This is a genomic window from Streptomyces sp. NPDC048566 (assembly GCF_043199735.1).
Classification (GTDB): Bacteria; Actinomycetota; Actinomycetes; order Streptomycetales; family Streptomycetaceae; genus Streptomyces.
In genome coordinates this window covers 3,770-117,585 of the sequence record NZ_JBICWL010000014.1, presented here as the reverse complement: position 1 = coordinate 117,585, position 113,816 = coordinate 3,770, and the positions used below count along the sequence as shown (strand labels likewise).

Annotated in this window: 98 protein-coding genes, 2 tRNA genes and 2 pseudogenes; 30 read left to right on the top strand and 72 right to left on the bottom strand. The window is 73.5% G+C overall.

The genetic code is table 11. The features are described from left to right. The first annotated feature begins 69 nt into the window (after window positions 1-69). The 3 genes from ACGFS9_RS21605 (at window position 70) to ACGFS9_RS21595 (ending at window position 3,673) form a co-directional block, all read left to right on the top strand. Window positions 70-1,707, top strand: coding sequence for a M4 family metallopeptidase (locus ACGFS9_RS21605; RefSeq protein WP_393255295.1), 1,638 nt, complete (start codon window positions 70-72; stop codon window positions 1,705-1,707). Between the two features lie 639 nt (window positions 1,708-2,346). After that, complete coding sequence (locus tag ACGFS9_RS21600) at window positions 2,347-2,865, top strand: hypothetical protein (RefSeq protein ID WP_393255293.1); 519 nt, start codon at window positions 2,347-2,349, stop codon at window positions 2,863-2,865. A gap of 187 nt (window positions 2,866-3,052) precedes the next feature. Then, complete coding sequence (locus ACGFS9_RS21595) at window positions 3,053-3,673, top strand: class F sortase (RefSeq protein ID WP_393255292.1); 621 nt, start codon at window positions 3,053-3,055, stop codon at window positions 3,671-3,673. A 46-nt stretch (window positions 3,674-3,719) separates the two neighbouring features. Here ACGFS9_RS21595 and ACGFS9_RS21590 read toward each other — a convergent pair whose 3' ends face one another. From ACGFS9_RS21590 to ACGFS9_RS21575, 4 genes are all read right to left on the bottom strand, one after another. Beyond that, window positions 3,720-4,502: a sulfite exporter TauE/SafE family protein gene (locus ACGFS9_RS21590; protein WP_393255290.1), complete on the bottom strand. Its 783-nt coding sequence runs from the start codon at window positions 4,500-4,502 to the stop codon at window positions 3,720-3,722. 315 nt (window positions 4,503-4,817) lie between these two features. Further along, window positions 4,818-5,753 (bottom strand): oxidoreductase, encoded by a 936-nt coding sequence (locus tag ACGFS9_RS21585; RefSeq protein WP_393255288.1) that lies wholly within the window; start codon window positions 5,751-5,753, stop codon window positions 4,818-4,820. 359 nt (window positions 5,754-6,112) lie between these two features. Continuing rightward, window positions 6,113-8,863, bottom strand: coding sequence for a pyruvate, phosphate dikinase (gene ppdK / locus ACGFS9_RS21580; protein ID WP_393255287.1), 2,751 nt, complete (start codon window positions 8,861-8,863; stop codon window positions 6,113-6,115). 406 nt (window positions 8,864-9,269) lie between these two features. Then, on the bottom strand, window positions 9,270-10,499 hold the full coding sequence (locus ACGFS9_RS21575) for an ROK family protein (RefSeq protein WP_393255285.1): 1,230 nt from the start codon (window positions 10,497-10,499) through the stop codon (window positions 9,270-9,272). 119 nt (window positions 10,500-10,618) lie between these two features. Here ACGFS9_RS21575 and ACGFS9_RS21570 point away from each other — a divergent pair, with 119 nt between their 5' ends. Together ACGFS9_RS21570 and ACGFS9_RS21565 are read left to right on the top strand one after the other, a co-directional pair. Continuing rightward, on the top strand, window positions 10,619-12,208 hold the full coding sequence (locus ACGFS9_RS21570) for a hypothetical protein (protein WP_393255283.1): 1,590 nt from the start codon (window positions 10,619-10,621) through the stop codon (window positions 12,206-12,208). After that, complete coding sequence (locus ACGFS9_RS21565) at window positions 12,205-14,142, top strand: glycogen debranching N-terminal domain-containing protein (protein ID WP_393255282.1); 1,938 nt, start codon at window positions 12,205-12,207, stop codon at window positions 14,140-14,142. The genes ACGFS9_RS21570 and ACGFS9_RS21565 overlap by 4 nt, the downstream gene beginning before the upstream one ends. A 125-nt stretch (window positions 14,143-14,267) precedes the next feature. Here the strand turns inward: ACGFS9_RS21565 and dusB are convergent, their stop codons facing one another. Next, the gene (gene dusB / locus ACGFS9_RS21560) at window positions 14,268-15,419 is read right to left on the bottom strand and encodes a tRNA dihydrouridine synthase DusB (RefSeq protein ID WP_393255281.1); all 1,152 of its coding nucleotides are present in this window, start codon (window positions 15,417-15,419) and stop codon (window positions 14,268-14,270) included. A gap of 96 nt (window positions 15,420-15,515) precedes the next feature. Between dusB and ACGFS9_RS21555 the strand changes: the two genes are divergently transcribed. The 4 genes and pseudogenes from ACGFS9_RS21555 to ACGFS9_RS21540 all read left to right on the top strand — a co-directional run bounded on the left by ACGFS9_RS21555 (window position 15,516) and on the right by ACGFS9_RS21540 (window position 18,966). After that, the gene (locus ACGFS9_RS21555; protein ID WP_393255280.1) at window positions 15,516-16,985 is read left to right on the top strand and encodes an MFS transporter; all 1,470 of its coding nucleotides are present in this window, start codon (window positions 15,516-15,518) and stop codon (window positions 16,983-16,985) included. A 398-nt stretch (window positions 16,986-17,383) separates the two neighbouring features. Next, a pseudogene (locus ACGFS9_RS21550) lies at window positions 17,384-17,797 on the top strand (M14 family zinc carboxypeptidase); the annotation flags it as partial. Between the two features lie 652 nt (window positions 17,798-18,449). Next, complete coding sequence (locus ACGFS9_RS21545) at window positions 18,450-18,659, top strand: hypothetical protein (protein ID WP_393255279.1); 210 nt, start codon at window positions 18,450-18,452, stop codon at window positions 18,657-18,659. A 100-nt stretch (window positions 18,660-18,759) separates the two neighbouring features. Then, window positions 18,760-18,966, top strand: coding sequence for a hypothetical protein (locus ACGFS9_RS21540; RefSeq protein ID WP_393255278.1), 207 nt, complete (start codon window positions 18,760-18,762; stop codon window positions 18,964-18,966). Window positions 18,967-19,027: 61 nt separating this feature from the next. On the opposite strand, the gene ACGFS9_RS21535 is transcribed toward ACGFS9_RS21540, so the two are convergent. Together ACGFS9_RS21535 and ACGFS9_RS21530 are read right to left on the bottom strand one after the other, a co-directional pair. Then, window positions 19,028-19,282 carry a hypothetical protein gene (locus tag ACGFS9_RS21535; protein WP_393255276.1) on the bottom strand — a complete coding sequence of 85 codons (255 nt, stop codon included), beginning with the start codon at window positions 19,280-19,282 and terminating at the stop codon, window positions 19,028-19,030. Between the two features lie 75 nt (window positions 19,283-19,357). Beyond that, window positions 19,358-20,740, bottom strand: a complete 1,383-nt coding sequence (locus ACGFS9_RS21530; protein WP_393255274.1) for a glycine--tRNA ligase — start codon at window positions 20,738-20,740, stop codon at window positions 19,358-19,360. A 243-nt stretch (window positions 20,741-20,983) separates the two neighbouring features. Between ACGFS9_RS21530 and ACGFS9_RS21525 the strand changes: the two genes are divergently transcribed. The 4 genes from ACGFS9_RS21525 to ACGFS9_RS21510 all read left to right on the top strand — a co-directional run bounded on the left by ACGFS9_RS21525 (window position 20,984) and on the right by ACGFS9_RS21510 (window position 24,140). Next, entirely contained in the window at window positions 20,984-21,946 is a 963-nt protein-coding gene (locus tag ACGFS9_RS21525; protein ID WP_393255272.1) for a metal ABC transporter substrate-binding protein, read from the top strand. Between the two features lie 5 nt (window positions 21,947-21,951). Then, entirely contained in the window at window positions 21,952-22,758 is an 807-nt protein-coding gene (locus tag ACGFS9_RS21520; protein ID WP_393255271.1) for a metal ABC transporter ATP-binding protein, read from the top strand. After that, window positions 22,758-23,633, top strand: coding sequence for a metal ABC transporter permease (locus ACGFS9_RS21515; protein WP_393255269.1), 876 nt, complete (start codon window positions 22,758-22,760; stop codon window positions 23,631-23,633). Before ACGFS9_RS21520 ends, ACGFS9_RS21515 begins: the two co-directional genes overlap by 1 nt. Before the next feature lie 90 nt (window positions 23,634-23,723). Continuing rightward, window positions 23,724-24,140 (top strand): Fur family transcriptional regulator, encoded by a 417-nt coding sequence (locus ACGFS9_RS21510; protein WP_393255267.1) that lies wholly within the window; start codon window positions 23,724-23,726, stop codon window positions 24,138-24,140. A gap of 105 nt (window positions 24,141-24,245) precedes the next feature. Here the strand turns inward: ACGFS9_RS21510 and ACGFS9_RS21505 are convergent, their stop codons facing one another. From ACGFS9_RS21505 to leuA, 7 genes are all read right to left on the bottom strand, one after another. Continuing rightward, window positions 24,246-25,091: an isoprenyl transferase gene (locus ACGFS9_RS21505; RefSeq protein WP_393255265.1), complete on the bottom strand. Its 846-nt coding sequence runs from the start codon at window positions 25,089-25,091 to the stop codon at window positions 24,246-24,248. A 78-nt stretch (window positions 25,092-25,169) separates the two neighbouring features. Further along, window positions 25,170-25,916 (bottom strand): DNA repair protein RecO, encoded by a 747-nt coding sequence (gene recO / locus ACGFS9_RS21500; RefSeq protein WP_393255264.1) that lies wholly within the window; start codon window positions 25,914-25,916, stop codon window positions 25,170-25,172. Between the two features lie 305 nt (window positions 25,917-26,221). Further along, window positions 26,222-26,449, bottom strand: coding sequence for a hypothetical protein (locus tag ACGFS9_RS21495; protein WP_393255263.1), 228 nt, complete (start codon window positions 26,447-26,449; stop codon window positions 26,222-26,224). A 942-nt stretch (window positions 26,450-27,391) separates the two neighbouring features. Further along, the gene (locus ACGFS9_RS21490; RefSeq protein WP_393255372.1) at window positions 27,392-27,814 is read right to left on the bottom strand and encodes a protein phosphatase; all 423 of its coding nucleotides are present in this window, start codon (window positions 27,812-27,814) and stop codon (window positions 27,392-27,394) included. Window positions 27,815-28,021: 207 nt separating this feature from the next. Then, the gene (locus ACGFS9_RS21485; protein WP_393255261.1) at window positions 28,022-29,245 is read right to left on the bottom strand and encodes an exo-alpha-sialidase; all 1,224 of its coding nucleotides are present in this window, start codon (window positions 29,243-29,245) and stop codon (window positions 28,022-28,024) included. Window positions 29,246-29,688: 443 nt separating this feature from the next. Then, window positions 29,689-30,381, bottom strand: coding sequence for a TerB family tellurite resistance protein (locus ACGFS9_RS21480; RefSeq protein ID WP_393255259.1), 693 nt, complete (start codon window positions 30,379-30,381; stop codon window positions 29,689-29,691). Window positions 30,382-30,599: 218 nt separating this feature from the next. After that, window positions 30,600-32,351, bottom strand: coding sequence for a 2-isopropylmalate synthase (gene leuA, locus ACGFS9_RS21475; RefSeq protein ID WP_393255258.1), 1,752 nt, complete (start codon window positions 32,349-32,351; stop codon window positions 30,600-30,602). Between the two features lie 318 nt (window positions 32,352-32,669). Here leuA and ACGFS9_RS21470 point away from each other — a divergent pair, with 318 nt between their 5' ends. The 3 genes from ACGFS9_RS21470 to ACGFS9_RS21460 all read left to right on the top strand — a co-directional run bounded on the left by ACGFS9_RS21470 (window position 32,670) and on the right by ACGFS9_RS21460 (window position 35,976). Next, a complete protein-coding gene (locus ACGFS9_RS21470; protein ID WP_393255256.1) occupies window positions 32,670-33,740 on the top strand; it encodes a M4 family metallopeptidase in 1,071 nt (356 codons plus the stop codon). Between the two features lie 122 nt (window positions 33,741-33,862). Further along, on the top strand, window positions 33,863-34,129 hold the full coding sequence (locus ACGFS9_RS21465; protein WP_393255255.1) for a protealysin inhibitor emfourin: 267 nt from the start codon (window positions 33,863-33,865) through the stop codon (window positions 34,127-34,129). 536 nt (window positions 34,130-34,665) lie between these two features. Next, the gene (locus tag ACGFS9_RS21460) at window positions 34,666-35,976 is read left to right on the top strand and encodes a GH1 family beta-glucosidase (RefSeq protein WP_393255253.1); all 1,311 of its coding nucleotides are present in this window, start codon (window positions 34,666-34,668) and stop codon (window positions 35,974-35,976) included. A 496-nt stretch (window positions 35,977-36,472) separates the two neighbouring features. On the opposite strand, the gene ACGFS9_RS21455 is transcribed toward ACGFS9_RS21460, so the two are convergent. After that, the gene (locus tag ACGFS9_RS21455) at window positions 36,473-36,811 is read right to left on the bottom strand and encodes a P-II family nitrogen regulator (RefSeq protein ID WP_393255252.1); all 339 of its coding nucleotides are present in this window, start codon (window positions 36,809-36,811) and stop codon (window positions 36,473-36,475) included. Window positions 36,812-37,056: 245 nt separating this feature from the next. On the opposite strand from ACGFS9_RS21455, the gene era reads away from it, so the two are divergent. Then, window positions 37,057-38,049 (top strand): GTPase Era, encoded by a 993-nt coding sequence (gene era / locus ACGFS9_RS21450; RefSeq protein ID WP_393255249.1) that lies wholly within the window; start codon window positions 37,057-37,059, stop codon window positions 38,047-38,049. A 60-nt stretch (window positions 38,050-38,109) separates the two neighbouring features. On the opposite strand, the gene ACGFS9_RS21445 is transcribed toward era, so the two are convergent. The 6 genes from ACGFS9_RS21445 to ACGFS9_RS21420 form a co-directional block, all read right to left on the bottom strand. Then, window positions 38,110-38,463 (bottom strand): cytidine deaminase, encoded by a 354-nt coding sequence (locus tag ACGFS9_RS21445; protein ID WP_393255247.1) that lies wholly within the window; start codon window positions 38,461-38,463, stop codon window positions 38,110-38,112. A gap of 215 nt (window positions 38,464-38,678) precedes the next feature. Next, window positions 38,679-39,038, bottom strand: a complete 360-nt coding sequence (locus tag ACGFS9_RS21440) for an MmcQ/YjbR family DNA-binding protein (protein WP_393255245.1) — start codon at window positions 39,036-39,038, stop codon at window positions 38,679-38,681. Next, window positions 39,035-40,342 carry a hemolysin family protein gene (locus tag ACGFS9_RS21435; protein WP_393255243.1) on the bottom strand — a complete coding sequence of 436 codons (1,308 nt, stop codon included), beginning with the start codon at window positions 40,340-40,342 and terminating at the stop codon, window positions 39,035-39,037. Before ACGFS9_RS21435 ends, ACGFS9_RS21440 begins: the two co-directional genes overlap by 4 nt. Further along, the gene (ybeY, locus tag ACGFS9_RS21430; RefSeq protein ID WP_393255241.1) at window positions 40,339-40,836 is read right to left on the bottom strand and encodes an rRNA maturation RNase YbeY; all 498 of its coding nucleotides are present in this window, start codon (window positions 40,834-40,836) and stop codon (window positions 40,339-40,341) included. The genes ACGFS9_RS21435 and ybeY overlap by 4 nt, the downstream gene beginning before the upstream one ends. A 12-nt stretch (window positions 40,837-40,848) precedes the next feature. Continuing rightward, entirely contained in the window at window positions 40,849-42,996 is a 2,148-nt protein-coding gene (locus ACGFS9_RS21425) for a PhoH family protein (protein ID WP_393255239.1), read from the bottom strand. Window positions 42,997-43,128: 132 nt separating this feature from the next. Then, window positions 43,129-44,235 (bottom strand): carbohydrate kinase family protein, encoded by a 1,107-nt coding sequence (locus tag ACGFS9_RS21420; RefSeq protein WP_393255370.1) that lies wholly within the window; start codon window positions 44,233-44,235, stop codon window positions 43,129-43,131. A gap of 387 nt (window positions 44,236-44,622) precedes the next feature. Here ACGFS9_RS21420 and ACGFS9_RS21415 point away from each other — a divergent pair, with 387 nt between their 5' ends. Further along, entirely contained in the window at window positions 44,623-46,137 is a 1,515-nt protein-coding gene (locus tag ACGFS9_RS21415) for an MFS transporter (protein WP_393255237.1), read from the top strand. 79 nt (window positions 46,138-46,216) lie between these two features. Here ACGFS9_RS21415 and ACGFS9_RS21410 read toward each other — a convergent pair whose 3' ends face one another. From ACGFS9_RS21410 to hrcA, 9 genes are all read right to left on the bottom strand, one after another. Continuing rightward, window positions 46,217-47,209, bottom strand: a complete 993-nt coding sequence (locus tag ACGFS9_RS21410; protein ID WP_393255235.1) for an adenosine deaminase — start codon at window positions 47,207-47,209, stop codon at window positions 46,217-46,219. 313 nt (window positions 47,210-47,522) lie between these two features. Continuing rightward, window positions 47,523-48,428 carry a ribonuclease Z gene (locus ACGFS9_RS21405; protein ID WP_393255233.1) on the bottom strand — a complete coding sequence of 302 codons (906 nt, stop codon included), beginning with the start codon at window positions 48,426-48,428 and terminating at the stop codon, window positions 47,523-47,525. 6 nt (window positions 48,429-48,434) lie between these two features. Then, window positions 48,435-48,788, bottom strand: a complete 354-nt coding sequence (locus ACGFS9_RS21400; protein WP_393255231.1) for a histidine triad nucleotide-binding protein — start codon at window positions 48,786-48,788, stop codon at window positions 48,435-48,437. A 220-nt stretch (window positions 48,789-49,008) separates the two neighbouring features. Continuing rightward, complete coding sequence (locus tag ACGFS9_RS21395) at window positions 49,009-52,221, bottom strand: S41 family peptidase (protein WP_393255229.1); 3,213 nt, start codon at window positions 52,219-52,221, stop codon at window positions 49,009-49,011. A 73-nt stretch (window positions 52,222-52,294) separates the two neighbouring features. Then, window positions 52,295-52,861 (bottom strand): hypothetical protein, encoded by a 567-nt coding sequence (locus ACGFS9_RS21390; protein ID WP_393255227.1) that lies wholly within the window; start codon window positions 52,859-52,861, stop codon window positions 52,295-52,297. Window positions 52,862-53,007: 146 nt separating this feature from the next. Beyond that, complete coding sequence (locus ACGFS9_RS21385; RefSeq protein ID WP_393255225.1) at window positions 53,008-53,757, bottom strand: 16S rRNA (uracil(1498)-N(3))-methyltransferase; 750 nt, start codon at window positions 53,755-53,757, stop codon at window positions 53,008-53,010. Next, window positions 53,754-54,848 (bottom strand): nitronate monooxygenase, encoded by a 1,095-nt coding sequence (locus tag ACGFS9_RS21380; protein ID WP_393255223.1) that lies wholly within the window; start codon window positions 54,846-54,848, stop codon window positions 53,754-53,756. Before ACGFS9_RS21380 ends, ACGFS9_RS21385 begins: the two co-directional genes overlap by 4 nt. A 112-nt stretch (window positions 54,849-54,960) precedes the next feature. Beyond that, complete coding sequence (gene dnaJ, locus ACGFS9_RS21375; protein WP_393255221.1) at window positions 54,961-56,097, bottom strand: molecular chaperone DnaJ; 1,137 nt, start codon at window positions 56,095-56,097, stop codon at window positions 54,961-54,963. Beyond that, the gene (gene hrcA / locus ACGFS9_RS21370) at window positions 56,098-57,114 is read right to left on the bottom strand and encodes a heat-inducible transcriptional repressor HrcA (RefSeq protein ID WP_393255219.1); all 1,017 of its coding nucleotides are present in this window, start codon (window positions 57,112-57,114) and stop codon (window positions 56,098-56,100) included. A gap of 342 nt (window positions 57,115-57,456) precedes the next feature. Between hrcA and ACGFS9_RS21365 the strand changes: the two genes are divergently transcribed. Together ACGFS9_RS21365 and ACGFS9_RS21360 are read left to right on the top strand one after the other, a co-directional pair. Further along, on the top strand, window positions 57,457-58,212 hold the full coding sequence (locus ACGFS9_RS21365; protein ID WP_393255217.1) for an MBL fold metallo-hydrolase: 756 nt from the start codon (window positions 57,457-57,459) through the stop codon (window positions 58,210-58,212). A gap of 31 nt (window positions 58,213-58,243) precedes the next feature. Continuing rightward, a complete protein-coding gene (locus tag ACGFS9_RS21360) occupies window positions 58,244-59,050 on the top strand; it encodes a DUF3097 domain-containing protein (RefSeq protein WP_393255215.1) in 807 nt (268 codons plus the stop codon). A gap of 70 nt (window positions 59,051-59,120) precedes the next feature. Here ACGFS9_RS21360 and hemW read toward each other — a convergent pair whose 3' ends face one another. The 4 genes and pseudogenes from hemW to lepA form a co-directional block, all read right to left on the bottom strand. Further along, window positions 59,121-60,362, bottom strand: coding sequence for a radical SAM family heme chaperone HemW (gene hemW, locus ACGFS9_RS21355; protein ID WP_393255213.1), 1,242 nt, complete (start codon window positions 60,360-60,362; stop codon window positions 59,121-59,123). A gap of 77 nt (window positions 60,363-60,439) precedes the next feature. Continuing rightward, window positions 60,440-62,558 (bottom strand): annotated as a pseudogene (locus ACGFS9_RS21350) (SpoIIE family protein phosphatase). Window positions 62,559-63,137: 579 nt separating this feature from the next. Beyond that, the gene (locus ACGFS9_RS21345) at window positions 63,138-65,009 is read right to left on the bottom strand and encodes an AMP-dependent synthetase/ligase (protein ID WP_393255212.1); all 1,872 of its coding nucleotides are present in this window, start codon (window positions 65,007-65,009) and stop codon (window positions 63,138-63,140) included. Between the two features lie 211 nt (window positions 65,010-65,220). Continuing rightward, window positions 65,221-67,089, bottom strand: a complete 1,869-nt coding sequence (gene lepA / locus ACGFS9_RS21340) for a translation elongation factor 4 (RefSeq protein ID WP_393255211.1) — start codon at window positions 67,087-67,089, stop codon at window positions 65,221-65,223. A 531-nt stretch (window positions 67,090-67,620) separates the two neighbouring features. Here lepA and rpsT point away from each other — a divergent pair. Further along, window positions 67,621-67,887: a 30S ribosomal protein S20 gene (gene rpsT / locus ACGFS9_RS21335; RefSeq protein WP_393255210.1), complete on the top strand. Its 267-nt coding sequence runs from the start codon at window positions 67,621-67,623 to the stop codon at window positions 67,885-67,887. A 505-nt stretch (window positions 67,888-68,392) separates the two neighbouring features. On the opposite strand, the gene holA is transcribed toward rpsT, so the two are convergent. The 4 genes from holA to ACGFS9_RS21315 form a co-directional block, all read right to left on the bottom strand. After that, window positions 68,393-69,379 (bottom strand): DNA polymerase III subunit delta, encoded by a 987-nt coding sequence (gene holA, locus ACGFS9_RS21330; RefSeq protein WP_393255209.1) that lies wholly within the window; start codon window positions 69,377-69,379, stop codon window positions 68,393-68,395. A 656-nt stretch (window positions 69,380-70,035) separates the two neighbouring features. Next, complete coding sequence (locus ACGFS9_RS21325) at window positions 70,036-70,281, bottom strand: hypothetical protein (protein WP_393255208.1); 246 nt, start codon at window positions 70,279-70,281, stop codon at window positions 70,036-70,038. A gap of 681 nt (window positions 70,282-70,962) precedes the next feature. After that, window positions 70,963-71,793 (bottom strand): arylamine N-acetyltransferase, encoded by an 831-nt coding sequence (locus tag ACGFS9_RS21320; protein ID WP_393255207.1) that lies wholly within the window; start codon window positions 71,791-71,793, stop codon window positions 70,963-70,965. Window positions 71,794-71,797: 4 nt separating this feature from the next. Continuing rightward, a complete protein-coding gene (locus tag ACGFS9_RS21315) occupies window positions 71,798-74,512 on the bottom strand; it encodes a ComEC/Rec2 family competence protein (protein ID WP_393255368.1) in 2,715 nt (904 codons plus the stop codon). A 306-nt stretch (window positions 74,513-74,818) separates the two neighbouring features. On the opposite strand from ACGFS9_RS21315, the gene ACGFS9_RS21310 reads away from it, so the two are divergent. Genes ACGFS9_RS21310 through ACGFS9_RS21295 form a run of 4 tightly spaced genes read left to right on the top strand, consistent with a single transcriptional unit; the run spans window position 74,819 to window position 76,551 of the window. After that, entirely contained in the window at window positions 74,819-75,193 is a 375-nt protein-coding gene (locus ACGFS9_RS21310; protein WP_393255206.1) for a DUF6907 domain-containing protein, read from the top strand. Further along, window positions 75,190-75,891 (top strand): hypothetical protein, encoded by a 702-nt coding sequence (locus tag ACGFS9_RS21305; protein WP_393255205.1) that lies wholly within the window; start codon window positions 75,190-75,192, stop codon window positions 75,889-75,891. Before ACGFS9_RS21310 ends, ACGFS9_RS21305 begins: the two co-directional genes overlap by 4 nt. After that, the gene (locus ACGFS9_RS21300; protein WP_393255204.1) at window positions 75,888-76,034 is read left to right on the top strand and encodes a hypothetical protein; all 147 of its coding nucleotides are present in this window, start codon (window positions 75,888-75,890) and stop codon (window positions 76,032-76,034) included. Before ACGFS9_RS21305 ends, ACGFS9_RS21300 begins: the two co-directional genes overlap by 4 nt. Window positions 76,035-76,044: 10 nt before the next feature. Next, complete coding sequence (locus ACGFS9_RS21295; protein ID WP_393255203.1) at window positions 76,045-76,551, top strand: hypothetical protein; 507 nt, start codon at window positions 76,045-76,047, stop codon at window positions 76,549-76,551. 667 nt (window positions 76,552-77,218) lie between these two features. On the opposite strand, the gene ACGFS9_RS21290 is transcribed toward ACGFS9_RS21295, so the two are convergent. Then, complete coding sequence (locus tag ACGFS9_RS21290) at window positions 77,219-77,416, bottom strand: hypothetical protein (RefSeq protein WP_393255201.1); 198 nt, start codon at window positions 77,414-77,416, stop codon at window positions 77,219-77,221. 155 nt (window positions 77,417-77,571) lie between these two features. Between ACGFS9_RS21290 and ACGFS9_RS21285 the strand changes: the two genes are divergently transcribed. Then, complete coding sequence (locus ACGFS9_RS21285) at window positions 77,572-77,802, top strand: GntR family transcriptional regulator (RefSeq protein WP_393255199.1); 231 nt, start codon at window positions 77,572-77,574, stop codon at window positions 77,800-77,802. Between the two features lie 312 nt (window positions 77,803-78,114). Here the strand turns inward: ACGFS9_RS21285 and ACGFS9_RS21280 are convergent, their stop codons facing one another. From ACGFS9_RS21280 to leuS, 18 genes are all read right to left on the bottom strand, one after another. Further along, entirely contained in the window at window positions 78,115-78,486 is a 372-nt protein-coding gene (locus ACGFS9_RS21280; protein WP_393255198.1) for a hypothetical protein, read from the bottom strand. Window positions 78,487-78,490: 4 nt separating this feature from the next. Continuing rightward, window positions 78,491-81,022, bottom strand: a complete 2,532-nt coding sequence (locus ACGFS9_RS21275) for a phage tail tape measure protein (protein WP_393255196.1) — start codon at window positions 81,020-81,022, stop codon at window positions 78,491-78,493. An 11-nt stretch (window positions 81,023-81,033) separates the two neighbouring features. Further along, entirely contained in the window at window positions 81,034-81,666 is a 633-nt protein-coding gene (locus ACGFS9_RS21270; protein ID WP_393255195.1) for a hypothetical protein, read from the bottom strand. After that, entirely contained in the window at window positions 81,663-81,842 is a 180-nt protein-coding gene (locus tag ACGFS9_RS21265) for a hypothetical protein (RefSeq protein ID WP_393255373.1), read from the bottom strand. The genes ACGFS9_RS21270 and ACGFS9_RS21265 overlap by 4 nt, the downstream gene beginning before the upstream one ends. Then, window positions 81,805-81,996, bottom strand: coding sequence for a helix-turn-helix domain-containing protein (locus ACGFS9_RS21260; protein ID WP_393255366.1), 192 nt, complete (start codon window positions 81,994-81,996; stop codon window positions 81,805-81,807). Before ACGFS9_RS21260 ends, ACGFS9_RS21265 begins: the two co-directional genes overlap by 38 nt. A gap of 245 nt (window positions 81,997-82,241) precedes the next feature. Further along, window positions 82,242-82,520, bottom strand: coding sequence for a hypothetical protein (locus ACGFS9_RS21255; protein WP_393255193.1), 279 nt, complete (start codon window positions 82,518-82,520; stop codon window positions 82,242-82,244). Further along, complete coding sequence (locus tag ACGFS9_RS21250; RefSeq protein WP_393255192.1) at window positions 82,517-82,969, bottom strand: hypothetical protein; 453 nt, start codon at window positions 82,967-82,969, stop codon at window positions 82,517-82,519. Before ACGFS9_RS21250 ends, ACGFS9_RS21255 begins: the two co-directional genes overlap by 4 nt. A gap of 300 nt (window positions 82,970-83,269) precedes the next feature. Next, a complete protein-coding gene (locus tag ACGFS9_RS21245) occupies window positions 83,270-83,515 on the bottom strand; it encodes a hypothetical protein (RefSeq protein ID WP_393255191.1) in 246 nt (81 codons plus the stop codon). A 127-nt stretch (window positions 83,516-83,642) separates the two neighbouring features. Further along, window positions 83,643-85,184 carry a phage/plasmid primase, P4 family gene (locus tag ACGFS9_RS21240; protein ID WP_393255190.1) on the bottom strand — a complete coding sequence of 514 codons (1,542 nt, stop codon included), beginning with the start codon at window positions 85,182-85,184 and terminating at the stop codon, window positions 83,643-83,645. Beyond that, window positions 85,181-85,606 carry a hypothetical protein gene (locus ACGFS9_RS21235; protein WP_393255189.1) on the bottom strand — a complete coding sequence of 142 codons (426 nt, stop codon included), beginning with the start codon at window positions 85,604-85,606 and terminating at the stop codon, window positions 85,181-85,183. Before ACGFS9_RS21235 ends, ACGFS9_RS21240 begins: the two co-directional genes overlap by 4 nt. Then, window positions 85,606-86,247, bottom strand: coding sequence for a hypothetical protein (locus ACGFS9_RS21230; RefSeq protein ID WP_393255187.1), 642 nt, complete (start codon window positions 86,245-86,247; stop codon window positions 85,606-85,608). The genes ACGFS9_RS21235 and ACGFS9_RS21230 overlap by 1 nt, the downstream gene beginning before the upstream one ends. A gap of 48 nt (window positions 86,248-86,295) precedes the next feature. Further along, the gene (locus tag ACGFS9_RS21225) at window positions 86,296-86,478 is read right to left on the bottom strand and encodes a hypothetical protein (RefSeq protein ID WP_393255186.1); all 183 of its coding nucleotides are present in this window, start codon (window positions 86,476-86,478) and stop codon (window positions 86,296-86,298) included. Further along, on the bottom strand, window positions 86,475-86,714 hold the full coding sequence (locus ACGFS9_RS21220; protein WP_393255185.1) for a helix-turn-helix domain-containing protein: 240 nt from the start codon (window positions 86,712-86,714) through the stop codon (window positions 86,475-86,477). The genes ACGFS9_RS21225 and ACGFS9_RS21220 overlap by 4 nt, the downstream gene beginning before the upstream one ends. A gap of 738 nt (window positions 86,715-87,452) precedes the next feature. Further along, a complete protein-coding gene (locus tag ACGFS9_RS21215; protein WP_393255184.1) occupies window positions 87,453-88,925 on the bottom strand; it encodes a recombinase family protein in 1,473 nt (490 codons plus the stop codon). A 9-nt stretch (window positions 88,926-88,934) separates the two neighbouring features. Next, window positions 88,935-89,648, bottom strand: a complete 714-nt coding sequence (locus ACGFS9_RS21210) for a helix-hairpin-helix domain-containing protein (protein WP_393255183.1) — start codon at window positions 89,646-89,648, stop codon at window positions 88,935-88,937. Window positions 89,649-90,806: 1,158 nt separating this feature from the next. Further along, window positions 90,807-91,652, bottom strand: a complete 846-nt coding sequence (locus ACGFS9_RS21205; RefSeq protein ID WP_393255181.1) for a DegV family protein — start codon at window positions 91,650-91,652, stop codon at window positions 90,807-90,809. A 72-nt stretch (window positions 91,653-91,724) separates the two neighbouring features. Continuing rightward, window positions 91,725-92,456, bottom strand: coding sequence for a hypothetical protein (locus ACGFS9_RS21200; RefSeq protein ID WP_393255179.1), 732 nt, complete (start codon window positions 92,454-92,456; stop codon window positions 91,725-91,727). 135 nt (window positions 92,457-92,591) lie between these two features. Continuing rightward, a complete protein-coding gene (leuS, locus tag ACGFS9_RS21195; RefSeq protein ID WP_393255178.1) occupies window positions 92,592-95,477 on the bottom strand; it encodes a leucine--tRNA ligase in 2,886 nt (961 codons plus the stop codon). Window positions 95,478-95,901: 424 nt separating this feature from the next. On the opposite strand from leuS, the gene ACGFS9_RS21190 reads away from it, so the two are divergent. Further along, window positions 95,902-97,203, top strand: a complete 1,302-nt coding sequence (locus ACGFS9_RS21190; RefSeq protein WP_393255176.1) for a cytochrome b/b6 domain-containing protein — start codon at window positions 95,902-95,904, stop codon at window positions 97,201-97,203. Beyond that, the gene (locus ACGFS9_RS21185) at window positions 97,200-98,819 is read left to right on the top strand and encodes an NADH-ubiquinone oxidoreductase-F iron-sulfur binding region domain-containing protein (RefSeq protein ID WP_393255174.1); all 1,620 of its coding nucleotides are present in this window, start codon (window positions 97,200-97,202) and stop codon (window positions 98,817-98,819) included. Before ACGFS9_RS21190 ends, ACGFS9_RS21185 begins: the two co-directional genes overlap by 4 nt. A gap of 129 nt (window positions 98,820-98,948) precedes the next feature. Here the strand turns inward: ACGFS9_RS21185 and ACGFS9_RS21180 are convergent. The 10 genes from ACGFS9_RS21180 to ACGFS9_RS21135 form a co-directional block, all read right to left on the bottom strand. After that, window positions 98,949-99,021: transfer RNA gene (locus ACGFS9_RS21180), tRNA-Ala, on the bottom strand. Between the two features lie 195 nt (window positions 99,022-99,216). Continuing rightward, entirely contained in the window at window positions 99,217-99,450 is a 234-nt protein-coding gene (locus ACGFS9_RS21175) for a hypothetical protein (RefSeq protein WP_393255173.1), read from the bottom strand. 3 nt (window positions 99,451-99,453) lie between these two features. Further along, window positions 99,454-99,627: a hypothetical protein gene (locus ACGFS9_RS21170; protein WP_393255171.1), complete on the bottom strand. Its 174-nt coding sequence runs from the start codon at window positions 99,625-99,627 to the stop codon at window positions 99,454-99,456. A gap of 272 nt (window positions 99,628-99,899) precedes the next feature. Next, window positions 99,900-99,972: transfer RNA gene (locus tag ACGFS9_RS21165), tRNA-Ala, on the bottom strand. Window positions 99,973-100,252: 280 nt separating this feature from the next. Then, complete coding sequence (locus ACGFS9_RS21160; RefSeq protein WP_393255170.1) at window positions 100,253-100,939, bottom strand: histidine phosphatase family protein; 687 nt, start codon at window positions 100,937-100,939, stop codon at window positions 100,253-100,255. After that, window positions 100,936-101,379, bottom strand: a complete 444-nt coding sequence (gene rsfS / locus ACGFS9_RS21155) for a ribosome silencing factor (RefSeq protein WP_366703152.1) — start codon at window positions 101,377-101,379, stop codon at window positions 100,936-100,938. The genes ACGFS9_RS21160 and rsfS overlap by 4 nt, the downstream gene beginning before the upstream one ends. 112 nt (window positions 101,380-101,491) lie before the next feature. Beyond that, a complete protein-coding gene (locus tag ACGFS9_RS21150) occupies window positions 101,492-103,279 on the bottom strand; it encodes a LytR C-terminal domain-containing protein (RefSeq protein WP_393255169.1) in 1,788 nt (595 codons plus the stop codon). Window positions 103,280-103,298: 19 nt separating this feature from the next. After that, window positions 103,299-104,006, bottom strand: coding sequence for a nicotinate-nucleotide adenylyltransferase (gene nadD, locus ACGFS9_RS21145; protein WP_393255168.1), 708 nt, complete (start codon window positions 104,004-104,006; stop codon window positions 103,299-103,301). A 70-nt stretch (window positions 104,007-104,076) separates the two neighbouring features. Beyond that, a complete protein-coding gene (locus ACGFS9_RS21140) occupies window positions 104,077-104,238 on the bottom strand; it encodes a hypothetical protein (protein WP_393255166.1) in 162 nt (53 codons plus the stop codon). 180 nt (window positions 104,239-104,418) lie between these two features. Continuing rightward, window positions 104,419-104,577 carry a hypothetical protein gene (locus ACGFS9_RS21135; RefSeq protein ID WP_393255164.1) on the bottom strand — a complete coding sequence of 53 codons (159 nt, stop codon included), beginning with the start codon at window positions 104,575-104,577 and terminating at the stop codon, window positions 104,419-104,421. A 102-nt stretch (window positions 104,578-104,679) separates the two neighbouring features. Between ACGFS9_RS21135 and ACGFS9_RS21130 the strand changes: the two genes are divergently transcribed. Next, window positions 104,680-105,828 carry a M48 family metallopeptidase gene (locus ACGFS9_RS21130; protein ID WP_393255162.1) on the top strand — a complete coding sequence of 383 codons (1,149 nt, stop codon included), beginning with the start codon at window positions 104,680-104,682 and terminating at the stop codon, window positions 105,826-105,828. A gap of 16 nt (window positions 105,829-105,844) precedes the next feature. Here the strand turns inward: ACGFS9_RS21130 and ACGFS9_RS21125 are convergent, their stop codons facing one another. The 5 genes from ACGFS9_RS21125 to proB form a co-directional block, all read right to left on the bottom strand. Then, entirely contained in the window at window positions 105,845-106,912 is a 1,068-nt protein-coding gene (locus ACGFS9_RS21125) for a hypothetical protein (protein ID WP_393255161.1), read from the bottom strand. Window positions 106,913-107,032: 120 nt separating this feature from the next. Continuing rightward, window positions 107,033-107,632 (bottom strand): hypothetical protein, encoded by a 600-nt coding sequence (locus ACGFS9_RS21120; RefSeq protein ID WP_393255160.1) that lies wholly within the window; start codon window positions 107,630-107,632, stop codon window positions 107,033-107,035. Window positions 107,633-107,872: 240 nt separating this feature from the next. After that, window positions 107,873-109,159 (bottom strand): glutamate-5-semialdehyde dehydrogenase, encoded by a 1,287-nt coding sequence (locus tag ACGFS9_RS21115; protein ID WP_393255158.1) that lies wholly within the window; start codon window positions 109,157-109,159, stop codon window positions 107,873-107,875. A gap of 60 nt (window positions 109,160-109,219) precedes the next feature. After that, window positions 109,220-109,678: a hypothetical protein gene (locus tag ACGFS9_RS21110; RefSeq protein WP_393255364.1), complete on the bottom strand. Its 459-nt coding sequence runs from the start codon at window positions 109,676-109,678 to the stop codon at window positions 109,220-109,222. 208 nt (window positions 109,679-109,886) lie between these two features. After that, the gene (gene proB / locus ACGFS9_RS21105; RefSeq protein ID WP_393255156.1) at window positions 109,887-110,993 is read right to left on the bottom strand and encodes a glutamate 5-kinase; all 1,107 of its coding nucleotides are present in this window, start codon (window positions 110,991-110,993) and stop codon (window positions 109,887-109,889) included. 350 nt (window positions 110,994-111,343) lie between these two features. Between proB and ACGFS9_RS21100 the strand changes: the two genes are divergently transcribed. Then, window positions 111,344-113,452 (top strand): hypothetical protein, encoded by a 2,109-nt coding sequence (locus ACGFS9_RS21100; protein WP_393255154.1) that lies wholly within the window; start codon window positions 111,344-111,346, stop codon window positions 113,450-113,452. Window positions 113,453-113,816 lie beyond the last annotated feature (364 nt).

Genomic DNA, 113,816 nt, shown 5'->3' with positions numbered 1-113,816 from the left:
GCAGCCGTGCTGCTTCCGGCAGCACCTCCCCCACGCGCCCCTGCCCAAGGGGCCTTCCCAAGGAGACCGATGAGTCGGACACGGCACATCCGAGGTTCCTCGCTCGCCGGCACCGCCGTCGCGGCGGCCGCGCTGCTGGTCACCGCGATCGCCCCGACCGCGCACGCCGGCCCCCGGCCCGACCGGGCGACCGCCGTCGAGAACGCCGCCGCCGCCCTGGCGGACCACGCCGCGGCCCTGGGCCTCGGCTCCGCGCAGGGCACCTCCGTACGGGACGTCGTCATCGACCCGGACGGCGCGCAGCACGTGCGCTACGACCGGACCTACCGTCACCTGCCGGTGCTGGGCGGCGACTTCGTCGTCCACCTGGCGCCGGGCGGCTCCTACCGCGGCGCCGACCGGGCCACCACCCGGACCGTCTCGCTGAGCAGCGTCACCCCCGCGCTGCCCGCCCCGAAGGCGGCCGACCTGGCCGCCTCCGCGCTGCGCGCCGCCCACCGGGGCGAGACGCTGCGCAAGGTGACCGCCAAGCCGCAGCTCGTCGTCGACGCCCTGCACGGCGCGCCGAAGCTCGCCTGGCGCACCACCGTCGCCGCCCAGGACACGCTCGGCAACCCGGTCGCCCGGTCGGTCCTCACCGACGCCCGCAGCGGCGCCCGCATCGACTCCTGGGACACCATCGAGACGGCCTCCGGGGACGGCGCGTCCCTGTACAGCGGCACGGTGCCGCTGCAGACCACGGTGTCCGGTTCGACGAACCAGCTCAAGGACCCGACCCGCGGCAACACCTACACCGGCGACGCCGCGAACAAGACGGACCTGTGCTTCTTCGGGATCTGCTTCAGCCGGGCCCCCGCCACCGTCTTCACCGACGCGGACAACCACTGGGGCACCGGCTCCACGGCCGACCGCGCCTCGGCCGCGGTGGACGCGCAGTACGGAACCGACGAGACCTGGGACTACTACAAGAACGTGCACGGCCGGAACGGCATAGCCGGCGACGGCAAGGGTTCCTACAACCGCGTGCACTACGGCAACAAGTACAACAACGCCTTCTGGGACGACAGTTGCTTCTGCATGACCTACGGGGACGGTGACGGGTCGACGTTCGGCCCGCTGGTCGCGCTCGACGTCGCCGGACACGAGATGTCCCACGGCGTCACCTCCAAGACCGCGGCGCTCACGTACTCGGGCGAGTCCGGCGGGCTCAACGAGGCGACCTCCGACATCTTCGGCACCATGGTCGAGTGGTACGCGAACAACAGCTCCGACCCCGGTGACTACCTGATCGGCGAGAAGATCGTCCGCTCCGGCTTCGGCAAGCCCGCCCTGCGCTTCATGGACAAGCCGTCCAAGGACGGCAACTCGGCGGACTGCTGGAGCAGTTCGGTCGGCAACCTCGACGTCCACTACTCCTCCGGCGTCGCCAACCACTTCGCCTACCTCCTCTCGGAGGGCAGCGGGGCCAAGACCGTGGGCGGCGTCGCCTACGACTCCCCCACCTGCAACGGCTCGACCGTCTCCGGCATCGGCCACGACAAGGTGGGCAAGATCTGGTACCGCGCGCTGACGGTCTACATGACGTCGTCGACCAAGTACGCGGGCGCCCGCACCGCCACGCTCAACGCGGCGAAGGACCTCTACGGCGCCGGCAGCACGGAGTACAACGCCGTGGCGGCGGCCTGGTCGGCGGTCTCGGTCGCCTGACCGGCCCGCCGGGGGCGAACAGCCCCGGCGTGGGCGGGCGGCGCGCACACCCACCCGCCCACGCCCTGCCCGGCTCCGGGATCGAGGCCGGCTTGACTCCGGAGCCGGGGCCGGGGCCGGTCACGACCCTGGCTCCGGGGCCGGGACCCGTTCCGGCGCGGGCTCCGGTCCCGGCTCCGACTCCGGGGCCGGGACCGGTACCGGGACCAGGGCTTGTTCCGGCGCCGGCCCCGACCCGGGGTGCCGGGCCGGGGCCACGGCGGATGCCGGGGCCGCCGTCCGAAGGGAGCCGGGTCGGCGGAGCGCGTCCGGTCACCGGACGAGGCCGCCGCGGCGGCCGGACGGCGGGAGGCGGAGGGGGCGCCGGGACGGCGGCCGGGTGTCACCCGTTCACACCCCCGGCACCGCACCCGTCGGGTTCCCCTCCGCGACACGCCGGGCAGGCCCCGGTGACCTGCTGGAACGCCGAGGGCTCCGCCCGCGCCGCAGAGCCGCCTGACACCCGTTCACCTCATTTCCGACAGACCCTCGGCAAGCGCGGCGGGGCCGGTGCGCCTTACCTCGGAGGAGCAGGGGCACGACCGACGCAGCGGCACATGGGGGTGTCGCGGGCCGGGCCCCCTCGGAGGAGAGAGCACGATGCGACGTACCGCCCGGCTGCTGACCGGTACCGCGCTCGCCGTCACCGTCGCGGGCCTGGCCGCAGCTCCCGTGTCCGCACAGGACGCGGGCAGCCTGGAGGTGTTCCCCTCCACCGCGGCGCCGGGCGCCGACGTCACCGTCAACACGTCCGCCTGCGCCGAGTACGGCAGCGCGACCGGGGACGCCGGCGCGGTGGGCGCCGGCACCTTCACGCTCGCCGCGAGCGCGCACGAGCAGGACGCGATCGGCCGGTTCCGGGTGCCGCCGGGGGCCCAGCCGGGGACGTACGAGATCGTCGCGCGGTGCGCCGGCGGCCGGCGGGCGGCCGGCGATCTGACGGTGACCCTGACCCCGGCCCGAGAGCGGATCCAGCCGCGCGGCCACGTGAACACCGGTGTCGGCGGCGCGCTCGGCCCCGACCCCGTCCAGACCGCGGCGGGCGTGGCGGCACTGGCCGTCGCCGCCGCGGGCGGTACCTGGCTCCTGCATCGCCGGGCGAGAGGCGACGGGATCTGACGGACACCCTCCGCCGTCCGTCCGCCGGTACCGCCGCCCCTCCCCCTCCGCCGCCCGACGCCCCTCGCGGCGCGGAGGGGGAACGGGGCCCGACGCGGGGACCGACCGTGTCCCGCCCCCGGCCGTCCGGCCCGGCCGCCCCCGGCCCCGCCCCGGCCCCCGTCAAGGACCCTGTGAGGAGGCTCGTGTGCGCCGGGTCGGCAACATCGCCATAGCGTCGGTCACCGTCGTCGCGCTGTGTTCGGGCGGCTGGCTGCTGCACAGCGGTTCCGCGCCCCATCCACCGCCGCAGCCGTCGGCGGCCGAGGCGGGGACCGGCGGGGACCGGGCGCCGTCCGCCGCCCCGGCGCTGCCCCCCTCTTCGCCGGTCCGCATCCGCATCCCGGCGATCGGGGTGGACGCCCCGCTCATGGGCCTCGGCCTCACCCCGCAGGGCAGCCTGGACGTGCCGCCCGCGCGGAAGACGAACCTGGCGGGCTGGTACGAGTCGGGCACCTCGCCCGGCGAGCGCGGCACCGCGATCGTCGCCGGGCACGTCGACAACGCCGAGGGGCCGGCCGTCTTCTACGACCTGGGCGCCGTCCGCAAGGGCAGCACGGTCGAGGTGGACCGGAGCGACGGCGGCACCGCCGTGTTCACCGTCGACGCCGTCGAGGTGTACCGGGCGAACGCCTTCCCCGACGCCAAGGTGTACGGCGCGGCCCCCCGGCCCGAACTGCGGGTGATCACCTGCGGCGGCGGCTACTCGAAGGCGACGGGTTACCAGGGCAACGTGGTGGTCTTCGCCCACCTGACGGGCAGCCGCTGAGGGGCCGCCGCCGGGGGGCGGCAGCGGACCGGGCCGCGGGCGGGGCTCAGGACAGCCACTGCTCGTAGGCCATGTTGGCGACCAGGGCGAAGACCACGGTCAGCAGCACCACGCGGACGAAGCCGCTGCCCTTCTTGAGGGCGGTCCGCGCCCCGACCATGCCGCCGGCCAGGTTGAAGGCGGCCATGAGCGCGGCGAGTTCCCAGAAGACGGTGCCCTTCCAGCCGAAGGTGGCGAGGGCGCCGGCGTTGGTGCAGCAGTTGACGATCTTGGCGGTGGCGGAGGCGGTCACCAGGTCGAGGTGGAGCAGCGCGGTCAGGGCGAGCACCAGGAAGGTTCCGGTGCCGGGACCGATGAGACCGTCGTAGAAGCCGATGCCGAGCCCGGCCAGGCCGATCGCGGCGAGGACGCGGCGCGCGGAGACGGGGGTGGTGGGCGGCGCGGTGCCGAACGCGGGGCGCAGGATCACGAAGGCGCCGACGCCGAGCAGGACGACCATGACGACCGGCTTGAGCACCTCGGTGCTGAGCCCGGCCGCGACGAAGGCGCCCGCCGTGGACCCGGCGAGCGCGGCCAGCCCGATACGGACGGCGAGCCGCACGTCGACGGGCGCCTTGCGCGCGTACGTCACCGCGGCGCCGGTCGTGCCGACGATCGCGACCGCCTTGTTGGTGCCCAGCGCGTAGGCGGCGGGCGTGCCCGCGGGCAGACCCAGCAGCAGGGCGGGCAGCAGGAGCAGGCCGCCGCCGCCGACCACGGCGTCGATCCAGCCGGCCGCGAGGGCTGCGAGGCACAGCACGAGCACCATGGTCAGCGATATGTCGGGCATGATCGCGACCCTATGGACGCGGTGCGTGTGCCGTCCACGCATCCCGGCAGGCTTGAGGGACTTCTGAGCTTCGGAACCGGCCCCAACCGGCGGATGCGCCGGAGGCGACGAGGAGCCGGGCCGAGGCGACGGCCCGGCTGGGCCTGGGGGCGGTCCGCGAGCGGCCGGGTCCGGCGGTCCGGGCAGGGGGCCGGGGGCCGGTCAGGGAGGAGGCCCGGGCAGGGGGCCGAGGCCGGCCGGCGAGCAGGCCGGGCCCGGTCCGGGAACGGGCCGGGGCCGCGGTCCGCTCCCGGACGGGGGCGGCGGTTCGGGGTGTCAGTCCTTGAGCTCGTCGAAGGCGACCCCGGTCAGGTCCCGGGAGGCGGCCCAGAGCAGCTCGCCCGCCCGGTCGTCGCGCGTCCAGGAGGCCCGCCAGGAGGGCGCGGGCGCACCGCGCCACATCGCGAACGACGGCCCGACGAAGGCGTCGGGTGCCACGCCGGGCGCGGTGGCCGCGTACAGGCTGGGCAGCGCCCCGGCCTCGGCGCTCTGCGCGAAGACGCGGTTGGCCAGTTCCGTCAGCCGCTCGGCGCCCCGGCGTCCCGCCATCCGGGGCCCGGCGGCCTGGAGGTTGGTGGAGGCGTATCCGGGGTGCGAGGCGGCCGCGACGACACGGGACCCGGTGCGCGACAGCCGTCGGGCCAGCTCGTGCGTGAAGAGGAGGTTGGCCGTCTTGGAGCGCGCGTAGGCGATCCACTTGCGGTAGGGCTGCCGGTCGCCGTTGAGGTCGTCGAGGTCGATGTTGGCGAGCGCGTGGACCATGCTGGAGACGGTGACGACGCGGGCGCCGGGGGTGTCGGCGATCTGCGGGTACAGCAGGCCGGTGAGGGCGAAGTGCCCGAGGTGGTTGACGCCGAACTGGGTCTCGAACCCGTCGGCGGTGCGGCCGGCGGGCAGCGCCATGACTCCGGCGTTGTTGACCAGCAGGTCGAGCCGTTCGTACGCCCGTCCGAATCCGGCGGCGAAGTCGACGACGGAGGCCAGGTCCCCGAGGTCCAGCCGCCGGAACGCGACCTCCGCGCCGGGCACCTCGGCGACGATGCGGTCGCCGGCCTCGGCGCCGCGCGCCTCGCTCCGGCAGGCGAGCACGACCCGGGCCCCGGCCCGGGCCAGCTCCCTCGCGGTGACGTACCCGAGCCCGCTGTTGGCACCGGTGACGACGGCGGTACGGCCGCGCTGGTCGGGCACGTCCTGGGCGGTCCAGCCGGGCATGGGGGCTCCTTCGGGACGGATGACGCGAGGGCTCCCCCAGCCTAGGCGGGTGAGGGCGGGGCGGCTGCGCCGGACATGCGTCCGCACCGAACGGGCCCGGCCGCGCGGGACCCGGGCGCTCCCGGGCCCTCCCCCGCACCCGGATCCGGGAGGGCCCCGTCTCCGGCAGCCGGGCCGGGCGCCGGGCGGGCGCCCCGACCCGCGGCGTGCGCGGGACGGGACCGGGCCGGGTCGGGGGCGAGAAGCCCCGCCCACCCCGAAGGGGCGGCACCCCCGCACAGGGTGCCGCCCCTTCGTTTCGGACGCCGGAGGTGGCGCCGGCCGGTGAGGGTGGGTGGCCGGCGGGGCTCCGGGGCTTTTCAGCGGTGGTCGCTGCCCTGGGAGGTGGAGGCCGCGCGGCCCGCTTCCAGGCGGGCGACGGGGATGCGGAAGGGGGAGCAGGAGACGTAGTCGAGTCCGACCTCGTGGAAGAAGTGGACGGACTCGGGGTCGCCGCCGTGCTCGCCGCAGACGCCGAGCTTGAGGTCGGGGCGGGTGGCGCGCCCGGCCTCGACCGCGGACTTCACCAGGGAGCCGACGCCGTCCTTGTCGATCGTCTCGAAGGGGCTGACGCCGAAGATGCCCTTCTCCAGGTAGGCGGTGAAGAAGGAGGCCTCCACGTCGTCGCGGCTGAAGCCCCACACGGTCTGGGTGAGGTCGTTGGTGCCGAAGGAGAAGAACTCGGCGGCCTCGGCGATCTGGCCGGCGGTCAGCGCGGCGCGCGGGAGTTCGATCATCGTGCCGATGGCCAGCTTCAGGTGGACGCCGGTGGCGGCCTCGACCTCGGCGATGACCTGGTCGGCCTCCTCGCGGACGATCTCCAGCTCCTGGACGGTGCCGACGAGCGGGATCATGATCTCCGCGCGGGGGTCGCCCTTGGCGTTGCGGCGTTCGGCGGCGGCCTCGGCGATGGCCCGGACCTGCATGGTGAACAGGCCGGGGATGACCAGGCCGAGGCGGACGCCGCGCAGGCCGAGCATCGGGTTCGCCTCGTGCAGGCGGTGCACCGCCTGGAGCAGGCGCAGGTCGTTCTCGTTGGCGTCCTTGCGGGACTCGGCGAGCGCGACGCGCACCGACAGCTCCGTGATGTCGGGCAGGAACTCGTGCAGCGGCGGGTCCAGCAGGCGGACCGTCACCGGGAGGCCGTCCATCGCCGAGAACAGCTCCACGAAGTCCTGCTTCTGGAGCGGCAGGAGCGCCTTCAGCGACTCCTCGCGCTCGGCGTCGGTGTCCGCCAGGATCAGACGCTCGACCAGTTCGCGACGGTCGCCGAGGAACATGTGCTCGGTGCGGCACAGGCCGATGCCCTGGGCGCCGAAACGGCGGGCGCGCAACGCGTCCTCGGCGTTGTCGGCGTTGGCGCGTACGCGCAGGCTGCGCTTGCGGTCGGCGAAGGCCATGATCCGGTGGACCGCCTGGACCAGTTCGTCGGCGTCGTCGGCGCCCGCGTGCATCCGGCCCTCGAAGTACTCGACGACCGGCGAGGGGACGACGGGGACCTCACCGAGGTACACCTTGCCGCTGGAGCCGTCGATCGAGATGAGGTCGCCCTCCTCGACGACCTGCCCGCCGGGCACGGTCATCCGGCGCCGCTTGGTGTCGACCTCCAGCTCCTCGGCGCCGCAGACACAGGTCTTGCCCATGCCGCGCGCGACGACGGCGGCGTGTGAGGTCTTGCCGCCGCGCGAGGTCAGGATGCCCTCGGCCGCGATCATGCCGTCGAGGTCGTCGGGGTTCGTCTCACGGCGGACGAGGATGACCTTCTCGCCGGAACGGGACCACTTCACCGCGGTGTACGAGTCGAAGACCGCCTTGCCGACCGCGGCGCCCGGCGACGCGGCGATGCCGCGGCCGACCTGCTGGACCTTCGCGTCCTCGTCGAAGCGGGGGAACATCAGCTGGGCGAGCTGGGCGCCCGTCACGCGCTGGAGGGCCTCGGCCTCGTCGATGAGTCCCTGGTCCACGAGCTGGGTGGCGATCCGGAAGGCCGCGCCCGCGGTGCGCTTGCCGACGCGGGTCTGGAGCATCCACAGCTGGCCGCGCTCGATGGTGAACTCGATGTCGCAGAGATCCTTGTAGTGGTTCTCCAGGGTCTCCATGATCTGCATGAGCTGGTCGTACGACTTCTTGTCGATCGACTCCAGCTCGGCGAGCGCGACCGTGTTGCGGATGCCGGCGACGACGTCCTCGCCCTGGGCGTTCTGGAGGTAGTCGCCGTAGACGCCCTGGTGGCCGGAGGCGGGGTCGCGGGTGAAGGCGACGCCGGTGCCGGAGTCGGGGCCGAGGTTGCCGAAGACCATCGAGCAGACGTTCACGGCGGTGCCGAGGTCGTGCGGGATGCGCTCCTGGCGGCGGTAGAGCTTGGCGCGCTCGGTGTTCCAGGAGTCGAAGACCGCGTGGATGGCGAGGTCCATCTGCTCGCGCGGGTCCTGCGGGAAGTCCCGGCCGGCCTCGGCCTTGACGATCTTCTTGAACCTGGTGACGAGCTTCTTCAGGTCGGCCGCTTCGAGGTCGGTGTCGACGGCGACCTTCTTGAGGTGCTTCGCCGCCTCCAGCGCCTCCTCGAAGAGGTCCCCGTCGACGCCGAGGACGGTCTTGCCGAACATCTGGATGAGCCGGCGGTAGGAGTCCCAGGCGAAGCGGTCGTCGCCGGCCTGCTTCGCGAGGCCCTGGACGGAGGTGTCGGAGAGGCCGATGTTGAGGACGGTGTCCATCATGCCCGGCATGGAGAACTTGGCCCCGGAGCGGACCGACACCAGCAGGGGGTCGTCGGCCTGGCCGAGCTTCTTGCCCATGACGGCCTCGAGGGCGTCGAGGTGCGCACTCACCTCGTCACGCAGTGCCGCCGGCTCCTCACCGCTGTCGAGGTACGTCTTGCACGCCTCGGTGGTGATGGTGAAGCCGGGAGGGACGGGAAGACCCAGGTTGGTCATCTCGGCGAGGTTGGCACCCTTGCCTCCGAGAAGGTCCTTGAGTTCCTTGTTGCCCTCGGTGAAGTCGTAAACGAACTTCGTCCCGCCGACGCCGCTGTCGCCGTTCTCAGCTACGTGGGGATCTTTGTTTTCCGACACGAGTCTCGACTCCTCGACGTCGCGGTGGCTGCCCTGACGAGGGGGAACATACCCAGATCGAAGGCGCCTGGGTACGTCCACTTGTGCGTCATGAGCCTGTAACCACCCGTCCGCCACCAGATCGAAAGTCAAAGCTTGGCAAGCCATCTCGGCCGAGTGTTTTCACTTCTTGAAGGCGGCAAGGCCCCGAGACCACCTGGTGCGCTCATCTGAGCGCCTCGCATCACGCCTGAGTTTAATCGATGAACGATCAGAGGGTGGCACTGAGTGCCACCCCTTAGGGAAATGCAGTCTCCCAAGATCCGCTCATCTGAGCAATACCCCTATCAAGGGTGGCGAGAATCACGCACCGCGGAGCAGCCGGATTTCATCATGCGGACCGCGATCGGGACACGGCGCCCGCCCGTCACACCCCGAGCGCGGTGAGCCGCTCCTCCACCCGCTCCGGGGCGTACAGGTGCTCCACGACCAGCGCCCCCGCCCCCACCAGGGCGGCCCGGTCGCCCAGCGCGGAGGTCACCACCTCCAGGTGGGCCGTGGAGCGGGGCAGCGCCCGCTGGTAGAGCAGTTCCCGCACGCCGGTGAGGAACGGTGTTCCGGCCAGGTCCCCGGCGATCATCAGCACCCCGGGGTTCAGGAGCGTCACCACCGTGGCCAGGACGTCGCCCACCTGCCGGCCGGCCTCCCGGGCCAGCGCCGTCGCCTCGGGGTGTCCGGCCGCCAGCAGGTCGCGCACGTCGGAGCCGGATGCGGCCGGCACGCCCGCCTCCGCGAGCCGCCGGGCCACCGCGCCGCCGCTCGCCACGGCCGCCAGACAGCCGTGCGAACCGCACCGGCACAGCGCGTCGGCGCCCACCCGGATGTGCCCTATGTCGCCGGCCCCGCCGTCGATCCCGCGGTAGATCGCGCCGTCGACGACCACGCCGGCGCCGATCCCGGTGGAGACCTTGACCAGGGCGAACGCCGAGCAGTCGGGGTGGGCGGTGCGCTGCTCCCCGTAGGCCATCAGGTTGGCGTCGTTGTCGACCAGCACCGGGACGCGGGCGCCGGGGCCGGTGCCCACGTGCTCGGCGAAGGCGCGGCCCAGCCGGCCCCGGATGTCGTAGCCGTCCCAGCCGGGCATGATCGGCGGCTGCACCACCCGGCCGCTGTCCCGGTCCACCGGGCCGGGCACCGCGAGCCCGATGCCGCAGACCGCCCCGGCCCCCCGCCCGGACGTCTCCACCAGCTCCGCGAACCAGCGCCCGAGTTCGCCGAGCACCGCCTCGGGCCCGTCGTCGATCACCAGGAGACCCGCGCGCTCGGCGAGGATCTCCCCGGTCAGGGTGAGCACGGCGGCCCGGCCGTGCCGGGTGTCCAGGTCGGCGGCCAGGACCACGGCGTGCTCGTCGTCGAACTCCAGCGTGATGGACGGCCGGCCGCCGAGCGGCGACGCGACCGGGCCGCCGGCGCCCTCGCGCAGCCATCCGGCACGGAACAGCCGGTCGAGGCGCTGGCCGACGGTCGCCCGGGACAGACCGGTGGCCTGCTGGAGCGCTCCGCGCGTGGTCGCCCGGCCGCTGCGCACCAGTTCCAGCAGCTCTCCGGCGCTCGCCTGGTTCCCGGCCTTCACGGCCCTCACCGCCCTTCCCGTCATGCGCACCCCCTTGCGTTCCCCAACTCTGCATTACATATTGAGTTTTGCGTGTTAAATAGACGTAACCCTACGGCACGTGGTGCCGAACTGGTCGGACGGACGTCTTCGGGGAGACCTGAGTGGACAGCACAACCCGGCTCACCGCCCTGCGCAGAGGCCTCATCGCCCCCCTGCGCCCCACCGGCACTCCCCAGCACGCCGCGGGACCGCCCGCCGCGCCGCGTCCGCAGGGCGTCGCCCGGACCGGACCCGCCGTATACGATCCCGCGACCGCGGCGGGTTCCCTGCACCTCAGGGCGTCCCGGGTGCTGAACGGCAACTGGACGGGAACGTCCACCGTGCCCTCCCGCGGCCTGTACCCGCACCAGTGGTCGTGGGACTCGGCGTTCATCGCGATCGGGCTGCGCCACCTGTCGCCGCTGCGGGCGCAGACGGAACTGGAGACCCTGCTGGGCGCGCAGTGGGCGGACGGGCGCGTCCCGCACATCGTGTTCAACCCCGCCGTCCCCCTCGACGCCTACTTCCCGAGCCCGGACTTCTGGCGCTCCTCGACCGCGGGCCGCGCCGCGGGCGCCCCGCGCACCGTACAGACCTCCGGCATCGTGCAGCCACCGGTCCACGCGCTCGCGGTGTGGCTGGTGCACCGGGCCGACCCCGGCCTGTCACGGGCCCGCGGATTCCTCTCCCGGGCCTACCCCCGGCTGGCGGCCTGGCACCGCTACCTCCTGCACCGGCGCGACCTCGGCGGCGGCGGCCTCGCCGGCGTCGTCCACCCCTGGGAGCAGGGCATGGACAACAGCCCCTGCTGGGACGTCCCGCTCGGCCGCGTGACACCGGCCCCGGCCCGCTCCTTCCGGCGCGCCGACCTCGACCACGGCTCCCCCGAGGACCGGCCCACCGACCTCGACTACGGACGCTACGTGCGGCTGGCGGCCGACTACCGGGACCGCGGATACGCCGACGGGGGCGGCGAGTTCGCCGTCGAGGACCCGGCCTTCAACGCCCTGCTCATCGCCTCCGAGCACGCGCTCGCCGAGATCGCCCGGGAACTCGGCGCGGCCGGCACCGCACGCCACGCCCGCGCCGAGCGGCTGACGGCGGTGCTGGTGGACCGGCTGTGGGACCCGGCGCGGGGCCTGTTCCTCTGCCGCGACGGGCGCGGCGGCCCGGACGGCCGGGGCGCCGGGCCGATCCCCGAGCGCAGCGTCGCCGGCCTGCTGCCGCTGATCCTGCCCGCGCTGCCGCGCGACATCGCCGCCACGCTCGTGAGGACGGCGGGCGGGCCGCACTTCGGACTCGGCGCCGGCACCCGGCTCGCGCCCAGCTACGACCTGACCGGCGACGCCTTCGACCCGCACCGGTACTGGCGCGGGCCCGCCTGGTTCAACACCAACTGGCTGCTGGAGCGCGGGCTGCGCCTGCACGGCGAGCACCGGCGGGCGGACGCGCTGCGCACCGCCCTGCTGGACACCGCCGGGGAGTCCGGGTTCGCCGAGTACGTCGACCCGTACACCGGCGCGCCCTGCGGAGCGGCCGGCTTCAGCTGGACGGCGGCGCTGACGCTCGACCTGCTGCACGACACCGCGGGCGGGCCGGAGCCGGTGGTGTCCGGGGCCGGGCAGGAAGCGCCGGAGGCCGCGGCACACGGCACCGCCGGACGACACGCACACGACGCCGGGACGGGCGCCGAGGGAGGGGACCGGGAATGACGGATCGGCAGCATCTGCTCGTGCACGGCGGGACGTTCGCCGCCGTGGGGGACGCAGGGGACATCAGCGGGGTACGGGGCGGCGGCTCGCCCGACGGACTGTTCGTCCGGGACGCCCGGCACCTCAGCCGCTGGCAGCTGACCGTGGACGGGGCGGTGCCCGAGGCGCTCACCCCGGTCGCGGACGGCGACACCGCGGCTTGCGTGCTGGTGCCGCGCGGCGGCCGCAACGAACCGCCCGCCTACACGCTCTTCCGCGAACAGGCCGTCGCCGAGGGCGCGTTCGTGGAGGCGCTGCGCGTCACCAGCAACCGGCCGACACCGACCACGGTGCGGATCGCGGTCACCGCGGACGCCGACTTCACCGACCAGTTCGAACTGCGCTCGGACCACCGCACGTACGCCAAGACCGGTGTCGTACGGCAGCGCCGGGTCCTCGACGACGGGGTGGAGTTCAGCTACCGGCGCGGGGAGTGGCGGTCCCGCACCACCGTCACCTCCGAACCCGCCCCGGACGGCGTGGAGGAGACCGGCACCGGCGCCCGCCGCCTGGTGTGGGCCCTGGATCTCGAACCGCACGGCTCCGCGGAGCTGGCGCTGCGCGTGGCGGCCCGCCCGCACGGGGCGGCGCACGCGCCGAGCGTGCCCGCCTCCCCCGCCGCCGCCACCGAGCGGCTCCTCGCGCTGGAGGGCGAGTTCGCGCAGGGCGTGCCCTTCCCCACCGGCTGGCCGGAGCTGGCCGCCGCCTGCGCGCGCGGCCTGTCCGACCTGGCGGTGCTCCAGGTCCCGGCCCGCGGCCCGGACGGCGAGGAACTGCGGGTCCCGGCCGCCGGCGTCCCCTGGTTCCTGACCCTGCTGGGCCGGGACGCCCTGCTCACCTCGCTGTTCGCGCTGCCCTACCGGCCCCGGCTGGCCGCCGCCACCCTGCCCGCGCTCGCCGCGACGCAGGCCGTCGACGTGGGCGCGGACACGGTCGCCCAGCCGGGCAAGATCGTGCACGAGGTGCGGCACGGCGAACTCGCGCACTTCGGGCAGGTGCCGTTCGGCCGCTACTACGGCTCGGTGGACGCCACACCGCTGTTCCTGGTGCTGCTCGGCGCGTACACCGAGCAGACCGGGGACACCGCCCTGGCACGCCGGCTGGAGCCGCACGCCCGCGCGGCGATCGGCTGGATGCTGGACCACGGCGGACTCACCTCCCGCGGCTACCTCGTCTACCGGGCGGACGGCGGCGGTCTCGCCAACCAGAACTGGAAGGACTCCCCCGGCGCGATCTGCTCCGCCGACGGCAGCCGGCCCGGCGGCCCGGTGACGGCCGCGGGCGCCCAGGGCTACGCGTACGACGCGCTGCGCCGCACCGCGCAGCTCGCCCGGACCGTCTGGGACGACGCGGTGTACGCGGCGCTCCTCGAACAGGCCGCGGCCGACCTGCGCGACCGCTTCCAGCGGGACTTCTGGATGAGCGACCACGCCTTTCCCGCGCTGGCGCTGGACGGTGACGGGCGGCACGTGGACGCGCTCGCCTCGGACGCGGGCCACCTGCTGTGGTCGGGGCTGCTGGACAAGGAGTACGGCGAGGCGGTGGGCCGCCGGCTGCTGGAGCCGGACTTCTTCTCCGGATGGGGGGTGCGCACGCTGGCCGCGGGCCAGTCGGCCTACCACCCGATGTCGTACCACCGCGGTTCGGTCTGGCCGCACGACAACGCGCTCATCGCGCTGGGTCTCGCCCGGTACGGCCTGCACGACGAGGCCCGCACGGTGGCGCACGGTCTGGTGGACGCGGCGACCGCGGCCGGCCACCGGCTGCCCGAGGTCCTCGCGGGCTACGACCGTGGGACCCACGGCGAACCCGTGCCGTATCCGCACGCCTGCGTCCGCGAGTCCCGTTCGGCGGCGACGCCCCTCGCGCTGCTCACGGCGGTCGGCGGCGCCTGAGGGCGACGGGGCGCCGGGCGGGGGCGGTCGCCCGCCCGGGCCGGCACGGGCGTACCGCGGGGGCGGCGGGCCAGGACGGGCTCGCCGTGGGATGCCGGCGGGGCGCCACCGGGCGGCGGGCGGGGTCAGCCGCCGGAGGTGTCCAGTTCGGCGTCCTCGCCGACGCCGGCGCAGTCGTAGGGGTCCTTCAGCCAGCCGTCGGGCAGGACGACGCGGTTGTTGCCGGAGGTGCGGCCGCGGGGCCCGTCGGCGCCGGCGGGCCACTCCTGGTCGAGGTCCAGCTCGGCCAGCCCGTCGGACAGTTCGGCGAGCGAGGAGGTGACGGCGAGCCGCTTGCGCATCTCGGAGCCGACGGAGAAGCCCTTCAGGTACCAGGCGACGTGCTTGCGGAAGTCGATGACGCCGCGCGCCTCGTCGCCGATCCACTCGCCGAGCAGGGTGGCGTGGCGGACCATGACGGCGGCGACCTCGCGGAGCGTGGGCCGGGCGTACTCCGCGCGGCCCTCGAACGCGGCGACCAGGTCGCCGAACAGCCACGGCCGGCCGAGGCAGCCCCGGCCGACGACCACGCCGTCGCAGCCGGTCTCGCGGACCATCCGCAGCGCGTCGTCCGCCGACCAGATGTCGCCGTTGCCGAGGACGGGGATCTCCGGCACGTGCTCCTTCAGCCGGGCGATGGCGTCCCAGTCGGCGGTGCCGCCGTAGTGCTGCGCGGCGGTCCGGCCGTGCAGGGCGATGGCGGTCACGCCCTCCTCGACCGCGATCCGCCCGGCGTCCAGGAAGGTGATGTGGTCGTCGTCGATGCCCTTGCGCATCTTCATCGTCACGGGCAGGTCCCCGGCGCCGGCGACGGCCTCGCGGAGGATCGCGCGCAGCAGGTTGCGCTTGTAGGGCAGCGCGGAGCCGCCGCCCTTGCGGGTCACCTTGGGGACCGGGCAGCCGAAGTTCAGGTCGATGTGGTCGGCGAGGTCCTCTTCCGCGATCATGCGGACGGCCTTGCCGACGGTCGCGGGGTCGACGCCGTACAGCTGGATCGAGCGCGGCTTCTCGGTCGCGTCGAAGTGGATCAGCTGCATGGTCTTCTCGTTGCGCTCGACCAGCGCCCGCGTCGTGATCATCTCGCTGACGAAGAGCCCCTTGCCGCCGCTGAACTCGCGGCACAGCGTGCGGAACGGCGCGTTCGTGATCCCGGCCATGGGGGCGAGGACGACGGGCGGCTGCACCCGGTGGGGACCGATCGGCAGCACGGAGTTCACGGTGGCGGTGGGCGTGGGCATTCCCCCATTGTGGCGTACCGGGCCGGATGCCCGCACGGAAGACCATGTATGGGTCATTAGTTAGACACACTATCGACGTCGGCGTAGGCTGAGGCAATGCCTGAGCTCAGCCACCGACACCGCATGCTCGTGCTCGCGATCTGCTGCATGAGCCTGCTCATCGTCAGCCTCGACGTCACCATCCTGAACGTCGCCCTGCCCTCGATGCAGCAGGAACTGCACGCGAGCGTCGCCGGCATGCAGTGGACCATCGACGCCTACACCCTGGTGCTGGCCTCCCTGCTGATGCTCGCCGGCTCCACCGCCGACCGCGTCGGCCGCCGCAAGGTCTTCACGGCGGGCCTGGTCCTGTTCACCCTCGGCTCCGTGCTCTGCTCCCTCGCCCCCGACCTCGACGCCCTCATCGCCTTCCGGATGATCCAGGCCGTCGGCGGCTCCATGCTCAACCCGGTCGCGATGTCGATCATCACCAACACCTTCACCGACCCCCGCGAACGCGCCCGGGCGATCGGCGTGTGGGGCGCGGTCGTCGGCATCTCCATGGCCGCGGGCCCCCTCGTCGGCGGACTCCTCGTCGACACCGTCGGCTGGCGCTCCATCTTCTGGATCAACCTGCCCGTCGGCCTCGCCGCCCTCCTCCTCACCCTGCGCTTCGTCCCCGAGTCCCGCGCCCCCAGGGCCCGCCGCCCCGACCCGGTCGGCCAACTCCTCGTCATCGCGCTCCTCGGCTCTCTCACCTACGCGATCATCGAGGCCCCCACCTCCGGCACCCCCCACACCCTCGCCTTCGGCGCCATCGCCCTCGCCGCCCTGCTCGGCCTGCTGCGCTACGAACCCCGCCGCGACGAACCCCTCATCGACCTGCGCTTCTTCCGCTCCGCGCCGTTCAGCGGCGCCACCGTCATCGCGGTCAGCGCGTTCGCCGCCCTCAGCGGCTTCCTGTTCCTGTCGACGCTCTACCTGCAGAACGTCCGGGGCCTCGACGCCCTGCACGCGGGCCTGTGGATGCTGCCCATGGCCATCCCCTGCTTCGTCTGCGCACCCCTGTCCGGCCGGCTCGTCGGCAACCGCGGGCCCCGCCTGCCCCTGCTGATCGCCGGCGTCGCCATGACCGCCAGCGGCATCCTGTTCGCCGCCTTCGAGGCCGAGACCTCCAACGCCACCCTCGTCCTCGGCTACGTCCTCTTCGGCCTCGGCTTCGGCTTCGTCAACGCCCCCATCACCAACACCGCCGTCTCCGGCATGCCCCGCGCCCAGGCGGGCGTCGCCGCGGCCGTCGCCTCCACCAGCCGCCAGATCGGCGGCACCCTCGGCGTCGCCGTGATCGGCGCCGCGCTCGCCACCGGCGTCACCGCCTCCACCTACCGCGACACCTTCGTCTCCGCCGCCCGCCCCGGCTGGTGGATCATCGCCGGATGCGGCCTCGCCGTCCTGGTCCTCGGCGCACTCACCAGCGGACGCCGGGCCCGGAGCAGCGCCGACCGCACGGCCCGCCTGCTGGGGACCCCGGACACCACGGAACCGGCCCCCGCCTCCCCCAGGACCCAGGACACCGCTTCCGCCTGAGCCCGGCCGCACCGCACCGCACCGGACACCCCGCAGCCATCCCGACCCCCCGGCCACCGGCCACCCGGCACGAGAGCCTTCCGACCGACCCGCACGCGCCCGCGCGCCGGACCGTGAGCAAGCGCGGCACGGGTCATCGCCGGCGACCCGCACCCGCCCGCACAGCCACCGGCACATGCACCCGTCATGCCGCCAACTCCCCCTCATTCAGGGCCTGTTGACACCATCCGCCCGCCGTGTCGTACTGAGTCGCACTCACGTCGACCCGACCGCGCCCGGAGACCGCCCGGCCGCACACCCCCGGTCGACCACTCCCCGACCCGAGGAGCCACCGTGCCGCAGACCACGATCCACACGCCGAACCCCACGCCCCCCGCGGGCGCCGGCGGAACCGGACACTGAACTACCCCACACCCGCCGACGTCACCCGCACCGCCAGGGCCCTCGCCACCCGGCACCCCGACACCTGCCGGCTCACCACCATCGGCCACTCCCGCCGCGGCACCCCCCTACGGATGCTCAGCATCGGCAGAGGCCCACGGCACGCCCTCGTGGTCGCGGGCGCCCACCCCAACGAATACGTCGGCGGCGGCACCCTCCACGCGCTGGCCCACCGGGCACTGGCCGGCGAACACCCCGGAACCGCCTGGCACCTCGTGCTGTGCCTCGACCCCGACGGAGCACACCTCAACGAAGGCGGCCACCACACCGACACCCTCCTCGACCACTACCGCCACTTCTTCCGCCCCGCCCCCGACGAACAACCCGAATGGGCACCTGCCCTCCCCCACCCCCGCATCCTCCCCGAGAGCCGCGCCCTCCTCGACGTCATCCGCCGCATCCGCCCCCACATCCAGATCTCCCTCCACAGCACCGACATCGGCGGCACCTTCGCCCAACTCACCCGCGACGTCCCCGGCCTCGACCGCGCCCTCGCCACCTCCGCCGAACACCTCGGCATCCCCGTCGAACACGCCCCCCTCGACGCCCTCCACTGGCCCAGCACCGCCCCCGGCGTCTTCGTCCTCCCACCCCCCGGAGCACCCGAACGCCCCACCGCCTTCCCCGAGAACGCCCACCGCTCCACCTGGCTCGCCCCCCACGCCTACGGAGGCGTCACCGCCGTCATCGAAGTCCCCGGCTGGGCCGCCCCACGCTTCGCCGACCTCACCCCCGACCCCGCCCCCGAACAACACCTCCACCACTGGGCCGAACGCCTCCGCGCCCACACCCACACCGCCCGCACCCACTACGAACGCGCCCGCCCCCACCTCCCGCCCCCCCGGCACCGGCCCCGCCCACAGCCTGCGCCGCGCCATCACCACCACCCTCCACGTCTGCGGCCCCCTCGCCGACAGCTGGGACCCCACCCACCCCGCCTACACCCCCATCCCCCACCTCACCCGCGCCCGCACCGCCAGCATCGAAGGCTTCGCCCGCCGCACCCCGCTCCGCGCCACCGCCATGCTCCTGCGCCTCCTCGAACACCACGCACCCACCCCCACCACCGCACCCCAACGCGCGGAACTGGAAGCCCTCATCACCCGCTGGTGCGCCGCCTACGCCGCCAGCTTCACCGCCACCTGGATCCCCGTGGACCGGCAGATACAACACCAGACCAACGTCACCACCGCCGCCGTCGAAGCCGCCGAAGGACACCTCGCCCCCTCCTGACCCACCCCGCCCCCGCCGAACCCGCCACCCGACACCCCCCGTTGATCTTCCGGATGCTGCACACTCCTACCCCAGACCCAACGGCGACGCAGGAGGTGCCATGCTGCAGATCAACCAGAGCAAGGTGAACCGCTGGGACCAGCACGGCCGCGAACACACCGTCCACGTCCAGCGCACCGGCGTCCAGCGCACCCTCCGCTGCGCAACCTGCGACTGGCGCAAGAACGCCCAGTTCCTCCCCTGGCTCAAAGCCGAGGAACACCTCGCCGAAGCCCACCAGGCGACCGTCGACCCCAGAGACGACTGAACCCCGGCGAGACCACCCCGCCGGGGACACACCGGAACCGGACCGGACGACGAACCAACCCTCAGCCCATCCGCCGCCGCAACCCCCGCAACAACAGCCGCACCACCGCCACGAACTCCGCCTCCGCCCCCGGCCGCTCCCACTCCCCCGCATACGCCGGATCGTGGAACCGGCCCGTCGCGTCGAACACCGCACGCGCCGTCGCCGCCGCATCACCGTCCACCACCGTGGCCTTCGCCGGACCGTGACGGCGCAGCACCTCCTCCGTCGCCTCCAGGACGCGCTCCGCCGTCAGTGCCTCACCGGTCGGTGCCACGACTGGGGTCGTTCGGGTGTGGCGAAGCCCCCGGTCCTGTCGGGGGCCGGGGGCTTCGTCGGGGGTGGTGCCGGGTCAGCAGCCGACGAGGCGGGCCGCGAGGTAGCTCTCGATCTGGTCGAGGGAGACGCGTTCCTGCTTCATGGAGTCGCGTTCGCGGACGGTGACGGCGTTGTCGTCGAGGGTGTCGAAGTCGACGGTGACGCAGAAGGGGGTGCCGATCTCGTCCTGGCGGCGGTAGCGGCGGCCGATGGCGCCGGCGTCGTCGAAGTCGATGTTCCAGTGCTGGCGCAGTGCGGCGGCGAGGCCCTTGGCCTTGGGGGAGAGTTCCGGGTTGCGGGAGAGCGGGAGGACGGCGACCTTGACGGGTGAGAGGCGGGGGTCGAGGCGCAGGACGGTGCGCTTCTCCATCTTGCCCTTGGCGTTGGGTGCCTCGTCCTCGATGTAGGCGTCGAGGAGGAAGGCGAGCATGGCGCGGCCGACGCCGGCGGCGGGTTCGATGACGTAGGGGGTCCAGCGTTCGCCGGCCTCCTGGTCGAAGTAGGAGAGGTCCTGGCCGCTGGCCTTGGCGTGGGCGGAGAGGTCGTAGTCGGTGCGGTTGGCGACGCCTTCGAGTTCGCCCCATTCGTTGCCGCCGAACTGGAAGCGGTACTCGATGTCGGCGGTGCGCTTGGAGTAGTGGGAGAGCTTCTCCTGGGCGTGCTCGTACCAGCGCATGTTCTCTTCGCGGAGGCCGAGGCCGGTGTACCAGTTCCAGCGTTCCTGCATCCAGTACTCCTGCCACTTCTCGTCCTCGCCCGGCTTGACGAAGAACTCCATCTCCATCTGTTCGAACTCGCGGGTGCGGAAGATGAAGTTGCCGGGGGTGATCTCGTTGCGGAAGGACTTGCCCATCTGGGCGATGCCGAAGGGGGGCTTGCGGCGGGAGGTGGTCTGGACCTGGGCGAAGTTGGTGAAGATGCCCTGGGCGGTCTCGGGGCGCAGGTAGGCGATGGAGCCGCTGTCCTGGGTGGGGCCGAGGTGGGTGCTCAGGAGGCCGGAGAACTGCTTGGGCTCGGTGAACATGCCCTTGTTGCCGCAGTTGGGGCAGTTGATGTCGGCGAGGCCGTTCTCGGGGAGGCGGCCGTGCTTGGCCTCGTAGCCCTCTTCGAGGTGGTCGGCGCGGTAGCGCTTGTGACAGGAGGTGCACTCGGTGAGGGGGTCCGAGAAGGTGGCGACGTGTCCGGAGGCGACCCAGGTCTCGGTGGCCAGGATCACCGATGAGTCGATACCGACGACGTCCTCACGCGAGGTGACCATGTAGCGCCACCACTGGCGCTTGATGTTCTCCTTGAGTTCGACGCCGAGCGGGCCGTAGTCCCAGGCGGCACGCTGTCCGCCGTAGATCTCACTACTGGGGAAAACGAAGCCACGGCGCTTGCTCAGGCTGACGATGGTGTCGATCTTGTCGGCGGCCACGGTGCTCTCTTCATTACGGACGGACGGCAGCGAATGCTTCAGGTTACCGGCGTGGCCCACCTCTGTATCAAATCGGTTCGTGGAGTGGGCGTCTTGTGGGGGGTTACATCCGCTTGACGTGTGTTTTCGGTGGGGGTTGTGCGCGGGTGGGGGCGGGGTCGGCCGGTGTGCGGCGGGGTGGTCCCGGGGGGCGGACGGCAGGAGTATTGACAATCGTTTCCATCTTTGTTGAAAATGACTGTCATGAACGTACGACGACGCCTCATAGCCGGGTCCGCCGCGGTGCTGGCCACCGCCCTCGGGCTCGGGACCCTGTCGGGTTGTTCCGGTTCGGCGGCGGCCGACAACAAGGGCGCGGGGAAGCTCGACGTGGTGGCGTCGTTCTATCCGCTGCAGTACCTGGCCGAGGAGATCGGCGGGTCGCATGTGAACGTGACGAACCTGACGCAGCCCGGCCAGGAGCCGCACGACCTGGAGATCAGCGCGCGGCAGACCGCGCGGCTGCAGGAGGCGGACGCCGTCCTCTATCTGAAGAACCTCCAGCCGGCCGTGGACGAGGCGGTGGCGCAGTCCGGGGTGGGCACGAAGATCGACGCGGGGTCGTTGACGACGCTGGAGAAGCACGGCAACGAGGTCGGCGGCCATGCGGCCGAGCACGACCACAGCGCGGGCGAGGAGGCAGGGGCGGCCGATCCGCACGTGTGGCTGGACCCGGTGCGGTTCGGCGAGGTGGCGGACGGGGTCGCGAAGGCGCTGGAGAAGGCCGATCCGCGGCATGCCGGGGCCTACGAGAGGAACGCGGCGGCGCTGCGGAAGACGTTCGAGGCGCTGGACGGTGAGTTCCGCGCGGGGCTGGCGCACACGCGGACCAGGACGTTCATCACGACGCATGCGGCGTTCGGCTATCTCGCGGAGCGGTACGGGCTGACGGAGGAGGCCATCAACGGTCTGGATCCGGAGTCGGAGCCGAGTGCGAAGCGGGTGCGGGCGCTGGAGTCGATGGCGAAGGCGGACGGGGTGACGACCGTGTTCTACGAGACGCTGGTGAGTGACAAGACCGCGGGGACGATCGCCCGGGACGCGGGGCTGCGGACGGATGTGCTGGATCCGATCGAGGGGATCACGGACCGGTCGAAGGGCGCGGACTACGTGCAGGTCATGCGGTCGAACCTGAAGGCGTTGCAGACGGCTCTGGGGGCGAGGTGAGCGCGATGGAGGGCGTGGGGTCCGCGGGGCGGGCCGAGGGCGGCGCGGGTGAGGCCGTGGTGTCGCTGCGCGGGGTGCGGGCGGAGCTGGGTTCGCGGCCGGTGCTGCGCGGGGTGGATCTGGTGGTGCGCCGCGGTGAGGTGGTGGCGCTGCTGGGGGCGAACGGGTCGGGGAAGTCGACGGCGGTGCGCAGTGTGATCGGGCAGGTTCCGGTGAGTGCCGGGGAGATCGAGCTGTTCGGTGTGGCGCGGCGGCGGTTCCGGGACTGGCGGCGGGTGGGGTATGTGCCGCAGCGGACGACGGCGGCGGGCGGGGTTCCGGCGACGGTGACGGAGATCGTGGCGTCGGGCCGGTTGTCGCGGGCGCGGTTCGGGGTGCTGCGGCGGGCCGATCATGCGGCGGTGCGGCGGGCGCTGGAGTTGGTGGGGATGGCGGACCGGGCGAAGGACTCGGTGGACGCGCTGTCGGGTGGTCAGCATCAGCGGGTTCTGATCGCGCGGGCGCTGGCGTGCGAGCCGGAGTTGCTGATCATGGACGAGCCGATGGCCGGGGTGGATCTTGCGAGTCAGGAGGTGCTGGCGGCGACGTTGCGCGGTCAGGTGGCACAGGGTGCGTCGGTGCTGCTGGTGCTGCACGAGCTGGGGCCGCTGGAGCCGTTGATCGACCGTGCGGTGGTGCTGCGGGACGGGTGTGTGCTGCACGACGGTCCGCCGCCGCGGGCGGTGGGGCAGCACGCGTTGCCTGGTCATGATCATGTACATCCGCATGCGGCGCACGGCGCCGGGCCGGTCCGGACGGGGTTGCTGAGCTGATGGAGTTCCTGGATTACGCGTTCATGCAGCGGGCGCTGCTGGCGGCGGTGCTGGTGGGGATCACGGCGCCCGCGGTCGGTGTGTATCTGGTGCAGCGGCGTCAGGCGTTGATGGGGGACGGCATCGGTCATGTGGCGATGACGGGTGTGGGTCTGGGTTTTCTGCTGTCGTGGTCGCCGGTGTGGATGGCGACGGCGGTGTCGGTGCTGGGCGCGGTGCTGATGGAGTTGATCCGCTGGTTCGGCAGGACGCGGGGGGACATCGCGCTGGCGATGCTGTTCTACGGGGGTATGGCGGGTGGCGTGATGTTCATCAATCTCGCGCCGGGTGGTTCGAACGCGAACCTGACGTCGTACCTGTTCGGTTCGCTGTCGACGGTGAGTGCCTCGGATGTGACGGCGATCTGTGTGCTGGCGGGGTTCGTGGTGCTGGTGACGCTGGGGTTGCGGCGGCAGTTGTTCGCGGTGAGTCAGGACGAGGAGTTCGCGCGGGTGACGGGGTTGCCGGTGCGGGCGCTGAATCTGCTGACGGCGGTGACGGCGGCGGTGACGGTGACGGTCGCGATGCGGGTGGTGGGGCTGCTGCTGGTGAGTGCGCTGATGGTGGTGCCGGTGGCGGCGGCGCAGCAGTTGAGCCGGAGTTTCGCGGCGACGTTCGCGATCGCGGTGGCGATCGGGGTGTCGGTGACGATCGGGGGGACGGTGACGTCGTACTACCAGGATGTTCCGCCGGGAGCGACGATCGTGCTGCTGACGATCGGGGCGTTCGTGGTGCTGACGGCGCTGGCGGCGCCGGTGGCGCGGCGGCGGGCCCGGGCGGCGGCGTCGGGGGTGCCGGGGGACGCGGTGGAGTGCGCGGTTTCGAACGCGGTGTGATCCGCGGGGTGCGGGGTGCGGACGGCGTCCGGCCGGGTGCCGTCGGGGCTGGCACAATGGCCGGGCAGGGGCAGACGTGAGGAGGCAACGGTGACAACCGCTGGATCGCCCGTTCGGGGCCGCTCCACCCGGCAGCGGGCCGCCGTGGCGGCCGCGCTGGACGAGGTGGACGAGTTCCGCAGCGCGCAGGACCTTCACGACATGCTCAAGCACAAGGGCGACTCGGTGGGGCTCACGACCGTGTACCGGACGTTGCAGTCGCTGGCGGACGCCGGTGAGGTGGACGTGCTGCGGACGTCGGAGGGCGAGTCGGTGTACCGGCGGTGTTCCTCCGGGGAGCATCACCACCATCTGGTGTGCCGGGTGTGCGGCAAGGCGGTGGAGGTGGAGGGCCCTGCCGTGGAGCGGTGGGCGGAGGCCGTCGCCGCGGAGCACGGGTATGTGAACGTGGCGCACACGGTGGAGATCTTCGGTACGTGTGCGGAGTGTGCGGCGGCGAAGGGCTGACGCGCCCGCCCCTTGGGTTTCGGTCGCCGGTCACGGCCCCTCCCCCGGTTCTTCCGGGGTGAGGGGCCGTGGTCGTGGAGCGTGGTGGTGGGGCGCCGGCGGGGGCTAGGAGTCGTCGCCCCTCATGCCCTGTTCCATGGCGAGGAGGTCCTCGTTGGGGACGGCGCCGCCGAAGCGGCGGTCGCGCTGGGCGTATTCGACGCAGGCGCGCCACAGGTCGCGGCGGTCGAAGTCGGGCCACAGAACGTCCTGGAAGACCATCTCGGCGTAGCTGGACTGCCAGATCAGGTAGTTGGAGGTGCGCTGTTCGCCGCTGGGCCGCAGGAACAGGTCGACGTCCGGCATGTCGGGGTAGTACAGGTATTTCTGAATGGTCTTCTCGGTGACCTTGTCGGGGTCGAGGCGGCCGGCGGCGACGTCGGCGGCCATCGCCTTGGCGGCGTCGGCGAGTTCGGCGCGGCCTCCGTAGTTGACGCAGAAGTAGAGGGTCATGGCGTCGTTGTCCTTGGTCTGCTCCTGGGCGACCTGGAGTTCCTGGACGACGGACTTCCACAGTTTGGGCATGCGTCCGACCCAGCGGATGCGGATGCCGAGTTCGTCCATCTCGTCGCGGCGGCGGCGGATGACGTCGCGGTTGAAGTTCATGAGGAAGCGGACCTCGTCGGGGGAGCGCTTCCAGTTCTCGGTGGAGAAGGCGTAGAGGGAGAGGTTCTTCACGCCGAGGTCGATGCAGCCCTTGAGGACGTCCATGACGACGCCTTCGCCGACGCGGTGGCCCTCGGTGCGGGGCAGTCCGCGTTCCTTGGCCCAGCGGCCGTTGCCGTCCATGACGACGGCGACGTGGCCGGGGATGAGTTCGCCGGGGAGTTTGGGCGCGCGGGCACCGGAGGGGTGCGGGTCCGGCGTCTTGTACTCGCGGCGCTGGCGTCCCAGGATTCCGCGTACGACCATGTCTTTCTCGTCTCCCTCGTGCTCGTGCTCTGGGGTGCTGCGGGTGTTCGGTGCTGTGGTGCCGGTGGGGTGGGCCGGTCATTTCTCCACGTAGCGCAGGGAGCGCAGTCCGCGTTCCAGGTGCCAGTGCAGGTAGGCGGAGACCAGTCCGCTGCCTTCCCGGACGTGGCGGGGTTCGGCCGCGTCGGCGGTCTCCCAGTCTCCGGTGAGGAGGGCGCCGAGGAGGGCGAGGGCCTGGGGCGAGGGTACGACGCTGCCGGGGACGCGGCAGTCGGCGCAGACGGAACCTCCGGCGGCGACCGAGAAGAACCGGTTCGGCCCGGGCATGCCGCATTTGGCGCAGTTGCCGAAGCTGGGGGCGTAGCCGTTGACGGCGAGGGAGCGCAGCAGGAAGGCGTCGAGGACGAGGTGGGGTTCGTGTTCTCCGCGGGCGAGGGTGCGCAGGCCGCCGACGAGCAGGAGGTACTGCTGGACGGCGGGTTCCCCCTCGTGGTCGGTGAAGCGTTCGGCGGTCTCCAGCATGGCGGTGCCGGCGGTGTAGCGGGCGTAGTCGGTGACGATGCCGCCGCCGTAGGGGGCGATGGTCTCGCTCTGGGTGCACAGCGGCAGGCCGCGTCCGATGAGTTCGCTGCCGCGGGCGAAGAACTGGACGTCGACGTGGGAGAAGGGTTCGAGGCGGGCGCCGAATTTGGATTTGGTGCGCCGGACGCCGCGGGCGACGGCGCGTACGCGGCCGTGACCGCGGGTGAGCAGGGTGATGATCCGGTCCGCCTCGCCCAGCTTCTGGGTGCGCAGCACGATGCCGTCGTCGCGGAACAGACTCATGCGCCCATTCTCGCCTACGGCGCCCGCGGGGTGGACCCGGCGGGGGTGTGCGACTGCCGGAGGCGCCGGACCGGGGGTTCCGGAGCGCGGAGGCCGGACGGGGCCGGGAGCGCGGGGACCGGACGGGGTCCGCAGGCCGGGCGCCGGGGCACGGGGACCGGACGGGGCGCCGCGGCCGGAAGCAGGACGGGATCGCCGTGGCCGGGTGGGCGCGAGGGCCGGACCGGGTGCCGCAGGCCGGGAGCCGGGGTGGGCCCGGGGTGGGGTGCGTCATTGCGGGCATCCCGGTGACGCGCGGGGCCGGGTCAGGGCACCTCGCCGCGGCTGCGGGCGTTGGCGTAGGCGGTGGCGGCACTGATGCGTTCGGCGGCGGTGGCGCGGCGGACGGCTTCGGGCGGGCACTGCCATGCGCGGCCGCCGCCCAGGGGCTTCAGCCGGACGGCCGGTCCGTCGCCGCCGGCGACCAGGCCGACTCTTCCGGTGCGGGTGTCGACGGCGTAGGAGCCGGTCGGCAGCGGGGTGGCGGGGCTCATCGGCGTACCGCCGGCCGCCGGTGGGGGGAGGGTGCGGCGGGGCGCCCGCCGCGGACGAGTACGGGGCGGGGTGCCGGGGCCGGCGGGAGGGCGTCGGGCGTGGTGCGGGCGGCTCCGGTGCGGGTGGGTGCCGCGGGGCCGGTGCGGGTGGGTGCCGTCCGTGGTCGCTGCACGGTTTCCTCCGCCTCTTCGGCGCGGTGCGCCGAGTGTCGTTCCCCCCGTGTGGTGTGGGTGCCGGTGTCGCGCCCTCCCCGGCCCTGCACGTCCCTGCCCGTCCCTCCGTCCCGCCGTCTCGTTCCGGGCCCCGTCGTGGTCCCGGGCGGCGCCCGCCGTGGGTGGGGGCGCGCGGGTGCGCGGGGCCGTGTCTCCTTCCACCCTGCTCCCCTGTGCCGCCCGGTTTCACGCTTCGCACATCGCCGGTGACGCTGCGCGTCTACACTCCGCTCCGGTCGCCCGCCTCAAGTGGCGTGCGGCGTCGGGGTGTTGGCGGTGGGTGGGGGCGACGGGGGCGGCGGCGTCCGGTGGGCGGGAGTACCGGCGGACGGGTGACGGGGCGTCTGCCCGGCGCCTCAGCGGTCGCGATCCCGGGGCCGCGGGCCGTCACCCCGGCGGGCGCCGGGGTGACGGGTTCCCGGGCGGCTTTCCGGTCGCCGGGCCCCGCCTGGGCATCCGAGGGCCCCGGGGGCCGCGCTTTCGCCGGCCCGCGTGGCCGCCTGCCCGCCTGCCCGCCCGGACGGGCGGGAGGGGGCCGGGGCTGCGCTCGAAGCCCCGGCCCCCTCGCCCCCGCCACCGGCTCCCCCGCGGCTCCCCCGCGGGTCCCTTGCGAGCGGGGCCGAAGGGAGGGCGGGCTCGTCGGGGCCACCCCGCGCGTCCCCGGCCCGCCCGGGGATGTACGGGCGGCGGCCTCAGCGGCGGGCCGCGCCGGTGCCGCGCGGGGCGAGGTCAGCGCCCGCCGCTGCGGGAGTGCGGTGCGAAGCGGCGCACATAGGCCACCTGCCAGGGCGTCTCCACGGCACGGCGGTCGTAGTGGCGGCGGACGTACGCGACCGCCTCGGCGGGCGGCACCCCGTCGAGGACGGCGATGCAGGCGAGGGCGGTGCCGGTGCGGCCCCGGCCGCCCGCGCAGGCGACCTCGACGCGCTCGCGGGTGGCCCGCCGCCACGCCTCGGTCAGGACCGTACGGGCCTCGGCGCGGTCGGCGGGGAGCCGGAAGTCGGGCCAGCGCAGCCAGCGGGCCTCCCAGGGCACCGGCGGCGGCTGCCGGCCGAGCAGGTGGACGGCGAAGGCGGGCAGGGGTCCGGCGGCGTCCGGGAGCGGGCGGCGCAGGGCCCGGCCGCGGACCAGCCGTCCGGAGGGCAGCCGCAGGACGCCCGGGGCGCCGGGTTCCCAGGTGGCGCTCCCGGCCTCCGGCCTGGGGCGCGCCTCGTCACGGGGTTCGGGTGCTGACGGGGGGGCCGGTGCAGTCCATGGGGTCGGCTCACTCCTCCTGCGCCCTGGGGCGCTCGTGTGTCACTGCTGCGGACGGGGTCGGGCATCGCACGGCGGGCACCCTCGGCGTCGCCCCGAGGGCGGTCAGCGGGGCGGGCCGGGGACGGGCAGGCGCCGGAAGGCGATGGTCTCGTACGGGCCGGCGGCACCGGTCTCGTAGAGGATGCCGACGTGGGACGGGCCGAGTTGGACGAGGTCGCAGTAGGCGGCCGGGTCCGTGGACAGAGTGAGCGCTCGGGTGAAGGCGGCACCCCCGGTGGCGCTGCGCCACAGGGCCATGGAGCGGCGGGCGGTGGGGACGGAGGGAGCGGCGAAGAGCAGGGGCGCCGCGGGGCCGCCGGAGAGCTGGAGGAGGCTGCCCTGGACGACGGGCACGTCGTCCAGGGTGTGCTGGACGGCGTAGGGGCGTCGCAGCGTCTCGCCGCCGTCGTCCGAGTAGGTGTCGAGCCGGTTGCCGGGGCTGCTGCCGTTCTGGTCGCGGGCGTTGAAGTAGAGGCGGCCGTCGGGGAGTTCGGCGACGGAGCTCTCGTTGGCGTTCTCGGTCCCGTCGTGGGAGTCGTCGACGAAGCCGAGGCGCCAGGTGCGTCCGCCGTCGTCGCTGAGGAGGGCGTGGGCTCCGTGGTGGCGGGGCTCCTGGCCGGTGTCGGTGGAGCCGGCGGGCGGGGCGGTGGAGTGGTTGGCGGGCACGACGAGGCGGCCGGCGTGGGGGCCGTGGCGCAGGGCGACGGCGTGGCCGGGTCCGGTGGCGTACCAGCGCCAGCCGGGGGCCTTGGTGTCGGCGGTGATGTCGTGGGGCGCGGTGAAGGTGCGGCCGTCGTCGTGGCTGGTCTGGACGAGGACGCGGCGGCCCTGGGCGGCAGTCGTCTCGCCGCGCATGATCTGCGCCTCGCTCACGGCGCCGCTGTTGGCGCAGGTGAGCAGGACGATGTCGCCGGTGGCGGGGTCGACGACGGGGGTGGGGTTGCCGCGGGTGTCGCCGTCTCCGGGGGTGACGACCAGCAGCGGGCCCCAGGTGCAGCCCCCGTCGGTGGAGCGCCGCAGGACGACGTCGATGGCGCCGGTGTCGCCCGCGTCGCGGCGTCGGCCCTCGGCGAAGGCCAGCAGGGTGCCGGCGCGGGTCGTGACCAGTGCGGGGATGCGGTAGGCGGCGTAGCCGGTGCGGCCGGCGGTGTAGGGGACGGAGGCGGTGCAGTCGCGGTGCCGCGGCGGTGCGGCGGCGGCGGGGCCGGCGGTTGCGGCGAGGATGCCGAGGGCGGTGAGGAGGCCGGCGGTCGCGGCGGACCTCGCCGCGCGGGGCGTGGGGGGCATGGCACTCCCTGGACGGCGCTGTCGGACCGGACGTGGGACCTCTGGCAGAAAGCTAGGCGGGCCGGTCCGGCGCGGCAACCGGAGCGCGGGCAGGCCGCTCTGACGGAGCGTCGGAGGGTGTGCGGGTGCACCGGCCCCACCACGGCCCCCGGTGCGGCACGGACGGAAGCGGCGGCCCCCGGCCCGGAGCGCGCTGGAGTCGCGGGCGGGCGGACCCGGCGCGCGGCGATCCGGCGGGCGGACCCGGCGCGCGGCGATCCGGCGGGCGGTCGCTGCGCGCGCGGCGATCGGGCCGCAGGGGCCCGGACCAGGGAGGCGGCCCCGGCGGAGGGCAGGGGGGAAATTGGCCCGAGCGCGCGGGAGTCGCGGGCGGACGCGGCGTGCGGAGGTCCGGCGGGCGGAGACGGTTCGCGGCGGTGGCCCGGGAGGGGGCCGGGGAGAGGTCAGGAGGGGGTGCGGGCCGCGGCCAGAAGGCGGGTGACGTCGTCCGAGCAGATGGTGAGCGCCGCGCCGACGGTGGCGAGGACGTCCCGCTCGGCGGCGGTGTACGGGCCGTCGGCGAGGGCGGTGCGGGCGCCCTGGAGGAGGATCGCCTCGCGGCCGGTGGGGGCCAGGTGGGGGGCCAGCGGGTCCAGGGCCTCGTGGAGCTCTATGGCCAGGCTCGCCCCGCAGGGTTCGCCGGCGACGCGGCCGGTGTCGGCGGCGAGGGCCTCGACGAGGGCGTGGAGCTGGTCCTCGGTGCAGTCGTCGAAGCCGGCCGAGCGGACGGCGCACGCCGCGGTCTCCAGGGAGGGGCGGGCGCAGCCGCCGGCGGCGAGGACGGCGAGGGCGACGGTGTGGACGGCGTCGCGGAGCATCGCGGAGAAGCGGGTGGTGGTGGGGTGGTCGAGGACGTCGGCGCCGTAGTGGCGCCGGCAGCCGGAGCACTCGACGACGGGCCCGGTCGCGCCGCGCGGCAGTACGGGGACGCCGACGACGGTGAAGCGGCGGCGTCCGGTGAGCCGCTGGTAGTTGCGGTCGCCTCCGCAGCCGGGGCAGAAGAACTCGCCGTCACCGACGGTGTTCCATGCCGTGCGGATGCCCAGGATGCGGGGAACCTGAACCGAGCGGCCGTTTCGTGCCCGTCCTGGCAGCACGTCGCACACCTCCGTCACTCCCCCGCGGCCGTGACGGCGCGGGAGGCACCAGCGCGGCAACGTCGCCGCGCTGGCGTGATGTTAGCCACATCGCGGAGGCGGCGTCAGTACCCCGGACGAGTCCTCCTTGTGACCTGCACACGGTTTGGCCGGTACACGACTGCGGCCCCGTCCGCCTCGGAGGGCGGACGGGGCCGGAGAGGAGCAGGTGGCGGGGGTCAGCGGGCCGCTCGGTTGACGGCGGAGACGACGGCCTTCAGCGAGGCGCGTGTCGTGTTCGCGTCGATGCCGATTCCCCACAGGACCTTGTCGCCGATGGCGCACTCGATGTACGAGGCGGCCTGCGCGGAGGCGCCCTCGCTCATGGTGTGCTCCTGGTAGTCGAGCAGTCGCACGTCGATGCCGATGGACTGCAGGGCGTCGAAGAAGGCGGAGATGGGGCCGTTGCCGGTGCCGCTCAGGACGGTGTCGGTGCCGTCGACGGTGGCTTCGACGGTGAGGGTGTCGACGCCGTCCTTGTCGGTGGTGGACTGGCCGTTCCTGACCTGGATGCGGCCCCAGGGGTTGGCGGGGTTGGGCAGGTACTCGTCCTGGAAGGTCGCCCAGATGTCCTTCGGGGTGACCTCGCCGCCCTCGGCGTCCGTCTTGTGCTGGATGAGCCTGGAGAACTCGATCTGCATCCGGCGCGGCAGGTCCAGCTTGTGGTCGTTCTTCAGGACGTAGGCGATGCCGCCCTTGCCGGACTGCGAGTTGACGCGGATGACGGCCTCGTAGGAGCGGCCGACGTCCTTGGGGTCGATGGGCAGGTAGGGGACGGCCCACTCGATGTCGTCGACGGTGACGCCCTTGGCCGCGGCCTCCGCCTCCATGGCGTCGAAGCCCTTCTTGATGGCGTCCTGGTGGGAGCCGGAGAAGGAGGTGTAGACGAGGTCGCCGACGTAGGGGTGGCGGGCGTGGACCTCCATCTGGTTGCAGTATTCCCAGGTGCGGCGGATCTCGTCGATGTCGGAGAAGTCGATCTGCGGGTCGACGCCCTGGGAGAACAGGTTCATGCCCAGGGTGACCAGGTCGACGTTGCCGGTGCGCTCGCCCTGGCCGAACAGGCAGCCCTCGACGCGGTCGGCGCCGGCCATCAGGGCCAGTTCGGCGGCGGCGACGGCGGTGCCGCGGTCGTTGTGGGGGTGGATCGACAGGCAGACGTGCTCGCGGCGGGACAGGTTGCGGCCCATCCACTCGAAGCGGTCGGCGTGCGTGGAGGGTGTGGAGCGCTCCACGGTGGCGGGCAGGTTGAGGATGATCTCGCGGCCCGGGCCGGGCTGCCAGACGTCCATGACCGCCTCGCAGACCTCCAGGGCGAAGTCGAGTTCGGTGTCGGTGAAGATCTCGGGGCTGTACTGGTAGCCGAACTCGGTCTCGGGGCCCAGCAGTTTCTCCGCGTACTCGACGACCAGGCGGGTGCCGTCCACGGCGATCTGCTTGATGTCGTCCTTGGAGCCGCGGAAGACGACCCGGCGGAAGACGGGGGCGGTGGCGTTGTACAGGTGCACGTTGGCGCGGCGGGCGCCCTTCAGCGACTCCACGGTCCGCTCGATGAGGTCCTCGCGGGCCTGGGTCAGTACGGAGATGGTGACGTCGTCGGGGATCGCGGTCTCGTCCTCGACGATCGAGCGGACGAAGTCGAAGTCCGTCTGGCCCGACGCCGGGAAGCCGACCTCGATCTCCTTGTAGCCCATCTTCACCAGCAGGTCGAACATCTCGCGCTTGCGGGCGGGCGACATGGGGTCGATCAGGGCCTGGTTGCCGTCGCGCAGGTCGGTGGAGAGCCAGCGGGGGGCGACGGTGATCCGGTTGTCCGGCCAGGTGCGGTCGGGGATGTCGACCTGGTCGTAGCGGCCGTACTTGTGGACGGGCATCGCGGTGGGACGCTGGCGGTTGGCGCGGGTCTGCTCGCTGCGGTGGCTGTTCGCCATGATGCGTGGGCTCCTCAGGGTGTCCGAAAGGACGGCCGACGGCGCAACGCCAGACTCCGCGGGGAGGGGGTCGGCCTCGACTACAGGCCCTCGCCGCGGCAGCTAAGGAGGAGCAGCCCGAAACGCATGATGCTGCGCAGCCTAGCCGAGTCGCGCTCGCCTCGGGTGGCCGTATCAGTATGCGGGACCGGGTGGCGAAGAGGACAAAAAGTGCGGCATACCACTTCTTCACGGATGATCCGGCTTCTTTTCCCCGCATTTCACCGATCATGGTTGCAGGTAGTGACAGTCCCGTCACTCGGTGCAAAGGTGCCGGGCATGACGACCAACGGGGGCTTCGAGCCCGTCTTCTGCACCATCGTCCCGCCCCACGTCCTCGACCGGCTCGCCGGCAGCGAGGACCCCGCGCTCGCCGGGCCGGCACGCGCGACCCTCCAGCGCGACGCCTACGAGCGCACCCACCGGCGGCTGACCACCGTCGTCGGCGCGCCCTCGGTGGCCGCGCCGCCGGGAACCGCCGAGGGGCGGCCGCACCGCACGATCCACGACGCCGGCCACCGCCAGGACCTGCCGGGCAGCCGGGTCCGCGGCGAGGGCGAGGAGCCGGGCGCGGACGCCACCGTCAACCGCGCGTACACGGGTCTCGGCGCCACGTTCGAGCTGTACCTGAGCGCGTTCGGGCGCTCCTCCATCAACGGCGAGGGGCTGCCGCTCGACGCCACCGTCCACTTCGGCAGGGACTACAACAACGCCTTCTGGAACGGCGAGCGGATGGTGTTCGGCGACGGGGACGGGGAGATCTTCCTCGACTTCACCCTCCCGGTCGACGTCATCGGCCACGAGCTGACGCACGGTGTCACGCAGTACACGGCGAATCTCACCTACTTCGGTCAGCCGGGCGCGCTGAACGAGTCCATGTCGGACGTCTTCGGCTCGCTGATCAAGCAGTACACGCTCGGCCAGAGCGCCGCGGAGGCGGACTGGCTGATCGGCGCGGGGCTGCTCGCCCCGCGGGTCACCGGCTCGGCGCTGCGGTCCATGAAGGAGCCGGGCAGCGCGTACGACGACGACGTCCTCGGCAAGGACCCGCAGCCCGGCACGATGGACGGCTACGTGCGCACCGGTCGCGACAACGGTGGCGTCCACATCAACTCCGGCATCCCCAACCACGCGTTCTACCTCGTCGCCGAGGCGCTCGGCGGGCACGCCTGGGAGCGGGCCGGGCAGATCTGGTACGACGTCCTCACCGGCGGGGAACTGCCGCAGCAGGCGCTGTTCACGGACTTCGCGCGGCTCACGCTGGCCGCCGCGCGCGCCCGGTACGGCGAGGCCGAGGAACTCCGCTCGGTGGCCAAGGCGTGGGAGCAGGTCGGGGTCCCGGCCGTCTAGGTCGGCCCGGACCGGGCCCCTGTGGCCGGACGGACGGGCCCCGGCCGGCGGGATCTCGGCCGGGGGCGCCGCTCGGCGCCGGGCCCGTGGCCGCGGGCGGCCGACTGGGCTAGACAGGACCCATGCGTATTCAGGTGTGGCGCACGGGCGGGTTCGCGGGCATCGAGCGGCGGGCGGAGGTGGACACCGCGGGGCGGCCGGACGCGGCCGAGTGGCAGGCGCTGGCCGGGCGGGCGCTCGCCGCGGGCCGGGGCGCGCCGCCGGCCGGTGTCCCGGACGGCTTCAGCTACCGGCTCACGGTGGACGGCACGACCGTCCACGCGGCCGACCCGCACCTCACGGAGGACCAGCGCGAGCTGATCTCCCGGGTGCTCAAGGAGGGTGCCTAGCCTCCATAACGTCCGCGGCGGAGGGTGCCTGGCCTCCGTGGCGTCCGCGGCGGAGGGTGCCTGGCCTCCGTGGCGTCCGCGGCGGAGGGTGCCTGGCCTCCGTGGCGTCCGCGGCGGTCCCGCGACGCCGCCGGGGGCGCCGGCCGCCCGGCGGCGGTCGATCTCCGGCCCGCCCTCGCCCGGCCCCACAGCCGGCTGGGTCGCACAGGCCCCGGGACCGGAGGGGTCCGCCGGACGGCGCGGGGTGTCCGGGGCGGTGCGGCGCACGGGCGGAGCGTCGCCCGCGTGCCGGGCGGAGTCGGGTGGCGCGGCGGCGCGGTGCCGGGCCGGGCCGGGCGGTGCGCGCCGCTGAACCGTTCCGGTCGCGGCCCCGGCCCCGCCCCGGCGCCGGCCGGGGCGGGGCGGGGTGCGGGCGGGAGGGCACGGCGCCGGGGCGGGCGGGCTCCGCAGCGGGCGGACCGCGGCCCCACGGGCGTCAACCTCCCGTGTCCGACGGACCGTTGACTTCCCCCTCCCCGGTGCGGAGGATCGCGCGCATGGCGACGAACCCCCTCCCGCAGTTCCCGCCCGGCTTCCTCTGGGGCGTGTCCACCTCGGCCCACCAGATCGAGGGGGCCGCCGCTGAGCGCGCCCCGTCCGTGTGGGACGCCTTCACCGCCGAGCCCGGCCGCGTCAAGGACGGCTCCACGGCGGCGGTGGCCTGCGACCACTACCACCGCTTCGCCGAGGACGTGCGGCTCCTCGCGGGCCTCGGCGTGGACGCGTACCGGTTCTCGGTCTCCTGGCCGCGGGTGACCTCCCCAGGCGGCCTCGACTTCTACGACCGGCTCGTCGACGCGCTGTGCGCGGCGGGCGTGCGGCCGGTCCCCACCCTGTTCCACTGGGACCTGCCGGCGGAACTCGACTGGCTGGAGCGGGACACCGCCGAGCGGTTCGCCGCCTACGCCGGGACCGTCGCGGCCCGCCTCGGGGACCGCGTCACGAAGTGGATCACCCTCAACGAGCCGGCCGAACACACCCTGCTGGGCCATGCGCTGGGCGTGCACGCCCCCGGCCGGCGGCTGCTCTTCGACGCGCTGCCCGTCGCCCACCACCAACTCCTCGCGCACGGGCTCGCCGTCCGGGCACTGCGGGCGGCCGACGCGGCGGACATCGGCATCGCCAACTCGCACGGCCCGACCCGGGCCGCCTCCCCCGCCGCCGAGGACGTGGCCGCGGCCGACTTCTACGACCTGCTGCTCAACCGGCTGTTCGCCGATCCGGTCCTGCTCGGCCGCTACCCCGAGGGCGTCGAGGCGCTGATGCCCGGCGACGTCGGGGCGGACCTGGAGATCATCGGCGAGCCGGTCGACTGGTACGGCGTCAACTACTACCAGCCGACCCGGGTGGGCGCCCCCGAGGGCACCGAGATCGACTTCGGCGGTGTGCGGCTGCCCGCCGAACTCCCCTTCACCGTGCACCCGCTGGAGGGTCATCCGGTCACGGACTTCGGCTGGCCGGTGGTGCCCGAGGGCCTCACCGAGCTGCTCACCGGCTTCCGCGACCGCTACGGGGAGCGGCTGCCGCCCGTGGTCATCACGGAGAACGGCTGCTCCTACGACGGCATCGACGACCAGGAGCGGATCGCCTTCCTGGACGGTCACGTCCGGGCGCTGCACCGGGCGTGGGAGCAGGGGGTCGACGTCCGCGGCTACTTCGTGTGGTCGCTGATGGACAACTTCGAGTGGGCGGAGGGCTACGCGCGCCGCTTCGGTCTGGTGCACGTCGACTTCGACACCCTGGAGCGGACGCCCAAGGCGTCCTACCACTGGCTGCGGGACGCGCTGCGGGCACGGTCGCGCGGGTGACCGGCGGGTCCGGCGAGCGCCCGGCCCGGGCTCCCCGGACCCGGACCCGGGAGGCGGGCCGGCCCGGGTTCGCTGCACCCGGGAGGCGGGCCGGCCGGGGCGGTGCGCCTGCGCCGTTGCCGGCCTCGCCGGTCCCCGACGGGTGGCCGGGCGGCCGGGTGCCGAGCCCGGTCGCGGCGCGGGGCGGGGCCGGCGGCGGTGCCACCCCCAGCGGCTGCCGGGTGCCGTGCGCGGTCGCGGCGCGGGACGGGTCCGGCGGCGGTGCCGCGGGACGGGTCCGGCGGCGGTGCCACCCCCAGCGGCTGCCGGGTGCCGTGCGCGGTCGCGGCGGTGACCGGCCGGAGGAGCGGGGGCGGCGCGGGTGGTGCGGACCGCGGGTGGTGCGGACCGCGGGTGGTGCGGACCGCGGGTGGTGCGGACCGCGGGTGGGGTGCGGACGGGGGCGGCTGCCGGACGCGCCGGGCGGGGTGCCGGACCCGGGTGCCGCGGCCGGGGGTCAGAGGGCGTCGGGGCCGCGCTCGTCCGTGCGGACGCGCACCACGGTCTCCACCGGGACGGTCCACACCTTGCCGTCCCCGATCCTGCCGGTCCGCGCGGCCTCGACCAGCGCGTCGACGACCGCGTCGGCGTCCGCGTCCTCGACGACGACCTCGATCCGCGCCTTCGGCACGAGGTCGACGCGGTACTCGGCGCCCCGGTACACCTCCGTGTGGCCGTGCTGCCGTCCGTACCCGCGGGCCTCGGTGACGGTCAGGCCGTGCACGCCGATCTCCCGGAGTGCGGTCTTGACCTCGTCGAGCCGGTGGGGCTTGACGATCGCGGTGACGAGCTTCATACCGGGTTCGACCTTCTGCGCGGCGGGCGGGGCGGGGTGAGGCGGCGGGGCGGTGGACCGCGAGCGGCCGGACCGGTCGTCGCCGTGGGGCCCCGTCGCGGGGCCGCCGCCCGGGGCCCAGGTGATCGTAGGCGCTCGCGCCCCCGCTCCGTAAGATCCCGGCGAAAAGCCCGTCGGGTGCCCGCGGGACCGCTCGCGCCGACTCGAACAGTTTTGGTACGGCGGGCCTCCGACGATCAGGGAGAATGGGCGCCATGAGCGTTCGCAACCAGTCAACCGAGCCGTCCGAGGACGGGGGCGCGCCGCACGCCCCCGGCGCAGTGGGCCCGCACCGCGCCGGCTTCGCCTGCTTCGTGGGCCGCCCCAACGCCGGCAAGTCCACCCTCACGAACGCTCTGGTCGGCCAGAAGGTCGCGATCACCGCGAACCAGCCGCAGACCACCCGGCACACGGTGCGCGGCATCGTGCACCGGCCGGACGCGCAACTGATCCTCGTCGACACCCCCGGCCTGCACAAACCCCGCACGCTGCTGGGCGAGCGGCTCAACGACGTCGTCCGCACCACCTGGGCCGAGGTCGACGTGATCGGCTTCTGCCTGCCCGCGAACGAGAAGCTCGGCCCGGGCGACCGTTTCATCGCGAAGGAACTGGCGTCGATCAAGAAGACGCCGAAGATCGCGATCGTCACGAAGACCGACCTGGTGGACGGCAAGGCGCTCGCCGAGCAGCTCATCGCGATCGACCAGCTCGGGCGCGAGCTGGGGTTCGAGTGGGCGGAGATCGTGCCGGTGTCGGCGGTGGGCGACCGGCAGGTGGGTCTGCTGGCGGACCTGATCGTCCCGCTGCTGCCGGAGGGACCCGCGCTCTACCCCGAGGGCGATCTGACGGACGAGCCGGAGCAGGTCATGATCGCGGAGTTGATCCGCGAGGCCGCTCTGGAAGGGGTCCGCGACGAGCTTCCGCACTCCATCGCCGTCGTCGTCGAGGAGATGCTGCCGCGCGAGGACCGGCCCGCGGACAAGCCGCTGCTGGACATCCACGCCTTCGTCTACATCGAGCGGCCGAGCCAGAAGGGCATCATCATCGGCCCCAAGGGCAAGCGGCTGAAGGACGTCGGCATCAAGTCGCGCAAGCAGATCGAGGCGCTCCTGGGCACGCCCGTCTTCCTCGACCTGCACGTGAAGGTGGCCAAGGACTGGCAGCGGGACCCGCGCCAGCTCCGCAAGCTGGGCTTCTGACCGGTTCCGGGGCCCGCCCGTCGGGCCCCGGAACCGGCGACGGCGCCGGCGCGGGCGGTGTCAGCCCGCCGTGACGCTCCGGCGGAGGGTGCCGTCGAGACCGGCGAGCAGGACCGGCGTCCGCGGGCCGCCGAGATCGCGGACGGCCGCCAGGTCCGCGTCGGGGACCGCCTCCGTCTCGCCCACCACGGCCGCCGCCTCCAGCGACTTCGCACCCGACGCGACCGCCATCGCGACGGCCGTCCGCAGGGCGCTCAGCCGCAGCGAGGGCAGGTCCACGGTGCCGGCGACGTAGGTCCGTCCGGTCTCGTCCCGCACGGCCGCCCCCTCGGGCACGCCGTTGCGGGCCCGCGCCGAGCGGGCCAGGGTGACGATCTTGCGGTCCTCGGGGTCGAGCGCGTTGCTGTCGGTCATGACCAGAGCATACGAAGTGCGGGCCCCGGTCCCCGCCGACGGGTCACCGGACACGGCGGCACGGCCGCCTCGGTGGGCGGCGCGCCGTGGCAGGCGGGCGGCGCGGGGCCGGGGCGGACGCGGACCTTCCCGGCGGCGGGAGCCGGAGCGCCGCCGCGCGGGCCCGGCCGCCGGCTCCCCCGCCCCCGGGGTGGCGGCTGCGGCCCGCGCGGGGGTCAGGGCCGGTCGAGCCGGAGCCGCTCGGCGCGCGGCAGGCCGGCGACGACGAGGTCGTAGGAGTCCTCGACGAGTTCCCGGACCAGGCGGTCCGGGAGGTCGCCGTCCACCGTCACCGTGTTCCAGTGCCGCTTGTTCATGTGGTAGCCCGGGACGATCGACCGCGGGTGCTGCTCGCGCAGCCGCAGGGCGTCCTGCGGGTCGGCCTTGAGGTTGACCGTGAGGGGGCGCGCGTCCAGGTTCGTCAGGGCGAACATCTTGCCCAGCACCTTGAAGACCGAGGTCTCCGGGTTGAAGGGGAAGTCCTCGACGGAGGCGTTGAAGGACAGGCAGAACGCGCGGAGCTGCCGCGGGGTCATTCCGGTGCCTCCTCCCGTACCGGTGCCGCGACCGTGGCGGTCGGTTCGACGAGCACCGTGACGATCTTGTTGCGGCGGCCCGCCGCGGCCTCCGCGGTGAGCCGCAGTTCGCGCTGGTCGGGCAGTTCGACGACCGCGGAGGCACCCGCGATGGGCACCCGGCCGAGGGCCTTGGCGAGGAGGCCGCCGACGGTCTCCACGTCCTCGTCGTCGTAGGCCTCGAAGCCGTAGAGCTCGCCGAGGTCGCCGATGTCGAGGCGGGCGGTCACCCGGTAGCGGTCCTCGCCGAGGTCCTGGACGGGCGGGAGTTCGCGGTCGTACTCGTCGGTGATCTCGCCGACGATCTCCTCCAGGATGTCCTCGATGGTGACGATGCCGGCCGTGCCGCCGTACTCGTCGATGACGACGGCGACGTGGTTGCGCTCCTGCTGCATCTCGCGCAGCAGGTCGCCGGCGTTCTTCGTGTCGGGCACGAAGGTGGCCGGGCGCATCGCGGTGGCCACCAGCTCGGACTCGGCGTCCCGGCTGATGTGCGTCTTGCGGGCGAGATCCTTGAGGTAGACGATGCCGACGATGTCGTCCTCGCTCTCCCCGGTGACGGGGATGCGGGAGAAGCCGGAGCGCAGGGCCAGGGTGAGGCCCTGCCGGATCGTCTTGTAGCGCTCGATGACCACGAGGTCGGTGCGCGGCACCATGACCTCGCGCACGAGGGTGTCGCCGAGTTCGAAGACGGAGTGCACCATGCGGCGCTCCTCGTCCTCGATGAGGGACTCCTTCTCGGCGAGGTCGACGAGGGCCCGCAGTTCGGCCTCGGAGGCGAACGGGCCGCGCCGGAAGCCCTTGCCGGGGGTGAGCGCGTTGCCGATGAGGATGAGCAGCGGCGGGATGGGTCCCATGATGCGGGCCAGCGGCAGCAGGACGTACGCGGCGGCCGTGGCCGTGTTCAGCGGGTGCTGGCGGCCGATGGTGCGCGGGGAGACGCCGACGGCCACGTACGACACGAGGACCATGACGGCGATCGCGACGGCGAGGGCCTGCCAGGTCTCGTCGAACTCGTTCAGGCAGGCGTAGACGACGAGCGCGGCGGCGGCCATCTCGCAGGCGACGCGGACGAGCAGCGCGACGTTGAGGTAGCGGGTCGGGTCCGCGGCGACCTGGGCGAGTTTGGCGCTGCCGCGCCGGCCGCTGCGGACGGCCTCCTCGGCGCGGAAGCTGGAGACGCGGGCGAGGCCGGCCTCGGCGCAGGCGGCGAGCCAGGCGACGACGACGAGGGTGATGGCACCGATGACAAGCTGTGGGCTCATGACACGGTCGGGGCCGGAGAGGGACCCGTCATGCCCTTCTCCGCGCGCCAGCCGTCCACGATGGCGGCCTGGAGGCCGAACATCTCGGCCTTCTCGTCGGCCTCCTCGTGGTCGTAGCCGAGCAGGTGCAGCACGCCGTGGACGGTGAGGAGCTGGAGTTCCTCGTCCATGGAGTGCTGCGTCGGGGCGTCCTTGCCCTGGCGCTCGGCGACCTCGGGGCAGAGCACGATGTCGCCGAGCAGGCCCTGCGGCGGCTCGTCGTCGTCCTTCGACGGCGGGCGCAGCTCGTCCATCGGGAAGGACATGACGTCCGTGGGTCCGGGCAGGTCCATCCACTGGATGTGCAGCTGCTCCATGGCGTCGGCGTCCACCACGATCACCGAGAGTTCGGAGAGCGGGTGGATGCGCATCCGCGCGAGCGCGTAGCGGGCGATGTCGAGGATCGCCTGCTCGTCGACCTCGGTTCCGGATTCGTTGTTGACGTCGATCGACATGGTCGTGCTGGTCTACTTCCCCTTGTGTCCGGCTGTGCCGCGGCCCTTGTGGGTGCCGTTCTCGGTGCCGTTCTCGCTGTCGTACTTCTCGTACGCGTCGACGATACGGCCGACCAGCTTGTGCCGGACGACATCCTGGGACGTGAGCCGTGAGAAGTGCACGTCCTCGACGCCGTCCAGGATGTCCTGGACCTGCCGCAGACCCGACTTGGTGCCGCTCGGCAGGTCGACCTGCGTCACGTCACCGGTGATCACGATCTTGGAGTCGAAGCCGAGGCGGGTGAGGAACATCTTCATCTGCTCGGGGCTGGTGTTCTGCGCCTCGTCCAGGATGATGAAGGCGTCGTTGAGGGTGTTGTGCGTCAGCAGGTAGTCCTGCGTGACGTACAGCGAGTCCTCGGCTGCTACCTGGATACAGACCGTCTCCTCCCTGCCTGCGGGCTCGATGCTGTCGATGAACCGCATCGGGCGTCCGCCGCCGCCGGCCTCCTGGTACTTGTCGCGCTTGCGGGCGAGGCGGAAGGGCTCGATGCCTTCGGGGAGGTGGATGTCGACGATGTGCGCGTCGTGACTGAAACGCACGTCACGGCCATTGGCCCTTCCGGGCTTGCGGCCTTCTGCCGCCCGTCGACGGGTGTACGCGACGCCGCCCAGCGACCGCACGAGGGAGATCACGTCGTCGCGGAGCAGGATCGAGGTCGTCGTGTACTGGATCCGGCACGTGCGGTCCTCCTGCGTGACCGGACCACCGTCCGAGTCCAGGAGCCCTTGGAGGACCCCCAGACGCACCTCGGCCGAGTTGTGCAGGTAGTCGTCGGGCACGAATTTGGAGTGCGAGCGCGTCCGGAGCAGGTCCAGCTCAAGCAGGATCCGCGTGACCGGGTTCTCCAGGGTGACCACGTCGCCCGGGCTCTTGATCCGGTTGAGCGTGTAGTCCGGGCCGCCCCGGTGCCGGAGGGTGACCCCGGGAAGTGCTGCGTCCAGCGCCTCCACCAGCTCTCGGTCCTCCGAAGCGAACGAAGGCGTGGTCGAACCGGTGAGGCAGCCGTCTCCGAGAAGAAGGCCCAGCGCGTAGGGGTCCATGGGAACCTCACGCTCGGGCATGCTGACCGCGGCCGTGAGCATCGGCAGCTCGTACCGGCGAGCGTGCGCCGCCCGCAGGTTGCCGATCATCTCCTGTGTCTCCAGGACGCGCCACGGCTTGTCACGACGCCTGTCGTCGCGCGTCCGTACGGTCCACAGATGCTCGCCGCAGGCCAGCGTCCAGGAACCGTCCTGGGCGGCGACCCGGTAGACGTCCCTCTCGCCCTGCGGATAGACGCCGAGAACCGGGGTGGGTTCTCCGTTCGATCCGATGACCAGGTCGCCCACCTGAAGGTCGCCGATGGGGCGCCAGCCTTCCGGTGTCAGTACGTTCGTGAAGAGCGGCTGGGCCCGGCCCCGCATGTACGCCAGCGGTGCCACCTCGATCGTGCCCGAGGCCATGAGCTTCGGGATGGAGTCGGGGTCGAGCATGTCGTGCAGCGCGTCGTACAGCGGGCGCAGGTACGGGTCGATCTTCTCGTAGAGGGTGCCCGGCAGGAAGCCGAGGCGTTCGCCGGCCTCGACCGCGGGGCGGGTCAGGATGATCCGGTTGACCTGCTTGGACTGCAGCGCCTGGACCGCCTTGGCCATGGCGAGGTAGGTCTTGCCGGTGCCGGCGGGGCCGATGCCGAACACGACGGTGTGCTTGTCGATGGCGTCGACGTAGCGCTTCTGGTTGAGCGTCTTGGGGCGGATGGTGCGCCCGCGCGAGGACAGGATGTTCTGGGTGAGCACCTCGGCGGGCGTCTCCTGGCCGTCGCCCTCCCCGTTCCCGCTCGCCCTGAGCATGGCGATCGAGCGTTCCACTGCGTCCTCCGTCATGGGCTGCCCCGTGCGGAGCACCAGCATCATCTCGTCGAACAGGCGCTGGACGAGAGCGACTTCACCGGCGTCGCCGACCGCACTGATCTCGTTGCCCCGGACATGGATGTCGGCCGCCGGGAAGGCCTTCTCGATCACGCGGAGCAGCGAGTCGCCGGACCCCAGGACGGTCACCATGGGGTGCTTGGCCGGGACGGTGAAGTGCGCGCGCGCCTGCCCCTGTGCGGGGTCGTGAGCTGTGGGTGTCTGAGTCATGGGCCGGCTCTGTAGGCCTGCGTTTCCTCCTCGGTCGGCACGCTTGCCGCGGGGGCAGCGTTGCGTCTCCCAGCGTACGTCGCGGCGCCGACAGAGCCGTAGGGCTTTTCCTCACGTCACGCGGTCGTGACCTCACGCCGAGCGGCCGAAGCCGATCGTCGGCACGGCGCGGCGCAGCGGCCAGGGGCGGGACGCGGCCGGGAGCAGGCCCTCCAGGAAGGCGTACCGGCGCAGGGCGGCGGGGGCCTGGTCGTCGACCGAGTGGACGCGGCGCCACCAGGCGGCGATCTCGGACCAGCCGGGCGCGGACAGGGAGCCGCCGAAGTCCTGTACGGAGAGCGCGGCGGTCAGGCCCGCGAAGGCGAGGCGGTCGGCGAGCGGCCAGTCGGCGAGGGTGCCGGTGACGAAGCCGGCGACGAAGACGTCCCCGGCGCCGGTCGGGTCGAGTGCCTCGACGGCGATCGCGGGGACGGCAGCGCTCTCGCCGGTCCGGCCGTCGACGGCGTAGGCGCCCTCCGCCCCGAGGGTGACGACCGCGAGCGGCACGTGGTCGGCGAGGGCGTGCGCGGCGGCGCGGGGGCAGTCGGAGCCGGTGTAGCGCATGGCCTCCTCGGCGTTGGGCAGGAACGCCTCGCACCGTCCGAGGTCGAGGAGGCCGGCGAGGTCCCAGCGGCCGGTGTCGTCCCAGCCGACGTCGGCGAAGATCCGGGTGCCGTGGCCCGCGGCCTGGGCGATCCAGGGGTCGCGGACGCCGGGGGTGAGGGAGGCGACGGCGGCCCGCGCGCGGGGCGGGCAGTGGGGGGCCGCGTCCTCGGGGGGCGGCTCGTGGCCGTGGCTGACCATGGTCCGCTCGCCCTCGTAGGCCATGGACACGGTGACCGGGGAGTGCCAGCCGGGCACGGTGCGGGAGGCCGAGAGGTCGATGCCCTCGCCCTGTTCGAGGGCGTCCCAGCAGTACTCTCCGTAGTGGTCGTCGCCGAAGGCGGCGGCCAGGGAGGTCCGCAGGCCGAGCCGGGCCAGGGCGGTGGCCATGTTCGCGACGCCGCCGGGGCTCGATCCCATGCCTCGCGCCCAGGACTCGGTGCCGCGGACGGGCGCCGATTCGAGGCCGGTGAAGACGATGTCGAGGAAGACGGTGCCCGTGAGGTAGACGTCCCAGGGCGGGTCCTGCGGCGTGCGCAGCCCGGCGAGCGGGTCCACTGGGGCCGGGCGGAACGGTCCTTCGCCGCTGGACGCCATCACGGTGTGCTCCCTGGGGTGGTTCCGGTCCGGCCAGTGTGCACCACACCGGCCGCCGGGGCCGCGGGTCACGCCGGGCGGCGCCGCCCGACGGAAACCCGGGCCCCGAGACGGGCCGCCGCCGGCCGCACCGGTCGGACCGCGCCGACCTGCGCGGACGCGTCCCGGAGGGGCTCGGGGCGCGGGGCGGGAACACCGTTCGGTCCGCGATGGAGGCGCGCTCCTACCCCGGTCTCCGGACCGCAAACGGGAAGTGTTCCAGATCACACCTTCCCGCCTTCTTCGCGGAGCCACCCCCTTGATACAAATTGCCCGCGCGTTCCTGTCCGTCGACAGCCGCCCATCCCCCTTCTTGAGCCGCTCCTTTCGCATGCCCTGGGAACGCCCGTGTCCGCCCGCACCACCACGCCCTGGCCCCTCGTCGCCCTTTTCACGGCCGGGTACCTCGCCGCCTACCTGCTCCCCACCACCGTCGGCCGTCTCGACGCCGCGCTGCCGCTGTCGGCGACGCAGGCCGGGGCCGTCGGCAGCCTCCTGCTGCTGGGCTCGGCCTCGGCAGGCTTCCTGCTCGCCTCCCGCGTCGACCGGTTCGGCCCCCGCCCGCTGGCCCGCGCCGGTCTGCTGCTGGCGGTGGCCGGCTACGGCGCCGCCGCGCTGTCCTGCGCGCTCCCCCTGGTCGTCGCCGGGATGGTCGTCGGCGGGCTCGGTTCCGGCACGGTGACCACGGTCGCCGCGGCCCGGATCGCCGGCCGGCCCGACGCGCACCGCGTCACCACGCTCGGTCTGCTGGGCGTCTCCGCCCTCGCGGGCGGGCTGTATCTGACGATCCCGCACCTCGGGCCCGCCCACGGTGTCCCGCCGGCCCTGATCGCCGTCACGGCGCTGCTGGTGCTGCCCGTGACGGGCCGGCTGGAGGCGCGCGGACCGGCGACGCGGGCCGTACGCCCCACGGGTCCGCTGCCCGGTCGCGGCCCGGGTCTGCTGCTGGCCGCGGCGATGGTCCTCTGGTCGCTCGCCCAGAACTCCCTGTGGGGGGTGAGCGGCCGGATCGGCCTCACGCAGGCGGGGCTCGACGAGGTCACGGTGGGAGCGGTGTTCGCGGTGGCGCTGGGTGCCGGACTGCTCGGCGTCGTGGGCGCGGGCGTCCTCGGGCCGCGACTCGGCGGCGCGCTGCCGATCGGCCTGGGCACGGTCCTCATCGCCGGCTGCATCGTGCTGAGCGCGTCCGCGTCCGACCTGGCGTCGTTCGCGACGGGCGAGATCGCCTGGAACACCCTGTACCCGGTGGTGCTGTCGTACGTGATCGGCCTGGCCGCGTCGATGGACCGGCGCGGCCGGTGGGCGGTCCTCGTCGGGTCCGCGTCCTCGCTCGGCACGGCCTGCGGGCCGCTCACGGGCAGCCTGCTGTCGGCGCGGGCCGGATACCCGGCGATGGGCCTGGTGCTGGCGGCCGGTCTGCTGCTGGTCAGCGTGCCGATGACGGTCGTGGCGCGGCACCCGCGCCGCAGCAGGATCGTGGTGGTCCCGGCCGCGGAGGTCCCGGCGCCCGCCCTCACCGTCGTGGAGATCCCGGTTCCCGGGGCCCCGGCACCCGACACCGTCGCGGAACTCCCGGTCGTGGAGATCCCGGTCGTGGAGATCCCGGTGCCCGGGTCCGCGGCCGGCCGGGCCACGGCGGCACGGCTCACCGGCGACGCGGTCGGCGAACTGGCCGGCCTCCTGGCGGAGAGCCCCTCGGCCAAGGACCCGTTCGCGGGCCGCCCCGCCCTCGCGGTCCCCGCCGTCGCCGCCGAGGTCCCGGGCTTCGCCGCCCCGGTCGTCGAGGTCCCGCTGGACACCGCGCCGGCCGGGCGGGACGCCTACGGCACGGCGGTCGGCGCGCCCGGACCCGCGAGCGGGTGACGCCCGGCCGGGACGGCCCGGCCGGCCCCGTCACCCGTCACCCGTCACCCGTCACCCGTCACCCGTCACCCGTCACCCGTCAGGGGAACCGGTACGCCTCGACCTCGGCGATGTAGCGGGCGCGCCGCTCCTCGTCGTCCTCCAGGAAGGACGCCTCGAAGGAGTTGCGCGCCAGTTCCCGCAGTTGCTCGGGGCCGAGGCCGAGGGCTTCGCGCACCGCACGGAAGGTGTCGTCCGCGTACCCGCCGAAGTAGGCAGGGTCGTCGGAGTTGACCGTGCAGAGCAGTCCGGCGTCCATCATGGCGGGCAGCGGGTGCTCGGCCAGCACGTCCACGGCGCGCAGCCGTACGTTCGACAGCGGGCACAGCGTCAGCGGCACCCGGTCGCGGACCAGCCGTTCGACGAGTTCGGGGTCCTCCAGGCAGCGCAGTCCGTGGTCGACGCGCTCGACGCCGAGGACGTCCAGGGCCTCGGTGATGTAGGCGGGCGGGCCCTCCTCCCCCGCGTGCGCGACCCGGCGCAGCCCGAGCGCGGCGGCGGCCTCGTACACCTCGCGGAACGCGGCCGGCGGGTGGCCGACCTCGGCGGAGTCGAGGCCGACGCCGGTGATCCGGTCGAGGTGGGGGCGTGCGGCCTCCAGGGTCTGAAGGGCGGACTCGGCGGACTGGTCGCGCAGGAAGCACATGATCAGCCGGGTGGAGACGCCGTGGGTCTCCTCGCTGCGTCCCAGCGCCCGCCACAGTCCCTCGACGACCGTCCCCATCGGCACGCCCCGGGCGGTGTGCGCCTGCGGGTCGAAGAAGATCTCCGCGTGCCGCACGCCCTGTGCGGCGGCGCGGGCGAGGTAGGCGTCGGCCAGGTCGGCGAAGTCCTGCTCCGTCCGCAGCACGGCCATGAGTGCGTAGTACAGGTCCAGGAACGACTGGAGGTCGTCGAAGAGGTACGCCTTGCGCAGGTCCTCGGTGTCCGCGAACGGGAGGGTGACGCCGTTGCGGGCGGCGAGCGCGAAGGCCAGCTCGGGTTCGAGGGTGCCTTCGATGTGCAGGTGCAGTTCAGCCTTGGGGAGGGACATCGAAGCATCGTACGGTCGGTGACCGGATGGTCCGAAACCGACACCTTCCCGGCACCGGAACCGGCAGCGGGACGGACAGGCGGCGCCGGGCCGCGGGTCGAGGACCCCGAACGAGGCGGCGGGCCGCGCGCACGGCTCCCCACGCCGCGCGGGATGCTCCGGCGGGCGGGTTCCCGGCCCGACGCACCCGCGGCGCGGCACGGGCGGGGGGCGGCACGGGCGGGGGGCGGCACGGGCGGGGGGCGGCACGGGCGGGGGGCGGCACGGGCGGGGGGCGGCACGGGACCGGCCGGGCGATGGCCGGCCGGTCCGGTCAGCGGCGTCTGGGCACCGGGACCCGCACCAGGTCGTGCGCGACGGTCAGTTCGCCGTCGAAGCCGGCCGCGCGGGCCTCCCGCTCGAAGGCGGCGGGGTCGGCGTACCGCTGGCTGAAGTGGGTGAGCACCAGGTGGCGCACGCCCGCCTCCCTGGCGACGCGTCCGGCCTGGCCCGCGGTGAGGTGGCCGTGCTCGGAGGCGAGCCGGTGGTCGCCGTCGAGGAAGGTCGCCTCGATGACGAGCAGGTCGCAGCCCTCGGCCAGCGCGTCCACCCCGTCGCACAGCCGGGTGTCCATGACGAACGCGAACCGCTGTCCTCGCCGCACCTCGCTGACGTCGCCGAGGGTGACACCCCGCAGGGAGCCCTCCCGGTGCAGCAGGCCGACGTCGGGCCCGTGGATGCCGTGGGCGGCGAGCCGCTCGGGCAGCATCCGGCGGCCGTCCGGTTCGACGAGCCGGTAGCCGAAGGACTCGACGGGGTGGGAGAGCCTGCGGGCCTCCAGCGTGTACGCCGGGGTCGTGGCGAGGACCCCGTCGCCGGCGACCGGGGCCTCGGTGAGCGCGACGGTCTCGCGGTAGGCGGTGGAATACCGCAGCCGTTCGAAGAAGTGCCGTCCGGAGAGCGGGTAGTGGGCGGTCACCTCGTGCGGGACGCGGTCCAGGTTGACGCGCTGGATCACACCGGGCAGGCCGAGCGCGTGGTCGCCGTGGAAGTGGGTGACGCAGATGCGGTTCAGGTCGTGCGCGGCGACACCCGCCCGGAGCATCTGGCGCTGGGTGCCCTCGCCGGGATCGAAGAGGAGGCCCTCGCCGTCCCAGCGGAGCAGGTAGCCGTTGTGGTTGCGGTGCCGGGTCGGGACCTGGCCGGCGGTCCCGAGGACGATCAGTTCACGTGCGGACACGGCCGGTCACCCGGGCGGCCACTGGAGCCCGCGGCCGCCCAGCAGGTGGGCGTGCGCGTGGAAGACGGTCTGCCCGGCGCCGCTGCCCGTGTTGAACACGACGCGGTAGCTGTCCAGCTTCTCCTCGGCCGCGACCTCGCCGACGTCGCGCAGGACGTCCGCGGCGACGGCGGGTTCGGCGGCGGCGAGGGAGGCGGCGTCCGGGTAGTGCGCCTTGGGGATGACCAGGATGTGCGTCGGCGCCTGCGGGTTGATGTCGCGGAACGCCACGGTGGTGCCGGTCTCGCGCACCAGCGTCGCGGGGATGTGACCCGCCACGATCTTGCAGAACAGGCAGTCGTCCTGCGGTTCGCCCCTCATGCGTGTGCCTCCTCACGCCCGCTGATCATTGCTCTGCGCATGCTAATGCCCCGGCAGGCGATGTTCGCCCCGTCGCGACGCCCGCCCGCTCGCCGCACCGGGGACGCGCCCCGCTCCGTCCGGGGCGGGTGCGTGCTCCCGGCATGCCGGGAGCACGCACCGGTCGCCGTTCCCCGGCGGGCGGACGGTGCCCGCCGGGGCACCGGCCGCCCGCCGCGGGTCACAGGGGCGGCAGCGACGGTGCGGTCCGGGCCGGGTTCTCCTCCAGCGCGGCGAGCGCGATCCGCACCGCCTCGTCGAGCTGGGTGTCCCGGCCGGCCGCGTGGTCCTGCGGGGCCTGGACGACCTCGACGTCGGGGTCGACGCCGTGGTTCTCCACGCCCCACTCGTAGCCCTCCAGCCAGAAGGCGTACTTGGGCTGGGTGACCAGGGTGCCGTCGACGAGGCGGTAGCGGCTGTCGATGCCGATGACGCCGCCCCAGGTGCGGGTGCCGACGACGGGGCCGATGCCGAGCGCCTTGATGGCCGCGTTGACGATGTCGCCGTCGGAGCCGGAGAACTCGTTGGCGACCGAGACGACCGGGCCGCGCGGCGCGTCCTCCGGATAGCTGTAGGGGCGCAGGCCGCGGGGCAGGTCCCAGCCGACGATCCGGCGGGCGAGCTTCTCCACGACGAGCTGGGAGGTGTGGCCGCCGCGGTTCTCCCGGACGTCCACGATCAGGCCGTCGCGGGCCACCTCGACGCGCAGGTCGCGGTGGAGCTGCGCCCATCCGGAGCCGACCATGTCCGGGACGTGCAGGTAGCCGAGGCGTCCGCCGGACCGCTCGTGGACGTAGGCGCGCCGGTCGGCGACCCAGGCGTGGTAGCGCAGGGGTTCCTCGTCGGCGAGCGGCACGACGACGGCGTGCCGGGGGTCGCCGCCGCCCGCGGGCGAGACGGTCAGCTCCACCGGTTTGCCGGCGGTGCCGACGAGCAGCGGGCCGGGGCCCGCGACCGGGTCGACCGGACGGCCGCCGATCGCGACGATCGCGTCTCCCGCGCGGACCGCGACCCCGGGGGCGGCGAGCGGGGCCCGGGCGTGCGGGTCGGAGGTCTCGGAGGGGAGGATGCGGTCGATGCGCCAGCTGCCGTCGTCGTGGCGGGAGATGTCCGCTCCGAGGAGTCCCTGGGCGTGCTCGCCGCCGGGGTGCCGGCCGGGCGGGGTGACGTAGGCGTGGGAGGTGCCGAGTTCGCCCTGGACCTCCCACAGCAGGTCGACGAGGTCGTCGTGCGTGGCGATCCGGTCGAGGATCGGCCGGTAGCGGTCGAGGACGGCGTCCCAGTCGACGCCCCCGAGGTCGGGGCGCCAGAAGTTGTCCCGCATGAGCCGGCCGGTCTCGTCGTACATCTGGCGCCACTCGGCGGCCGGGTCGACGCTCTGGTGCACCCGTGAGAGGTCGACGGTGATGTTGGTGTCGCTGTCGTCGTCGTTCGAGGCGCGCCGGTCGCTGGGCACCACCTTGAGCTTGCCGTCGGTCCACAGCAGGACCCGCTTGCCGTCGCCGGTGACGGTGAAGTGGTCGGCGTCGGCGGCGAGGTGCTCGATGCGCCGCTGGGCGAGGTCGTAGCGCTCCAGTTCGGTGCGCGGGTCCGGGTCGTCCGGGGTGGCGCGGGAGGCGCCGAGGACGCCCCGTACCGGGTGGCGCAGCCACAGCACGCCGTCCTTGGCCGCGCGCAGCGTCGAGTAGCGGGCGGCCTCGACGGGGAAGGGCACGATCCGGTCGGCGAGTCCGTCGAGGTCGATCCGGGTGCTGGGGGTGCCCTCGCCCTCGGGTGTCTCGTCCTTGTCCGGGGCCTCGAAGGGGCGGCCGTGGCGCTGCGGTCCGAAGGGGGACGGCGTGGTCGCGGCGAGGGTGATGAGGTAGGGGCGGGAGCCGCCGACGAAGGCCAGGTCGAAGACGTGCTCGTCGTAGACGGGGTCGAAGGCGCGGGCCGAGAGGAAGGCGAGGTGCTTGCCGTCGAGGGTGAACGCCGGGGCGTAGTCCCGGAAGCGCAGCGGGGTCGCCTCGGTCACCGACAGGTCGGTGGTGTTGGCGATGCGGAGCTGGCGCAGCGGGCGCGGGCCGGGGTGCGACCAGGCGAGCCAGGCCGAGTCGGGTGAGAAGACCAGGCCGCTGACCTCGCCGTCCTCGCTGCGGTCGACTTCGCGGACCTCGCCGCTGTCGCGCTCGACGAGGAGCACCCGTCCGTCGTGGGAGGCGACGGCGGCGCGGCTGCCGTCGGGTGCGACGGCGAGGCCGAGGACGCGTCCGAGGGCTCCGGCGGCGAGCCGGCGCGGGGTGGCCCCGGGGGCGGTGCCGGTGGCGGGCGCGAACTCCAGGGCGTCGTCGCCCTCGGCGTCGGTCACCCACACGACGTGTTCCTCGCCCTCGGCGCGGAAGGCGCGGGGCAGCCGGGCGCGGACGCCGGGTTCGGCGGCGAGCGCGCGGGCCGGCCCGGAGCGGTGGGTGATCCAGTGGACGGCGCCGCGCACGGAGACGGCGCTGCCGCGTCCGGTGTGGTCGGGGGCGGCGGCGGAGAACCAGCGGGCGGCGCTCACCGGGTGCGGCTGCTGGTCGGCGCGCTGGCCGCCGAGGAGGATGTCGAGGCGGCGGGGTTCGGCGCCGTCGAGGTCGTCCAGGAGCAGGAGTTCACCGGCCGAGGAGTACACGACGCGGGTGCCGTCGGTGGAGGCGTGCCGCGCGTAGAAGCCGTCGAGGGGGGTGTGGCGGCGCAGGTCCGTGCCGTCGGCGAGGGAGGAGTACAGCGCTCCGACGCCCTCGTGGTCGGACAGGAAGGCGATCCGGTCGCCCACCCAGAACGGGTACTCGATGTTGCCGTCGAGGTCCTCGTGCAGGCGGACGAACTCGCCGTCGCCGTCGCGGTCGATCCACAGCTTGCCCGCGGTGCCGCCGCGGTAGCGCTTCCACCAGGCCGCCTCGCGTCCCATCGGGGCGGACAGCAGGACGACCCCGGGACCGCCGTGCGCGACGTCGCCGACGGGGCCGTAGGGCAGCGGGGCGGCGGGGCCGCCGTCGAGCGGGACGGCGTGGGCCCAGCTGCGGCGGAGGCTGGCCTGGCCCTGGGTGCTGAGGGCGAGGACGTGTCCCTCGGGGGTCCAGCCGCGGACCTGGGTCCGCGCACTGCCCCAGTAGGTCAGGCGCCTGGTGGGTCCGCCGGCCAGCGGGGCGGCGTGCACCTCGGGGGCGCCGTCGCGTGTCGACGTCCAGGCGACGGTGGTGCCGTCCGGGGAGACGCGCGGGTGGTTCACCGGCGCGTTGTCGGCGCTGATCCGCCAGGCGCGACCGCCGCCGTCCAGGGGGGCGGCCCAGATGTCGTCCTCGGCCGTGAAGACGGCCAACTCGCCGTGCAGGTGGGGAAACCGGAGATACGCGGGGGGTGCGGACTCTGTCACCCGGTCACCCTACGCAGCCGGGGCGCGGCCCGACAGGGGTTCGGATCACTTGATCCGTGGACGGTCGGGCAGGTCACTTGCCCTGGGAGGGCCAGCAGGTCGGGTCGCCCTTGCACCACATGGTCCGGGTGACGGTCACCGTGACGGTGGGTCCGGGGCCGTTCGGCGGGCGGTAGGTGGCGGGCGGGGTGGGGTTGCCGGTGGCGTTGCAGTCGCCGAGGCCGCTGACGTGGAAGCGCTGCCGGCCGCCGACGGTGGCGGTCAGGTCGCCCCGTACGCAGGCGCCGTCGACGGCGCGGGTGACCTTGCCCTTGACGACGATGTCCCGGTCGTCGCCGGTCCGGCCGCGGCAGTCGACGCTCGCGACGGTGTTCTCGGTCGGCGCGGGCGACCTGCCCGGGGTGTAGACCTTGCCGGCGTTGCCGTAGTTGGCCGTGCAGGTGAGCCAGCGCACGTCCACGTGCTGCCGTTCGAGTTGCCGGGTCGCCGTCCGGTCGGTGGTGTACGCCACGCCGGCGGCGCCGAGACCGCCTCCGGGCTCGCACGCGGTCGCGCCCAACACCCCGGCGGCCACCAGCCCGAGGGCCGGCAGCGCCCGCGGGTGTCCGGCCCGGCTCCTGATCCGTTTCCATGCCCCCATGGACGGCAGCGTGCCACCGCGGGGCGTGCGGCGGTAGACCGCATGCGGCCATGAGCGGGACAACCACCCGAAGGAGTTCCGGGGGCGGCGGTGCGGGGCGCGGGCCGGTGTCGGCTGCGGGGCGCGGGCCGCTCGCGCGGCCGGCGTCAGGACCAGCGGCCGGTGCGGGCCAGCAGCAGGGCGGCGGCGACGGTTCCGGCCGTCGAGGTCCGCAGCACCGTGGGCCCGAGGTGGAAGGTCCGCGCGCCCGCCTCGGTGAAGAGGGCCACCTCCTCGGGGGAGATGCCTCCTTCGGGGCCGACGACCAGCACGATCTCCCCGGAGCGGGGCAGTTCGGCGGTCGCGAAGGGCTCGGTGCCCAGTTCGGTGTCCTCGTGCAGGACGGCGGCGAGGTCGGCCGTGGCGAGAAGTGCGGCAACCTGCCGGGTCGTCAGCGCGTCCGCGACCTCCGGGAAGCGGACCCGGCGGGACTGCTTCCCGGACTCGCGGGCGGTGGCCCGCCACTTGGCGAGCGCCTTGAGGCCGCGGTCGCCCTTCCACTGCGTGATGCAGCGGGAGGCGGTCCAGGGGACGATCGCGTCGACGCCCGTCTCCGTCATGGTCTCGACGGCGAGTTCGCCCCGGTCGCCCTTGGGCAGGGCCTGCACGACGGTGATCCGGGGCTGCTCCGGCGGCTGCTCGGCGACCGAGTCCATCCGCACGACGAGCCGGTCCTTGCCCTCGGTGCCGAGGACGACGCAGTCGGCCCAGCGTCCGGCGCCGTCGGTGAGGACGACGTCCTCGCCGGCCCGCAGGCGCTTCACGGAGACGGCGTGCCGGCCCTCGGCCCCGTCGAGGACGAAGTGGCCGTCGCCGCCCGCGCGGAGGTGCTCGACCAGGAAGACCGGTGCGGTCATCGGGCCGCTCCCCCGTCCGCGGTGGCGCCCGGTGACGACAACGCTGTCCTGGCGGCGGCGAGTTCGGCCGCCAGCACCTCCACCAGGCGTCCGGCGGGCAGGTCGCGCGCCATGCGGTGGCCCTGGCCGGCCCACAGCGCCATGCCCTGCGCGTCGCCGGCCTTGGCGGCGGCCTTGCGCAGCGGGGAGGTGAGGTGGTGGACGTCCGGGTACGCGGCGGGGGCGTAGGGGCCGTGCTCGCGCAGGAACCGGTTGACCAGGCCGCGGGCGGGGCGGCCGGAGAAGGCCCGGGTCAGTTCGGTGCGCACGAACAGGGGGTTGGTGAGGGCTTCCTTGTGCACGGCGTTCGCCCCGGACTCGGGGGTGGCGAGGAAGGCGGTGCCGAGTTGGGCGGCGTCCGCTCCGGCGGCGAGGACGGCGGCGATCTGGCTGCCGCGCATGATGCCCCCGGCGGCGACCACGGGGATGTCCACGGTCTCGCGGACCTGGGCGACCAGCGAGAGCAGTCCGACGCCCGCGCCGTCCGTCTCGGGGTTGTCGCGGTGGCTGCCCTGGTGGCCGCCCGCCTCGACGCCCTGGACGACGACGGCGGCGGCGCCCGCCCGCTGCACGGCGAGGGCCTCCTCGGCGGTGGTCGCGGTGACGAGCGTGAGGGTGCCGGCGCGGTGCAGGGACTCCAGGACCTCCTGGGCGGGCACGCCGAAGTGGAAGGAGACCACCGGTACCGGGTTGTCGAGGAGGACGGCGAGCTTGGCGTCGTAGCCGTCGTCCCGGCCGCTGTCGGGGTCGCCCAGCTCCGTCTCGTACCAGGCCGCCTCACCGGCGAGCTGGTGGGCGTAGACCTCGACCGCGGAGGGGTCCGCGTACTCGGGCTGCGGCAGGAACAGGTTGACGCCGAAGGGGCGTCCGGTCAGCCCGCGCAGCTGTTTGATCTCCTGGTACATGCCGTCGGCGGTCTTGTACCCGGCGGCGAGGCAGCCGAGGGCGCCGGCCTCGGACACGGCGGCCGCGAGCTGCGGGACGGAGACGCCGCCCGCCATGGGGGCCTGCACGATCGGGTGAGGGAGGAGATCGGTCAGTGCGGAGGACATGACGGCATGTTGTCACGTCCTCCGTACAAGTCCGAATCCGGCCGTCGGCTCGGTTGCGGTCCGCCGGGCGGCCGGTCACGGGGCGGCGGCGCCGCCCCGTGGGGCGCTCGCGTCAGCGGCCGTTGAAGGCGTCCTTCAGCCGGGAGAAGAGGCCCTGCTGACCGGGCTGGAACTGGCCGGTGGGCCGCTCCTCGCCGCGCATCTGCGCGAGTTCGCGCACGAGCCGCTCCTGTTCCGGGTCGAGCTTGGTCGGCGTGGTGACCTCGACGTGCACGATGAGGTCGCCCCGGCCGCCGCCGCGCAGGTGCGTGACGCCCCGGCCGTGCAGGGGGATCGACTGCCCGGACTGCGTGCCGGGGCGGATGTCGACCTCCTCCAGGCCGTCGAGGGTCTCCAGCGGCACCTTTGTGCCGAGGGCCGCGGCGGTCATCGGGATGGTGACCGTGCAGTGCAGGTCGTCGCCGCGGCGCTGGAAGGTGGAGTGCGGCAGCTCGTGGATCTCGACGTACAGGTCGCCGGCGGGGCCGCCGCCGGGGCCGACCTCGCCCTCGCCCGCGAGCTGGATGCGCGTGCCGTTGTCCACACCGGCCGGGATCTTCACGGTGAGGGTGCGGCGGGAGCGGACCCGGCCGTCGCCCGCGCACTCGGGGCACGGGGTCGGCACCACCGTGCCGAAGCCCTGGCACTGCGGGCACGGACGCGAGGTCATGACCTGGCCGAGGAAGGACCGCGTCACCTGGGACACCTCGCCGCGACCGCGGCACATGTCGCAGGTCTGCGCGGAGGTGCCGGGAGCGGCGCCCTCCCCGCTGCAGGTGCCGCAGACGACGGCGGTGTCGACCTGGATGTCCTTCGTGGTGCCGAAGGCCGCCTCGTCGAGCTCGATCTCCAGCCGGATCATGGCGTCCTGGCCGCGGCGGGTGCGCGAGCGCGGTCCGCGCTGCGACGCCGTGCCGAAGAAGGCGTCCATGATGTCCGAGAAGTTCCCGAAGCCGCCCGCGCCGAAGCCGCCGGCGCCTCCGCCGCCCTGCTGGGACAGCGGGTCGCCGCCGAGGTCGTAGACCTGCTTCTTCTGCGGGTCCGACAACACCTCGTAGGCGGCGTTGATCTCCTTGAAGCGCTCCTGCGTCTTCGGATCGGGGTTGACGTCCGGGTGCAGCTCGCGAGCGAGCCTCCGGAACGCCTTCTTGATCTCGTCCTGGGACGCGTCGCGGCGCACGCCGAGCACGGCGTAGTAGTCCGTGGCCACTTAAGACTCCGCCAGGATCTGTCCGACGTACCGTGCCACCGCTCGTACCGCTCCCATCGTTCCCGGATAATCCATGCGGGTCGGGCCGACCACGCCGAGTTTGGCGACTGCCTCGCCGCCCGAACCGTAGCCGACGGAGACCACGGACGTGGAGTTGAGTCCCTCATAGGCGTTCTCGTGACCGATTCGCACGGTCATGCTCGAATCCCCGGCCTCCCCCAGCAACTTGAGGAGCACGACCTGCTCCTCCAGCGCCTCGAGAACGGGCCGGATGGTGAGAGGGAAGTCATGTCCGAAGCGGGTGAGATTGGCGGTCCCGCCGATCATCAGCCGCTCCTCGGTCTCCTCGACGAGGGTCTCCAGCAGGGTGGAGACCACGGTCGAGACCGTACCCCGGTCCTCCGCCTCGAAGGCGTCCGGGAGGTCCTGCACGAGCTGCGGGACGTCCGCGAAGGGACGGCCCGCGATCCGGCTGTTGAGCCGGGCCCGCAGATCGGCGAGGGACGTCTCGCCGAACGGCGCGGGGCAGTTGATCATGCGTTGCTCGACCCGGCCGGTGTCCGTGATCAGCACGAGCATCACGCGCGCGGGGGCGAGCGAGAGCAGCTCCACGTGCCGCACGGTCGAACGGGTCAGCGAGGGGTACTGCACCACGGCGACCTGCCGGGTGAGCTGCGCGAGCAGCCGCACGGTCCGGCCGACCACGTCGTCCAGGTCGACGGCTCCGTCCAGGAAGTTCTGGATGGCACGCCGCTCGGGCGCGGTCATCGGCTTGACGCCGGCGAGCTTGTCGACGAACAGCCGGTACCCCTTGTCCGTGGGGATGCGCCCCGCACTGGTGTGCGGCTGGGCGATGTAGCCCTCGTCCTCCAGGACCGCCATGTCGTTGCGGACGGTCGCCGGGGAGACGCCGAGGCGGTGCCGCTCGGTGAGCGCCTTGGAGCCGACCGGCTCCTCGGTGCCCACGTAGTCCTGGACGATGGCGCGGAGCACCTCGAGCCTGCGTTCACTGAGCATCGCGCACACCTCCAGAAGTCGGCTCCGTGGTCCTCGCGGCCTTCCCGGCCGCTCGCCTGGCACTCAGCGCGCCCGAGTGCCAGCGTTCCCCGGGCCAGTGTACGGCGGAGGGGCACGGCCCCGGCAAGGGCGGTCCCGCGATGTCGTGCGCGGGGCCCGCTCACCGCCGGTGCGGTGACCGGAAGGTTCGCCGGACGGCTCGCGGCGTCCGATGCGGTGCATCGCGAGGCGGAGCGTCTCCCGCGTACGGCATGTGCCCGGGTGATGCGACGACGCGGCGAGGCGCGGTGCCGGGCGTCGCGAGCAGGTGAACCGTTCCGGTCGGGGCAGTAGCGTCGCCCCATGAGGCCGACGTGGGAGGAACAGGGGTGGGAGCGGCTGGCGCCGCGGGTCGGGCGGCGGCGCCTTCCGGGCTGGGACTGCACGGTGGGCCTGGTCGCCGGGGACGGCGCGGCGCTGATGGTCGACGCGGGGTCGGACCCCGCGGAGGGCGCGGCGCTGCGCGCGGACGCCGAACGGCTGCTCGGCGGCGGACGGAGCGTGACCCATCTCGCGCTCACCCATCCGCACTTCGACCACGTCTTCGGCGCCGCCGCCCTCACCGGGGCGGAGGTGTTCGCGGCGGCCGGTCCGGCGGGCGCGTTCACCGACGGGCGCGAGGAGCTGGCCGCGGACGCGGTGCGCAACGGGATCGATCCGGGCGTGGCGCGGGCGGCGGCGGACCGTCTCGTGCGGCCCGGGCGGGTCGTGGCGGGGAAGGTCGCCCTCGATCTGGGCGGCGGGCTGCGGGCGGTGCTGGCCGACGTGGGCCCCGGCCACACCGGGCACGACCTGGCGGTGCTGGTCACCGGCCCCGCGGGTCCCGAGGGGCGGAGCGCGCCGGGGACGGTCTTCTGCGGCGACCTGGTGGAGGAGTCCGGCGAACCCCAGGCGGGCCCCGACGCGGTCCCGTCCCGGTGGCCCGCGGCTTTGGACCGGCTGCTCGCGCTCGGCGGCGAGGACGCCGTGTACGTGCCGGGTCACGGAGCGGTGGTGGACGCCGCGTTCGTGCGGTCCCAGCGGGACGCGCTCGCCGCGCGTTTCGGCGTGTCGCGGTGAGTCCCGGCGGGATTCTCCTATCGTCGTGCGAATGCGCCAGTATTCTCCGGACCTGACTCCGCCGTGGAAGAAGCCCAGGCCCGTGCCCGAGGTCCCGGCGGACCCGGGTCTGGTGGTGGAGGAGCCCGGCACCGGTTTCTGCGGCGCGGTGATCGGCTGCGAGGCGGGCACGGTGACCCTGGAGGACCGCTTCGGCAAGCACCGGGTCTTCCCGATGGAGCCGCGCGGCTTCCTGCTGGAGGGGCGGGTGGTGACGCTGGTCCGCCCCGCGGGCGGGGCGCCCACCCGGCCGAGCCGCACCGCCTCGGGCTCCGTCGCGGTGCCCGGGGCCCGCGCCCGGGTGGCCCGGGCGGGCCGCATCTACGTGGAGGGCCGCCACGACGCCGAGCTGGTCGAACGCGTCTGGGGGGACGACCTGCGCATCGAGGGCGTCGTCGTGGAGTACCTGGAGGGCGTCGACGACCTGCCCACGATCGTCGCCGAGTTCGCTCCCGGGCCGGACGCCCGGCTCGGCGTGCTCGTCGACCACCTGGTGACCGGCTCGAAGGAGTCCCGGATCGCCGCGGCGGTCACGAGCGAGCACGCGCTCGTGCTCGGCCACCCCTACATCGACATCTGGGAGGCCGTGAAGCCGTCCTCGGTGGGCATCGCGGGCTGGCCCCGGGTGCCGCGCGGCGAGGACTGGAAGACGGGCGTCTGCCGGGCGCTGGGCTGGCCGGAGAACACCGGCGCGGCCTGGCAGCACATCCTGTCCCGGGTGCGCTCCTACAAGGACCTCCAGCCCGAACTCCTCGGCCGGGTGGAGGAACTGATCGACTTCGTCACCGCCCCGGAGTAACCGCCCCGCGGACGCCGCCGCCCGGCCCGGCCGGGCCGACCCGGGAGGCCGGACGGCGGGTGCGCCCGCGTCAGTCGACCAGGTCCCGGACGACGGCGTCCGCCAGCAGGCGTCCGCGCAGGGTGAGGACGGCGCGGCCGTCCTCGTAGGGCGCCGGGGCGAGGAGCCCCTCGGCCAGCGCGCGGCGGGAGGCCGCGAGGCCGTCGGGGCGGAGCAGGGAGAGCGGGCAGCCCTCGCGCAGCCGCAGTTCGAGCAGGATGCGCTCGACGCGCCGGTCCTCCTCGCCGAGCACCTCGCGCCCGGCGCCCGGGGAGCGGCCGGCGGCCAGCGCCGCCGCGTACGCGCCGGGGTGCTTCACGTTCCACCAGCGGACGCCGCCCACGTGGCTGTGGGCGCCGGGGCCCGCACCCCACCAGTCCGCGCCCCGCCAGTACAGCTCGTTGTGCAGGCAGCGGGCCGCCTCGGAGGTGGCCCAGTTCGACACCTCGTACCAGTCGAGGCCGGCCGCCGACAGCACCTCGTCGGCGATGAGGTAGCGGTCGGCGTGCACGTCGTCGTCGGTCGCCGGGATCTCGCCGCGCCGGATGCGGCGCGCCAGCTGCGTGCCCTCCTCGACGATGAGCGCGTACGCGGACACGTGGTCGGGCCCGGCGCCGAGGGCGGCCTCCAGGGAGGCGCGCCAGTCGTCGTCCGACTCCCCCGGGGTGCCGTAGATCAGGTCGAGGTTCACGTGCTCGAAGCCGGCCGCGCGGGCCTCGGCGACGCAGGCCTCGGGGCGGCCGGGGGTGTGGGTGCGGTCCAGTACCTTCAGCACGTGCTGCCGGGCGCTCTGCATGCCGAAGGAGACGCGGTTGAATCCGCCGTCCCGGAGCGCCGCGAGGTACGCGGGGTCGACCGACTCCGGGTTCGCCTCCGTCGTGATCTCCGCGTCGTCGGCGAGTCCGAACTCGTCCCGGATCGCGCCAAGCATCCGCACCAGGTCGCCGGCGGCGAGCAGGGTGGGGGTGCCGCCGCCGACGAAGACGGTGCGGACCGGGCGCGGGTCGTCGCCGAGGACCTTGCGGGCGAGGCGGACCTCGTCGACGAGGGTGTCCGCGTAGTTGTCGCGGGAGGCGAGCACGCCTCCGGTGCCGCGCAGCTCGGTCGCCGTGTAGGTGTTGAAGTCGCAGTAGCCGCAGCGGGTGGCGCAGTACGGGACGTGGAGGTAGAACCCGAGGGGCCGCCCGGCGGCGCCGGCCAGGGCGTGCGCGGGCAGCGCCCCGTCGTCGGGGACGGGCTCGCCGTCGGGGAGTGCGGAAGGCATGCGGTCCATTGTCCAGCACGGGCGCCGTGCGCGTGCCCGGCCGGTGGACGGGGCCCCGGGCCTCGGTCCGGGCGAGGTTCGCGCCGCTATTCGGCCTGGAGCACCAGCAGCGCCATGTCGTCCTCCGGCGGCCGGGTGCCGAAGGCGTGCACGAGTTCCCGCACGCGCTCCGCGATCGGTTCGGCGCTCAGCCCGGCGCAGCCGGCGAGCGCCCGCGCGAGGCCGTCGTCGTCGTCGAACTGGCGGGTTCCGGCGCGGCGCTCGGTCACTCCGTCGGTGACGCAGAGCAGCGTGTCGCCGGGGTGCAGCACGAACGACTCGGAGGTGTACCCGGGGTCCTCGAAGACACCGAGCAGGGTCTGCGGCGAGGCGACCTCCCGTACGCCGCCGTCGGGGGCCAGCAGCAGCGGCAGCGGGTGCCCGGCCGAGGCGAGCGTGCAGCGGACGCCGCCGTCGAACGGCACCAGTTCCCCGTAGAGCATGGACAGGAAGCGGGTCTGCGGGCCGAGGTCGGTGCCCAGCCCGGGGCCGCCCGCCGCCACGAGCGCGCGGGCCGCGGCGTCGGCCGCCTCGGTGGCGTCGTCCAGGAGGAGCTGGTTGAGCCGGTCGAGGACGTCCGCCACGTCGTACCCCTCGCGGGCGAGCAGCCGCAGCCAGGGCCGGGCGAGCCCGATCACGACGGCGGCCTCGGGCCCCTTGCCCTGGACGTCGCCGACGGCGAAGCACCACCGGCCGTGCCCGGCCGGGAAGACGTCGTAGAAGTCGCCGCTGGGGCCGCCCTTGTCGAGCGGTTCGTGGACGAGGGCGCTGCGCACGCCGGGGATCTCGGCGACCGCGCCGGGCAGCAGCCCGCGTTGCAGGACCCGGCTGATGGTGGCCTGGCGCGCGTACTGGCGGGCCGCGCCGACGGCGAGCGCGATCCGGCGGCCGAGGTCCTCGACCAGGCCGGTCACCTCGTCGGGGAACCCGGTGATCCCGGCCCGCCCGATGACGAGCGTGCCGAGCGGCCGGCCGCCCGCGATCAGCCGGTACGCGAGGGCCGCGCCGCTCGCGGCGCGGCCCCAGCGCCGCACCGGGCCACGGCACGGGGACGGGCCGGGACCGGACGGCGTCGGGCAGCCGCGGCGGGTCCTCCTCCAGGGCGGACCGCAGGCCCTCGACGAGGTGCTCGCTGCCGTGCCAGACGCGGGCGAGCCGGGGGCCGAGACCGGGGCCGTGCCCGCCCGCCCGGTCGGTCGCCTCGTCCTCCAGCCACACCGCGCACCAGTCGGCCAGCCGCGGGACGAGGAGCTGTCCGGCGAGCGCGGCGACGTGGTCCTCGTCGAGCTGTCCGGTCAGCAGGTCGGATGCCTCGGCGAGGAAGGCGAGCGCGCCGCGGTCCAGCCAGTCCCGGCCCTCGGGCGCCCGAGCCCCCGCGGGAGCGGCGTGGTCCGGTCCGGCGGCGTCTTCGGGGCCGGACCCGGCAGCGCGCCCGCTCCCTCCGCCGGCGCTCCCCGCGCCCTCGGTGCTCGCCCCGTGCCGCGTCTGCGGTGCGTGCGGCGGGCCGGCCACGTCCGGGGGGCCGTCGTCCGCCGAGCGCGGTCCGGCTCCCGGGTCGTCCGGGGCGGGCCGCGGGCCGGCCGGCGCACCCCCGTGCGCCGCGGGGACCCCGTCCGGCACGGTGGCGGCGAGCGCGTCGGCGCCGGGGAACGTCTCGGCGCCGCCGTCGAGCAGCAGACGCGCCCACACCGTCTTCACGCCCGGCCGGTAGGTGATACCCCATGCCTCGCAGAGGGCGGCCACGAGCCGCAGGCCCCTGCCGTACTCCGGCGTCCCGCAGGGCCGTTCGGGGCTGTCGTCGCGTACGGCGCGGGCCGGGTGGTGGTCGGTCACCTCGACGACGAGCGGGCCGGGCGGGCCGTCGGGGACGTGCTCCAGCCGGCAGAGCAGCTCGACGCCGGTGCCCGCGTGGACGACGGCGTTGGTGACGAGTTCGCTCGCCACCAGGACGGCGTCCTCGGTCAGCCGCTCGTCGATGACGCCGGCGCCGGGCAGGGCCCGCTCGGTCCAGTCGGCGAGGGCGTCGCGGAGGTGGCGGCGGGCGGCTCCGGCGGCGAGCGGCGTGCCGGGCAGGGTCGTACGGGCCACGGTCTCGTGTGCCGCGGTGTGCGCGGGCAGGCCCGGGGCGCACGCCATGGACTCGCGTTGCGTCGGAATGGCCCCCACGGTGCGGCTCCCTGTGCAGTTCGGACGAAGACACCCCAGCCGATGCGGACAGGGTGACAGAAAGGATGCACCCGTGAGCGGCGAGTCACCGAAATGGGCCGTCCGGCATCGACCGGTGGTAGGGCGAGCCGGGCCGGAAGCGGCCGTCCGGCAGGTGAGCGCAGGACGCCGCCGCGGGGGCCGCGGGCGGCGCGGGGCGCCGTGCACCGCGGAGGAGGGCCACACCGGCGGCGTCGATGCGGGCGCCCCCTTCACCCCGGGCGTGGAGAGCGGTCCGGTCGCAGGGAGGCCGTCGGCCGGGGCGGCAGACGGAGCCCCTGCTCGGGGCCGTGCGCCGGGAGCGGGGCGGATGACGCGTGGGCAACGGGCGAACCGGCGCGATGCGAGCGGGCGAACGGCCCGCAGCGGGCGAACCGCCCCGCGGCGAGCGGGCGAGCGACGTGCCGCGGGCGTGGGGCCCGCGGCGAGCGGCCTGCCGCGGGGGCGGAGCCGCCGAACACGCCTCCGCCCCCGGCGTGCCGGGGGCGGAGGGGAGAGAGCGCGGGAGCTGAGCGGCCGGGCCGGTGGACCGGGCCCGGGTCAGGCCTCGCGGGTGCCCGCGTACATCTCGTCGATCAGGTGCCGGTACTCGCGCTCGACGACCGGGCGCTTGAGCTTGAGGCTCGGGGTGATCTCGCCGTGCTCGACGTCCAGGTCGCGGGGCAGCAGGCGGAACTTCTTGATGGTCTGCCAGCGCTGGAGCCCCTCGTTGAGCTCCTTGACGTACCCCTCGACCATGGCGACCGTGGCGGGCGCGGCCACGACCTCGGCGTAGGAGCGGCGCTCCAGGCCGTTGTCCTTCGCCCACTCCATGATGGACGGCTCGTCGAGGGCGATGAGGGCGGTGCAGAAGTTCCGGTCGGCACCGTGCACCAGGATGTTGGAGACGTAGGGGCAGACCGCCTTGAACTGGCCCTCGACCTCGGCGGGCGCGATGTACTTGCCGCCCGAGGTCTTGATGAGGTCCTTCTTGCGGTCGGTGATCCGCAGGTAGCCGTCCGGGGACAGCTCGCCGATGTCGCCGGTGTGGAACCAGCCGTCGGCCTCCAGCACCTCGGCGGTCTTCTCGGGCAGCCCGTGGTAGCCCTCCATGATGCCGGGGCCGCGCAGCAGGATCTCGCCGTCGTCCGCGATGCGCACCTCGGTGCCGGGCAGCGGCTTGCCGACCGTGCCGGTGCGGTACGCCTCGCCGGGGTTGACGAAGGAGGCGGCCGAGGACTCGGTCAGCCCGTACCCCTCAAGGATGTGGATGCCGGCGCCGGCGAAGAAGTAGCCGATCTCCGGCGCGAGGGCGGCGGAGCCGGAGATGCAGGCGCGCAGGTTGCCGCCGAAGGCCTCGCGGATCTTCGCGAAGACGAGGGTGTCGGCGACCTTGTGCTTGGCGCCGAGCGCGAAGGGCACCGAGGCGGAGCCGGTGCGGCGGAAGTTGTCCTGGCTGGCCTTGGCGTACTCGCGGGAGACGTCGGCCGCCCACTGGAAGATCTTGTACTTGGCGCCGCCGCCCGCCCGCGCCTTGGCCGCGACCCCGTTGTAGACCTTCTCGAAGATGCGCGGGACGGCCGCCATGTACGTCGGCTGCACCACCGGCAGGTTCTCGATGATCTTGTCGACGCGGCCGTCGACGGCGGTGACGTGGCCGACCTCGATCTGGCCGGAGGTGAGCACCTTGCCGAAGACGTGCGCGAGCGGCAGCCACAGGTACTGCACGTCGTCCGGGCCGACCAGGCCGGTGGCGGAGATCGCCTTCGCCATGTACGACCAGTTGTCGTGCGGCAGCCGCACGCCCTTGGGCCGGCCGGTCGTCCCGGACGTGTAGATGAGGGTGGCGAGCTGGTCCGCGGTGATCGCGCCGACCCGCTCCTTGATCAGCTCGGGGTGCTTCTCCAGGTAGGCGGCGCCGCGCTTCTCCAGCTCGGCGAGGGTCAGCACCCAGTCGTCGCTCTCCACGCCCTCGCCGTCGATGACGACGACGTGGGCCAGCTCGGGCAGGTCCGCCCGCTTGTCCCGGGCCTTGGCGAGCTGGGCCGCGTCCTCCGCGACCAGCACCCTGCTCGCGGAGTCGGAGAGGATGAACGCCGACTCCTCCGTGTTGGTCTGCGGGTACACGGTCGTGGTGGCCGCTCCGGCGCACAGGATGCCGAGGTCGGCGAGGATCCACTCGACCCGGGTGGAGGAGGCGAGCGCGACGCGCTGCTCGGGCTCCACGCCGAGTTCGATGAGACCGGCGGCGATGGAGAAGACCCGCTCGGCGGCCTCGCGCCAGTTCAGTGACTTCCACTCGTCGGGGCCCTCGCCCGCGGCCGGGACCGGGTAGCGGTAGGCCTCGGCGTCCGGTGTGGCCGCCACGCGCTCCAGGAAGAGGGCCGCGACGGACGGCGGACGGTTCTCGATCAGGGTCTGTGTGTCGCTCACGACATCCTCCGGGCCCGCGGCGTTGCGGCTGGCTCAATTGCGGCTGTTGTTTAACTCGCGAGTAACTACCGAGCAGAGATCAGAGTAGAGCGCGTCCGGCCGGCGCGTAAGGGGCGGTGGGCCGCCACTTCCACCAGGACACCTTCCGCAGACAAGCACAGGGCCCGCCGCACCGAAGCGCGACGGGCCCTGGAATCCGGCATCCCGGTGACTACTTCTTGCCCTTGCCGGAGCCGCCGCCGTCGTCACTGGACAGCACGGCGATGAACGCCTCTTGCGGAACCTCCACGGAGCCCACCATCTTCATCCGCTTCTTGCCCTCCTTCTGCTTCTCCAGCAGCTTCCGCTTGCGGGAGATGTCACCGCCGTAGCACTTGGCGAGGACGTCCTTGCGGATGGCGCGGATGGTCTCGCGGGCGATGACCCGGGAGCCGATGGCCGCCTGGATGGGCACCTCGAAGGCCTGCCGCGGGATCAGTTCGCGCAGCTTGGCGACCAGCCGGACACCGTAGGCGTACGCCTGGTCCTTGTGGGTGATCGCCGAGAAGGCGTCCACCTTGTCGCCGTGCAGCAGGATGTCGACCTTGACCAGGCTGGAGGTCTGCTCGCCCGTGGGCTCGTAGTCCAGCGAGGCGTATCCGCGCGTCTTGGACTTCAGCTGGTCGAAGAAGTCGAAGACGATCTCGGCGAGCGGCAGCGTGTAGCGGATCTCGACCCGGTCCTCGGAGAGGTAGTCCATGCCGAGCAGGGTGCCGCGCCGGGTCTGGCACAGCTCCATGATGGAACCGATGAACTCCGAGGGCGCGAGGATCGTCGCGCGCACCACGGGCTCGTAGACCTTGTCGATCTTGCCTTCGGGGAACTCGCTCGGGTTGGTGACCGTGTGCTCGCTGCGGTCCTCCATCTCGACGCGGTAGACCACGTTCGGGGCGGTGGCGATCAGGTCGAGCCCGAACTCGCGCTCCAGCCGCTCGCGGATGACGTCGAGGTGCAGCAGGCCGAGGAAGCCGACCCGGAAGCCGAAGCCCAGGGCCGCGGAGGTCTCCGGCTCGTAGACCAGCGCCGCGTCGTTGAGCTGGAGCTTGTCCAGGGCGTCGCGCAGCTCGGGATAGTCCGATCCGTCCAGCGGATACAGGCCCGAGAACACCATCGGCTTGGGGTCCTTGTAGCCGCCGAGCGGCTCGGTGGCGCCCTTGCTCAGGGTGGTGATGGTGTCGCCGACCTTGGACTGGCGGACGTCCTTCACACCGGTGATGAGGTAGCCGACCTCGCCCACGCCGAGCCCGTCGGCCGGCAGCATCTCCGGGGAGTTGGTGCCGATCTCCAGCAGTTCGTGCGTGGCGCCCGTCGACATCATCCGGATGCGCTCGCGCTTGTTGAGCTGCCCGTCGACGACACGGACGTACGTCACGACGCCGCGGTACGAGTCGTACACCGAGTCGAAGATCATCGCGCGGGCCGGGGCGTCCTGGACGCCCACCGGCCCCGGGATCTCGGCGACGACCTTGTCGAGCAGCGCCTCGACACCGAGGCCGGTCTTGGCGGAGACCTTGAGCACGTCCTCGGGGTCGCAGCCGATGAGGTTCGCGAGCTCCTCGGAGAACTTCTCCGGCTGGGCGGCCGGCAGGTCGATCTTGTTCAGCACCGGGATGATCTTGAGGTCGTTCTCCATCGCCAGGTAGAGGTTGGCGAGGGTCTGGGCCTCGATGCCCTGGGCCGCGTCGACGAGCAGGACCGTGCCCTCGCACGCGGCCAGGGACCGCGACACCTCGTAGGTGAAGTCGACGTGCCCGGGGGTGTCGATCATGTTGAGGATGTGGGTGCGGCCCGGATCCTCGGACGGGGCCCAGGGCAGCCGGACCGCCTGGGACTTGATCGTGATGCCGCGCTCGCGCTCGATGTCCATGCGGTCGAGGTACTGAGCGCGCATCTGCCGCTGCTCGACCACCCCGGTCAGCTGGAGCATGCGGTCGGCGAGCGTGGACTTGCCGTGGTCGATGTGCGCGATGATGCAGAAATTGCGGATCAGAGCCGGGTCGGTACGGCTCGGCTCGGGCACATTCTTAGGGGTCGCGGGCACGCAGGGTCCTGTCTCTTGAGGCGCCTGTCGCCTCGGGTCGGATCGATACGTAGGCTCCATCGTCCCACGCGCGGGGAACTGCGACCGGTTTGGGCCGTGTCAGCGGGGATCGCCCCGCGCGTCCCAGGCGGCGGAGCAGGGGCCGGCCTGCGGTTCCCGGGCGACGGAACGGGAGCCGCCCCGCGCGTCCCAGGCGGCGGAGCAGGGGCCGGCCTGCGGTTCCCGGGCGGCGGAACGGGGATCACTGCACGGTTTGCGGGCGGCGACGCGAGAGCTCCCGGCCACGCACCTTCCCGGCGGCGGACAGGAGCGTGCGGACGGCACCTCGGCCGGTTCCCCGTGGAGGCGCCGGCCGACGCGGGGCGGGCCGGTCGCGCCGGGGGCGGCCACGACCGGTTTGGGCCGGTCGCGGGGCGGCTGCTAGCCTGGGTGGCCGTGTCTCGTGCCCTCTCAGCAGGAGACGCACCCAAGAAAATCAAACGGCGGGTGAGACGTGCTGTCTTGCCTGCCAGAACCTGTAGAGGCTCATTCGTGGCGAACATCAAGTCCCAGATCAAGCGGATCAAGACCAACGAGAAGGCGCGGCTGCGCAACAAGGCCGTCAAGTCCTCTCTGAAGACCGCGATCCGCAAGGCCCGCGAGGCGTCGGCCGCGGGTGACGTCGAGAAGGCCACCGAGTACACGCGCGCCGCGTCGCGCCAGCTCGACAAGGCCGTCTCGAAGGGCGTCATCCACAAGAACCAGGCCGCCAACAAGAAGTCGGCGCTTGCTTCGAAGGTCGCCGCGATCAAGGGCTGAGTCGGCTGAGCCCCCTCGGGCTCACCCTCTGAACTGCTTGACGTGACCGTCGGCCGGACCCGAGCGGGCCCTCTCTCTCCGCTCCCGACCGACACCCCCGGATCCGCGCACGATCTGCGTTCGCCACGCGGGCGTGGGTCCACCCGGCTCGAACCGAAGGCCCCGCTCGCCCCCTCTCACGGGGATCGAGCGGGGCCTTCGCTCTGCACGCGGACCCCCGGCGTCGCCTCACTCCCTCGCCGTCGCCTCGCTCCCTCACCGGAGCGGTCCGAAGCCTTCGGCACCGCGGCCGCGGTGCACCGCGGCCGTACCGCGGGCAGCGCTCCCCTACGTCGTACCTGCGCACCCCCGCCGTCGCACGTCGCACCCCAGAGCACCAACCGCCCTCCGGCCCACCCGCGCACACAGGCCACCGCACGCCGTGATGCGCGCAACGCAATCGCATCGCCTTGACCCGGGACGGAGCGCCGACGGTCGCCGAGCCTCCTCGGCGAGGTGCCGGAACTCAGCCTCGGCGGGAGCGGGCCGCCCGCGCGATGGTCACGACCGCCTTCTCCAGCGCGTACTCGGGGTCGTCGCCACCGCCCTTGACCCCGGCGTCCGCCTCCGCGACCGCCCGCAGGGCGACGGAGACCCCGTCCGGTGTCCACCCACGCATCTGCTGGCGCACCCGGTCGATCTTCCAGGGCGGCATCCCCAGCTCACGGGCGAGGTCGGCGGGCCGGCCGCCCCGCGCCGAGGACAGCTTGCCGATCGCCCGCACCCCCTGCGCGAGGGCGCTGGTGATCAGCACGGGCGCCACACCGGTCGACAGCGACCAGCGCAGCGCCTCCAGCGCCTCCGCCGCCCGGCCCTCGACGGCCCGGTCGGCCACGGTGAAGCTGGACGCCTCAGCCCGCCCGGTGTAATAGCGCCCGACGACCGCTTCGTCGATCGTGCCCTCGACGTCCGCGGTCAGCTGCGCCACCGCCGACGCCAGCTCCCGCAGGTCGCTCCCGATGGCGTCCACCAGCGCCTGGCACGCCTCGGGGGCGGCCGATCGGCCGAGCGCCCGGAACTCGCCGCGCACGAACGCCAGCCGGTCCGCCGGCTTCGTCATCTTGGGGCAGGCGACCTCCCGCGCCCCAGCCTTGCGCGCCGCGTCCAGCAGGCCCTTGCCCTTGGCGCCACCCGCGTGCAGCAGCACCAGGGTGATCTCCTCGACGGGCGCCCCGAGATACGCCTTGACGTCCTTGATCGTGTCCGCCGACAGGTCCTGCGCGTTGCGCACCACCACGACCTTGCGTTCGGCGAACAGCGAGGGACTCGTCAGTTCCGCGAGCGTGCCGGGCTGCAACTGGTCCGGCGCGAGGTCCCGGACGTCCGTGTCGGGGTCGGCGGCGCGGGCGGCGGCCACCACCTCCTGCACGGCGCGGTCGAGCAGGAGGTCCTCCTGGCCCACGGCGAGTGTGAGGGGGGCGAGGGGGTCGTCTTGTGCGGTCTTCGTGGCCATCCCCCGAAGCATCCCACGCGCCGCCGACAACCGGCGCCGCGCTCCCGGCGCAGACGCCGACCTCGGTCCCAGCGCCGGCCGAGATCCCGGTCCCGGCCGCAGTCCCGGCCCCGGCCGCACCGCCTTCCCCCGCCCTCCGGACACCGGCGGGCGGTCCCTGCCCCTGCCACGGCAGCCGGCCCCGGTGCCCGAGAGGAGCCCTGGTGCTCGGGAACCTCCGTGCCCGACAGCCTCCGTGCCTGGGAGGAGCACCAGTGCCCGGGAGGAGGCCCGGTGCCCGCCGACCTCCGTGCCCGGGAGGAGCCCCGGTGCCCACCGACCTACGTGCCCGGCAACCTCCGTGCCTGCCCGGCAGCCTCCGTGCCCGGACGAGTGCGTCCTCGGCAACCTCCTGTCCCGGGAGACTCCGTCCCCGGCATTCTCCGTGCCCGGGAGGAGCCCGGTGCCCGGCCGCATCCGTGCCCAGGTGACTCCGTGCCGGTAACCCGCTCTGCGGAGCCTCCGATCCTCGGGACCCCGGAACTCGGAGGCTCAGCCGCCCGGCAGCGCGTGCTCGGCCCCGTGCATCCAAGGCGTCGGCACGCGGGGCCGCCTCGGCACGCGGTCCGCTAGCCGGGGCACGGAAGCGGCACCCGGTCGCCGGCCCCCGACGGAGGTCACGGCTCCTCGCGCCAGCCCTCCCACTCCGCGGCGAACGCGTCCAGCTCCTTCGGGTCGAGCCGCTCGTCGGCGTCCGTCAGGACGACCAGCCACTGCGCGTCCTCGGCATCGTCCTCGCCGGCCAGCGCGTCCCGGACGAGCTGCGGCTCCTCGTGCAGCCCGAACCTGTCCCCGACGGCCTCCGCCGCCTCCTCGGCGGCATCACGGTCGGGCAGCACCAGCACATGTCTCACGTCGCTCACCCGGACATTTTCCGCCACGCCCACCGCCGCCGGTCCCCGGGGGCGGCAGTGGAGGCCCCGCCCCGACAGCCGCGACTCGCGGCGTCACGGCCGGGCCGAGGCCGACGCGGTTCTCGGGCATCCCGGCGAGCGGGCCCGAAGAACGGCGTGGACGCCGAACCGCAGGACCCGGCACGGTTCCGGAGGCCGGCACGCAGCCGCAGCCGACGCAGCCCACCTGCGCGGCCCGGCCCACCTGCGCGACCCGGCCCACCTGGATGGGGCGGGCCAGGGACGCGGGCGACCGCGCGGATCGGCGCACACCCACCACCCCGAACCGCGCTCGGCGCGACGCGGCGCACACCGCGGACCCCGCTCGCCGCCGGGAAGCGGCACGCGGCCCGGCCCCGGATCGCCGCCGAAGGGCGGCAGGTACCGGCAGTGGCCCAGCTGGCGACGGGCGCGAGGCCGGGACGCGGCCCGAGCGCGCCGATCGGCACAAACCCCCACCCGACACCGCCCCGCACACCCGGGACCCCCTTTCCGCCCCGAGAAGCGGCACGCGTCCCGGGCCGGCCCCGCGGCGGCCACCCGCACTCGCTCCTCCCCGCCCCGCCCCCCGTCAGCCCGACGGGTGCGCGGCCGGGACGCGGCGCGGGTCCGGGTGGGGCGGGCTCGGTGGGGCGGGGTGCGCGGGGACCGTCATCCCGTCCTGCCCAGCTCCGGGACCCGGTCCAGCTCGATGCCGAACCGCTCCCGGTAGACGTCCAGCACCTCCGCGTCCGTGGCGACCTCGACCACCTCCTTCGTCCCGTCGGCGGCCGTCGCCGTGAACGTACGACCGCTGAGGGTGATCCGTCCGCCGTCCTTCGTGACCCGCGAGCAGACGAGGGAACGGGAGAAGTGCGACAGCGGTGACGTGCTGTGCCACCAGGACCCGGCGACGAAGTCCCCGAGGACCCGCGGCCGGGTCTCCAGCCGATAGCGGCGGCGGCCGTCCAGGACGACGTCCAGGTCCTCGCTCTCCCGGCCGCCGCCCGCGTCCCGCACCCCCGCCGCGTCCGGCCCGGATTCCACGACCCGGAACACCCCGCCCGGGTCGCGCTGTTCGCCCCGGTCGCCGAAGGCCAGCGGCCAGTGGCTGTGGGCCCCGAACCCCACGTCGGTGATCCAGTCGCCTCCGTCCACCGTCCTGACCCGCAGGGCGAGATGGTCGAAGGGAATCCCGAGCCCGCCGTCCTCCCCGTACACCCGTGCCGCGAGCAGCGTCACGTCGAAGCCGAGTGAACCCAGCAACGCCCCGAACGCGCCGTTCAGTTCGTAGCAGAAGCCCCCTCTGCGGGCGCCCACCAGTTTGTCGACCAGCCTCTCCTCGTCCAGCACGATCTCCTCGCCGAGGTGGATCGACAGGTTCTCGAACGGCACCGTCCTCAGGTGGCGCGACTGGAGATCGCGCAGCACGTCGGACGTGGGCCACGCGGGGTGCTCGGCCCCGATGCGGTGGAGGTAGGCGTCGGCCTGTGCGGAGTTCATGACCTCAGTGTCCCGTCACCCGCAGGGCGGCGCCCGCACCGGCGACGGCGAGCGACCCGTCCTCGTCGGTCCTCAGCACCTGCGCGCCCCCTGCTCTCAGCGCCGCCAGCGTGCTCGGCGCCGGATGGCCGTAGACGTTGTTCCTGCCGCACGAGATGAGCGCGAGCCGCGGCGCCACCAGCCGTATGAGGCCGGGGTCCTGGTAGGCGGACCCGTGATGGGCGACCTTGAGGACGTCCACGCGGGCCGCCTCCGCCGCCGCCGGCGTCCTCGCCAGCGCCTGCTGCGCGGGCGGTTCGAGATCCCCGAGCAGCAGCAGTCGCAGTCCCGACGACCTCACGAGCAGGGCGACGCTCGCGTCGTTCGGGTCGTCCGGCGCCGGTGCGGGGGCGGGCGGCGGCCACAGCACCCGCCAGTCGAGCGGCCCGGTGCGCCGGTACTCGCCCGCCTGCGCCCGGACGACGGGGATGTGCCGCGCGGCCGCCTCCGCGCGCACGAACGCGGCCTGGTCCGCCGGTTCCTCGAACCCCGTCGTCTCGATCGCCCCGACCGAGCGCCCGGCGAGCACGCCCGGCAGACCCGCCACGTGGTCGGCGTGGAAGTGCGTCAGCAGCAGGAGCGGAATCCTGGTGATGCCGAGGGCGCCGAGACAGCGGTCGACCCGCACGGGGTCCGGGCCGGCGTCCACGACCACCGCGGTGCCGTCCCCCGCGGCCAGCACCGTCGCGTCGCCCTGGCCCACGTCGCACATCGCGAACCGCCAGCCCGGCGGCGGCCATCCGGTGATCACCCGCGTCAACGGCGGTGGCTGCACCACGGCCAGCAGGAACAGCACCGCGCACACGCCGCTCAGCCAGGGGCGCCGCAGCAGCGCGCGCCCCACGCGTACGGCGACCAGGATGAGGACGGCCAGCAGTGCCGCCCCCGCCCAGCTTCCGGGCCAGTCCACTCCCCCGCCGGGCAGGGACGCCCCGGTGCGGGCGATGTCGGCGATCCATCCGGCGGGCAGGCCGGCGCACCAGGCGCACGTCTGCGCCACCGGCATCGCCACCGCGGCCGTCGCCAGCGTGGCGAAGCCGAGCACCGTGGCCGGGGCCACCGCGATCTCGGCGAGCAGATTGCAGGGCACCGCCACGAGGCTCACCCGGGCCGACAGCACGGCGACCACGGGTGCGCACAGGGCCTGGGCCGCAGCGGCGGCGGCGAGCGCCTCGGCCGCCCGGGCGGGCACCCGGCGCCGGCGCAGTGCGGCGCTCCAGCGCGGGGCGAGCGTCAGCAGGGCGCCGGTCGCGAGCACCGACAGCAGGAACCCGTAACTCCTGCACAGCCACGGGTCGTACAGCACGAGCAGCAGTACGGCGGTGGCCAGCGCCGGGACGAGCGACCTGCGGCGCCCGGTCGCGATGGCGAGCAACGCCACCGACCCGCAGGCCGCCGCCCGCAGCACGCTCGGGTCCGGCCGGCACACGACCACGAACGCGAGGGTGAGCGCGCCGCCGAGGAGGGCGGTCGCCCGCAGCGGGACGCCCAACCGGGGCGCCAGGCCCCGGCGTTCCGTCCGCTGGGCGATTCCCGCGGGTCCGATGAACAGGGCCAGCAGGATCGTGAAGTTGCCGCCGCTGACGGCGAGGAGGTGGGTGAGGTCGGTGGCCCGGAACGCCTCGTCCAACTCCGGTGTGACCCGTGTGGTGTCGCCGACCACCAGGCCGGGGAGGAGGGCGCGCGCGTCCGCGCCCAGGCCGTCGGTCGCTGCGCGCAGTCCCGCGCGAAGCCGTCCGGCGAGGCGCTGCGGACCGGACGGCGCCGCCACCACCCGCGGCGGCGCGCTCCCCCGCACCCGCAGCACCGCCGCGATGTCGCCCCCGCCCGACAGGGCCGGCACGACCCGTGCGGCCACCCGTACCCGGGTCGACGGCAGCAGCGACGACCAGGGCGAGGGCTCCCCGGCGCGAGGCACGGGCCCGCGCCGGGAGCGGACGTCGACGATCACCAGGACCGGCGTCCGGGTGGCCGACACCGTGCCGTCGCCCTCCTCGATCCGGGTGACCCGCGCGTCGAAGAGCAGGGCCGTGGGCGTCATGCGGTCCCCGGTCACACGGGGGCGGGTGAAGCGCGGATCGGAGGTGACCTCCACGTCAGCCGTCACGTGGGCGGACCGCCGGGCGAGTTCGGGGACCGGACCACGCCGCAGGTCCGCGCCGTGCAGCCCGGCGGAGGCCGCGGCCGCGGCGGCGCAGAGCAGTACGGCCGCCGCCGTCACCCGCACCCGGCCAGACCCCCGCCCCTCTGCCACCCGCACCCGGCCGCGCCTCCGCCCCTCCGGCGGCCCGCCCGGCCTCCGGCCCGGGTCCGGGGGCGGCTCCCCGGGCGAGCGCCCGTGCGGCACCCTTCCCGGCCCGGGCGGCTGCGGAGGCGGCTCCTCGTCCGGCCGCGGAGGCAGGCCCGCGCCTGCCTCCCGAGGCAGTCTGCCGTCTTCCCTCGGAGGCACCCGATGCCTCTTCTCCCGGGCGGGCGCGGCGGTCCGCCCGGCGGCGCCCAGCAGCACGGCTCCGGCCGCCAGGCACGTCACTGCCCATCCGACGGCCCACATGGCCGGCGCCCCCACCAGCAGCGCGGAGGTCGCCCAGACCGCGAGGGCGGGCGGCACGAGCCGGAGGTCGACCGGTCCCTCCACTCGAGGATGTGCTGCGCCCAGCCGCTTCCCGGAGCCGGCGTGCACGGGCGCTCGGCCCCGGGCGGCGGGCCGCTCCGTCCGTCCGGCCCGGGTGTCGTCGGGCCGGTCCCGTGCCCCGAGTCGTCCGCGGGCGCTCGCCCCGGTGCGGCTCGGGACGCCTCGGCTCTGCCCGCCGCCGTCCCCCTCGCCGGGATCGCTCATGGCCGCACCAGGTCGCGAAGGTCGGAGAAGCGGCGGTCGCCTACAGGTACACAGCTACCTAGCAAAACAGCAAAGAAGCGGCCCCCGGCGGTGTTGGAGCACCGACCGAGGGCCTGACCGACCTACCTGACCAACCAGGAGACCGGGTCCATGGATCATCCCATGCCGTCCGCGCCGCGGACCATCACCCTGCCCACCGTCGACCACGGAACCGTGGTCCTCCCCGAACCCACCTGGTGCGCCGGCCACACCGACCACCACCCCGACACCAACCGCGCCGACATCCTCCACACCGGGCCCGACACCCCCCTCACCTTCCACGGGCGGACCCTCTCCACCGCCTGCCTCACCCAAGCCCCCCACGCCAGCCGCGACCGGGACGTCCGCATCTCCGTGAGCATGTACGGCGCCGAGCTCGACCCGACCGGGGTGTACGAACTGGCCGCGGCCCTGGACGCGTACGCGGACCGGCTCCGCGATCTCGCCGACCAGTTGGCCGCGCTCCTCGCCGGGGGTGCCCGGTGAAGCGCGACCCGCTCCTGTGGGCCGCGCTCGCCGCGGTCCTCACCGTCCTCGCCTCCGCCGAGTACCAACTCGCCGTCGCCTGCGGCTTCGGCCAATACGTCGCCGCCGGGGTGCCGGCCGCGCTGGACGTGTACGCGCTCGCCGCGCTCCGCGCCCGCCGCGACGTGTTCGCCGTGGTCCTCACCCTGATCGGGGTGAACGCGGCCTCCCACCTTGTGGAGGTCGGTCTCCTGCCCGTGTCCGTGGGCCTGGTCGTCGCGGTCTCGGCGGTCGCCCCGCTGGTTCTGTGGCGCGTCCACCGGCTCTCCGAGGGGAAGCCGGTGACGCCCGAGGTGACCACCGAGGTGACCACCGAGGTGACCACCGAGGTGACCGTGACCCGCGCCGGCCAGGAACCGCGCCCCGCACTCCCCGAGCCGCCCCGGGTGGTCATCCCGACCGCCGTCCCCGGCCCCTGGAAGGCCGGCGAGCCCCCGGCCCCCGTGACCACCGCGCTGCCCGCTGTGGCGGCCCGCCAGGTGGTCACCCTGCCGGTCGTCCGCACACCGTCTGAGCTGCGCAGAGAAGCCCGCAGGCTGCACCGGGAGGCGGTCAGGTCGACGAGCCGGCCGGTGACCGTCAAGACGCTGCAAGACGAACTCGGGCTCAGCCGCCGGGACGCCACCGAGTTGCGGCGTGAAGTGGTCGAGCGGCCGTGATCCTCGCCGGATTCTTCGCCGTCGCAGCGCTCCTCGGTCTGGCCGGCCTCGCCCTGGTCGACCCCCGCACCGTGCCCCCGGTCTCCGGCACCTGCGCCCTCATCCTCACCCTCGCCGCGCTCGCCGTGGCCATCCTCCGCTGAGGACACCACCTTGAACTACGTCACCACCGGCGGGGTCACCGTCGGACTCTGCATCCTCGCCCGCTTCCTCATCACCTGGTGGCCCGGCCGCAAAGCCCTCCTGAAAGACCCCGCCCGCCGCGCCGCCGAGGTGGGCCCCTTCCTCATCGCCTGGGCCTACGGGTGCCTCGCCGTCCTCGGCGTCGGCGGACTGATCGGCTGGGCCGCGGACACCGCGCTGTGGATCTCGAACTGGCTCGGCGACGTCGCCCTCGTGTGGGGCGTCGGCGGCCGGTCCGGGCAACACGGTGCCGGCGCCGCCTACCAGCCGCTCACACAGACCGGGGGCGCCCTCGTCCTCGTCCTCACCGCGGTCCTGCTCGCCGCGGTCAAGAAGTCCCGCTTCGGGCACGACATCAAAACGGGCGCCTGGTGCGGGGTGTGCCTCGGCACGTCCGCCGGGGTGGCCGGGTTCGCGGCGGCCCCGCTCGCCGAGGGCGTCAACTGGCTCGGCGATGTCCTCTACGGGGCGTTCTGATGGGCCGCCGGAAGCAGGCCGAGGACGAGCCGGTCGAGCCGTCCCAGTCGGCCGGCGCGTGCGTCCTGGTCGTCCTCGCCGGGGTGGTTGTGGCGGTCGTGTTCCGCCTGTCGGTGGCGGTCGGTGTCCTGGCGCTGTGGGTGGTCGGGGCGGTCTCCCTGTGGCGGGCCGCCCGCCGACGGATGTCCGATTCGTCCGCCACTCCCCCACCGAGAGGGGTTGCCCCCGAATCCGGTGAAGCTGCACGTCGCAGGCTTGCGAAGGCGAGAGGGGCTCTCGACCCGAACGGGGTTATGTGCATCTACCACCCGCCTCGGGAGGAGGTGAGCGAGGCATGATCCACAGGCTTGCCCGAGCCCTCTACACCTACGACTACTGCCGCGTCTGCGGCTGGTGGGTGAAGGACTGCGGCCACCCCCAAGGCTGACCACACGACGGAGCGGCCCCCCACGAACACTCGCGGGGGGCCGCTCCCATACCCGGACCGGCCGCTACGCCTGGGAAGCGCGGCCCGCCCGGGAACCATGACACCGGCAGTCACAGCGCACGACCATCAACGGCGCCTCCCACGCGGGCGCTCCCGGCCGCCGGACGGGCCCCGGGCCGTCACACAGCCCGTGCTCGCCGAGGCTGCACTCGGGTGTCTCCTCGGCCTTCCTGGCCGTCTTCACGGGCGGTCGCTGTACGCGGTGAGGCCGCGCTGCTCGCGGCACGGGGCGCACGCGTACAGGCCGGCGCCGGGCCCGGATGCCTGCTCGATGATCTGGATGAGCCGCGCGGTCTGTGAGTGCCCGCGGTGCCAGTGGCACCAGCCGTAGCCGGTGGCCTCTCCCGTGGGGGTGCGTGCGTCGGTACGCTCTGCCATGTCGACTCCACCCAGTCGTCCGTTCCCCGGGGCCGTTCGCGCGGTCGCCGGGGCTTTCTGTGGTCACGGTAGGCAGCCTGTACACCCCTGTCCATGCCTAGGCATGGCTATGTATCTCTATGCCCTGTTACGTCCGAATATCTACAGTCGGACGGGTGACCGACTACGACCCGACCCGGCCCAAGTGGGAGCAGATCGCCGAGGTACTCCGCGCCCGCATCACCTCGGGCGAGCTTCCGCCCCGCACTCTCGTGTCCGAGGTGCAGCTGGAGGCCGAGTTCGGCGTCGCCCGCGGGACCGTGCGGAAGGCGACGGCCGCGCTCCGCGAGGAGGGGCTCATCACCACCACGGCGGGCATGGGCAGCTTCGTGGCCGGGCGCCCGTAGAGGGACTGGCCGGCGAGGGTGCCGCCACCGTGCGCGCAGTGGGCAGTGGGCCAGTCGTAGGGATATCCCCACAACTGGAGTGCCGCCCACGCACACGCGGTGGGCAGGCGCGTTATCAATTCTGATAACGCGAGTGTCCCGTGCCACCCGCGTGCGCGCGGTGGGCAGCGACCTCGCGGAGGTGCGCAACATTACGCACCTGTGCCGCCCACGCGCCCGCGGCCGGTCGCGTCGTCGGCAACCGTGTCGATATCGACACGACTGAGGGGGCGCCGCACCGGCACCCCCTCGAACCTCAACCATGGTCGAGATCTACGCCCGGCGCTCAATCTCTACGCCCAGCCGCTCCCCCAACTCGAACAGATGCGCCGGACTCCCCACACACCCATCCTCATGCCGCAGGAACACCGACCCCGCCCCCGTCACCCGCAAGTCACCCGCACACCCCGGGCACTCCAGCGCCAGGATCGCGGCACGGTGAACCGTGACCGCGGCCCGCAACTCCTCCGGGGCATCCGCCGGCACCTTCGGCGCCACCATCACGGCCGGGCCCCGCTGCCACACCTCACAGCCGCCCGGCACGTCGCGCTCCCAGACGGGCTCGGCGGCCCGCACAGCGGCCAGGAGACGCACGTCCCGCTCCCGCTGCACCCGGCGCCGCTCCTTCGCCTTCCTGCCGTTCACCCGATCACCTCCTGCCGGAGAGGACGACCTGCACGTCCCCGCCACCGATACCGACCTGCTTGCGGATGAGCCCGATGATCTGCTCGCCGAACGCGTCGCCCGCGCGGAGCGTCGTCGTCCCCGGCACCGAGGCGGTACCTGAGCCGGCAGATGTTCCCGCGGTTGCGGCGGCCGGCCCGGGTGCTGCCATCAGGCTGCCCATGGCGCTGCCCAGCGCGGGCGTCCCGTTCAGGGCGCCGACCATGTCCGGCAGCTGCCGGGTCAGCCCCAGCAACTGCCGTCGTAGTGCGGGGACCTGCGCGGCGATCCCGTCCTGGAAACCGGCGATGATCAGGCGTCCGGCCGGGGTGAGGAGCCGCGCGTCCTTCGCTGGCGGGCCCTTCTCCTTGGGGATCATCGCCGTCAGCTTGTGCAGCGCGGACCGCACGCTGCCGAACTTCGACACAATGCCGCGGATCAGTCCGGCGATCAGGTTGCGGCCCGCTGCAACGAGGATGCTCCCCAGGCCGCTGAAGATCGAGCGAATGCGCCCCGGGATCGACCTCACGAACGCGATCATTTCGAGGGCCTTCACCACGGTCGCCGTCTTGATCGCCGACCAGTGCTTGATGATCAACCCGAGGAGTGTCCAGTTCAGGAACGCCGTGTAGAGCCGGCCCGGGATCGCCTTCACCCAGGCGACGATGCTGTTCCACCACGACACAGCCGTCGACTTGATCGACGACCAGTGGGAGATGAGCAGGCCGATCAGGGTGAAGTTCATGAAAGCGGCGACCAGCATGTCCTTCGCCCACACGATCTTGGCGACGATCCAGTCCCACACCGCGATCGTCGCCGCCTTGATCTGGTCCCAGTACACGACGATCAACGCGACCAACGCGGCGACCGCGAGGATCGCCCAGCCGATCGGGCCCATCGCGACGAGCCACTGCGCGGCCATGGTGGCTGCCCAAGCGACTGCTCGCGCAGCCATGAGCCCGAACTGGATGATGGTGGTCGCTGCGACCCGGACGACGGCCAGGAGCCAGGTGGCGGTCATCCGGGCTGCGGACGCGGCCCACACTGCTGCGGTGCGCGCGGCGGACACGGTGGCTGCGGCGGCGATGCGGATGCCGCTCATTACGGCTGCTGCGGCCATGCGTGTCCACGCGGCGATGTAGCTGAGGGCGGCGCGGGCCATGGATGCGCCGATGCGGACTCCGGCGAGGACGATGCGGCCGACGGCCATGGCGAGGCGGATGAGGAAGCGTCCGACGGCGGCGGCCATGCGGCCGAACCAGCGGATGAACTTCGCGGCGCCGCGTCCGAACTTGGCGATCGCGGCGAACGCGCTGCCGAACATGCTGATCATCTTCCCGACGATGATCAGGAGCGGGCCGACGGCCGCAGCCACAGCACCGACAATCACACCGACGCGGAGCATCGCCGGGTTCGTCTTCCCCAGCGACTGCGTCAGCCCGGTCAACTTCTCCGCGAACTTCGTCGCGAACTCCAGTAGGCCACTGTCACCGATCGCGATCATCAGTCCTTCGAACGCGGACTGAAGCCCCTTCAGCGACCCGTTCAACCCCTCCATCCGGGTATCGGCCATCTCCTTGGCCGCACCCTTGGAGTTCTTCAGCTCGTCCGTGAACTTCTGCAAGCCCTTCGAGCCCTGCCCCATCAGCGCTTGCAGCTTGGGCCCGGCCTCCAGACCGAAGATCCCCATCACGTCGCTGATGTCGGCGCCCTTGTCGACCAGGTCCTGAAGGATGTCGGTGAGCGGACGGACCTTCCCGTTCGCGCCCATCGCGGCCACACCGAATGCCTTCAGCTTCTTCCCGCCCGCAGAGCTGGACGAGGCGAGCGTGGCGAGCATGTTGTTCAGCCCGGTGCCGGCGGAACTGCCTTGGATGCCCGCGTTGCCGAGGAAGCCGATTGCGGCGGCGGTCTGCTCGAACGACCACCCCGCAGCCTTCGCCGTCGGCGCGACGTACTTGAACGACTCGCCGAGCATGGACAGGTCGACGTTCGCGGACCGCATGGTCTGCGCGAGGACATCCGCGACACGGGCACTCTCGGTGGCCTTGACGCCGAACCCGGACATGATGTTGGAGGCGATGTCGGCGGTCGATGCCAGGTCGGTGTTGCCGGCCGCGGCCAGGTTCAAGACGTCGGGCAGCGAGGACATGATGTCCTTCGTCTTGAACCCGGCCATCCCGAGGAACTCCATCGCGTTCGCTGCCTCGGTGGCGGAGAACTGCGTGGTCGCGCCGAGTTGCTTGGCCTGCTCGCGCATCTTGGTGAAGTCGTCGCCGGTCGCTCCGGTGACGGCGCGTACGCCGTTCATGCCCGACTCGAAGTCGCCGGCCATCTTCAACGCTGTGGCGCCGACGCCGATCAGCGGCAGGGACACGTTCTTGGTGAGCTTCTGGCCGGTGGTGTCCATGGCGCCGCCGACCTGTTGGATGGTGTTGCGTGCGCCTTGGACGCGGGAGTTGAACTGGGCGTCGTCGAGTCGCAGCACCATCGACAGTTCCCCGAGGGTCAGCGCCATACCGGGCCGCCTCAGAATCCGCCGGTCGCGGCGGCCGGCGGACGGGCCATGCCGGCCCGACCGATCGCCTTCCCGACGGACTCGCCACCGGGGACCGGGAGACGCTCCGGGTGCTCTGCCGCGGCACGCTGCACCAGGTAGCGGACGAGCGGTCCGGGCAGGGAGTCCGCGACCGCGTGCCGCACCCCGCGCACTGCGACGTAGGGACGCGCCCCCCAGGTGGCGTCGGCCAGGTCCAGGCGGGCGTCTCCGTCGTAGGGCTTGAGGGCGCGGTGGGCGGCCTTGATGGCGGTGTTGCGGGTCTCGCACGCGTCGATCAGTTCGGCGAGCGCACGGGCGGCCGTCTCGTACTTCCGTGCCACGTCGGTGAGGGGGTGGCCGGCGAGTTGTGCGGCGGCCTGGTCGATCGCGTCGGTGCGCTGCCGGTCGGCCTCAGCCTCGCGGAGGGCGGTCGCCCGCTTCTCGGCCTGCTTGCGCTGGAGGCCGGCCCACCACCGGGACTTGCGGGCCTGCTCGATGTCGTCGGGGCTGACGCTGGTGTCGCCGTCGATGACCTTGGACTCAAGCTCGGCGAGTTGCGCGTCCGCCTGCTCGACCTCCTGGTCGGCGGCGGCGAGGATCTGCTCGGGCGTCTCGGTGCTCATGCGGCGTCGCCTCCGAGTTGCTCGTCGTCGGCGTCCGGGGCGACCGCGCCGGGGGTGTGCTGCGCGGTGAAGACGTGCCTCTGCCGGTCGACCGCTGGTGCTGCGGCCCGATCCTGCTCCCGGAGTCTGGCGAAGCGCTCAGCGCGCGTCTCGCGGTGTTGGTCCTGGCTTCCCATCCGGGGCCTCCGTGCGTCCGTAGCGGAGCGCATCGAGGTCCCTGGGGCGGACGGCCCACACGCCACCGACGCGCTGGGCCGGGAGGCGGCCGGTGCGGGCGAGCCGCCGCGCGTACTGGGGTGTGCACCCGAGGACGGCGGCGGCTTTCCTCATGCCCAACATTTCCTCTGACCCGGTGTCCACTGTGGTGGGTGCGGCGGCCGGGGTTTCGGGGGCGAAACTGCGGTGGCCGTGGGCGGCGTTGTGCAGCTCTCGGAGGATGCGTGCGGCCTCGGGGGTCGGTCGCCCGCCGTCGGCGCGGTAGGCGACGGCGAGGCCGGCGGCGAGGATGCGTTCGAGGGCGCGGGCCGCGGTGCGGGGGACGGTGAAGACGACGACGTCCTCGGGGCCGGGGTCGGTCACTGGTCCGGCCGTTCCCGCTGGGCGATCCGGTCGGCGAGGAGCCCGCGTGCGGCGTCGGCTACCCGGCCGCGGGCTGTGGTGTGGTCGATGCCGGCGTGTCCGGCGACGGCGCCGGTTGCGAGTGCGCCGAGCCCGCATACGACGGTGATCAAGTCGGGCCACGGGAGGGCGACGAGGAGTTCGTCAACGTCGGCGTCGCGGCCCTCTGCGGTCGCGGCGAGGATGGCCCATACGCGGTCGCCGAGTTGGTCGGTGGTCAGGTGCTCCTCGGTCACGGCTGGCCGTCCTGCGGGCTGGCTTCGGCTGCGTCCCACTTCCCCACCAGAGCCTCGTGAAGGGCGCCGAGCAGGCTCTTGGCCTCTGCCGTGTCGTCGGGGGGGCCGTCCACGCCGACGATGCGGACGTGCGCTGAGGCGAGCGCGTCGATGGCTTTCGCGGCGAAGAACACGTCCTTCGCGTCCGTCGCGGCGTGCAGCTGCTCGCGGGCCTGGTCGATGTCCTCCAGCAGATGCCCGCCGAGGAGTACGCGCTTGGCCTTGGCGTCGATGACGCGGGCCTCGGTCGCCTGCGCGGTGGCGGTGCGGTCGAAGGTGACGCCGGCCTCGGCGGCGATGCGGGTGACGGTGGTCGGGGGGATGCCGGTCAGTCGGGCGACCTCGTTCCGGCCGTGTCCGGCGCGCGCGAGGTCGACCACTTGGGTACGGGGGTCGGGGGTGTTGGTCATGGTGCTCCGTTCTGGGGTGGGCTCGCGCGCGTGTGGTGCGGACCGGGCCAAGCCGCGGGGCGACGGTCAGGGCTGGCAGGTGACCCATTTCCTAGGGCGAGTGGGTCACCTGGTCGTCTACTGATTCATGGCGCCTGGGAAATGAATCAGTAGGCGGGCTCGTGGGTGGGCCGGTAGACCACGTGGCGAGGCCGGCGCGGCGGGCTGCGGTGAGGCTTTCGCGGCGCTCCTTGGCGGCCTGGATCTTGACGCGGGCTGCGGCGATGCGGGCTTGTACCTGCTGTTCGACGTGGGATTCGGTCATGGGGTCCTCTTGCGGTCGGTGGGTCGGTTGTTGGCGTTGCGGAACCAGCAGGCGAGTAGTGCGGCCTGTTCCCAGCCGAGGCGCTTGTAGATGGCCTCGGCGTCGTCGCGGTAGGGGCCGGGGTTGGGTTGGCCGTAGACGTAGCCGCGGACGGCTGTGGCGAGGAGGGCGGCTCGGTCCCAGCCGTATTTGTCGACCAGGGCGGTGGCGAGTGCCTGGTAGAGGTGGGGGTCCTCGCACATGTCGTCTCCAGTGATCTTGGTTCGAGGGGTGGCGAGTGGTGGGTTGTGGTGGGTTCTCCGTAACTCGCTACGCGTACGCGCCTGTAGAGAAACCGGGAAACCCACCACAACCCACCACTCATGCAGGTCAGAAGGGCGTCTCGTCCTCGTCGTCACCGTGACTGGTGAGGATCAGGCCGAGCCAGACGGCGCCGACGCTGCGCTGCTTCTTCTCGAAGTTGCGGGCCTTCATGGACGTCGCGAACGAGACCTCGGTGCCGATCACGTCGTCCTTCAATCCGCTCGCGTGGCACCAGGTAGACCAGGCCGTGAACAACTCCCGGGCCCGTACGGAGCCGTGAGGGCTGGCCATGGTCCTCTCGGCGAGGAACCGGCCCAACGCGTCCGAGTCGGCCTGATACGCCTCGGTACGGGCACGCACGGCGGCCGGCGGATTCAGCCCTTGGTCCTGGTAGCTGAGCCAGCCGTCGTACAGCCAGGCGAGGACGGCATCCGAGGCGCCCCTGAGCCTCTCGGGCAACTCCGGGTCCCGCTCCTCCGGAGGAATCACTACGTCGAACGGCACGACCAAGATCCGGCGCCACACCGCGGGATCATCCCCGGAGACCTCGGGAAGATGGTTCGTGAGCATGATCAAGGTGTGGGACGGGTCGAACGTGATCGGGTTCCGGTGCATCAGGTTCGCCTCGATGGGGTCTCCACCGACCAGCCGTTTCATCGTGGCCTCAGCGAACTTCCGGCCCTTCTCTGTCTCGGAGCAGAACGCCAGCCGGGCGCCGCGGAGCCGCATCTTGAACGCGCCGTGCCGCTCGTGCTTGGCCTGCATGAGCATCGCCGGATCGATCTCGATGGCGTAGTCACCGAAGGCGGACATGACCGCGTCGCGGATGGTGCCCTTCCCGTTCGCTCCGGTCCCGGTGAAGATCGGCATGACGTGCTCGGTGACCTTTCCCAGCAGGGCGTATCCGAAGAGGCGTTGCACGAACGCGCGCACGTCCTCGTCGGGCAAGATCCGCTTGAGGAAGTCCTCCCACTCGTCGTACGCGCCGCCCCCGACCTTCCCGCCCGCGACCTTGGTGATCAGGTGGGCTCGGTCGTTGTCGAGGACCGCTCCGTTGCGGAGATCGAGCGTGCCGGCCGGGGTGTTGAACAGATACGGGTCCGCGTCCAGCCGCTTCGACGCGGTGGAGACCGGAGGGAGCGCGGACGCGATACGCAGCATGCCTTCGAGGCCGGCTGCCGACTCCGACTTCCTCGCGTCCTGGTACAGGTTGTCCCGCTCGATGCCGGCGAGGGTGGCGAGGCTGGCGAGCGCGGCCTTGACGGTGGCCACGGCCGCCTGAATGTCTGCTCGTTCCTCGTCGGCGAGCCAGCGGGCTCCGTCCCACTTGTGCCAGCCGATTCCGTGGACGAAACGGAGATCGTCGGTGTGCTCTGCGACGAACCGTTCTGCCATGCGGAGTTGACCGCGGTGCTCGGTGGTCGGCTCCGGCCGCCGCTTCCTGCGGGTCTTGGACACGTTCGGGTCCCCGGCCCACAGGTCCATGTCCGGGGCCACGAAATCGTGGCCGAGCTGACCCTCGCGGTGGGTCGCCTCGGTCATGTCGCACAGCCGGCCGTCGCCGGTCGGATGTGCGCAGAACAGTGTCGCGTCGAACGAGGTTGTCACGCTCTGATCTCCTGGCCAGGGGTGGTGACCTGCGGCCACCTTGGATTCGGTACGAGGGCGGCCCGCTCGCGCTCCCACATCTCCGCGGCCCTACGCCGTACGTCGTCCATCGCGGCGTCGTTCTCGGCGAGGGTCCTGCGGGAGGTGATCGGGGGCCGGGTGTGGTGGGCCTCGCGGAACCAGCGGATGAGCCCTTCCTCGTCCCCGTACTTCCGCCACTTCTCGGCTGCGTCGATGGTGGCGGCGAAGCGGGTCGGGTCGTCGGGGTGCAGCGCGAGCCATGCGGGCGAGCCGTACGGAGGGAAGGTGCGAGCGAGGTAGGTAGCGCGGGCGCTGGCCCACAGCGCCGCGATGTCGGTGGGGTCAACGGCCAGCACCCCCAGCGCCGGAGCGCTGGAGGCGGGCGCCGTGCGGGTGGCCATCAGCCGCGGGCCTCGGCGAGCAGGCCGGCGGCCAGTGCGAGCCGCGCCTCGCCGATGGCCTTGATCCGGCGGTCCTCGGCCTCACGGTCGGCTGCCGCGATCTCGGGGTCCCCCTCGAAGTCGCCGGCCGCGACGGTCTCCGCGTGGTCGAGGAGCGCCTCGAACTGGTCGAGGAAGCCGCGGGCCTCGGCGAGCCGGGCGCGGGCCTGGTCGACGGTCAGTTGCGCGGTGTGTCGGTTGTTGTGCAGCCAGAGCCGCGTGTGGCGGCCGTGCGCCTGCGACCGGAAGTCGGTGACGACGATCTCGGCGGCGAGCCAGGGGATGTCCTCGGTCGGGCCGTCGGTGATCTCGCGGGTGTCGGTCTCGATCGGGGTGGTGCGCCAGGCGCCGAGGCCGTAGTCGTGGACGAGGGTGACGTGCGGGGTGGCGAGGAGTGCCTCGGTGCGCTCGCGGGCCCGGTCGGCGGTGAGGAACGCGGCGACCTCGGGGTGTTCCCGGGCGATGTAGCGGTCGGCGCTGGCGTAGGCGGCCTGCTTGTCGTCCTCGGCGGCCCGGACGAGGTAGGTCTCGTGCCCGTTCGTGCCGAGGGCGGAGACCGGCGGGATGGCGGTCTTGGACGTGGTGGCCGTAATCTGGGCCATGAGAACTCCTTCTGCGCCGGCCGGGTTGCCCCCCGGCCGTTCGCGTTTTCAGCTGGCTTGCTGGTGGGTGGTCTCGACTGACGGCGTCACGGTTGCCCCCGTGGCGCCGTCCTCGTTTCGGCGGTTGCGCCGCTGCGTGAGCCCGAGCAGGGCAACCAGGCGGCGGCACTGCGCGTCGGTCAGCGGGCGGTCCCGGTAGATGTCGGCGAGGGTGCGCTGAGGCCGGCTCACGCCAGTTCCCGCATGGTCTGCACGGCTTCGGCGTACTGACCGAGCAGGGCACCGCGAGGGGTCCGGCGACCGGACTCCCACAGGGCGACCGCCTGAGCCGTGACGCCCACGGCGGAGGCGACCTGCGCTTGCGTCAGGCCCGCGGCTTCACGAATCGCCTTCCGCTCGGGAGGCTCCGGAAGCTCCGGGCGCACGTTTCGGAGGGAGCGGATTCTCTCCGCAACCGTTGAGGTCATGTCGGTAGCTTGCACGCCTACCGACATGCATGTCAAGCATGCCTGCTAGCTGCGTTGTTGACTTGCTGCATGGGCACTGCGACCATCGGGGCGTGACGAATAGCGAGGAGCGCAAGAAGGGGCAGGTCGTACGGCTCGGACCGGCATACGACTCCACTCCGCAGCTGGCCACGCGCGTGCAGCCAACCGACGATCCGGACGTCTACGGCTTCACCACCGAGCCGATCGGATGGGGCGATTGGACGGCGACGGGCACCGCAACCCGCTCCCCTGGCGGCCTAGTCCTCAGCAGTCTGGAGGTACGGGCCGACCCAACGGCTGTGAGCGGCGTCACCGGGAGCATGCTGCGGAAGGTGCCGGTAGGCGTGATCTTGAATCACGTCCGGTCGGACGTCGCACGCCTCGCGCCAGCCGAACCGAGCACCCCGCCGGCCGAGCGTGCACCCCGCCGTGGGGGCCGTGCAGCCCTGTCTGACGACCTCCTGCGGCAAGTAGCCGTGTCGTACCTGCGGGAGACCGCTCCGGACCGCCCAGCAGGCGCCCTACAGCGCCTCGCCGCGGAGTTCGAGCGCCCCGAGGGGACGATCAGGACGTGGCTGGGTCGCGCACGGTCCGATGGATGGCTGGGGCCGAGCGTGAAGGGGCGGGCCGGCGCCGAGCCGGGGCCGCGACTCCAGGCCGAGAAGTAGGAACGGCCCCTCCCGAGCAGGGAGGGGCCGAATTGCGTTACGGGTTTCGTTACGCCTCGAAGGGCACCAGGCGCCCGGGGTCGAACTTGTTCCCCTTGGACCGGTCGTGCGGCATCACGTCGTACCCGGAGATCAGCGACAGGACGACCTCCCGCTTATCGGCCGGACTCAACTCCGACCAGCCCGCGGCGACGTCCTCAGCGGCGAGCAGGCGACGCAGCACCCGCGGGGCGCGAGACGTCAGCAGGGCTCGTGACTCCTTGATCCGGCCCTCGATGATCCGCCGCCCCTCCTGAAACTCGGGGAACGTGATCTCCCGCCGGGCGAACATGGCTGCCATCTGCTTCAACTGCGCCTCGTCCTCGGCTAGCTCGGCGCGGGCGTCGTCGGTCACCTCTGTGTCCGCCACCGTACGAAGCTGTTGCAGCACCTTCGGCCGGCCGAGGAGTTCGAGGATCTGCCTCTCTACCTCGTCCTCGGCGAACATCGCCTTCACAGCCGTCTTACCGCACCCGCCGAGCGAGGGCGGGCACCAGTAGCGCTTGCCACTGTTGCCCGACCAGCCGTGCAGCATGCAGCGACAGCGCGAGCACCGGAGCACCCCGGTGAGCCAGCGTTGCAACGTCAGGTCCACCGTGCGGTTCCGTGAGGCGAGCCGAGCCCGCACCTGCTCCCACCGCTCCTCGGGGACGATCGCGTCCCACACGGCCTTAGCGACGATCTCGCCCTTGTACTCGCGCAGGCCGGCCACGGATGGCTTCGAGACGACCGAGCGGACCGAGCGGTCCGACCACGGGGCGCCGGTCACTGTCGGCACCTCACGGCGACGCAAGTCCGTGGCAATGGATTTGAGGGACTCCCCGGCCTCTGGGTCGACCTTGGCCCGCTGCTCGGGCGTCCAGCCGTCCCAGTCCCCCAGGATGCGCGCGGCGATCTCCCGCAGGATCTTGGCTTCACCCTCGATCGGCTCGTGTCCGGCCGCGGTGAAGCCGTATCCGCGATACCCGCCGCCGGGGGGCTTGCCCGCGGCGGCCAGCTCCTCATGCTTTCTGGCGACTCGGCGGGCGGTGTCACGGGATGACTTGTTCGCGATGATCACCATGAACCGGGCCATGGAAATCCCCGAGTCGTCGTCCAGCCGGAGCGATCCCGTGACGGATGCGACCGGCACCATGGGGCGCCGGCTCTCCACTACGTCGATCAGGTCCTCAAGGTCGCGCGGGTCACGGGCAACGCGGTCAAGGTCGTAGGCAAGGAGTCCGTCCCGCTCACCTGACGCCAGCTTTTCCAGCGCGGCCCGGAACGCGGGGCGCACGGTGCGGAGCGCTGTCGACCCGTCGGGGAGCTGGACCCTGCGCCGCCTGTAAGCGCTGGTGTCGTTCTCGACAACGACCTCGGCAATCGTCCAGCCGAGTCGCGCGGCGAGGGCTCGGCCATCGGCCTCTTGTCGGCCCACTCCCCCGGCGTCGCCGGCCTTGTCGTCGCTGATTCGAACGAGGAGCACGGCCCTTGTTGGAGTCATGTCGATAGGTTAGCGTCTACATGTAGGATCGCCGATGCCGTTCACCTCGCGGAGTTCGTCGACGGAGCGGAATCCGCCGTGCGAGGTGCGGTAGTCGATGATGTGCCGGGCGAGGACGGGACCCACGCCGGGCAGGGTGTCGAGCTGGTCGACCGTGGCCGTGTTCAGGCCGACCGGGGCGGCGGGCACCGCCCCGGCCGCACCGCCTCCCCCGGCGGAGCCGGCTGCCGCGTATCCCCCGCCGGGGGTGCCCGCGCCCGGCGGAGGCATCGACGCGCCGACGAGGATCTGCTCTCCGTCCACCAGCAGGCGTGCCCGGTTGAGCCCGTCGGTGTCCGTGCCGGGCCGCACCCCGCCGGCCGCCCGCAGGGCGTCCTCCACCCGGGAGCCCGGTGGCAGGTGCTGGAGCCCGGGGGTGCGCACCTTCCCGCCCACGTCGACGACGATCCGGCTCCCGGCGGTCGCACCGGCGCCGAAGGCACCGGCGGGACCGCCCCGCGCCGCCGTCGCGGGCGGCGCCTCCCCCGGGGTTCCCGCGCTCCCGCCCTCGAAGGGCTCGGCGGCCCGTACCGCCCGCGGGGCGTGCACGGCCTGCGGTCGTCCGGTCCAGAAGTGCTGGACGGCGAAGAGGGCCGCCCCGGCCAGCAGCACGGTCAGCGCCACCACGCTCCTGCGCTCGATCCCGCAGCGCGCCTGGAGCCACAGGGGCAGCCTCTCGCGCACGGCCGGCCCGACCCGCTCCCACCACGTCCCCGTCCCGGCGCCCACCCCACGAAAGGGGCCGGCATGCGCGCCCGCACCCGGAGCGTCCACCTCGTCCGCCGACACGCCCCGCCGCCCGGCGGCCGACCCCGGCGGGTCTGCCGGGAGCAGGAGCGGGTCGGCACGCGGGTCGACGCGCCGGGGCGCGCACGGCCGAGGGCGGGTGGTGGTCGCGGTCGGCGGGCCGGGGCTCCGGCCGGAGCGGGGCGGGGCCTTGGCGAGCCGCGGGTCCGGGCCCGGACCACCCGGGATGCCGGTATCCGAGCGGGGGCGCCCGGCGTCGGCCGGCCACACGGCCGCGCGAGTCCGGCGCGTCGCCTCGGGCGACGCTCCCGCGGCTCGGACCCCGCACCCCGCGGACGCGTCCCCTCCCCCGGCCCGTCCATCGGCCGGGGGGCCCTGCGGGGGACGGGCCTCCGCGTCGTCGGCCCTGCCGCCACGCCCCGCCCGGAGATCTTCCCGGCGCCCGGCCGCGCCGCCGGCCCGGAGGCCGCCGCCCGGGGGCGGTTCCCCCGTCCCGCGCACCGTGTCTCCCCGCGGGCGCTCCGGCGGCGCCGGCTCCCCGCCGCGTGCCCGGTCGGCCGGGCGTCCGGGCAGGGACGGGTGCCCGGCGGCGCCCGGCGGGCCCGCCGCGGGGTCTCCCCCGCCCCGCGCGGCTCCCGGCGTCCGCCTCCCCACCCGACCGTCCGCCGGGGCCCGTTCGGTGAGGAGCGCCTCCGCGCGGAGCCGGAGGGCGAGCGCCGACGCGTCGTGGCGGTGCGCGCGGCTGCGCGGGAGCGGGCGGCGCAGGCGGCTGCGGCCGTCGGAACCGGGACCGCGGCCGGGGCCGCCGGTCGAACGGGCGATGCGTGAGCTCGATCGAAGTGCCATGCGCCGAGGATCCGCCACCCCGGCCCACTCGCGATGATCATGGTCGATATCCGTGGACGACGGCCCACTTGTGGACAAACCCGTCACCCGCCCGAGCGACCAGGGGAGGGTGCCCCTCCGGCCGGGCACGCCCCGCGGGCCCGGCCCGGGGACCGCGGCCGGCGGGCCCCGGCGCCCGGTCGGCCCGGGACTTCGGTCGGCTCGCCCGGGGCGCACGGCCTCTCACGGCGCGTCCGCCCCGGCCCCGCCTCAGCGGGGCGACACGACCGCCCCGAGCAGACCGGGGCCCGTGTGCGCTCCGATGACCGCGCCCACCTCGCTCACGTACAGGTCGGCGAGGCCCGGCACACGGGCGCGCAGCCGGTCCGCCAGCGCCGACGCCCTCTCGGGGGCCGCCAGATGGTGCACGGCGATGTCGACCCGGCCGGCGCCCGCCCGTTCCGCCACGATCTCCTCCAGGCGGGCGATGGCCTTCGAGGCGGTGCGGACCTTCTCCAGCAGGTCGATGCGGCCGTCGTCGAGCTGGAGCAGTGGCTTCACCGCCAGCGCCGACCCCAACAGGGCCTGGGCCGCGCCGATCCGGCCGCCCCGGCGGAGGTAGTCGAGGGTGTCGACGTAGAAGTAGGCCGCGGTGCCGGCGGCCCGCTTCTCGGCGGCCGTCACCGCGTCGTCGACGGTGCCGCCGGCCTCCGCGGACTCGGCCGCGGCCAGCGCGCAGAATCCCAGGGCCATCGCCACCATGCCGGTGTCGACGACCCGCACGGGCACCGGCGCCTCCCGGCCGGCGAGGACCGCGGCGTCGTAGGTGCCGGAGAACTCGGAGGACAGGTGGAGGGAGACGATGCCGGTGGCGCCGGCGGCGGCGACCGTGCGGTAGGTCTCGGCGAACATCTCGGGGCTGGGCCGCGAGGTGGTGACGGGGCGGCGTTTCTGCAGCGCCTGGGCCAGGGAGCGGGCCGAGATCTCGGTGCCCTCTTCGAGCGCCCGGTCCCCGAGGACGACGGTCAGCGGGACCGCTGTGATGCCGTGGCGCTCCATCGTCCGGGTCGGCAGGTAGGCCGTGGAATCGGTGACGATCGCGACATGGCGGGACATGAGCTGGAGATTACCTGTCGTCAGGGGTGACCGGCAGCCCGGCCCCCGGCGGCCGGGCCGGGGGCGACGCGGTCACGTGGTGCTCTCGGGCCGGCGCTTCTTCTGCCAGGAGTGGACCGGGCGTTGGGCGGGCGGTGTGATGGCGGAGCGCGCCGCCCGCTCGGGGGATTCGGCGGGCGCGGGCTCCGGCCAGGTCCGTCCGGCGGGGTCCGCGGGAGCGGTCGCGGAGGCGTCGGACCGGGAAGGGGTGGGGCCCGGTTCGCTCGTCCAGTGCCGCAGCGCGCCGGCCTCCAGGTCGATCTGGCTGCTCAGGGTGTCCAGGTCGTCGTCGGCGAAGCGGCGGGCCCGGTCGCGGGCGGCCCAGCGCAGCGAGTCCGCCGACCGCGTGATCCGCTCGGTGCGCTCGCGCAGTCCCGGCAGCCGGGTGGCGAGGGTGCCGCGGTCGGGCTCGCTCTCCAGGCGCTTCAGCTCGGCGTCCAGCTCGTGTCCGTGCGCGCTGAGCCGCTCGAAGAGGCCCAGCGACTCCTTGAGCGACCCGTCCTCCGCGGACCCGGCCTGGAGGGCCTCCCGGGTGGCCCGCATCGAGGTGCGCAGCGTCAGGCGGAGCTGGGCCAGTTCGCCCTGGGGGCCGAACGCGGCGTAGGTCTTGGCCCGCAGGGTGTGGTCCTCCACGGTGCGGCGGGCCTGGGTGATCGTGCGGTCCACACCGCGTTTGGCGGCGCCGACGGCCTTCACCGTGGCGTACGCGCCGAGGACCACGAACAGCAGGAAGAGCAGGGCGATCACGGTGATCACTGTTCCCATCACACTCCTCCTCGGGCCGGTCGCGACGGCCGTGGCCGTGCTCTCAACGGTAAACGCTGCGGGCAGGTCCGGAGTTCCGGAAGGACCCCGAACCTGCCCGTAGGGGACTACCCCGAGCCGCGCCGGCGACGCCGGTCAGGCGGTGACGATGTTCACCAGCTTCGGTGCCCGCACCACGACCTTGCGGATGTCCGCGCCGCCCAGCGCCGCGACGACCCTCTCGTCGGCCAGCGCCGCCTTCTCCAGGTCCTCGTCGGTGATCGCCGGGGACACCTCCAGGCGGGCCTTGACCTTGCCCTTGACCTGGACGACGCAGGTGACGGTCTCGTCGACGACGTAGGCGGGGTCGGCGACGGGGAAGTCGCGGTGGACGACCGACTCGGTGTGGCCCAGCCGGTGCCACAGTTCCTCGGCGACGTGCGGGGCCAGCGGGGCGACCATCAGGACCAGCGCCTCGGCGACCGGCCGGGCGACCGGGCCGCCCGTCTTGGTCAGGTGGTTGTTCAGCTCGGTGACCTTGGCGATGGCGGTGTTGAACCGCATGCCCTCCAGGTCCTGGCGCACGCCGTCGACGGCCTTGTGCAGGGCGCGCAGGGTCGCCTCGTCGACGTCGGCCTCGGCGGTGTCGACGACGGTGACCTCGCCGGTCGTCTCGTCGACGACGTTGCGCCACAGCCGCTGCAGCAGGCGGTACTGGCCGACCACCGCGCGCGTGTCCCAGGGGCGGGACACGTCCAGGGGGCCCATCGCCATCTCGTACAGGCGCAGCGTGTCCGCGCCGTACTCGGCACAGATCTCGTCCGGAGTGACGGCGTTCTTCAGGGACTTGCCCATCTTGCCCAGCAGCCGGGTGACCTTCTCGCCCTGGTGGTACCAGGCGCCGTCGCGCTCCTCGACCTCGGCCGCCGGGACCGCGATGCCGCGGGCGTCGCGGTACACGTAGGCCTGGATCATGCCCTGGTTGAACAGCTTGTGGAACGGCTCGGCCGACGAGATGTGCCCCAGGTCGAACAGGACCTTGGACCAGAAGCGCGCGTACAGCAGGTGCAGCACGGCGTGCTCGGCGCCGCCGACGTACAGGTCGACGCCGCCGGTCGGCCGGCCCTCGCGCGGGCCCATCCAGTACTGCTCGACGGCCGGGTCGACCAGCTCGCGGTCGTTGTGCGGGTCCAGGTAGCGCAGCTCGTACCAGCAGGAGCCGGCCCAGTTGGGCATGGTGTTGGTCTCGCGGCGGTACTTCCGCGGGCCGCGGCCGTCTCCCAGGTCCAGGGTGACGTTCACCCAGTCCTCGTTGCGGGACAGCGGGGTCTCGGGGGAGGTGTCCGCGTCGTCCGGGTCGAAGGTGCGCGGCGAGTAGTCCTCGACCTCCGGCAGCTCCAGGGGCAGCATCGACTCGGGCAGCGGGTGGGCGACGCCGTCCTCGTCGTAGACGATCGGGAAGGGCTCGCCCCAGTAGCGCTGGCGGCTGAACAGCCAGTCGCGCAGCCGGAAGTTGACGGTGCCGTGGCCGATGCCGCGGCGCTCCAGCCACTCGGTGATGCGCGCCTTGGCGTCGACGACGCCCAGGCCGTCCAGGGAGATCTCGTCGCCGGCGGAGTTGACGATCTCCGCGTCGTACGAGGCGAAGGCGTCGTCCCAGGTGGACGCGTCGTTGCCGCGGTCGTCGGAGGGCTGGACCACGCAGCGCATGGGCAGCTCGAAGGCGCGGGCGAAGGCGAAGTCGCGGCTGTCGTGGGCGGGGACGGCCATGATGGCGCCGGTGCCGTAGCCCATCAGCACGTAGTCGGCGATGAAGACGGGGACCTGCTCGCCGTTGACCGGGTTGGTCGCGAACGTGCCGGTGAAGACGCCGGTCTTGTCCTTGGCCTCGGCCTGCCGCTCGACGTCGGACTTCGAGGCGGCCTGGGCGCGGTAGGCGGCCACGGCCTCGGCGGGTGTGGCGTGACCGCCGGTCCACGCCTCGCGGGTGCCCTCGGGCCAGGTGTCCGGGGTGAACTTCTCGACCAGCGGGTGCTCGGGGGCCAGCACCATGTACGTGGCGCCGAACAGGGTGTCCTGGCGGGTGGTGAAGACCGTGACGGCCTCGCCGTCGACGGGGAAGTCGACACGGGCGCCCTCGGAGCGGCCGATCCAGTTGCGCTGCTGCAGCTTGATGGCCTCGGGCCAGTCCAGGCCGTCCAGGTCGTCCAGCAGGCGGTCCGCGTAGGCGGTGATGCGCATGTTCCACTGGCGCAGCTTGGCCTTGAAGACGGGGAAGTTGCCGCGCTCGGAACGGCCGTCGGCGGTGACCTCCTCGTTGGCCAGCACGGTGCCCAGCCCGGGGCACCAGTTCACGGGGGCGTCGGAGGCGTAGGCCAGGCGGTAGCCGCTCAGCTCGTCGGCGCGTTCGACGGCGGTCAGCTCGTTCCAGGACCGTCCGCCGGTGACGCCGCGCTCACCGGACTCGAACTGCGCGACCAGCTCGGCGATCGGGCGGGCCTTGGCGCTCTCCTCGTCGTACCAGGAGTTGAAGATCTGCAGGAAGATCCACTGGGTCCACTTGTAGTACTCCGGGTCGATCGTGGCGAACGACCGGCGCTTGTCGTGGCCCAGGCCCAGCGCGCGCAGCTGGGCCTTCATGTTCTCCATGTTGGCCTCGGTGGACACGCGGGGGTGCGTGCCGGTCTGCACGGCGTACTGCTCGGCGGGCAGGCCGAAGGCGTCGAATCCGAGGGTGTGCAGGACGTTGTGACCGGTCATCCGCTGGAAGCGGGCGAAGACGTCGGTGGCGATGTAGCCCAGCGGGTGGCCGACGTGCAGGCCCGCACCGGAGGGGTAGGGGAACATGTCCATGATGAACTTCTTCGGCCTGGCGACCAGCTCGGGGTCGCCGGCCAGGTCCCCGACCGGGTTCGGCGCCTCGTACGTGCCCTCGGCGTCCCAGACGTCCTGCCAGCGCGCCTCGATGTCGGCCGCCAGGGCGGCCGTGTAGCGGTGCGGCGCGGCCCCTTCGGTGGCGGCAGCGGTGTTCGTCTCGCTCATGATCCTCAAAGCTCCATCGATCGTCTCTGCCGGCGTCCGACACTCGGGAAATGAAAAATCCCCTCGCACAGGAGGGGACCGCCGCGCCGATTCCGACCACGATGCGTCAGTGGTTCGGGACTGATCAGCGCGGCCCGCTAAGCAGAAGGCGTACGGCACGCATGGCGACAGGGTACCGCAGCGCCCGCGCGGTGGGCGACGAGCGTCCGGTACCGTCCGGCACCCGGCACCGTCCGCCCGGACCGCCGGAGGAGCTGAACGACGTTCGCTTATTACTTCGCGTAACGGACACCACGGGACAACGCGAATACCTCACGACCCTTTGATAACGACGCAATAACTCAAATCTCGAACTCGACCCGATTTCTCGACCTAGAGTGCGGCCTCGGGACCGCTTCCCCGAACCGTATGGGAGTAACCCTCCATGAACCCTCGTCGCAACAACAGCTCGCTTCCCCGAGCGGGCCGTTCGGCCTACGGGGCGGCCACCGCCGCCGCCCTGCTCCTCATCCCCGTGGTCGTCCTGGTGGGAGGCAATGGAGTCCGTGACTTCCTGAACTTCGGCGCCGGCGTGCTGTCGCTGGTCGCCCTGTCGTGCTCCGTGATCTGGGGCCTGGTCGCCACCGACCGGATCTTCCTGAACACCCGCCAGCGACTGGTGGCCCAGGCGGTGCACCGGACCACCGCGGTCTCCTCCGTCGCCTTCCTGCTGCTGCACATCACGGTCAAGATCGCGCTCGACCACACCACGCTGCTCGCCGCGCTCGTCCCCTTCGGCCTCGGCGTGACCGGCACCGCCGGCCTCGTCGGCTTCGGCTCGCTGGCCGCCCTGCTCATGGTCTTCACCGCGATCACCGGTGCGCTGCGCAGCGCCTTCGCCTCCCCGGCGCCGGTCGCGGCGCGCTGGCGCGCGGTGCACATGCTGGCCTACCCCGCCTGGTGCGCCGCGCTGGTCCACGGGCTCTACGCGGGTCGACAGGCCAAGCCGATCTTCACCATCCTCTACAGCCTGTGCCTGCTCGCGGTGATGGGGGCGCTGGCCCTGCGGGCGGCGCCGGCGCCGTTCAAGCGCAAGGTCGCGGCCCGCGTGCTGGAGGTCATGGGCGACAACGGCGGCCCCGGCGCCCGCGGCTTCCGCGAGGACCTCGACGCCTCCCGCGCCGCGGCGGCGGAGTCGATGATGCCCGGCTTCGCGGCTCGATCCGCCCGCCCGTCCCAGGGCGGCAACTTCGTCCCCTCGCAGCGCACGGACTCCCCCTCGAACCTCTACGACCCCGCCGGCCAGACCACGGCGAACGCCGACACGACCGGCTTCGCCGCGGCCTACCGGGCGGTGTCCGGCACCGGCGGCTCCGGGGCCGGTGCGACGCAGGCGTTCGAGATGCCGTCGGCCGCCCAGCCGACCGAGCCGTTCCCCCGTCCCGACGCGACCGGCGCCACGGGCAGTTGGCCCGTCCCCTCGCCGCCCCCCGTCGGAGAGGCCCCGCAGTCGGCCTACGACCCGCTCGCCGACACCGGATACACCATCCCGGTCTATGACAATCCGGCCGTGGACGCCTACGGAATGAGTGACGTGTACGACACCGGTGAGACGAACACGGGGTACCGGACGTACAACAGCAACGACACGTACGACAGCGGTCCCACGCCTGACGTACTGCCGGGCGCCTTCGACGCTCCTGGCTCCGGTGCACCATGGAACGCCCCTTCCGGAGGCTTTAAGTGAACGAGGCCCTGCCCGACGTCCCGGAGGTCCGCGTCGTCGGGCTCCCGCAGCTCACGTCGGGCTTCGACCTGGTCGAACGCCTTGATCTGCCCATGCACCTGAAGGTGCACGGCCCGCTCGAACCCATGGGCGGGGAACAGCTCGCGGGACTCGCCGAGGCGATCTCCCTGAAGGGGCGGGGCGGCGCCGGCTTCCCGTTCGCCAAGAAGCTCCGCTCGGTGGCCGAATCGGCCATCACCAAGGGCATCCGCCCCGTGGTCGTCGTCAACGGAAGCGAGGACGAACCGGCCTGCCGCAAGGACACGGTGCTGATCAACCGTGCCCCGCATCTCATCCTGGACGGCGCCCTGCTGGCCGCGGAGGCCATGGGGGCGCGCACCCTGGTGATCGGCGTGACCCGCGAGTCGACCCAGCGGTCCATGGAGGCCGCGCTGGCCGAGCGCGGCCTGAGCAACCGGCGCGGTTCGCCGCTCCGCGCGCGCGTGCAGCGCAATCCGGTGCGGATGGTGACGGGCGCCGCCGCCTCGCTGATCCGCTCGATCGACGGCGGTCCGGCCATCCCGCCGGGCCGCAAGATCAGCGCGTCGCAGAGCGGTGTGGGCGGCGCGCCCACCCTGCTGTCGAACGCCGAGACCTTCGCCCAGCTGGCCATCGCCGCCCGCATCGGCCCGGACCGCTACCGCAACACGGGCCTGTACGACGAGCCCGGCACCGTCATGCTCACCGTCTCGGGCGCCGTCGCGCGCCCGATGGTGATCGAGGTCCCCACCGGTGTGCCGCTGCGTTACGTCCTCCAGCTGGCCGGCGCCCCGCCGATGCCGCAGGGCGTGCTGACCGGCGGCTACCACGGCAAGTGGCTGGACGCCGCCGCGGTCGGCGAGGCGATCGTCTCCCGCGACTCGCTCGCCGCGGTGGGCGGCGCGCTCGGCGCCGGCGCGATCCTGCCCATCACCCAGCAGACCTGTCCGCTCGGCGAGTCACTGCGGGTGGCGCAGTGGCTGGCCGAGGAGAGCGCGGGGCAGTGCGGCCCCTGCTACCTCGGCCTGCCCGCGGCGGCCCGCGGCCTGGAGGACATCCTCAACGGCGGCGGGCCGGCGGCCCTGGAGGCGGTCAAGCAGGTCGCCAAGTCCGTGAAGCGGCGCGGCGCGTGCTCCCATCCCGACGGCTCGGCGATGTTCATCGAGTCGACGCTGAAGGCCTTCACCGACGACCTCGCCGCCCACGTCCTCGGCAACGGCTGCGGACGGCCCGTGGAGGGCGTTCTGCCGCTCTTCGAGGGCGGCAGGCAGCCCACGGCTCTCCCGGGCGGCCAGGGCGAGCAGGAGAACGGGCCGAGCCGTCAGAAGATCTTCGTCGACTGGACCCTGTGCCGCGGCCACGGCCTGTGCGCGGACATCCTGCCCGAGGTCTTCGAGCTGGGCGCGGACGGCTTCCCGACCGTCGCGCAGGCCGCCGTGCCGCGCTACGCGGAGGCGAAGGCCCTGCGGGCGGTGCGCCGCTGCCCGGCGCTCGCCCTGCGCATCGAGGAGGACACCCGGTCCGCGCCCGCGGCGCGCAACAACCTGCCGGTGCTGTCCCAGGGGCGCGGCCGCCGCGCGCTGGGCAGCGGCCGGTGAGCGCACGGACCTCCTGACCCGCGGAGGAAGCGGCGGTTCGAGCTGCGGCCCGCCGCGCGCGGGCTCCGCGGAACACCGGGCAACACGGAAGCGGGCCACCCGATTCGGGTGGCCCGCTTCTAACTGTTGTGGAGCTAAGGAGAATTGAACTCCTGACCTCCTGCATGCCATGCAGGCGCTCTACCAACTGAGCTATAGCCCCTCACGACCAGGCGGTGAACCGCTTGTCGGCCGGTCCGCCCGGTTTCCCCGGCGGCGACGCCAACATTACACGGTCCCCCCGGCAAACCACCAAATCGATTCCCGCCCGCCCCGATTGAGCCCCCTGCCGGACACCGTTCTCCGGCCGGCCGCCCCGCCCGGACACCGCCGCGCGACGGGGGCGGCGGCCGTCGGCTCAGGCCGTGGCGAAGGAGTAGAACCGCTTGAGCGTGCAGTGCTCGTCGAGGAGCCGCCCGTAGATCGGCTCACCCTCCAGCTCGCGGTAGGTCTCGATCGGGTCGCCTTTTATGATCAGCGCCCGCGCGCATTCCGCGCACCAGTACTGGTAGTCGTGGTTGACCGGCTCCATGTCGCGGACGATCGGCGTGCCGCTGCCGCACCAATCGCACTTCCGCCTGTGTGCACCCATCGATCAGCTCCAGCTGTGGCCGCGGGCCGTGCACACGGAGGGGATGACGCCGTCGTCGCCGGAGACCCGCGCGAGGGGGGCCGATCCGCGGGCGGGACGGTCGTGGAGGGCGGCGGGCTTTCGGGTCGGTGCCGCTTCGAGGAGGTCGTCGACCTCCTCGAGGATGCTGGCAGGCATCGGTTCTCCCTCCCGTCGGGCCGCGCCCCCTTCCGGCCGTTTGATTCTGCCACGGCGGGAGCGGCGCGGTCAGCGACGCCTTCGTACCAGTCGGGACACGACCCCGCCGCGATGGCCGCGTCCCCGCACGCCGGCGGCGTTTCCGCAGAGGTATACGCCGGGCGCGACCAGGTGACTCAACCGCGGGGCAACGAAAAATCCCGCCCCCTGACGGGGACGGGATCTCCAGGGACCGTCCTCGACTCCCCGATGTCCCGGAAGGAGTCGATCTGTGGAGCTAAGGAGAATTGAACTCCTGACCTCCTGCATGCCATGCAGGCGCTCTACCAACTGAGCTATAGCCCCTTGCGTTCTCCCCGCCCTGCGGGCCGAACAAGAAGAACTTTAGCCTGCGACCTGCCGGAAAGTGAAATCCGGTCCGTCCCGGCCCGCGGGACCGGACGGACGGCCCCTCGGCGTCGCTGGTGCCCTGACCGGAAAGGTTCACCGGCTCGCGACGCCCGGCACGGCACCTCGCCGCGTTGTCGCATCACCTGAGTACATCCCGTACGCGGGGCACGCTCCGCCGTGCGATGCACCGCACCGGACGCCGCGAGCCGTCCGGCGAACCCTTCCGGTCAGCGCACTAGTCGTCGTCCCCGAGCACCGGTTCCGGCAGCGTGCCGGCGTTGTGCTCCAGCAGCCGCCAGCCGCGGGCGCCCTCGCCGAGAACGGACCAGCAGCAGTTGGACAGGCCGCCGAGGCTCTCCCAGTGCTGGGACTCCAGGCCGAGCAGCCTGCCGATGGTGGTGCGGATGGTGCCGCCGTGGCTGACGACGACGAGGGTGCCGTCGTCGGGCAGCTTCTCCGCGTGGCGCAGCACCACGGGGGCGGCCCGGTCGGCCACTTCGCTCTCCAGCTCGCCGCCGCCGCGGCGGACCGGCTCGCCGCGCTTCCACGCCGCGTACTCGTCACCGTGCCGGGCGATGATCTCCTCGTGTGTCAGGCCCTGCCAGACGCCCGCGTAGGTCTCCCGCAGGCTCTCGTCGTGGGTGACGGGCAGACCGGTCAGCGCGGCGAGCTCGGCGGCCGTGTTCGCGGCGCGCCGGAGGTCCGAGGCGACGATGGCGTCCGGCTTCAGCGAGGCGAGCAGCCGGGCGGCGCGCCGGGCCTGCCCGACGCCCGTCTCGGTCAGCGCGACGTCCGTGGTGCCCTGGAAGCGGCGCTCCACGTTCCAGGAGGTCTGGCCGTGCCGCCAGAGGATGAGGCGGCGGCCCCGGCCCGGCCGGCCGCCGCTCCCGGCGCCCGGCGCCTTCTCCCCGCCGTGGCTCACCGCAGCTCCTCCAGTTCGGCGGAGTCCTCCTCGGCCTGGAGCTTGGCGTGCTCGGCGCCCTTGCCGCGGGTCGCCTTCGCCTCCTCGGGGAGGTCCAGCTCGGGGCAGTCCTTCCACAGCCGCTCCAGGGCGTAGAAGACGCGCTCCTCGCTGTGCTGGACGTGCACCACGATGTCGACGTAGTCGAGGAGGACCCAGCGGGCCTCGCGGTCGCCCTCGCGGCGCACCGGCTTCACGCCGAGCTCCTTGTTCAGCCGCTCCTCGATCTCGTCGACGATCGACTTGACCTGGCGGTCGTTCGGGGCGGACGCCAGCAGGAAGGCGTCGGTGATCGAGAGCACGTCGCTCACGTCGTAGGCGATGATGTCGTGCGCGAGCTTGTCTGCTGCCGCCTGCGCGGCGGTGTTGATGAGCTCGATGGAGCGGTCCGTGGCGGTCACTACGCGGCTTTCCGTCGGCGGTCAGTAATGACCCAAGGGTCTCACGGACCGCCGAGGCCCCCCACGCGTTTGCCCGGCCACGCCCCGGACGGACCCCGGGGCGTGGTGCGCCTCACCCCTTCGAGCCGGTGTCGACCCGGTAGTCCCGGCCGAGGACGACGGACACGTCGGCGTTGTTGGAGACCGTGCCCTTGCGCACCGAGGAGGTCGGCAGGCCGAGCGTCTTGGCGACCTCGACGGCGTCGTCCTTCTTCGCCGCGTCGCCGTAGGTGATCTGCGACACTCCGCCGGACGTGCTCGCGGAGCCGGCGTCCAGGTAGGTGTAGCCGCCGTTGACCAGGGCCACCCGGGCCTGCCCCGCGGCCGCCTTGTCGCCGGTGGCGTTCTTGATGCCGACCCGGACCGCGGCCCCCGCCTCGGGGCTCTTGGCCGTGCCGCCCAGGATGTCCTTGATCACGCTGTCGGCGGTGTTCTCGGCGAGCGTGCCGTCCTGCCGCACCGGCAGCAGCGCGGTCTTGTAGTCGCCGCCCTTGGCGAGGTCGGCGAGCTTGGCGAGGAAGGCGCCGAGGTCCTGGTCGGTGAGGGAGGGGTCGAGGATCTGGGCCAGGGTCTGCACGGTGGTCGTCGCGGCCTGCTTGTCCGAGGACAGCTTGCGCAGCACGCCCTGCATGACCTGGCCGAACCGTTCCAGCTGCGCGTTCTGCGCCTCGCCCGGAGCCCGGTAGGTGGCGTAGGCGACGGCCATCCTGCCGCTGAGGGTCTGGTCCGCGCCCTTCTTGACGAGGGGGGCCGTGCCCTTCTTCTTCGCCTCGGGGTCCGGCACCGCGGTGTCGGTGGTGATGTCGATGTTGCCGACCAGTTCGACGAGGTTGTCGAGGTAGGGGGTGTCGAGCCGCCAGGTGCCCTGGATGCTGGTGCCGAGCACGGTGTCGACGGCGTCCCGGGTGCCGGAGGAGCCGTCGGCGTCGACGGACTTGGCGAGCGTGGTCGTCGAGCCGTCGTCGTCCGTGAGGGCGAGGGAGTTGGGCAGCAGCACGGTGGTGCCCTGCCGGGTGGTGGTGTTGTCGACGAGGAGCGCGGTGGAGGTGCCGCCGCCCTTGGTGTTGTGCAGGTGGACGACGATCACGTCGCGCTTCTGTGCGGCGGCGGCCGTCGTGGTGCCCGGCCCGCCGTCCGAGGAGGTGCCGGGCAGCCTGCCCGCGTACCAGAGGTAGCCGGCGCCGCCGGCCAGCACGAGGGCGAGGACCACGACCAGCGCGACGACCCGGCCGCGCGCCCGGCGCTTGGCCTCCTCGCGGCGCTCGGTGCGGTTCTCGGTGAACTTCAGCCAGTCGATGACGTCCTCGGACTCGGCTTCCGGCTCCTCGACGAAGGCGAACTGCTCGGTGCGGTAGTCCCGGTCGGCACGGTCGTCGTCGTCCGTCGGAGGCCCGGCCTGCTGCGGGATGTACGCGGTCTGCTCGGCGACCCGGGGCTGCCGGCCGGTGCCCTCGGTGTGCCGCCCGTAGGCGTCGTACCCGGGTCCGCCGTCGGGCGCCCCGGTGCCGTAGCCGTGCTGCCGGGCGCCGTAGCCGTCGTACCCCTGGGCGGGCTGCCGCCCGGTTCCGTAGGGGGAGGCGGCGGGGTGCTGCCCGGTGTCGTAGGGCGGCGGGACCGCGGGATGCTGCCCGGTGTCGTACGGGGGCGCGGGCTGCTGCCCGCCGGAGGCGTAGGCCCCGCCGGACTCCTGGGCGCCCGCCGCGTAGGGGTCGTACCCGTAGCCCTGCTGCCCGGCGCCGTAGCCGTCGTATCCCCCGGCAGGCTGCTGCGGCACCTGCCGGTACACGGGCTGCCCGAACTCGTCGTAGCCGACGAGCTCGTAACGGTCGCCACCCGCGTATCCGTCGTATCGGTCGTTCACCGGTGCCCCTCTCGGCTCGCTAGCCGCGGTACAGCTCACGCTTGTCGATGTAGCGCACCACACCGTCCGGAACCAGGTACCAGACGGGATCGCCCTTGGCGACCCTCGCACGGCAGTCCGTGGACGAGATGGCGAGCGCGGGCACCTCGACCAGCGAGACACCGCCCTCCGGGAGCCCGGGGTCGGCCAGCGTGTGGCCGGGCCGGGTGACCCCGATGAAGTGCGCGAGGGAGAACAGTTCCTCGGCGGAGCGCCAGGTGAGGATCTGGCCGAGCGCGTCGGCGCCGGTGATGAAGAAGAGGTCCGCGTCGGGGTTGAGCGAGCGCAGGTCGCGCAGGGTGTCCGTGGTGTAGGTCGGGCCGCCGCGGTCGATGTCGATGCGGCTCACCGAGAACTGGGGGTTCTCGGCGGTGGCGATGACCGTCATCAGGTAGCGGTCCTCGGCCGGGGAGACCTTGCGGTCGGTCTTCTGCCACGGCTGGCCGGTCGGCACGAACACGACCTGGTCGAGGTGGAACTGGGCGGCGACCTCGCTGGCCGCCACCAGGTGCCCGTGGTGGATCGGGTCGAAGGTGCCGCCCATGACACCGAGGCGGCGCTTGCCCGGATTCGAGGGGCCGCCCCGCGGGCCGGCCGTCAGCCGCTTCGCCGCACCGCCCGTGGCGGCGCCGGCGGCAGCGCTGCCCGTGTCACTCGCCGGACCGGTAGGCATGTCCTGCTCTCCCATGCGTGCAGACCCTACCGGCCCGGCCGACGGGCTCCGGCCGACAGGTGCCCCGGGACGGGGCCGGCGGGGTTCAGCGGTCGCGGTTGAAGCGCGTGGTGATCCACAGCAGCAGGAGCAGCACGGCCAGGGCGCCGCCGCCGGTCAGGTAGGGGCTGAGGCTCTCGTGGTTGCCGCCGTTCTCGCCCTCGGCGGCGACGGTGACCAACTGGGCGGCGGTGCTCTGGAAGCTCATCTCGGCAGACCTATCCGATGAGGGTCCCCCCGCTCGAACCGGGCCGGGCGTGGGGGAAGGCGGAATACAGACGTCGGCTCATCGTATGCGGGCGCCCGGGCCGCGAACACGCCGACTCCGCCGTTGGGGACGCCGGTTGCCGCGGCACCGCCGGGAGGCCGGCCGCGCCCGGGCGCGGGATCAGTCCTCGCGCTTGTAGCCGCGCAGCAGGAACCAGGCGGCCAGCACCACCCCGACGGCCATCACGACGATGACGACGCGGAGCAGGTCGCCCGGGCCCTGCCTGTCCGCCGCGTGCGCGGCCTCCGTGAGCCAGCCGGCCGCGGGAAGGTGATCCATGGGTACGACTCCTTCGCTGTACTGCCCGTCCACGGTATCTCCGCCTAGGCTGGGTCCTGCCTCGGGGGCGCGTGAGGCACTCAGACGCACATGGGGGAAGACATGTCCGACGACGGATACCGGCAGACCGGGCACGAGAAGGCGCCGGGCAGGCGGCGCCGGCGGTTCGAGGGGATCTCCTCCAGGGCGTACGAGCATCCGGCGGACCGTTCGGCCCTGGTGGCCCTGCGCCGGCTCAGCGGCTTCGACACGGTCTTCAAGGCGCTCAGCGGCCTGCTGCCCGAGCGGAGCCTGCGGCTGCTGTTCCTCTCCGACTCGGTGCGCGTCTCGGACGCCCAGTTCGCCCATCTCGACGTCATGCTGCGGGACGCCTGCTACATCCTGGACCTGGAGAAGGTCCCCGCGATGTACGTGACCCAGGACCCGCAGCCCAACGCGATGTGCGTCGGCCTCGACGACCCGGTCATCGTCGTGACGACCGGACTGGTCGAGCTGCTCGACGAGGAGGAGATGCGGGCGGTGGTGGGCCACGAGGTCGGCCACGCGCTGTCCGGGCACTCCGTCTACCGGACGGTCCTGCTGTTCCTCACCAGCCTCGCGGTCCGGGTCGCCTGGATTCCGCTGGGCAACCTGGCGATCACGGCGATCGTGACGGCGCTGCGGGAGTGGTTCCGCAAGTCGGAGCTGTCCGCGGACCGCGCCGGGCTGCTCGTCGGCCAGGACCTGCGCGCCTCGATGCGCGGCCTGATGAAGATCGCGGGCGGGAACCACCTGCACGAGATGAACGTGGACGCGTTCCTGGCGCAGGCCGAGGAGTACGAGGCCGCGGGCGATCTGCGCGACTCCGTGCTCAAGATCCTCAACGTGCTGCCCCGCACGCACCCGTTCACCGCGGTCCGTGCGGCCGAGCTGAAGAAGTGGGCGGAGTCCCGCGACCACCAGCGGATCATGGACGGCCACTACCCCCGGCGCGACGAGGACGCGGACGCCTCGGTGTCGGACTCCTTCCGGCAGTCGGCCGCCGGCTACGCCTCCGACGTCAAGAACTCCAAGGACCCGCTGATGAAGCTGGTCAGCGACATCGCGGGCGGCGCGGGCGACCTCGGCGGCCGGGTCCGGCGCGGCTTCGGCGGCTTCGCCGGCGGAGCCACGGGCAAGGACGGCGCGGCAGGCGGCGGCAAGGACGGCCCGGCGGGCGGCGGAGCCGGGGACGGCACGGGCGAGGGCTCGGACACCGAAGGGCGGGGCTGAGCGTCCGCCGGCCCGGCTACACCTTCGGCTGGGCGCTCGTCGCCAGGGTGCCGCACAGCGCCGTGGCGCTCCCGGTGGCGTAGGGGTCGGTGCCGGCGGGGCCGCCGGCCCGCGCCGTTTGGCCCGCGAGCAGCGGGCGCAGCCGGCCGACGGCGTCGTCGGAGCAGGTGAGGGGGCCGGCCTGGACGGAGGACACGGCCAGCTGGGCCTGGTGCATGCGCAGGTCGTCGCGGTCGAAGCGGAAGTGCAGCTCGCGCCGGACGGTGAACAGCGACGTCTTGCTCCGGGCGCCGGCTCCGGCCGGCCGGAGCGCGTAGACGAAGGTGTGGTCGGCGACGACCTCCAGGGTGTTCGCGTCCGGCTCCGCCGTCCGGAGGGTGCCCTGGACCCGGATGCGCTGGTCGGCGAGCCGGACCCGGGTCGCGTCGAAGCGGACCAGCCAGCCGGTCGGGGCGTGCCGGCCGTCGGCGGCGGGGTGCCGGAAGCTCCGGTCGAACTGGTCGAGCTGGCGGGGGTCGAGCAGGATGCGCACGGGCCGGGTGGCGCCGCCGGTGAGGACGCTGGGATCGAGGGCCGACTCGATCAGGTACTCCCGGGCGGTGGTCAGGGCGGCGACGACCTGGCTGTCGGAGAAGTGCGCGGTGCGGCGGGAGGCCGGCAGGGTGATGCCCTCGGAGCCGATCCGGAACTTGGCGGCCGGGCTGGCGTCGTAGAGCCGCTCGGGGTCCGTGGAGCCGGGCACCGGGGTCTGCGGGGCGAGCGGGATCACGGTCATCCGCAGCGGTTCGGCCGACTGGGGGACGGGCGCGCGGTAGGGGTGGCGGACGCCCATGTAGATCGCGGTGCCGAAGGCGACGGCGATCAGCAGGACGAGGACGAGCGCCTGCCGGGACAGGCCCCGCCGCAGGGGCGGCCTGCGGCGCACGGCGGGGCTGTGGTCGGCGATGCGCTCCCGCGCGGAGAACTCCTGGAGGCGGGCAGCACGGACGAACGACTCGTCGAAGACGACGGATCGGTATTCGTCCTCTCCACCGGCGGGAGCGCCCTCGGGTGTGCCCTCCGGTGGGTCTCCAGGCCCGCCCATACCTTCAGAGTAGGTTCGCGGGCGCTCCGGTAAACGCGGCGGTGCGCGACAAGTTCTGACGGGTTCTCACCAGGACGGCCGGCCGTCCGGGGCGCGCCGCCGCCGCGCGGGCGGCGCGCGTCAGGGGGTGCGGGGTACCGCCGAGACGGCCGGCGGGGAGGAGTCCGCCGACACGGAGGGCTCCGTGCCGGTGACCTTCTCGCGGCCCTGTTCGAGGCCGGTCGACGCGGGTGAGGGGATCTGTTCGTCGCGGGCGCCGGAGGCGCCGCGGTAGACCGCGGTGAACGCGAGGGCCACCATGCCGACGCCCATCACGAGGGCGAGGACCCAGGCGACCGGGCGGTGCCAGCGGGTGTGCTTGCCGCGGAGCCGGCCGTACGCCCCCGCGCCGCCGTGGCGGCCGTCCGCGAGATCGGGGTCGTCGAACTCGTCGGGGTCGGGGCCGAGGTCGCCGTGGCCGTCCGGACCGAACCCGTCCTCGTAGTCGTCGGCGCGGGAGCCGCGGGCGTGTGCGCGGCGCGCCTCGGCCTCGGACTCGGCGCGGGCCTGGGCGGCGGCGAGCAGTCTCTCCACGGCGGTCGGCTCGTGGACCCGGGCCGCCCGGACGAAGTCCTCGTCGAAGACCACGGAGGCGAACTCTTCGTCCGCGCCTCCGCGGTCACGGTCGTCGTCGGGCTCCCAGCCGTCCGGGAACGGCGTGCCCCCCACGTCCTCCGGCACACGTCCAGAGTAGACCTGGGGGATCAATTTGGGCAGACGGTACGGAAATTCATCCACCTGGCGAGACGGCCGGTGCGCGGCCGGCCGGCCGCGCACCACCCGCCGCACGCCGCGCACGCCCCCGCGGCCCGTCAGGGGCTCCCCGGGGCACCGGAGGCCGGGAGAGGCCCCGTCGGGAGGCGGGAGCCGCTCCGGGGCGTGCGGGGACCGCCGTGGCGCTCCGCAGCGGGCGGTGCCGGGTCAGCGGCGGATGTGGCCGTCGCCGGTGACGATGTACTTCGTGCTCGTCAGCTCCGGCAGTCCCATCGGCCCGCGCGCGTGCAGCTTCTGCGTGGAGATGCCGATCTCGGCGCCGAAGCCGAACTGGCCGCCGTCGGTGAAGCGCGTCGAGGCGTTCACCGCGACGGTCGTGGAGTCGACCAGCCGGGTGAAGCGGCGGGCCGCCTGCTGCGAGGTGGTGACGATGGCCTCGGTGTGGCCGGAGCTCCAGAGCCGGATGTGGTTGACGGCCCGGTCGAGCGAGTCCACGACGGCCGCGGCGATGTCGTACGACAGGTACTCGGTGTCCCAGTCCTCGGCGGTGGCCTCGACCACGGTGGCCCTGGAGTCCTTGGCGTAGGCCAGGACCCGCTCGTCGCCGTGGACGGTCACGCCGGCGTCCGCGAGGGCGTCGAGGGCGCGCGGCAGGAAGCGCGCGGCGATGTCCTGGTGGACCAGGAGGGTCTCGGCGGCGTTGCAGACGCTGGGGCGCTGGGCCTTGGAGTTGACGAGGATCTCGACGGCCATGTCGAGGTCGGCGTCGGCGTCGACGTAGACGTGGCAGTTGCCGGTGCCGGTCTCGATGACCGGGACGGTGGACTCCTGGACGACCGTGCGGATCAGGGACGCGCCGCCGCGCGGGATGAGGACGTCGACCAGGCCGCGGGCGCGCATCAGCTCGCCGACGGACTCGCGTCCCTCGCCCGGCACCAGCTGGACGGCGTCGGCGGGCAGCCCGGCGCCGCCCACGGCGTCGCGCAGCACCCGGACGAGGGCGGTGTTCGACTCGTAGGCGGAGGACGAGCCGCGCAGCAGGACGGCGTTGCCGGACTTCAGGCAGAGCGCCGCGGCGTCGACGGTCACGTTCGGGCGGGCCTCGTAGATGATGCCGACGACGCCGAGCGGAACGCGGACCTGACGCAGGTCGATGCCGTTCGGGAGGGTCGAGCCGCGGACCACCTCGCCGACGGGGTCGGGCAGGGCCACGACATCGCGCACGTCGGAGGCGATGGCCCGCACCCGCTCGGGGGTCAGCGTCAGCCGGTCGATGACGGTCTCGCCGGTGCCGGCCTCGCGGGCCCTGGCGACGTCCTTGGCGTTCGCGGCGACGATCTCGCTCGTGCGGACTTCCAGGGCGTCGGCGATCGCGAGCAGCGCGTCGTCCTTCTCGGCCCGCGGCAGGGGCGCCAGGTCGGCGGCGGCGGACTTCGCCCGGTAGGCGGCCTGGGTGACCGGGGACATCGAGTCGTACGGCGAGAGCGTGGTCATGGGGGAAGCGTAGTGCGCCGGACAGAACGGTTCAGCGGTTGTCCCACACCCCGAGACGGATCAAAAGGGGTGAACTCCGACGGGGGTGGCGGGCAGCGGCCCGTACCCCTCGGCGATGCGCTGGTGGTAGGTCTCGCGGTCGATGACCTCCAGGCCGACGATCTCCCAGGGCGGGAGCTGGGCGGTCTGCCGGTGCTCCCCCCACAGGCGCAGCGCGACCGCCGCCGCGTCGTGCAGGTCGCGGGCCTCCTCCCAGTAGCGGATCTCGGCGTGGTCGCCGGCGTACCGGCTGGTCAGCAGGAAGGGGTGGTCGTGCGCGAGCTGTTCCAGACCGCGGCGGACCTCGCCGAGCGGGGCCTCGTCGCCGGAGACGCTGAGCGTGACGTGCCACAGCCGGGGCTGCTCGGCGGGCAGCTCCGCCTCGTAGGCGTCCCCGGTCGCGACGCTCGTGAGGGCCCGCTCCTCGCCCGCCGCACGGGAGGCGGGACCACCGCGGGACGCCGCCGCCCCAGGGCGCACTCGTCTCACGACGGCCTCCTTTACCCGATGGTCGTACCGAATTCCGGACTCTCCCCCGCCACAAAGTTGAGCAGGTGGGAAGCCGTCGTGTGGCGGTTTTACGGAACGTCCCCCCGGCGGGGGCGGCGGAACCGGCCGTTTACGGGTGCGGCGGGCGCCCGCGAGCGCGGGCCGCGGCGGCGGACCCGGCGGGCGCCGCGCGCCCGCCTCAGGGGCTGAGCAGGGCGAGGTCGTCGCGGTGGACGACCTCGCGCTCGTAGGCGGGCCCCAGTTCGCGCGCCAGCTCCCGGGTGGAGCGGCCGATCAGCTGGGGGATCTCCTTGGCGTCGAAGTTGACCAGGCCCCTGGCGACGGCCCGGCCCGTGCCGTCGCGCAGTTCGACGGGGTCTCCCGCGGAGAACTCCCCCTCCACGGCGGCGATGCCCGCGGGCAGCAGCGACTTGCGGCCCTGGACGACCGCGCGGACGGCGCCGTCGTCCAGGGTGAGTGCGCCCTGCGGGGTGGAGGCGTGCTGGAGCCAGAGCAGCCGGTCCGCGGACCGCTTGCCGGTGGCGTGGAAGTAGGTGCCCGTGTCCCGGCCGGCCAGGGCGTCGGCCGCGTGGACGGCGCTGGTCAGCACGACGGGGATGCCGGCAGCGGCGGCGATGCCCGCCGCCTCGACCTTGGTGGCCATGCCGCCGGTGCCGACGCCCGCCTTGCCCGCGCCGCCGGTGTCGACGCCCGCGAGGTCGGCGGGCCCGCGGACCTCGCGGATCCGGGTGGTGCCGGGCCGGCTGGGGTCGCCGTCGTAGACGCCGTCCACGTCCGAGAGGAGGACGAGCAGGTCGGCGCGGACGAGGTGGGCGACGAGGGCGGCGAGGCGGTCGTTGTCGCCGAAGCGGATCTCGTCCGTGGCGACGGTGTCGTTCTCGTTGACGACGGGCAGGGCGCCCATCGCGAGGAGCTTGTCCAGGGTGCGCGAGGCGTTGCGGTGGTGGGAGCGGCGGCTGGTGTCGTCGGAGGTGAGGAGCACCTGCCCCACCCGGATGCCGTACCGGGCGCAGGAGGCCGTGTAGCGGGCCACCAGCAGCCCCTGCCCGACGCTGGCGGCGGCCTGCTGGCGGGCGAGGTCCTTGGGGCGGCGGCTCAGGCCGAGCGGCGCAAGCCCCGCGGCGATGGCCCCGGAGGAGACGAGGACGATCTCGCGGGTACCGCCGGCGTGCGTCGCGGCGAGGACGTCGACGAGGGCGTCGACCCGGTCGGCGTCGAGACCGCCTGAGGCGGTGGTGAGCGACGAGGAACCCACCTTGACGACGATCCTGTGCGCCTCGGCCACGCCGGCCCGCACCGTATTCCTTGCCGCTGACACGCCATCCCCAATGTTCCGACCAGCCCGGTGTGTGCAATCTACGCGAGGGAGGCGGGCGGGCGGCGCCCCGTTTCGACGGGCGGACGCCCGCGGTGCCGCCACACCGCCGCAGTCCGGCCGCCGCGGCCCGCACCGCGTGCTCCGTCACGGCCCGCGCGGGCAATATGCGCGCTATGCAGTGATTGTTCCCACGGAAGATTGCTCGCCGGGTCTCCAGGTCATACCGTCAGGCGTCGGCCCGCGTTCGCCTGCCTTCACGACGACCCCGGCCGCACCGATCCCCCATCCGCTGCATCCCCCTCGCAGGAGCCCAGCCCGTGCCCTCCGCAGGCCTCGCCCCCCGCCGCATCGTGCAGCTCTCCGCACTGCTCGCGATGCTCGCCTTCCTCACGGCCCAGATCGTCTCCGCGCTGCTGCCGAACGTCCCGGTGTTCGTCGCCGCGAGCGCCGCGGGACTCCTCCTGGACCTGTACCTGCAGTACCGCGACCCCGGTCTGCTCACGGTGCTCGGCAAGGTGCGCTTCGACGTCACCGTCCGCCAGCTGCTGCGCGACATGCTGATCATGGTGGGACTGCTGCGGATCGAGGGCGTCGACCCGACGCACGAGCAGGCGCCGCTGCTGATCGCCGTCTGCGTCCTGTACGGCCTGCACTTCGCCTGCCACGGCGTCTCGGTCCTGGTGCGGCGCACCCGCACGCTGCCGGTCGTCACCCGCAACATCGACGCCTCGGCACTGCGGCTGACGGCCGCGCCGCCGCGCATCCTGGCCCGCCGCCAGGGCCACCGGCTGCTGTCCCTCTCCGTACCGGCGACGGCCGGGCTGCTGCTCACGGCCGCCACCACCGACGCGCTGTGGGGCGGCGTCGGCGTGGGCGCCGCCGTCGTCCTCGCCATCCTGGGCACCGCCTACCTCGGCACCTGGCTGCTCCCCGGCAAGCGCGCCGAGAGCGAGGCGAAGGTCATCGAGTGGGTCGACGCGTGGCTGGCGGAGTACCGGCCCACCGTGGCCATGTACTTCTCGGGCGGCAGCACCTCGGCCTACCAGGCGAACATGTGGCTCTCGACCCTCTCGGAGATCGACGCCCGGCCGCTGATCGTGCTGCGCGAGCGCTTCATGGTGCAGAAGATCGAGGCGACCGACGTCCCGATCATCTGCTTCCCGCGGGTCTCCACGATGTTCTCGCTGGAGAACTCGACGCTGAAGATGATGCTGCACCCGGCCAACGCCGCGAAGACCTCCCAGGTCCTGCGCATCCCCACGATCAAGCACGCCTTCATCAACCACGGCGAGAGCGACAAGCTCTCCTCCTGCAACCCCTACGCCAAGGCCTACGACGAGGTGTGGGTCGCCGGCCCCGCCGCCCGCGAGCGGTACGCGCTCGCCGAGGTCGGCGTGGAGGACAAGAACATCGTCGAGGTCGGCCGTCCGCAGCTGACGCCGATACGCCTCTTCTCCGGTCCGCCCACCGGCACGTACACGACCGTCCTGTACGCCCCCACCTGGGAGGGCTGGGACGGCAACCCGGGCAACACCTCCGTGGTGCTGGCCGGCGAGAACATCGTGCGCCACCTGCTCGCCGACGAGAAGGTGCGTCTGCTCTACAAGCCGCACCCGATGACCGGCTCCGTCGACCCGCGCGCCGGTGCCGCGAACGAGCGCATCCTGGCGATGATCCGCGAGGCCAACACCCGGCGCTCCGGCGCTCGTCCCGGCCCGGAGGCCGCCGCCGAACTGGCCCGCCGCACGGCCGAGCTGGACACCCTGACCTCGACCGCCTTCCGGCAGAGCGCGGACGAGATGGAGCGGATGCTGCTCCAGGGCGCGCCGAGCGGCGACCGCGAGGCGGAGATCGCCCGGGCCACGACGGCGTGGGAGACCGCCTACTGGGCGTCCTTCCCGGAGTGGGAGCACCAGATCGTCACCGGCCCGCGCCCGGCGATCTTCGCCTGCTTCAACGAGGCCGACCTGCTGATCAGCGACGTCTCCTCGGTCGTCTCGGACTGGCTGTCCAGCGAGAAGCCGTACGCGGTCGCCAACACCTCGGGCATGCCGGAGGCGGCCTTCCGCGCCGGGTTCCCGACGGTGTCGGCGGGGGCGATCCTCACGCCCGCCGCGGACGGTGTGCCGGCTCTGCTCGACGCGGTGCGCAACCCGGAGCGCGACGAGTTCACCGCGGCCCGCGCCGAACTCAAGGAGCACCTGCTCGGCCCCTCGGACCCGCCGTCGCTGGCCCGCTTCGACGCGGCGATCGCGGACCTGTGCGCCAAGGCGGACGAGCGCCGGGTGCGGATGACCGCACGCCTCGGGGCCGAGATCCCCGCGCAGCGCGCCGCGGCCGAGGAGTCGGCCCACGAGTCGGAGCAGGGCCTCGGCGCCGACGCCGGCTCCGAGGACAGCGGAGCCGAGGACTCGGTCACCGCGTAGCGGCAGGCATCGTGCAGGGGGCCGGCGACTCGTGTCGAGTCGCCGGCCCCCTGCACGTCGCACGCCGCGTCCGGGAGCGCGCTCCCCGCACCGTCGCGGCCGGACCGGAGAGCACCGCCCCGGTCGCGGCCCGAGCGGCGGCCCCTGCCCCGCCGCGCCACCGGGCCGCGGCGGGAGCGGGAGGAGGGGCGGACAGCCGCCGGGGCCCTTTGCCGGCCGGCGGTCGGGGCGGGGTCCGGCAGCCGGGACGACAAAGACGACAGCGGTGGGGGGGGGGGGGGGCGCGGCGCGGCGGGGCGCCCCCGCCCCCCCCCCCCCCCCCCCCCCCCCCCCCCCCCCCCCCCCCCCCCCCCCCGCCGCGGGC

Bases quoted from the DNA above. Each gene is read 5' to 3' on its own strand.
- ACGFS9_RS21380 (WP_393255223.1), bottom strand. From the start codon at position 54,848: ATGTCCTCCGCACTGACCGATCTCCTCCCTCACCCGATCGTGCAGGCC.
- ACGFS9_RS21465 (WP_393255255.1), top strand. From the start codon at position 33,863: ATGCGTATTCAGGTGTGGCGCACGGGCGGGTTCGCGGGCATCGAGCGG.
- ACGFS9_RS21230 (WP_393255187.1), bottom strand. From the start codon at position 86,247: ATGGCCCAGATTACGGCCACCACGTCCAAGACCGCCATCCCGCCGGTC.
- dusB (WP_393255281.1), bottom strand. From the start codon at position 15,419: ATGCCCACGCCCACCGCCACCGTGAACTCCGTGCTGCCGATCGGTCCC.
- hemW (WP_393255213.1), bottom strand. From the start codon at position 60,362: ATGGACCGCATGCCTTCCGCACTCCCCGACGGCGAGCCCGTCCCCGAC.
- ACGFS9_RS21410 (WP_393255235.1), bottom strand. From the start codon at position 47,209: ATGTCCCTCCCCAAGGCTGAACTGCACCTGCACATCGAAGGCACCCTC.
- ACGFS9_RS21590 (WP_393255290.1), bottom strand. From the start codon at position 4,502: ATGCCCGACATATCGCTGACCATGGTGCTCGTGCTGTGCCTCGCAGCC.
- ACGFS9_RS21600 (WP_393255293.1), top strand. From the start codon at position 2,347: ATGCGACGTACCGCCCGGCTGCTGACCGGTACCGCGCTCGCCGTCACC.
- ACGFS9_RS21565 (WP_393255282.1), top strand. From the start codon at position 12,205: ATGACGGATCGGCAGCATCTGCTCGTGCACGGCGGGACGTTCGCCGCC.
- ACGFS9_RS21445 (WP_393255247.1), bottom strand. From the start codon at position 38,463: ATGACCGACAGCAACGCGCTCGACCCCGAGGACCGCAAGATCGTCACC.
- ACGFS9_RS21135 (WP_393255164.1), bottom strand. From the start codon at position 104,577: ATGGATCACCTTCCCGCGGCCGGCTGGCTCACGGAGGCCGCGCACGCG.
- ACGFS9_RS21200 (WP_393255179.1), bottom strand. From the start codon at position 92,456: ATGGGAACAGTGATCACCGTGATCGCCCTGCTCTTCCTGCTGTTCGTG.
- ACGFS9_RS21190 (WP_393255176.1), top strand. From the start codon at position 95,902: ATGAACCCTCGTCGCAACAACAGCTCGCTTCCCCGAGCGGGCCGTTCG.
- ACGFS9_RS21250 (WP_393255192.1), bottom strand. From the start codon at position 82,969: ATGACCAACACCCCCGACCCCCGTACCCAAGTGGTCGACCTCGCGCGC.
- ACGFS9_RS21245 (WP_393255191.1), bottom strand. From the start codon at position 83,515: ATGTGCGAGGACCCCCACCTCTACCAGGCACTCGCCACCGCCCTGGTC.
- ACGFS9_RS21485 (WP_393255261.1), bottom strand. From the start codon at position 29,245: ATGCCCCCCACGCCCCGCGCGGCGAGGTCCGCCGCGACCGCCGGCCTC.
- ACGFS9_RS21220 (WP_393255185.1), bottom strand. From the start codon at position 86,714: ATGACCTCAACGGTTGCGGAGAGAATCCGCTCCCTCCGAAACGTGCGC.
- ACGFS9_RS21175 (WP_393255173.1), bottom strand. From the start codon at position 99,450: ATGGGTGCACACAGGCGGAAGTGCGATTGGTGCGGCAGCGGCACGCCG.
- ACGFS9_RS21235 (WP_393255189.1), bottom strand. From the start codon at position 85,606: ATGGCCACCCGCACGGCGCCCGCCTCCAGCGCTCCGGCGCTGGGGGTG.
- ACGFS9_RS21390 (WP_393255227.1), bottom strand. From the start codon at position 52,861: ATGGGGGCATGGAAACGGATCAGGAGCCGGGCCGGACACCCGCGGGCG.
- ACGFS9_RS21385 (WP_393255225.1), bottom strand. From the start codon at position 53,757: ATGACCGCACCGGTCTTCCTGGTCGAGCACCTCCGCGCGGGCGGCGAC.
- ACGFS9_RS21130 (WP_393255162.1), top strand. From the start codon at position 104,680: ATGTCCGACGACGGATACCGGCAGACCGGGCACGAGAAGGCGCCGGGC.
- ACGFS9_RS21420 (WP_393255370.1), bottom strand. From the start codon at position 44,235: ATGGCGTCCAGCGGCGAAGGACCGTTCCGCCCGGCCCCAGTGGACCCG.
- ACGFS9_RS21270 (WP_393255195.1), bottom strand. From the start codon at position 81,666: ATGAGCACCGAGACGCCCGAGCAGATCCTCGCCGCCGCCGACCAGGAG.
- ACGFS9_RS21320 (WP_393255207.1), bottom strand. From the start codon at position 71,793: ATGAACTCCGCACAGGCCGACGCCTACCTCCACCGCATCGGGGCCGAG.
- ACGFS9_RS21115 (WP_393255158.1), bottom strand. From the start codon at position 109,159: ATGACCACGCTCTCGCCGTACGACTCGATGTCCCCGGTCACCCAGGCC.
- holA (WP_393255209.1), bottom strand. From the start codon at position 69,379: ATGGCCACGAAGACCGCACAAGACGACCCCCTCGCCCCCCTCACACTC.
- ACGFS9_RS21470 (WP_393255256.1), top strand. From the start codon at position 32,670: ATGACGACCAACGGGGGCTTCGAGCCCGTCTTCTGCACCATCGTCCCG.
- ACGFS9_RS21425 (WP_393255239.1), bottom strand. From the start codon at position 42,996: ATGACTCAGACACCCACAGCTCACGACCCCGCACAGGGGCAGGCGCGC.
- ybeY (WP_393255241.1), bottom strand. From the start codon at position 40,836: ATGTCGATCGACGTCAACAACGAATCCGGAACCGAGGTCGACGAGCAG.
- ACGFS9_RS21520 (WP_393255271.1), top strand. From the start codon at position 21,952: ATGGAGGGCGTGGGGTCCGCGGGGCGGGCCGAGGGCGGCGCGGGTGAG.
- ACGFS9_RS21545 (WP_393255279.1), top strand. From the start codon at position 18,450: ATGCTCCTGCGCCTCCTCGAACACCACGCACCCACCCCCACCACCGCA.
- era (WP_393255249.1), top strand. From the start codon at position 37,057: ATGGGCGCCATGAGCGTTCGCAACCAGTCAACCGAGCCGTCCGAGGAC.
- ACGFS9_RS21435 (WP_393255243.1), bottom strand. From the start codon at position 40,342: ATGAGCCCACAGCTTGTCATCGGTGCCATCACCCTCGTCGTCGTCGCC.
- ACGFS9_RS21170 (WP_393255171.1), bottom strand. From the start codon at position 99,627: ATGCCTGCCAGCATCCTCGAGGAGGTCGACGACCTCCTCGAAGCGGCA.
- ACGFS9_RS21275 (WP_393255196.1), bottom strand. From the start codon at position 81,022: ATGGCGCTGACCCTCGGGGAACTGTCGATGGTGCTGCGACTCGACGAC.
- ACGFS9_RS21605 (WP_393255295.1), top strand. From the start codon at position 70: ATGAGTCGGACACGGCACATCCGAGGTTCCTCGCTCGCCGGCACCGCC.
- hrcA (WP_393255219.1), bottom strand. From the start codon at position 57,114: ATGCTCAGTGAACGCAGGCTCGAGGTGCTCCGCGCCATCGTCCAGGAC.
- ACGFS9_RS21205 (WP_393255181.1), bottom strand. From the start codon at position 91,652: ATGTCCCGCCATGTCGCGATCGTCACCGATTCCACGGCCTACCTGCCG.
- ACGFS9_RS21215 (WP_393255184.1), bottom strand. From the start codon at position 88,925: ATGACTCCAACAAGGGCCGTGCTCCTCGTTCGAATCAGCGACGACAAG.
- ACGFS9_RS21140 (WP_393255166.1), bottom strand. From the start codon at position 104,238: ATGAGCTTCCAGAGCACCGCCGCCCAGTTGGTCACCGTCGCCGCCGAG.
- ACGFS9_RS21125 (WP_393255161.1), bottom strand. From the start codon at position 106,912: ATGGGCGGGCCTGGAGACCCACCGGAGGGCACACCCGAGGGCGCTCCC.
- ACGFS9_RS21555 (WP_393255280.1), top strand. From the start codon at position 15,516: ATGCCTGAGCTCAGCCACCGACACCGCATGCTCGTGCTCGCGATCTGC.
- ACGFS9_RS21290 (WP_393255201.1), bottom strand. From the start codon at position 77,416: ATGGCAGAGCGTACCGACGCACGCACCCCCACGGGAGAGGCCACCGGC.
- ACGFS9_RS21455 (WP_393255252.1), bottom strand. From the start codon at position 36,811: ATGAAGCTCGTCACCGCGATCGTCAAGCCCCACCGGCTCGACGAGGTC.
- ACGFS9_RS21260 (WP_393255366.1), bottom strand. From the start codon at position 81,996: ATGAGGAAAGCCGCCGCCGTCCTCGGGTGCACACCCCAGTACGCGCGG.
- ACGFS9_RS21585 (WP_393255288.1), bottom strand. From the start codon at position 5,753: ATGCCCGGCTGGACCGCCCAGGACGTGCCCGACCAGCGCGGCCGTACC.
- ACGFS9_RS21505 (WP_393255265.1), bottom strand. From the start codon at position 25,091: ATGGTCGTACGCGGAATCCTGGGACGCCAGCGCCGCGAGTACAAGACG.
- ACGFS9_RS21310 (WP_393255206.1), top strand. From the start codon at position 74,819: ATGGATCATCCCATGCCGTCCGCGCCGCGGACCATCACCCTGCCCACC.
- ACGFS9_RS21495 (WP_393255263.1), bottom strand. From the start codon at position 26,449: ATGAGCCCCGCCACCCCGCTGCCGACCGGCTCCTACGCCGTCGACACC.
- recO (WP_393255264.1), bottom strand. From the start codon at position 25,916: ATGAGTCTGTTCCGCGACGACGGCATCGTGCTGCGCACCCAGAAGCTG.
- ACGFS9_RS21540 (WP_393255278.1), top strand. From the start codon at position 18,760: ATGCTGCAGATCAACCAGAGCAAGGTGAACCGCTGGGACCAGCACGGC.
- ACGFS9_RS21515 (WP_393255269.1), top strand. From the start codon at position 22,758: ATGGAGTTCCTGGATTACGCGTTCATGCAGCGGGCGCTGCTGGCGGCG.
- ACGFS9_RS21525 (WP_393255272.1), top strand. From the start codon at position 20,984: ATGAACGTACGACGACGCCTCATAGCCGGGTCCGCCGCGGTGCTGGCC.
- ACGFS9_RS21575 (WP_393255285.1), bottom strand. From the start codon at position 10,499: ATGACGGGAAGGGCGGTGAGGGCCGTGAAGGCCGGGAACCAGGCGAGC.
- ACGFS9_RS21365 (WP_393255217.1), top strand. From the start codon at position 57,457: ATGAGGCCGACGTGGGAGGAACAGGGGTGGGAGCGGCTGGCGCCGCGG.
- leuA (WP_393255258.1), bottom strand. From the start codon at position 32,351: ATGGCGAACAGCCACCGCAGCGAGCAGACCCGCGCCAACCGCCAGCGT.
- ACGFS9_RS21265 (WP_393255373.1), bottom strand. From the start codon at position 81,842: ATGGGAAGCCAGGACCAACACCGCGAGACGCGCGCTGAGCGCTTCGCC.
- ACGFS9_RS21460 (WP_393255253.1), top strand. From the start codon at position 34,666: ATGGCGACGAACCCCCTCCCGCAGTTCCCGCCCGGCTTCCTCTGGGGC.
- ACGFS9_RS21440 (WP_393255245.1), bottom strand. From the start codon at position 39,038: ATGACCCCGCGGCAGCTCCGCGCGTTCTGCCTGTCCTTCAACGCCTCC.
- nadD (WP_393255168.1), bottom strand. From the start codon at position 104,006: ATGGGAGAGCAGGACATGCCTACCGGTCCGGCGAGTGACACGGGCAGC.
- ACGFS9_RS21400 (WP_393255231.1), bottom strand. From the start codon at position 48,788: ATGAGGGGCGAACCGCAGGACGACTGCCTGTTCTGCAAGATCGTGGCG.
- leuS (WP_393255178.1), bottom strand. From the start codon at position 95,477: ATGAGCGAGACGAACACCGCTGCCGCCACCGAAGGGGCCGCGCCGCAC.
- ACGFS9_RS21360 (WP_393255215.1), top strand. From the start codon at position 58,244: ATGCGCCAGTATTCTCCGGACCTGACTCCGCCGTGGAAGAAGCCCAGG.